The organism is Ancylobacter sp. SL191 (assembly GCF_026625645.1).
Classification (GTDB): domain Bacteria; phylum Pseudomonadota; class Alphaproteobacteria; order Rhizobiales; family Xanthobacteraceae; genus Ancylobacter.
Window position 1 is genome coordinate 2347488 of record NZ_CP113056.1, and the last position, 111941, is coordinate 2459428.

Consider the following 111941-nt stretch of genomic DNA (forward strand, 5'->3'; position numbering starts at 1 on the left):
GCCGAGGATGCGCCCGGTCTGCGCCTCCGCCACCACCTTCATGAAGCCCTGCGTCTCGGCCTTCTCCACGGCGCGGCCAACGCGCGTCATTGGCCGCTTGGCGGTCATCAGCTTGCGGCCGGTCTTTCGGGCTTCCGTCTCGGTCATGCCGACGCGGCCGAGCGGCGGGTCGATATAGAGCGCGTAGCCCGGCAGGCGCTCGCTCACCTTCCAGTCCTGCCCGTCCAGCAGATTGGCGGCGACGATCTCGAAGTCGTTATAGGCGGTGTGGGTAAAAGCGCCGCGCCCGTTGCAGTCGCCCAGCGCATAGACGCCGGGCACGTTGGTCTGAAGGTGATCGTCCACCGTGATGTAGCCGCGCGCATCGGTGGCGATGCCGGCGGCCTCAACGCCGAGATCATCCGTGTTCGGGCGCCGGCCGATGGCGAGCAGGAGATGCGAGCCGGTGACGGTCTGGCGGCCGCCGCCGGTCTCGATCCGCACGGCGATGCCTGCGCCGTCGCGCGCCACCTGACGGATCTCGGCGCCGGTGTGGACCTTGATAGCCTCGGCCTCCAGGATCTCGCGCACCGTGGCCGAGACGTCCTCATCCTCGCGGGCGATGAGGCGCGGGCTCCTCTCGATGACGCTGACGCGCGCGCCGAAGCGGGCGAACATCTGGGCGAATTCCAGCCCGATATAGGAGCCGCCAATGATCACCAGATGTTCCGGCAACTCGGCCATCTCTACCATGTCGGTGTTGGTGAGGTAGGGCACGTCGGCAAGGCCCGGCAAATCCGGCACGCTGGCGCGGCCGCCGACATTGATGAAAATGCGGGGAGCGGTTAGCGTCGCGCCGTCCACGCTCACCTCGCGCGGGCCGGTGAAGCGGGCATGGCCGCGGATCACCGTGCAGCCCTCCATGCCGCGCAGCCAGTTCTCGATGCCGGAGCGGCCATCGGCGATGATCGTGCCGGCGCGGGCCTGCACGATCGTCATGTCGATGCCGGGTGGGGCGGCGAGCACCACGCCGAACTCGGCGGCGCGCTGCGCCATGCGGGCGGCATAGGCGCTCGCGACCATGGTCTTGGTCGGCTTGCAGCCGGTGTTGACGCAGGTGCCGCCGAAATGCTGGCGCTCGATCACCGCCACCTTCATCCCCGCGCCGGTGAGCCGCCCGGCGAGCGAGGGGCCGGCCTGCCCGGCGCCGATGATGATGGCATCGAAGGTTTGGGGCTGCTCGGCCATGGCGGGGCGTCTCCTCGGGGTTGTCGCCACCCTGCACCGGCGGGGGTGGGCCGTCTCGTCAATTCCCACCGCGACGAAAGGTGCCACGCCTCAGCCGGGCGGGGGAACTCCCGCTGTCGCGGCCTCCTCGGCGGCGGCGAGTTTCTTCTTCAGCGCCTGGGTCTCATTGAAGCGGGCGGTGACGTCGCGCAGGCTCGCCACCATGCCGGTGACGCGGCCCTCGTCCTTCATCAGGGCGATGGTGAATTCGAGCGAGAGGCGCCGTCCCTCCTTGTGCAGGCCGGGGACAGAGAGCATGTCGCCGGCGCCGTAGCGGCTTTCACCGGAGGCGACGGTCTCGTGATAGCCCTCCCAGTGCCGGGCGCGGAACGGCTCGGGGATGATGATGTCCAGCGACTGGCCGAGCGCCTCGTCTTGCGTGAAGCCGAAGATGCGCGCCGCCCCGGCATTCCACAGCACGATGTCGCCCGCGCGGTCGCTGGCGATGATGGCGTCCGCCGCGCTGTCGATGAGGGTCGCGCCGATGGTCTCCCGCGTGAAGCCGGCGGTGGCGCGGGCGGTGTAGGCGGGACCGGGCGCCGCCGTGCCGGCTGTCGGCGCCTCGGCAGGCGGATCGCCGAACAGATCCTCCATTGCGCCGAAGAACTCGTAATGCAGGCGCCCCATGGGCACACCCCGCGCGGCAAGGCCGGGCACGAAGGCGCGCAGGAAGCGCAGCGGGCCGCAGACATAGATCTCGGCCTCAGCCAGCGTGGCGAGGGCGGCGAGGCGATCCAGCGTCAGCGGGCCGGCCTCGTCATAGTCGCGCCCGATCTCGTCCCCCGGCTCGGGGCGCGAATAAACGAAGGTGGCGGACAGGTTCGCCCGACGCGACACCAGTTCGCGCACATGGTCGCGGAAGGCGTGGACGGTGCCGTTCTGCGCGCAATGGATGAAATGGATGGGCAGATCGGGGCGCTCGGCCGCCGCCGCCTCCAGCATCGCCACCATGGGGGTGAGCCCGACCCCGGCGCTGAGCAGCACGACAGGACGCGCATCGCTTTCGGGCAGGACGAAGCTTCCCGAGGGCGGGGCGATGAGCAGCGGCGTGCCGACCTCCGCCTCATCATGCAGCCAGCGCGACACCAGACCCTGCGCTTCGCGCTTCACCGAGATGCGGTAGCTTTCGCCATTGGGCGCGGCGGAAATCGAATAGTTGCGCTTCACCCGCCCCTTGCCGGGAAGGTCGGCAAACAGCGTCAGGTGCTGGCCGGCGCGGTGCGGTGCCGGGGGAACCCCGTCGGCTGGTCGAAGATTGAAGGAGGTGATGAGCGCGCTTTCCGCGTCCTTGCTGACGATGGTGGAGCGGCGCAAAGCGGTGCCGGCTTCGCTGGTTACCTTGGCGCCCGACTCATTCTCGGTCATTGGCTGGCCTCCCTCGCAAATCATGTATATTCTATACATCTATTTCGCCGCTGAACGAGTTCCAGCCCGGCCATGCGCCTGACCCGCTATTCGGACTTCGCCATGCGCGTCATGGTCTATCTCGCCGCGCGCGATGAGGGGCCGTGCTCGGTGGCGGAGATTGCCGGGGCCTATGGCATCTCGCAGAACCATCTGATGAAGGTGATGAACGATCTCGGCCGCGCCGGCTTCATCACCGCCGCGCGTGGGCGGCGCGGCGGCTTCCGGCTCGCCAGGCCGGCGGAGACCATCAATATGGGCGCGCTGCTGCGCCACACCGAGGAAGATTTCGCCCTCGTCGATTGTCCGAATTGCCGGTTGGGCGGGTGCTGCGCGCTGTCGGCCGTTCTGGATGAGGCACTTGCGGCGTTTCTGGGTGTGTTCGACCGCTACACGCTGGCCGATGTGATGAGCCGGGGCGAGGGCTTTGCCGCCATCATCCGCGCGCTCGGCCTCCCGCAAATCCCGCCCGACGCTCCACCGGAGGGTCAGCACCGGGGCGCCTGCGAAACCCCGCCCGCCGCCGTGCCCACGGGCTGAGCCGGGCCTTTCCTCCCATGCCCATCATCTGGAGTGGACCCCTTGTCCGCCTTTGCGCGCCTGAAGCTTTTTCGTCCCATCCTCGCCGGCGCCACGCTGCGCGACCGGCTGTTCGCCGCCCTCGGCGCGCTGGCCGGCATCGCGCTGACCGCGCTCATCAGCGCGGTGGCGGCGCGCCATACGCCGGAGCTCATCTGGATCGTGCCGCCCATGGGCGCCTCGGCGGTGCTGCTCTTCGCCGTGCCGGCGAGCCCAATGGCGCAGCCCTGGCCGGTGATCGGCGGCAATGTCATCTCCGCGCTGGTCGGCGTCGCCATCGCGCATGTGATGCCGCTCTCGGCGCTCTCGGCGGGACTGGCGGTCGGCGGGGCGATCGCGCTGATGTCGATCCTGCGCTGCCTGCATCCGCCGGGCGGGGCGGCGGCGCTGGTGGGTCTCTTCGCCGGGGCGTCGTCGAGCTATTTCTTCCCGCTCGTGCCGGTGGGGCTGAACGCGGCGATCCTCGTCGCCAGCGCCTATCTCTATCACCGCGTGTCCGGCCATGCCTTCCCGCATGTCGCGCCGGCGCCGGCCGCCGCACCCATGGCGCCCGCGCCCTTCGCCTTCAGCCGTGGCGACATGGAGGCGACACTGGCCGAGATCGGCGAGACCTACGACATTTCGCCGGGCGATCTTGAAACCGTGCTGCGGGCGGTGGAGCGGCGCACGCTGGCGCGGGCCTATCACGAAATTACCTGCCGCGAGCTGATGACCGAGCCGGTGATCACCGTGCCGGTCTTCGCGTCGGTGGAGGAAGCGCGCCGCCTGCTGGTTGCGCGCGACGTGCGCCGGCTCGCCGTGGTCGATGATGCCGGGCGCCTCGCCGGCGCCATCGGCCTGCCGGAACTGGTGGGCGCGCAGGGCGTCGTCGTCACGGCCGCCTCGCCGGCGGCGGCGGCCGCGCCCGACTCGCCCGCCATGGACCTGCTGCGGCGCTTCGCGCAGGACCGGGTCCATGCCGTCTTCGTGGTCGATGCCGAGCGCCGGCCGGTCGGCGTCATCACCGAGGCGGACTGGCTCGCCGTGCTGGCGCGCGGGCTGAAGTGACAACGCGCCCGCGCGCCCGCCCGCTCAGAAGCCGGTGAGCACCGCCTTGCCGATGCTGCGCCCGCTTTCCACCAGACGGTGGGCGCGGCGCAGATTGGCGGCGTTGATCGGGCCGAGGTCTTCTTTTAGCGTCGTGCGCAGCACCCCGGCATCGACGAGGTCCGCCACCTCGTTCAGCAAATGATGCTGGCGGATCAAGTCGTCGGTGGTGAAGAGCGGGCGGGTGAACATCAGCTCCCAATGCACCGACAGGCTCTTGCGCTTCATCGGCGCGATGTCGAGCACCTTCGGATCGTCGATCAGCGCCAGCGCGCCCTGCGGCGCCAGCGCGTTGATGATGGCGGGCAGATGCTGCTCGGTGCCGGTGAGGCCGGCGACATACTGCACCTCAGGGATACCGATGCGATGCAGTTCCTCGTCCAGTGGCCGGCGGTGGTCGATGACGTGATGCGCGCCCATCGCCTCCACCCAGGCGATGGTTTCCGGCCGGGAGGCGGTGGCGATCACGGTGAGGCCGGTGAGCTTGCGGGCGAGCTGGATGAGGATGGAGCCGACGCCGCCCGCGCCATTGACCACAAGCAGCGCGCCGCCCGGCGCCTTCACCCCATAGGGCACGCGCAGGCGGTCGAACAACAGTTCCCACGCCGTGATGGCGGTCAGCGGCAACGCGGCGGCCTCCGCCGTGGTGAGGCTCGCCGGACGGCGCCCGACAATGCGCTCATCCACCGCCTGAAGCTCGGCATTGCTGCCCGGCCGGTCGATGGCACCGGCGTAGAACACCGCGTCGCCCGGCTTGAACAGCGACACCTCCGGCCCCACCGCCTCGACGACGCCCACCGCGTCGAAGCCGAGCACGCGGGCCTCGCCGGCCGGCGGGGTGGCGCTGGCGCGCACCTTCACATCCACCGGATTGACCGAGACGCCCTCGACGCGGACCAGCAGGTCGCGCGGGCGCAGCGTGGGGGTGGGCAGATCGAGATCGAGCAGCGCCTCGGGCGCGTCGATCGGGTGGGGGGCGGTGAAGCCGATGGCCTTCATGGGGCAAACCTCGTTGGCGCCGGAGCGGCGCGGAAGGGGGATCGGCGGGGAGGATGCGGGCTTGCCTTCAAGAAGGCCAGCGCATAGTTTTAATTCGACCTAGCGGAAAATCGAATGACTGGCCATGCGCTACCCCGACCTTGAGCTCGATCTGCTGCGCGCCTTCGTTGCCGTGGCCGAGACCGGCGGCTTCACCGCGGCGGCCGATGTGGTCGGGCGCTCGCAATCGGCGGTGAGCCAGAAGGTCATGCGGCTGGAGGAACTGGTCGGGCGGCGCGTCTTCGAGCGCAACAGCCGCTCGCTCACCCTGACGCTGGATGGCGAGCGCCTGCTCGCGGTGGCGCGGCGCATGATCGAGATGAACGATGTCGCCGTGCGCACGCTGCTGGAGCCGAAGGTCGGCAATCTCCGGCTCGGCGTCGCCGAGGATTTCATGCCGGCGCTGCTGCCGGGCATGCTGGCGCGCTTCCAGCGGCTCTATCCCGGCCTGCATCTTGAACTGCGCACCGGGCTGAGCTGCGACCTGCTGGCCGCCCATGAGAGCGGCGGGCTCGACGCGGTGATCGCCAAGCGGGGGGAGGGGGCGACGCGGGGGCGGGTGATCTGGCGCGAGCCGCTGGTGTGGCTGGCCGCCGGCGATTACGAGCCGGACCTCTCGCGCCCGACGCCTCTCGTGCTGCTGCCGCCGCCCTGCACCTATCGCGAGGTGATGATCGAGGCGCTGGCCAAGGTGCGGCGCGACTGGTTCGCCGCCTGCACCGCCTCCAGCCTCACCGGCATCCGCGCGGCGGTGGCGGGCGGGCTGGGCGTGACCGTGCTCGGCCGTTCCTTCGCCGGGCCGGACCTGAAGGTGCTGACCCCGCCCGAGCACTGGCCGGTGCTGCCGGTGACGGAGATCGTGCTGCTCGGCGAGGAGCGCGCGGCGGGCGAGTTCATCCGCCCGCTGGTGGACTTCCTGACCGACAGCCTCGCGGCGACGCGGGGTGCGCGGGCGGCGTAAGTCGCAATTCCATTGACCGGCGCCGCAACTGCGGGAAGGAAGGGGCGTCAGTCCCGCCCGGAGCCTTCCGCATGAGCGCCTATGCTGAGATCGCCGATCATTTCGGCCGCCTGTCCGCCCTCTCCAACGCCATCGGCATCCTGCAATGGGACAGCGACGCAATGATGCCGAAGGGCGCGGCCGCCTCGCGCGCCGACAGCATGGCGCTGTTGCGGGTCATGGCGCATGAGCTGGCGGTCGATCCGCGCATTGGCGACTGGCTCGCCGCGGCCGAAGCGCAGGGCGACCTTGGGGCGTGGGAGCGGGCCAATCTGCGCGAGATCCGCCGCAACTGGACCATCCAGACCGCGCTGCCGGCCGATCTCGTCGCCGCCACCAGCCGGGCGGTTTCCGCCTGCGAGATGGCGTGGCGCAGCGCGCGCGCCGATTCCGACTTTCCCGCCCTGCTGCCGCTGATGGAGGAGGTGCTGCGGCTCCAGCGCGAGGCCGGCGTCGCCAAGGGCGAGAAGCTCGGCCTTTCGGTCTATGACGCGCTGCTGAACGATTACGAGCCCGGCGGTCGCTCGGTGCAGATCGACGCGCTGTTCGACGACCTCGCGGCGTTCCTGCCCGGCTTCACCGAAGAGGCGCTCGCCGCGCAGGCCCGCCGCCCGGAACCGCCGCTGCCGGAAGGGCCGTTCGCGGTGGAGGCGCAGCGCCAGCTCGGCCTCAAGATCATGGCGGCGCTCGGCTATGATTTCGACCGGGGCCGGCTCGACATTTCCGCCCATCCCTTCTGCGGCGGGGCGGATAATGATGTGCGCATCACCACCCGCTATGACGAGGCCGATTTCAGCAAGGCGCTGATGGGGGTGATCCACGAGACCGGCCATGCGCTCTATGAGCAGGGCCGGCCCGCCGCCTATATGAGCCAGCCGGTCGGGGCGGCGCGCGGCATGAGCGTGCATGAGAGCCAGTCGCTGATCATGGAGATGCAGGCCTGCCGCTCGCGCGCCTTCCTCGACTTCGCCGCGCCGCTGATGCGCGAGGCCTTTGGCGGGTCGGGGCCGGGCTGGGAGGCGGAAGGCCTGTGGCGGCGCTACACGCGGGTCGAGCGCGGCTTCATCCGCGTCGATGCCGACGAGGTGACCTATCCCGCCCATGTCATCCTGCGCTACCGGCTGGAAAAGGCGATGATCGCCGGCGACCTGCCGCTCAGCGAGCTGCCGCTCGCCTGGAATGCGGGGATGCGCGACCTGCTCGGCATCGTCCCGCCCAATGACCGGCTGGGCTGCCTGCAGGATATTCACTGGCCGAGCGGGGGCTGGGGTTATTTCCCGACCTACACGCTGGGCGCGATGACGGCGGCGCAGCTGTTCGATGCCGCCTGCCGGGCCGAGCCGGACGTGCTGCCGGGCATCGGGCGCGGTGATTTCACCCCGCTGGTCGGCTGGCTGCGCGCCCATGTCCACAGCCAGGGCTCGCTCTATTCGACGGATGAACTGCTCACCCGCGCCACCGGCCGCCCGCTCGACGCTGAGGTGTTCAAGGCGCATCTCGCCCGGCGCTATCTCGACCAGGCGTGACCATGCTGGCGATCGATTGCCGGAGGCCCTGGCTCACGGTCCGCTTTGCCGCGCCTCATCGCATGGTGAGCTGGGCACCGCACCGGCCGGGTTTCGTGACCGCGCGCGATGTGGCGTGGCGCGAGGTCGGCGCGGGCGAACTGGGGCCGGAGGTCGATGCTGGCCGCTGGTTCGTGGATCAACTCGCGGGCGCGGGGCTCACGGACGCGGTGGGGATGCTCACCGCGCGCAATGTCGCCTCTTATGTCTGCGGGACGGCGAAGGTGGAAGGCGTGCGCGCCGGCGCCATCGTCACGCTCGGCCTGCGCAATGGCGAGCGGATCGGCACCCGGCGGGCGATGGCGCAGGGATCCGGGACGCGGGAAGGGGCGGGGACGATCAACATCCTCGCCTATGTCGACCGGCCGCTGACCGATGCCGCACTCTTGGAGGCGAGCGCGCTCGCCGTGCAGGCGCGCACGGTGGCGCTGATCGAGGCGGGTTACCGCCCGGCGGGGATGGATGCGGCGGTGACCGGCACGGGCACGGATTGCGTGGTGATGGCGGCGCCCGACGCACCGATTGGCGAACCTTATGCCGGCATGCACACGGCGGTCGGCGAGGCGGTGGGCGCCTGCGTGCTGGCGGCGGTGCGGCAGGCGGCGGCCGAGTGGATCGGCGCGCCGCCGGCGCGGGATTAGGCCAGCAGTTCCGTCATCGCGTCGACCAGTTCGTCGGCATGGGCGAGGGTGACGCAGAGCGGCGGGCGGATCTTCAGCACATTGCCGAACTGGCCGGCGGCGCCGATGAGGATGCCGCGCTGGCGCAGGCCATTGATGAGGTGCGTGGCGGTGGCCGGCGACGGGCCCGCCTCGTCGCCGAACTCGACGCCGAGATAGAGCCCGGCGCCGCGCACGGCGGTGATTGGGGTTTTCGCCTGAAGGTGCTTGAGACGGCCCATCAGGTGCCGGCCAACGCTCGCGGCATTGGCGATCAGCCCGTCTTCCTCGATCGCCTCCAGCACCGCGAGGGCGGCGGCGGTGGCGACGGGCGTCGCCGCGAAAGTGTTGAAATAGCCGAAATCGTCGCAGAAATCGGAGAGGATTTCCGGCCGCGTCACCACGCCGGCAATGGGGTAGCCATTGCCCATCGGCTTGCCCATGGTGACGATGTCGGGAACGAGCCCGTGGCGGGAAAAGCCCCACATGCCCGCCCCGGTGCGCCCGAAGCCGGGCTGCACTTCATCGGCGATGAACAGCCCGCCCGCCTTGTGCGCCACCTCGACCGCCGCCTTCAGGAAGCCGGGCGGGTCGGCATAGACGCCATCCGAGGAGAAGATGGAATCGACCAGCAGGCCGGCGAATTTGATGCCGTCCGCCTCCATCGCGGCGATGGCGGCGGCCACCGCGTCGGCAAAGCCCTGCGCGACATCATTGCCGAACAGCGCCGGGTCGGGCGGCGGCACGAGGCGCACATGCGGGGGCGGGGCGCCGCGCTTGTAGGAGGAGGGCGAGACCTCCGTCACCGCCGCCGTGTTGCCGTGGTACGCGGTGCGCGTCACCACGAAGCCCGTGCCGCCGCTCTGGCGCTTGGCCATGCGCAGGGCGAGGTCGTTCGCCTCCGATCCCGTGCAAGCGAGCACGAGATTGCTCAGCGGCGCGGGGAAGGTGGCGAGCAGCTTCTCGGCATAGTCATGCGCCACGTCGAACAGATAGCGCGAGTGGATGTTGAAGGCGCCGATCTGCTGGCGCACCGCCTCCACCACCTTGGGGTGGCAGTGCCCGACCGTCGGGACATTGTTGTAGAAGTCGAGATAGCCGCGCCCGTCCGAGGCGTAGAGATAGGCGCCCTCGGCGCGGACGATCTTCAACGGCTCCTCGTAGAACAGCACGGAGGCCGCGCCATAGTTCTTCCGGCGGCGCTCGACGAGCGCGGCGATGTCCGGGGCAAGGCCCGCCCCCGCGCCGTCAAAGGCGTTGAGCGACAGGATCTGCAGTTCGCGGCTTTTCATGAGGCGGCCCTCTCGTTGCCGGTGGCCGGAAGGCCCGCGTCGTAGCGGGCGAGGAAGTCGCGGGCGAGCGCGACCGTGCCATGGGTGTAGGCCTCACCCATGGTCTGCGCGGTGGGCGTCTCGGCATGGGAGGCGACCCAGGCGGTGAGCAGCATCCGGCGCAGCATGATGAACACCGGCAAAATCGCGCACTCCTCGTCGGTGAGCGGCGCGACGGTGCGGTAGCCCTCGATCCAGGCGGCCTGAAGCTGCGGGATATAGGGCTCGTGCTCGACGAAGCTGATGGCGGCGGCGAAGTCGTAGAGATACCAGGAGAAGCCGCAATCGTCGAAGTCGATCACCGACAGCCGGTCGCCATCGACCAAGAGATTGGCGACGCGCATATCGGCATGGACGAGGCCGAAGCGGTCCGGCGCGGTGCCGTAATCCGCGACCAGATCGCGCAGCACGAGGGCGGTGCGCTCAAGGATCGCGCGGCCCTCCTCGGTGAGGCCGAGCGCGGCGCGCCAGTCGCCCCAGAGCAGCACGCTGCCGAGCATGGCGTCGTAGTCCCAGCGCTTGCGCACGAAACTATCCGGCGGCTGCCAGCTCTTGGCGTGGGCATGCAGCCGGGCATTGATGGCGCCGAGCTCGCGGAACCAGCGCGGCAGATCCTCGCCCTCAGCCGGCTCGCGGCCCGAGACCAGCTCGAAGGCGACGGCGTGGCGGGTGGTGCCCTCGTCGTCAATGTCGGCGATCAGGGTGCCGTCGGTCTTGGGCACGGGGGTGAGCGTCGCCACCACGCCGTCGCGGCCGAGGGCGGTGAGCCAGGCGAGCTCGGATTCGATCTCCGTGCGGGTGTGGTAGCCCGGACGGTGGACGCGGAACACGACATGGCGCCCGCTGTCCGGGTCATGCGCGCGGAACGTGGCGTTCTCGGAAATGGTCAGCAGCTTCAGCGCGGTGGCGTCCGACAGGCCCCAGAAGGGCAGGGCACCGCGCAGGCCGGCCTCCAGCTTCGCCAGGAACGCATCATCATACATGGGCTGGGTCATCGGCGGCGTTACAGCTTCATCAGGGTTTTGAGGTCGGCGGCGCGCATCACGTTGCAATAGATCATGTTGATGATCTCCAGTTCGCGCCGGTGCAGATCGTCGGTCGCCGCCGCGCAGCTATCCTCCAGCACCACCACGTCGAAGCTCTCATCGGCGAGGCTGCGCACGGTGGAGGAGACGCACTGGTCGGTGAAGATGCCGACGCAGACGACGGTGCGGATGCCGAGATTGGCGAGGATCAGCCGCAGATTGGTGCCGGTGAGCGCGCTGTCCGTGGTCTTGGTCACGACGATCTCGTCACCGACCGGGGCCAGCGCCGGCACCATCTGCGAGGCGACTTCATCCTTGGGCAGCAGCAGATTGTTGAAGCCCGGCTTCTTCTGGCTGAGCGAGCGGTCGCGCCCGTCCCGGGTCTGGCAGGCGATGCGGGCGAACAGGCACTCGATGCCGCGGGCGCGGAAGCGCGCGAGCAGATCGGCGATGTTCGGGATCACCGTGCCGTGCATCCGCTCATGGAACGGCGTCCACGCATCGTAATGCGCGCGCTCCGCCTCGGTGGCGAGAGACGCGCGGTCGGGGCGCTCCAGATAGGTGTTCTGCACGTCGATCACGAGCAGTGCCGTGGTCGCGGGGGCGAGCACCGGATCGTCCGGCTCGGGCGCCAGCGCATAGTAGAAGGAGCGGTTCTCGGTCTTCCAGCTCACGCGGCACCTCGGTTCTGCGTCGTCCGGTTCTGCGTCGTCTCGGCGGGGCTCATCGCCGGCTCGCCACGGTGATCTCGACACCGGCACGCGCCAGCGCCCGCGCCACGGCGCCGCCCGGCGGCTGATCGACGACCAGACGCTGGATGTCGGGAATGCGGGCCCAGATGGCGAGGGCCTGCACGTCGAATTTCTTGTGGTCGGAGACGACGAGCGTCTCCGCCGCGCGGTTCATCATCGCCTTGTAGACGGAAGCGGCCGGCGCCTCGGCGTCCGCCAGACCGTCCGTGGTGATGCCGGAAATGCCGAGAATGGCGCGGTTGACGTTATAGTTCTGCAGGAACTCGACGGCTTCGACGCCGACCATCATGCCCTCGCGGGCATTGTAGCGGCCGGGGCACATGATGACGTCGATGGTCGGGTTGGCCGCCACCACCGTCGCCACCGAGAAGGAATGGGTGATGACGGTGATGTCCCGGCACTCCGCCGCCATGCGCCGGGCGACATGGGTGGTGGTCGCGCCCGCGCCGATGGCGATGACTTCCTTCGGCTTGATGAACTTCACCGCCATGGCGGCGATGGCCTCGCGCTCGGCCACCATCATGCCGTGGCGCTCGGTCACCGCCGGCTCGGCGGCGAAGGGGCGCACGGCCCCGCCATAGGTGCGGTTGATGAGGCCGCGCTCCTGCAGCTCGAACAGATCGCGCCGGATCGTCTCGGTGGAGACTTCGAGATCGGCCGCGAGGTCGCCGACGCGCAGGGTCGGGGTCGCCATCATCTCGGCCAGGATGCGCTCATGGCGCGATGCCTTGTCGAGACGCGGGCGGCGCCGCTCGCGGGTTTCTTCGCGGGCTGCGTCGTCCTCACTCATGCTGCGGCGCGCCTGCGCAGGAGGATTCCGGCGAGCCCGCCGACCAGCAGCAGCACCGCCGCCGCCAGCGTCGCCATGGTGCCGAGCGCCGGGACCATCGGCGTGTAGCCGGCGACCATCTTGGCATAGAGCCATTTCGGAATCGTCGAGTCGGCGCCGGCGGTATAGAGCGACAGCGGGAAGTTGCTCCACGACAGCAGGAAGGCGAACAGCATTCCCGACCAGATGCCCGGCCACAGGATGGGCAGCGTCACCTCGCGCAGTACCTGCAGCCGGGTGCAGCCGAGATCGAACGCGGCTTCCTCCAGCGCCGGATCGAAGCCATAGACCTGGATGGCGATGACCAGCGTCACCACCGGCACGATCCAGACCAGATGGGCGAAGACGGCGGTCATCCAACTGGTCTGGATGCCGACGGCGCTGAAACCGAGCAGCAAGGCGAGGCCCAGCACCGGCTGCGGGAAGAAGATCGGCAGCATGATCAGCTTCTGGAACAGCCGGCGGCCCTTCCAGTCATAGCGGGCAAAGGCGAGCGCGCCGCAGGTGGCGATGATGACGGACAGCACCGTCACCAGCAGCGCGATGGCGATCGAGTTCCGCACGATCATGCCGATCTCGATCGAGGCGATGGTCTTGTCCCACCATTCAGTCGAGTAGACCTTGATGGGGAAGCCGAAATAGCGGCTCTTGTTGAAGCTCGCGAGGGCGCCGCAGACGATCGGCAGGTAGATCACCACGATGACGAGGATCGTCCAGATCCAGATCAGGGCATTGGTGCGCTTGTGGGTCATGGCTCAGCGCCTCCCGAGCATGCGGTCGAGGTCGAGCTTCGACAGCGCGAACAAGGTAAGCGCGCCGATGAACAGCGTGACCAGCACCGACAGGGCCGAACCGAGCGGCCAGTTCTGCGAATAGGTGAAGGCAATCTCGATATCGTGCGAGATGACGATGATCGACTGCCCGCCGAGGATCTTGGCCTCCGCCGTCGCGCCAATGGCCAGCACGAAGGTCAGCAGCATGCCGATCATGATGCCGGGCATGGCCAGCGGCAGCTCGATCTCGCGCCAGATGAAGATCCGCCCGGCACCAAGGTCGCGCGCGGCGTCGACGAGGTCGCGCGGCACGAGGGCGAGGCCCAGCGTCATCGGGAACAGCATGAAGGGCAGGTAGGTGTAGACCATGCCGAACAGGGTGATGCCCGGCGTGAACAGCACTTCCGGCCCACCGGAAAAACCGAGCCATTTCAGCGAGCCGTCGAGCACGCCGTTCTTGATGAAGAACAGCACCCAGCCATAGAGCCGGACGTTTTCCGAGACGAAGAGCGGGAAGACGAAGAACACACTGATGAGCCCCGCCCAGCGCCCGAACACGGCGTTCAGCCCATAGGCGATGGGGTAGGAGATGACGGCGAGGATCGCCACGGTGAACAGCGCGAAGCCGCAGGACCAGGCAAAGGAGATCCACACCGTGTTGGTCGGGTCGAACAGCCCGGCGAAGTTCTCCAGCGTGAAGCTGGTGAACACGTCGAAGCTGCGCGGCTTGGCGAAGGCATAGGCGAGGATCGCCACCAGCGGGGCGAGAAAGCCGATGCCGAGCAGGAGCGCGACGGGCAGCGCGCAGCGCGCGCCGAGCGAGAGCATGTGCTGCTGGCGCAGGGCGCGCGGGCTTTCGGCCGGCGGGGCGGCGGTGGAGGCGACGGCGAGGCTGGACATGAGGTCAGCTCCCCAGCGTGAAGGCGTCGGCGGCGTCCCAGCCGAGCGTCACCGTGCGATCGGCGCCGGGGGGCAGGGCGCGCGAGCGCGACAGCTCGACCAGCATCACCTTCTCAGCCGCGCCCGCGCCGACGCGCACCTGGTACTGAATGCGCGAGCCGAGCGAATACTCGTTGTAGACCGTGCCCTCGACGCGGTTGTCGGCGACATCGCCGGGGTTGAGGAAGCGCATATATTCCGGGCGGACGACCACGAACGCCTCGTCCAGCGTCGCGCCATCCTGCGGCGGGCGGACGGTGAAGCGGCCGGGCACGTCGACGCCGGACCAGCTTCCATCGGCGCCGCGCTTCACCTTGATCGTGTTCACCTCGCCGACGAATTCCGAGACGAAGCGGTCGACCGGCGCGCCATAGATTTCTTCGGGCGTGCCGACCTGCACGAGGCGGCCGGCGCGCATCACGCCGATGCGGTCGCTCATCACCATCGCCTCTTCCAGCGAATGGGTGATGTAGATGAAGGTCTTGCCGGTCTCGCGGTGCAGATCCTTCAGCTCCTTCTCCAGCGCCTTCTTCAGCTTGTAGTCGAGGGCGGAGAGCGGCTCGTCGAAGAACAGCACCTGCGGATCATAGGCGAAGGCGCGGGCGAGGGCGACGCGCTGGCGCTCACCGCCCGAGCACTTCATCACGTTCTTGTCGTAGTAGTTTTCCGGCAGGCGGACGACGCGCATCAGCTCCAGCGCGCGCGCCTTGCGGGTGCTCGCGTCGACGCCCTTCACCTTGAGCGGGAAGGCGATGTTCTCGCCGACGCTCTTGTGCGGGAACAGGGCCAGCGACTGGAAGACGAGGCAGGTCGGCCGCTTGTTGGGCGGCATGTCGTTGATCAGCTCGCCATGCAGGGTGATGTTGCCCTCGGTCGGCGTGTCCATGCCGGCCAGCATGCGCAGCAGCGTGGTCTTTCCCGAGCCCGACGGGCCGACAATGGTGAGGAACTCGCCCTCGCGCACGTCGAGGTCGATGTTGTCCACGGCATTGAAGCCACCGAAGGTTTTGCGCACCCCCACCAGTTGCAGGATCGGCTTGGGCGTCTCGCCGGCGGGCGTGGTCTGGAGCATGCGGGTTCTTCCGGGTCGTGGACAGGTGGTGTGGGTGCAGGTGCCATTGGGAGGCCGGGGCACGAGGAAGTGGCGGTCGCCGTTTCCTCCACGTCATCCCCGGGCGTGGCCCGGGGATCCATGTCTTTCGAGGTGCACCTGAACTTGCTCGCGCGACTTAAGGCGTGGATGGCCGGGCCAGGCCCGGCCATGACGAGGAACGATCAGCCGCGCAGGCGCTTGGCGGCGTTCATGATGTCGAGCGCCTTGTCGTAATCCGGCACGATGTCGTAGTGCACCGAGCGGTCCATCTCTTCCTGCAGGCTGTCCCACTGGATGGCATCCAGCTCGTCCTTGGTGAAGAGGTCGAAGCACGCCTTGGTGCCCATCTGCGCCACCGGGTTGAACGTGCCCTCGGCGAAGGCGACGGTGTGGGCGACGTCGGGCGCCTGCACATATTTCAGGAACTCGAGCGCCAGCGGCGAGAGGTTCGGGTTGTTCACCGTCGAGGTGATCTCGATCCAGGCGACGCCGCCCTTGCCGCCCGGCAGCGGGCCGCGCAGCGGGGTGATGCCGCGCAGGTTCGGGTGGCCGTCGGCGCGGGCCGGCGAGACCGAATAGGTGCCGCCGGTCATGTGCAGGTCGATCTCGCCGGAGATCAGAGCCTGGTTCATCGAGGCGATGTCGCCGATCAGCTTGGCGCCCTTGAAGACGCGCTTGGCGGTCTCCTCGAACTTGGCGAACTCCTCCGGCGTGTGGCTCTTGAACGGGTCGATGCCGGCGATGATGAAGATGCCGAAGACGTTCCAGTCATCGGATTCAAGAATGCCGTACCGGCCGGCCAGCGCCGGGTCGTTGAACAGATCCCAGCCGGTATCCTCGGCGGTCTTGCGGCTGATCTTGTCGGTGTTGACCACGAAGCTGTAGGGCCCGAAGCGCTGGGCCATGCCGACGAGATCCTTCCCGTCATCGCTCATCGCCCACTTATAGGGCCATTTGAACTCGGGCAGCATCTTGTCGAAGAACGGCTCGAACTCGGCCTTGGGCAGCGGCTTGATGAGCTTTTCCGGCATCATCACCTTGCGGGCCCAGGGATTGTTCACATTGATCAGATCCCAGGTGTTGATCTCGCCGGCGCGCAGGCGGTTGATCATGGTGGGATCGTTGGTGAGGCTCTCGGCCTTCACCGTCGCGCCGGTCTTGGAGCGGAACGGGTCGAGCACCTGCGCGGAGTTGTAGCCCTCCCAGCACAGGATGTTCAGCTCCTTCTCGCGGGCGGCGAACGCCTTGTTGGCGGAGAACATGGGACCGGCGGCGGCGAGCGCGCCGAGCCCGGTGCCCATGCCCTTGAGCAGCGACCTTCTGGAAATGCCTGACATGTCGACGTCCTCTGGATTGTTGGCACGGACGGGCCGCCGCCGCGCGGGATTGACCGCATCCCTGGTGAGTGGATGTGGTTCTTATGTTGGACTGTGTGCGATCCTAAACATTGCCATTTGGGCTTTACAACACCATTTTTGCAGCGCACCCTGATGAAAAGGAAGGCAGCCTAATCCGTGACCATGGGGCAGGCGCTCACCGCCGCCGGGCTGCCAGTCCTTTGAAAAACAACGAAATCCAGAGGGCCTACCCGACCATGTTCACGTCGCTTGAGGGAAAAACCGTCATCGTCACCGGCGCCAGCAAGGGCATCGGCCGCGGGATCGCGCTGCGCTTCGGCCAGGCTGGTCTCAACGTGCTGGTGGTCAGCCGCAAGCTGGAGGAGGCGCAGAAGGTCGCCGCCGAGATCGGCCCGCGCGCCTCCGCCTTCGCCGCCGACGTGACCAAGACCGCCGACACGGTCGCCATGGCCCAGGCGGCGCTCGACCGCTACGGCGCCATCGACGTGCTCTGCGCCAATGCCGGCATCTTCCCGGCGGCCAAGCTCGGCGCCATGACCGAGGACGATTTCGACCTCGTCATGGACACCAACCTCAAGGGCACCTTCCTCTCGGTCTCCGCCGTGCTGCCGGCGATGAAGGCGGCGAAGAAGGGGCGCATCGTCATCACCTCCTCGATCACCGGGCCGATCACCGGCTTTCCCGGCTGGACCCATTACGGCGCCTCGAAGGCCGGGCAGATGGGCTTCATGCGCACGGCGGCGATCGAGCTGGCGCCGTGGAACATCACGGTGAACGCGGTGATGCCGGGCAACATCCTTACCGAGGGCATGGAGGGCATGGGCGAGGCCTATATCGCCTCCACCGCCGCCTGCGTGCCGATGAAGAAGCTCGGCACGGTGTTCGACATCGCCAACACCGCTTTGTTCTTCGCCAGCGAGGAAGCCGGCTACATCACCGGGCAGGGCATGGTGATCGATGGCGGGCAGGTGCTGCCCGAGTCGCCGATGGCGCTCGACGAGATGGGCGTCGCCTGACGCGCCATCCCCGCTGTTTTCCTGCGCCGGTGCGGCGCGCGTGACACGATGCTTGACTCGAGAGCCGTTCGCGCGTGCTGATGGGCGTTGCACATGGTGTCCGGCCGGGGATGACTCGGCCGGGTGAAACGGGAACGGGGAAGGGCGAAAGCCCGAAGCCCCGACCGCCCCCGCGACTGTGAGCGGCGAGCGCCTTCCATCACGCCACTGGCTCGACCCGCAAGGGGAGGCCGGGAAGGCGGAAGGCGTGCTGTGACCCGCGAGTCAGGAGACCGGCCATGCGCATGGGTCCACACGCACGCCGTCGGGTGAGACGGCACAGGAGACGACTATGCATATCGAACCCGGCCTCGTGGCCGAAGGGAAGATCTGGCTCAGCTATGTGACGGCGGCCGGCGCCGGCGCCTACACGCTCAAGCTCGCGGGTGAGGCGATCGCCACGCGCGGCCTCGCCTCGCTGGCGGCGCGCAGCATCGCGACCACCGCGCTGGTGTTCGCCTTCTTTGAGCTCCTGCCGCATCATCCGGTGGGCGTTTCCGAGGTTCACCTGATCCTCGGCTCGACGCTGTTCCTGATCTTCGGCGTCGCCCCGGCCGCCATCGGCCTTGCCGCCGGCCTGCTGATCCAGGGCCTGTTCTTCGCCCCCTTCGACCTGCCGCAATATTGCATGAACGTCACCACGCTGTTGGTGCCGCTCTTCGCGCTGATGGCGCTGGCCAAGCAGGTGATCGCGCCGAACACGCCCTATATCGAGCTGAAGTACCGGCAGGCGCTGGCGCTCTCCACCACCTATCAGGCCGGCATCGTCGTGTGGGTGGCGTTCTGGGCGTTCTACGGCCACGGCTTCACGGTCGAGAATGGCGCGTCCATCGCCTCCTTCGGCGCGGCCTATATGCTCGTCATCATCGTCGAGCCACTGGTCGACCTCGCCGTGCTCGCCGCCGCCAAGGCTCTGGGCGGTCTGCGCGGCACGCCGGTTGTCGAGCGCCGGCTGTTTGAAGCCGCCTGATTTTCCACCATCCGCTCTGAAAAGCGAGGGCCCGGCACGCTGTTGCCGGGCCCTTTTGCGTTGAGCGCCCCCTTGTCGAAACCGCGCGGCGGCGGGATACCGTGTGCCGACGCGCCTTGGTTGGCGCCGGGGAGACGGTCATGGGTTGGATATCGCGCGCGCTGCTGGGACTGGCGCTTACGTTGGCGGGCGGGAGCCTCACGGCGCGGGCGGATGGTGCGACCGCCGTTCCCTCCGGCGTCTCCTATGAGCTGATCGGCCGCTGGGACGTCGACAAGCTGAACGCGGTTCTCACCACCGAAGCGCCGCGTTTCTTCGGAATCACCGTCGCCTATGCGCCCGCCCGCAACGCCGTGCGGCTCTACCGTGTCACCTACCCCTCCGTGGTGCCGGAGCAGGGCAACCGGCCGATCATCACCACCGGCCTGCTCGCCCTGCCCGATACGGAAGGGACCAGCTTCCCGCTGCTGTCCTACCAGCACGGCACGGTGTACGGGAAAAAGCAGGTGCCCTCCTTCCCCGACCAGTCGCCGGAGACGGAGCTGGCCCTCGCCCTCTTCGCCGGTCAGGGCTATGCGGTGATCGGCGCCGATTATTTCGGCATGGGCGCCAGCTCTGAGCCGGAGGGCTATCTGGTCAAGGCGAGCCACCAGCAGGCGACCTATGACATGCTGCTGGCGAGCCGCGCCGTGCTCGCGCAGATGAACATCACCACGACCAAGCTGTTCCTCGGCGGCTGGTCGCAGGGTGGCTTTGTCACCATGGCGATGCTGCAGAAGCTGGAGGAGGCCGGCATCACCGTGGATGGCGCCGCCACCGCGAGCGCGCCCTTTGACGGCTACGCGGCGCTGAGCGGCTTTCTCGATTTTCCCCGCCCGAACGACGCCACCTGGGTGACGACGCTGTTCATCCTCACCGCCTTCTCCTTCGAGAATTACTACGGCGTGCCGGGCCTTGCGCGCTCGCTCATCAATGATAGCTATTACGACGTCGCCCGCGCCGCCTATGAGCGCAAACCGTATGATCCCTCGCATATTCCCACGGCCGTGAAGGATCTGGTCCGGGCCGAGTATTTCGACGCCCGCTTCTTCCGCGCCTCGGCCTATGGCCGCATCCTGCTCAACGAGACGCAGGCCTATCGCTGGATCATCCGCAGCCCGGTGCGCAACTATTATGGCGAGAAGGACGAGGTGATCACGCCGGGTCTGGGGCAGCTCGCCATGACCTATCAGCGCGGCATCGGCGCCGGCAACATGCAGGTCGAGGCGATCTCGACCGGGCCGACCGATCACCGGGGAACCTACGCCACCGCCATCCCGCTCTGGAAGGCGTGGTTCGACGGCAAATAGGTGATACCAAATAGCTGATACTAGGCCGCACAAACGAAACAGGCACCCCGCCGGGGTGCCTGTCGTGCCTTTTGCTGTTGGCAATCTCAGCGCGCCAGCAGGACGCGCACTTCCTCGCGCAGCCGGTCGCCGACGCTGGTCAGCGAGGTGGAGACGCGGCGCACGTCGCCGGCGGCGCCACGGATCTGGCTGACCACGCCGCTCACGCTGTTCATGCTCTGGCTGACCGAGCCGTTGGTCGCGCTCTGCTCTTCCACGGCGGCGGAGATGCTGGCGAAAACGTCGCGCATGGTGCCGACATTCTGGGTGATCTCGCCCACCGCGTGCGCCGCCGTGCTGCTCGCCCGCTGGACGTTCTCGACCTGGGAACTGATCTCCTTGGTGGCATTGGCGGTTTGCATCGCCAATTCCTTGACCTCGGAGGCGACCACGGCGAAGCCCCGGCCGGCCTCGCCGACACGCGCCGCCTCGATGGCGGCATTGAGCGCGAGAAGATTGGTCTGCGAGGCGATGCGCTCGATCATCGAGGAGACATTGCCGATGCGCTCGATGCTGTCGACCAGGCCGCTGACCAGCCCGTTGGCGGAATCGGCGCGCGCGGCAGCCTGCCCGGCCATCTGGGTGGCGCCATGGATCTGCTTGCTGACCTCGGCGAAGGAGACGGACATCTCGACCGCCGCCGCGGCGACGGTGGAGGACATTTCCTCGCTCTGCGCGGTCAGCGAGGTCAGCTGGTCGCTTGCCGCGCCCATGGCCTGCGAGGACTCGCCGAGCTCATTCACCGCGGCGGTCACATTGGAGGCGACATTGACGGCGTCGGTGACGACCGCCCAGGTCAGCATCGGGCCTTCATAGACGCCCTCGGGGGTCGTCAGCGCGGAGACGTTGAGGTCCAGCGTTTCCGGGCCGACCTTGATGCGCGCGCGGTGCGGCAGGTTCGACGGATCGGCCAGCATGCGCCGCTGCATTTCGGGTTTCTTATGGAAGACGTCGATGGAGGAGCCGACGAGCTCCGACGCCTTGATCGGCAGGAACTGCTCGATGCGGCCAAGCGTGTTGAGGCTGGTCTTGTTGGCATAGTCGATGGTGAGGTCGAGCGTGCAGGTCATGACGTTGATCGGCATCTGCTCGACCATCTGCTGCAGGCGCCGGTTGCGGTGCTGGGCCGCAAGGGTTTCGGTTTCGACGCTGAGCACGATCTGGAGCTGCTCGTGAAGGCCTTTGGCGGGCACCGCGCCGACGCGCACACGCAGCTGCTGGTCGCCGACTGTCACGATCTCGTCGATGGGCAGGTTCTTCGGCCGCGCCAGGCGATGTCCGTCGGTCCCGAGATCGAGGTTGAAGAGGGCGAGGCTGGAGCCGACGAGCGCCTCTATCGACATTGGCAAGGCGTGGCGGATGGCGCCGAGTACCTCGCGGGCCTGCGGGTTGGCGTAGCGGACGATGCCCTGCGTGTCGCACATGAGGACAGCGGCGGGCAGGCCGTCGATCAGGGTCGTGTCGACGGCGCGCCAGCGCGGGTGCTGACGGAGGGTATGAAGAGAAGCAGGGCTCATGAGGTCTCCGCTGGGCCTGCGGCATGGGGGATGCCCTGTGGGGTAGCCAGCGAGGCTTGCCTGTGGCTGGCTGTGCGATCATCGTTCGGTGATCTGGTGGTATTTACTACGCGTAACTACGTAGTTTTACCTTTAAACGGTAATTATGTAGTGCGGGTCGACAGTCGTGGTGAGTGGAATCCGAACTCGATACTTTTGTTCCAAGGCTGTACGAAAATAAACTGATTGACCCTTCCGTGCGGCAGACGTTTCCTCGCGCTGTCCGAACAAACGTTTTCGATCAATCAGGAGATGTCGCGCGATGTCTGAGGCAGGCGTACCGAACGCAGCAGGCAACAGGCGTCAGGAAAAGCCGGGTGAGCCGCAGCCCGTGACATCCGCTCCGGCGGCGTCCACTCCGGTCACATCCGCTTCCTTGGGGGGCTCGTCCCCGCAGGATACGTGCCCCTATTACATCCTCTATTACGCGGAAGCCTCGACCTCGGGTGTCATGGGCCCCATGAAGCGCGCCCGCTACGCCTCGGTCCGCGAGGCGGCCCACCGGGCAATGGAGATGCGTCGTTCAGGGAATCAGCGGCCGGTGGAAATTCGCGATCCGCAGGACCATCTCATCACCTGCGAACTGATGGGCTGGAAGCTGCCGCCGCTGGTGCGGCCCGAGCATCCACGCCGAGCCTCGGCTGCGGTCGCGCGGATCGCCTGACGGTACGTGTCCCCAGCGAAGCCAGTGACAGTGCCGCTTTGCGGCACCTGACGGGTTTTCTTTACCCGACATGACCTTACGTCATATAGCCTGCCGGCCGTTGATTGCGGTCGCGCGGGTTTTAATTGCGTGAGACCATGGTCTATCTTGCCGAAAGTGGCTCAGGAGGCGATTGCACGCTTTAGCCTGCGCAACGACAAAAGTCGGCGCGAATTGGAGGGGAACGTCGCATGGGGGCTCTGCTTGCCTTCAGCCGGGTCATTGACTGGCTGAATGAGAAGTTCGGCCGTATCGCCGATTGGTGCGTGCTGACCTCATGCCTGATCAGTGCCGGCAATGCGACGGTGCGCTACCTCCTCAGCTACAGCACCAATGGCCTGCTGGAGATCCAGTGGTATCTGTTCGGCGCGCTGGTGCTGCTCGGCGCGCCCTACACGTTGCAGAAGAACGAGCATGTGCGTGTGGATCTGCTGTACATGGCGGTCTCGCCGCGCGCCCGCCTGTGGATCGACACGGTGGGCTTCGTCGTGATCCTCATTCCGGCCGGCATCTATCTCACGCTGCTCAGCTTCCCCTTCTTCTGGCAGTCCTTTCTCTCCGACGAGATGTCGCAGAATGCCGGCGGGCTGATCCTGTGGCCGGCCAAGCTGCTGCTGCCGCTCGGCTTCGCGCTGCTGACGCTTCAGGCGGTTTCCGAACTCATCAAGCGCATCGGTGGTCTTGCCGGCGTTATCGAGGTCGAGACGACCTATGAGAAGCCGCTGCAATAGACGCTGACCTCGCCGCGGCTGCCGCCATCGCCCTGTCTGCTCCCCGACACCACGACCGACGAGCCCTCTCATGTTCTCTCATGGCGTGATGCCCCCGTTGATGTTCGCCGGCATGATCTGCTTCATGCTGGCCGGCTTTCCGGTGGCCTTTTCCCTCATCGCCGTCGGCCTGTTCTTCGGAACCCTCGGTGTCCTGACCGACCATTTCCACCCGGCCTTCCTGCAGGCGCTGCCGCTGCGCTTCTACGGCATCATCTCCAACGACCTGTTGCTGGCGATCCCGTTCTTCACCTTCATGGGCGCCATTCTGGAGCGCTGCGGCCTTGCCGAGGATCTGCTGGAAGGCACCGGCAAGCTGTTCGGCAAGGTGCCGGGCGGCCTCGCCTATGCGGTCATCATCGTCGGCGCCATCCTTGGCGCGATCACCGGCACGGTGGCCGCCTCTGTCATCGCCATGGGCGTGATCTCGCTGCCGGTAATGATGCGCTATGGCTATGACCAGAAGCTGGCCACCGGCGTGATCGCGGCCTCGGGCACCATCACCCAGCTCATCCCGCCCTCGCTGGTGCTGATCATCCTCGCCGAGCAGCTCGGCAAGCCGGTCGGCGACATGTATCTCGGCGCCATCGGCCCCTCGCTGCTGCAGGTGGCGATCTTCCTCGCCTATGTCTTCGTGCTCTCGCTCATCAAGCCGCAGACCATGCCGCCGCTGCCGCCGGAAGCACGCGGGGAGGGCGGCTGGCCGCTGATCCGGCAGGTGCTGTGGGGCATGGTGCCCTCCATCGTGCTGATCATGCTGGTGCTCGGCACGCTGGCCATGGGCCTCGCCACGCCGACGGAAGCGGGCGCCATGGGCGCGGTCGGCGCCATCGTTCTGGCGGCGCTGCACGGGCGCCTGACTTGGCCGCTGATCCGTCAGGCCATGGCCTCGACCATGCGCATCACCTCGATGGTGGTGTTCATCCTCATCGGCGCGACCGTGTTCAGCCTCGTCTTCCAGGGCATGGATGGCGCGCTGTGGATCGAGCATCTGCTGTCGCAGCTGCCGGGCGGGCGCATCGGCTTCCTGGTGTTCGTCAACATCTTCATCTTCTTCATCGCCTTCTTCCTCGATTTCTTCGAGATCGCCTTCATCATCGTGCCGCTGCTGGTGCCGGTGGCGATCAAGCTGGACATCAATCTGATCTGGCTCGGTGTGCTGCTCTGCGTGAACATGCAGACGGCGTTCATGCACCCGCCCTTCGGCTTCGCGCTGTTCTATCTGCGCGGCATCGCCCCGCCCTCGATCCGCACCTCGCAGATCTACTGGGGCGCGATCCCGTGGCTGTTCATGCAGCTCATTCTGGTGGTGGTGGTCATCATGTGGCCGGAGGCGGTGACCTACTGGATCAGCGCCGGGTCGACGGTCGATCCCTCGACCATCCAGCTCGACATCCCGCAGATGGAGCCGCCGCCGCTCAATATGGGCCCGCCGCAGTTCTGATTTCGCGATCACATCCCGGACGACAGGCGCGTCCGGGATGTTCGTTTGTGGACCCGTCGCCAGCGCGGGTCAGTTCCCGATGCGGGTCAGGCGGGGCGGTGGATCGCCGGGCGCCTGCCGCGCACCGCGAGAGCGCCGGCGAACACGAACAGCGCCAGCACCGCCAGCTGGGCGATGGCGAAGGGCGGCTCGGCTTGCGTCGGCGCCAGCGCCTTCTGCGTGGGCACCTTGGCGAAGGCCTGCGCGACGGCGACGAAGGCCAGCAGCCACAGGCTGATGGTGACGCCGATGGCGTAGATCCATCCCCAGGCGCCGGCGCGGCCGAAGAGGTAGCGGGCGGGAATCGTCACCGCCAGCACGCCGAGGGCGACGAGCCCGACAATGTGCGAGGGCAGAAGGCCGGTGAACGGAAAGCCGAAGCCGGTGGCGCTGGTCAGCACGGCGGTGACGATGAAGACCGCGGTCCAGGCGCCGCGCTCGCGGCCGGCGATCAGGTCGAGGAGCACGCACACCCCGGTGGCGAGGGCGATGAGGCTCAGCCAGGTGTGAAAGCCCGTCCAGTTGGTCGGGTCGAAGATGGTCATGATGCGCTCCCCTGTGTGCCCCGAGGCGCCGGGCTTGCTCCAGTGACGCCACCCGCGCGGGCGAGGGGTGGATGCGCGGTGTTTCATGATAGGCAACAGTTTTGAGGCAGGGCCAGCACGCCAGACATATTCGTAAATGCGAAATCGCAAATCTGTGTCTTTCGGCGCATTGGGCCCGTGCGAAATCTGCGCGATAAGGCGGGCCTTCCACCCGGCGCGCGCGCCGCCGCCTCGCAGATGACGGAACCGCCATGAGTAAAACCGACGCCGCCCCGGCCACCCCGCATCCCGGCATGGGGTTTCGCCAGTTCGTCGGCTACATCGCGGCGCTGATGGCGACCAATGCCATCGCCATCGATTCGATGCTGCCCGCGCTGCCGGAGATTGGCCGCGCGCTGAACATCGATACGGCCAACCACACGCAGATCGTCATCACCGCCTATCTGCTCGGCTTCGGCCTGGCGCAGATCGTCTATGGCACGCTGGCCGACCGCTTCGGCCGCAAGCCGGTGCTGCTGGTCGGGCTTGGCATCTACACCATTGCCTCCGTCGCCTGCTATTTCGCGCCGTCGCTGGGCATCATGATCGCCGCGCGCGCCATTCAGGGCGTCGGCTCGGCGGCCACGCGCATCCTCGCCATTACCATCGTGCGCGATTGCTACTCCGGCCGGCAGATGGCGCGGGTGATGTCGCTCGCCTTCATCGTGTTCCTCGCCGTGCCGATCGTCGCCCCCTCCATCGGCCAGTTGATCATGCTGGTGGCGCCGTGGAAGGCGATCTTCTTCATGCTTTTCCTGTTCGGCGCGGTGCTGTTCATCTGGACGACGATCCGCCTGCCGGAAACGCTGAAGGAGGAGAACCGCACGCCGATCTCGGTGCGCGGCATCACCTTCGCCTTCGGGCTGGTGTTCCGCAGCCGCGTGACCGTCGGCTATATGCTGGCCATGACCATGGTGATGGGCGGCCTGTTCGGCTTCATCAATTCGGCGCAGCAGGTGTTCGCCGATGCCTTCGGCGCTAGTGAGCTGTTCACGCTGATCTTCGCCCTCATCGCCGTGTTCATGGCGCTGTCCTCGCTGCTGAACTCCAAGGTCGTCGGCAAGCTCGGCATGCGCCGGGTCTCCCACGCAGCGCTGCTCGGCTATCTCACGGTGACGCTGATCCATGCCGTCGTGGTGCTGGCGGGCGTTGAGACGATCTGGACCTTCTCGATCCTGCAGGCGCTGATGATGTTCTTCTTTGGCCTCATGGTGTCGAACTTCAACGCCATGGCGATGGAGCCGGTGGGCCATGTGGCCGGCACCGCCTCCTCGGCGCTGGGTTTCGTCAGCACGGTGGGCGGGGCGCTGCTCGGCTTCGGCCTCGGCCAGCTCTTCGACGGGACGACGCTGCCGCTGACGCTTGGTTTTGCGGCGCTGGGCATCGGCGCCCTGGGCTGGGTGCTGTTTGCCGAGCGTGGGCGGCTGTTCCATTCCAGCGGCGCCCCCGCCCGGTCCTGACCAGCCCTCTCGTTACGTTCGGCTCGCTCCCCGAACCGAGGGGCGCGCCGGGGTCGTTCGTCAGGCCGTGGCGAGGGCCGGCGCCAGGCTCGGCACCGCGGCGGCCTCGGGAAAATGCGCGCTGGCGGATTTGCGCCATTCGGCCGAGGCCGCAAAAGCGGTGATGAGCGTGCCGAGATCGGTCTCGTCGATCATCAGCGCCGCATCCTCCGGGCTCATCCACACATGCAGCCGGTCGCCGCGCTCGGGGAAGTCGTCGAGCTGCCGGCGCACCGCCAGCGGAAAAACCGAGACCTTGACCAGCGCGAAATGGCTCTCCAGCCGCTTCCAGTAGCGGTACTGGCCGAGCTTCTTGCGGCTGACATCGCCAACAATGCCGGCTTCCTGCCACGCCTCGATCTGGGCCGACTTCCAATCCTTGTGATTCTTGATCGGCCATCCCTTGGGGATGACCGCCCGGCGTGTCTCGCGCGAGGAGAGGACGAGGATCTGCAGGCGCCCTTCGGAGGAAAGCCGGTAGGGCAAGGCCGCAACCTGCTGGAGTACACGGCCATCCTTCGCCTGGCGGTTATGTTGCTTGCTTTTCGCCATGGTGAACCAATCTAGTGTACATGGCGCGGATTGCGACATTTTTCGTCGGGGTGGCAGCGCGGATTGCGACATTTCCCGAGGGCAGGGGTGCACATGACGTTGGAACTGACGATTCTCGCCTGGTCACTCGTTCTGGCTGTGATTCAGATCATGCTACCCGCGATGTGTCGCAATCGTGAGACAGGCGTCGCCTATAATGCCAGCGCCCGCGACGAGCCGGGACCACCGGTCGGCGTCGTGACCGGCCGGCTGCGGCGGGCGCAGGCGAATCTGTTCGAGACGTTGCCGCTGTTCATCGCGGCGGTGCTGATCGCCCATGTGGCGGGACGTGAGGGCACGCTTACCGCGCTGGGGGCGAGCCTCTTCCTGGCAGCGCGGGTGATCTACGTGCCGCTCTACGCGCTCGGCGTGCCCTATCTCCGCTCGGCCGTCTGGCTGGCGTCCATGGCCGGGCTCGCCCTGGTGCTGCTGGCGATTCTTCTGCCGCTTTAGTCGTCGGGCGCTCTCGGACCGGCCGGCAGCGCCGGCCGATCAATGCCGCAGCTCGTCATCGTCGTCAGTGCTGGGCGAGCATCCGTGCGATGGCCTGGGCCACCTGCTTGGTGACGCGGCGCCGGTACTTGCGGTGCACGAGCTGGCCGTTGTGATAGACGTCCTGCTCGACATAAAGCTCGTCGCCATCCCAATGCAGGACGTTGTCCGATTCGGTGGTCTCAATCACACCGATCTCGGGAATAAGCTGGCCTTCCGGCGGGCTGATCGACATGTGGTTCTCCTTGGCACTGGCGGAGGCTCTGGCGGCCTCATCGCGCCAAGGATAGCCGGCGCCGCGCCGAAAGCCATGGCGAGTTGAGAGCGTCCGTCAGCTTTTCGCGTCAGCCTGGGTGGTGCCGTCCTCCTTCTCGATCTGCCCGCGCCGCTGCAACCACAGCGCGACGAGCCAGCAGATCAGCGCCCAGGCGCTGCCCGCGCACCATCCCGCCAGCACGTCGGTTGGCCAGTGGACGCCGAGATAGATGCGGCTCAGCCCGATGAGCAGGGTGAGGCTGACGGCGACGAACAGCACATACGCCTTGAGCCGCCGGCGGCGCTCGGTGCGCACGATGAGGGCGGCCAGTGTCAGATAGGTCACGGCGGCGCCCATGGCGTGCCCGCTCGGGAAGCTCAGCGTGTGAACGTCCACCAGATGCGCGACGAGGTCGGGGCGCGGCCGGTCGAAGCCGATCTTCAGCAGGTAGCTCAGGGCTCCCCCACCGGCGACCGCCGCCACCACGAACAGCGCCGCACCCGCCTTGCGGTCCATGATGAGGAAGCCGACCACGGCGGCGGTGATGAGGGTCAGCACCGTCGTGCTGCCGAGCGCGGTGATGTCGCGCATCACGATTTCCAGCCAGAGCGGCCCCAGCGGATCGGCCGGGTCGCCCGGTGCGCGGAAGGCGCGCAGCACCGCCTCGTCAAAGGCGTGGGTCTCGCCCTCAACCACGCCATCGGCGAGCTGGGCAAAGGCGAGCAGCCCGGCGGCGGCGCCGGCAATCGCGAGGAAAACGCTGAACTCGGCCATGAGCCAGCGCGGGACGACGGACAGGGATGATTTCATGCACCACCGTTTGATTGGGCCCTGCCGGCAATCGCGTGCCGGCCGTCTCCTGCCTTAGGTAGGGCGCCACCCATGGAACCGGAATGGCGGCCGGAGGTTCCCCTCGTGCATCGGCGCTCACAGGGGGTGACCCGAGCGGACAGTGCTTCTGATCCAGCAGACCGGGAGAACGACATGTTCAAGGGTGGACTTTTGTGGCTTCTGGGTATTCCGCTGCCGATTATTCTCATCCTCTGGTTCCTCGGCTATCTGAGCTGACACACCAGCGCAGCCGTGCTTGGTTGCGGCGGTCGCCCAGCTGTGTCTTGACTGAATAGCGGTGATTTCGATCTATCGTCTCTCCTAAGGAGAGCATGCGTGCCGCACAGGGGAGCTGGCCGGGGATGATGGATCACGTCGCGACCCATGATCCGGGGCTTGTGACGCTGTCGGTGCTGATCGCGATCGCCGCCTCCTTCACGGCGCTCGACCTTGCGGGCCGTATTCCTGTGGCCTCCGGCCTCGCGCGGGTCGGCTGGCTCGCGCTGGCCGCCGTCGTGCTGGGCGGGGGCATCTGGGCGATGCACTTCGTCGGCATGCTGGCGCTGAATGCCGGCCTTGCCATCCATTATGACCTCGAGCTCACCGCGCTGTCGCTGCTCATCGCCGTCGTGGCGACGGGACTGGCGCTGATCGCCGCGAGCCAGCCGCGCATCCCCATCGCGCGACTGGTGCTGGCCGGCATGTTCATGGGCCTCGCCATTGTCGGCATGCATTACACCGGCATGGCGGCGATGCGCATGACCGGCGCCATCGCCAATGATTTCCTCTACGCGGGCGCCGCGGTGATCGTGGCCGTGTCCGCCTCGATCGCCGCGCTGTGGCTGGCGTTCCGCCATCACAGTCTCGCCGAGCGCGTGGCCGGCGCGGTGGCTCTGGGGCTCGGCATCGCCGGGATGCACTATGTCGCCATGGCCGGCGTGAGCTTTCTCCCCGGCGAGGGCCATGTCGTCGCCGTGCGCGGTGGCGCCTTCGATAATGCCCATCTCGTCATCGCCGTCGCGGCGGTGAGCTTCACCATCTGCGCCGCCGCCCTGCTCGCCGCGATCTATGACCGGCGCTTCATGCTTCTGGCGCAGCGCGAGACCGCGATGTGGCGCGAGGGCGAGGAACGCTATCGCAACCTGTACCGCCGTACCCCGCTGCCGCTGCATTCGCTTGGTGCGGATGGGCGCATCGAGCAGGTGAGCGACCGCTGGCTCGAGCTTCTCGGCTATGCGCGCGAGGAGGTGGTTGGCCGGCCGCTGACCGATTTCATGTCGCCGGAATCGGCGCGGCAGCGCCATGAGGAGCATTGGCCGCGCCTGCTCGGCACCGGCGAACTGCGCGAGGCGGAGTACCAGCTCGTGACCAAGGAGGGCCGGCGTCTCGACTGCGTGCTCTCCGCGGTGGCCGAGCGTGATGCGCAGGGCACACTGGTCAAGACGCTGTGCGGCCTCATCGACATTACCGACCGCCGTCAGGCCGAAGAAGCGCTGCGCCAGGCGCAGAAGCTGGAGGCCGTGGGCCAGCTCACGGGCGGAATCGCGCATGATTTCAACAACTTGCTGGCGGTCATCATGGGCAATCTCGAACTGGTGCGCAAGCGCGCGCCGGACGAGCCGCGCCTGCAGACGCTGATCGACAACACGCTGCAGGCCGCCCAGCGCGGCGCGGCGCTCACCCAGCGCATGCTCGCCTTTGCCCGCCGGCAGGATCTGAAGCCCGAGCCCGTCGATGTGCCGGAACTCGTTCTCGGCATGGCCGATCTGCTGCGCCGCTCCATCGGGCCCAGCGTGCGGATCGAGACGCGCTTTCCGCTCGGCCTGCCCAAGGCGCGGGTGGACGCCAACCAGCTCGAACTGGCTCTGCTCAATCTCGCGGTGAATGCCCGCGACGCCATGCCCGAGGGCGGCGCCATCGTCATCAGCGCGCATGAGGCTGAGGTCGCCGTCACTGACGAGGGCGATGGCGCTAACGGCTTGAAGCCGGGACGTTATTTCTGCCTGTCGCTGTCGGATACCGGCTCCGGCATGGATGAGGCGACGCTGGCCCATGCCGCCGAGCCGTTCTTCACCACCAAGGGCGTCGGCAAGGGCACCGGCCTCGGCCTTGCCATGGTTCACGGCCTCGCCGCGCAATCGGGCGGCAAGCTGGCGCTGGCGAGCCGGCTGGGAGAGGGGACGACGGCGACCATCCATTTGCCGATTGTCGAGCCTGTGGCGGTGGCTTCGCCGGCGCCCGCCGCGTCGCCGGAAGCGGTGCCGCCCCTGCCGCCGCCGATCGAGCCGGAGCCGGGTGCGGTGCGGGTGCTGGTGGTCGATGACGACCCGTTGGTGCTCTCCGCCACGGCGGCGATGCTGGAAGACCTCGATTTTGCCGTCACCGAGGCCTCGTCGGGCGCGGAGGCCTTGAAAACATTGGAAAATGGCGCGGGGATCGACGTCGTTCTCACCGATCAGGCGATGCCCGGCATGACCGGTATCCAGCTTGCCGCCATCATTCTGGAGCGCTGGCCGAGCCTGCCGGTGATCCTCGGCACCGGCTATGCCGAGCTGCCGGCGGAGGCGCGCCCGGACATGGTGCGGCTCGGCAAGCCGTTCAGCCGCGACATGCTGCAGCGGGCCATTCTCGGCGCGACGCGGCCAAGGGCCGACAATGTCGTGACTTTTCCGCCCCGCAGCGCCTGAGCGCCGTGACCGCCGCTTGCATATTGTCGACGACACGACGGTGACAAGCGGCCCTTGCGTGATTATATCAGTGCCGTCCGGGGGAGCCCCGTCAGGGGGCTGAGAGGCCATCATCGCGCGGACGCGGCATGGCGACCCTTTGAACCTGATCCAGTTGAGACTGGCGGAGGGAGGCCTGCATGTCTGGCACAAACGAAAATTCAAACGGTTCCGCAACGACTTACCCGGCGCCCAATGCCATGCGCGTGCGCGTTATCGGCGGCGGTGTCGCCGGGCTGACCAGCGCCCATGCCTTTGCCCGGCGGGGGGCGCAAGTCACTCTGGTGGAACGCAAATCCGCCACGGGGCAGGGCTGTTCCTGGTATGCGGGTGGCATGCTGGCGCCCTGGTGCGAGCGCGAGAGCGCCGAGCCGATCATCGCCGAGCTCGGCTTCGAATCGCTGGCCTATTGGCGCGAGGCGGTGCCGGACGTGCCGAACGAGGGCAGCCTCGTCCTCGCCCAGCCGCGCGATCTACCTGATCTCAAACGCTTTTCCCGCCGCACCGAGGGCTTCGAGTGGGTGGATGGCGCGGCCATTGCGGCGCTGGAGCCGGACCTTGAGGGGCGTTTCGACCAGGGTCTGTTCTTCCCCACCGAGGCGCATCTGGAGCCGCGCAAGGCGCTGGCGGCGCTCACCGAGCGGCTGGTGAACGAGTATAATGTGACCATCCGCTACGAGGCCGATGGGTTCGATGTGGTGGACGATCAGGCCGATCAGGCCGATGTGATCCTCGATTGCCGGGGCCTCGGCGCGCGCGACCAGCTTGCCGACCTGCGCGGGGTGAAGGGCGAGATGCTCGTCCTCTACTCGACCGAGATTTCGCTCAAGCGCCCCGTGCGGATGCTGCACCCACGCATCCCCGTCTATATCGTGCCGCGCGGCGACGGGCATTTCATGATCGGGGCGACCTCGATCGAGAATGACGAGCGCGGGCGCGTCACCGGCCGCTCCATGCTGGAGCTTCTCGGCGCGGTCTATGCGCTGCACCCGGCTTTTGGCGAGGCGGAGATCGTCGAGATCGGCGCGGATGTGCGCCCGGCCTTTCCCGACAACATTCCGCGCCTGCGCCGGCGCGGCAACACGATCTATCTCAACGGGCTCTACCGCCATGGTTTCCTCGCCGCCCCCGCGCTCGCGCGACGCGCGGCCGACCTGGTGTTTGACGGGGCCCGTTGCCCGGAGGTGATGGATGAAGATCATCGTGAATGGTGAGCCGGCGCAGACCCTGGCGGGCACGCTGGCCGATCTCCTCAATGAGCTCGACCTCGCCGACGCCATGGTCGCGACGGCGGTGAACGGCGCGATGGTGCGCAAGGCAAAACGCGGCGAGACCGCGATCAGCGACGGCGACCGGGTGGAAATCCTCGCGCCGATGCAGGGAGGCTGAGGGAGCCTGACATGGACGCCATGACCACGAACACCCTCGCCGGTACGCTGGCCGACCCGGTGGAGTTCTACGGCACCCGGGTCGCCTCGCGCCTGCTGCTCGGCACCGCGCAGTACCCGTCCCCGGCGATCCTTGCCGAGGCGATCCGCGCCTCGAAGGCCGAGATCGTCACCGTCTCGCTGCGGCGCGAATCCGGGGTGGCCAAGGCCGGCCAGAGCTTCTGGCAGCTCATCCGCGATCTCGGCGTGAAGGTGCTGCCCAACACCGCCGGCTGCAAGACGGTGAAGGAAGCCGTCACCACCGCGCAGATGGCGCGCGACCTGTTCGACACGCCGTGGGTGAAGCTCGAGGTGATCGGCGAGGACGACACGCTGCAGCCGGACGTGTTCGGCCTTGTCGAGGCCGCGCGCATTCTCTCGCGCGAGGGGTTCCAGGTGTTCCCCTACACGACGGAAGACCTCGTCGTGGCCGAGAAGCTGATTTCCGCCGGCTGCGAGGTGCTGATGCCCTGGGGCGCGCCGATCGGCTCCGGGCGTGGGCTGAACAACCCCTATGGCCTGCGCTCCATGCGGGCGCATTTTCCCGGCATTCCGCTGGTGGTCGATGCCGGCGTCGGCGTGCCCTCGCATGCGGCGCTGGCGATGGAGCTCGGCTATGACGCGGTGCTGCTGAACACGGCGGTGGCCAAGGCCGGCGATCCCGTGCGCATGGCCCGCGCCTTTGCCCGCGCCATCGAGGCCGGCCGCGAGGGGCTGCTGGCCGATCCGATGGAGGTGCGCGACATGGCGGCGCCCTCGACGCCCGTGATGGGCCGCGCCGCCTTCGGCCAGTGAAGACGCAGGTAATTCGATGAAGCTCGATCCCTTCTATCTCATCGTCGACCGCGCCTCCTGGCTGCCGCGCCTGCTGCCGCAGGGCGTGAAGCTGGTGCAGCTGCGCGCCAAGGACATGGACGCGGCGCAGCTGCGTGCCGAGATCACGCTCGCCCGCGAGGTCTGCGCCCGCTATGGCGCGCAGCTCATCGTCAATGATTACTGGCAGCTCGCCATCGAGCTCGGCTGCGACTTCATCCATCTCGGCCAGGAAGACCTCGCCGAGGCCGATCTCGCCTATATCCGCAAGGCGGGCGTCCGGCTCGGCATCAGCACGCATGACGATGCGGAGCTGGAAGTCGCGCTGCTGGCGCAGCCCGCTTATGTGGCGCTGGGGCCGGTCTATCCGACCATTCTGAAGAAGATGAAATGGGCCCCGCAGGGGCTGGAGCGCGTCACCGCCTGGAAGAAGCGGGTGGGCGACATTCCGCTCGTCGGCATTGGCGGGCTCACCATCGAGCGCGCGCCCGGCGTGCTGAAGGCCGGCGCGGACAGCGTGGCGGTGGTGACCGACGTGCTGCTCAACGCCAACCCGGAAGCCCGCGCCCGCGAATGGGTGGAAGCGACCCGCGAAGTGGTCGCCTGAGGGCGATAATACGGGCCGCCAAGTGCGGCCCGTGTTGTGATCAGTGCAGCGCCGAGGCGGTGCCGCCGTCCTTGTCGTGGACCGCGAAGCGGTCGACCATGGTGGCGCTGGCCTCGTTGAGCCCGATCACCTCCACGCTCGCCCCCGCCTTGCGGAACTTCAGCACCGCCTTGTCGAGCGCGCCGACGGCGGTGATGTCCCAGAAATGCGCATGGGTGACGTCGATCACCACCTCGCGCGCCGGGTTCTCGAAATCGAAGGCGGCGAGGAATACCTCGGACGAGGCGAAGAAGATCTGCCCCGAGACGACGAAGGTGAGGCGCCCGCTCGCCGCGTCGATGATCTCGCCGACGCTGACCAGCTGCGCCACCTTGCCGGCGAAGAACACGCCGGACAGCAGCACGCCCACCAATACGCCGATGGCGAGGTCATGCGTGGCCACCACGGTGATGACGGTCGCCAGCATGACGATGGAGGAGGAGCGCGGGTTGCTGCGCAGCTCCAGCAGCGAGCGCCAGGAGAAGGTGCCGATCGACACCATGATCATCACCGCCACCAGCGCCGCCATCGGGATGATGCGCACGATGTCGTCCAGCACCAGAATGAGGAACAGCAGGAAGGCGCCGGCGACGAAGGTGGAGAGCCGCCCGCGCCCGCCGGAGGTGACGTTGATGACCGACTGGCCGATCATGGCGCAGCCGCCCATGCCACCGATCAGCGCCGAGGCGATGTTGCTCGTGCCCTGGCCGACGCATTCCTGGCTCTTGTTGCTCGGCGTATCCGTCATGTCGTCGACAATCTGCGCGGTGAGCAGCGATTCCAGCAGGCCGACCGCGGCCAGCGTCAGTGAATAGGGCAGGATGATCCGCAGCGTTTCCAGCGTGAGCGGCACATCCGGCAGGGTGAAGACCGGCAGGCTGGACGGCAGCTCGCCAAGATCGCCCACGGTGCGCAGGTCCATCCCGCTCCACCACGCGAACAAGGTGAGGGCGGCGATGGCGACGAGCGGCGAGGGGATCGTCTTGGTGAGGCGCGGGAACAGATAGATGATGGCGAGGCCCGCCGCGATCATCGGGTAGGTCTCGACGGGCACCCCGATCAACTCGGGCAGCTGCGCCATGAAGATGAGGATGGCGAGCGCGTTGACGAAGCCGGTGATGACCGAGCGCGAGACGAAGCGCATCAGCCGCCCGACCTTGAGCGCGCCAGCGACGAGCTGGATGAGGCCCATCAGAATGGTCGCGGCGAACAGATACTGAAGCCCGTGGTCGCGCACGAGGGAGACCATCACCACGGCCGTCGCCGCGGTCGCGGCGGAGATCATGCCGGGGCGCCCGCCGACAATGGCGGAGACGCAGGCAATGGCGAAGGAGGCGAACAGGCCGACCTTCGGGTCGACGCCGGCGATCACCGAGAAGCCAATGGCCTCCGGGATGAGGGCGAGGGCGACCACGATGCCGGAGAGAATGTCGGCGCGGATGTTGCCAGTCCACTGGCGCAGATATTTGGTGGTCGATGTCATGTGAGGGCAACTTCGCAAAGAGCGGGCGTCCGCCGGAAAGGCGGGCGGGACGGGCGCTGACTGTGCGTGATCCGGCGGATTGGCGGCCGGAAGAGCCACCCGGACTTTCACCGGGTCCAGACGAATGACCCTCACCTAACCCGATACGCGCTGCGGCGCAACATGGTTGGTCCGCGCGGCTCTACCCGTGCCGCTCTACCAGTCGCGGCCGGCCTGCGCCGGTTCCAGCCCGTTGAGGAAGCGGGCGGCGTCGGTGCGGATTGTGTGGCGGCGGGCCTCGTCGAAGCGGGCGAGGTTGCGATAGGGCATGGCGAGGCGCGGGTTGCGCGCTAGCGTCTCCCGGTTGCGGTCGAGAAAGTCCCAATAGAGATAGTTGAACGGGCAGGCTTTCGGGCCGGACTTCACTTTCGGGTCGTAGCGGCAGCTGCCGCAATAATCCGACATGCGGTCAATATAGGCGCCCGAGGCCGCATAGGGCTTGGAGCCGAGCACCCCGCCATCGGCGAACAGCGCCATGCCGTGGACATTGGGCAGCTCCACCCATTCCACCGCGTCGGCATAGACGATGAGGAACCATTCCTCCACCGCCGCCGGATCGAGCCCCGCCAGCAGGGCGAAATTGCCGATCACCATCAGCCGCTGGATGTGGTGGGCATAGGCGTGAGCGCGCGTGTCGGCCACCACATGGGCGAGGCAGGCGAGGTCGGTCTGCCCGTCCCAGAAGAAGCGCGGCAGCGGGCGCGTGGCGCCCAAATGGTTGGAGCGGGCATAGTCCGGCATCTTCAGCCAATAGATGCCGCGCACATATTCCCGCCAGCCGAGGATCTGGCGGATGAAGCCCTCCACCGCGTTGAGCGGCGCCGCGCCCTCATGGAAGGCCCGCTCGGCGGCCGCGCAAACCTCGCGCGGCTCCAGCAGGCCGAGATTGAGATAGGGCGAGAGGATGGCGTGGAACAGGAACGGGTCGCCCGCGCGCATCGCGTCCTGATAGTCGCCGAAGCGCGGCAGGACATGGGCGATGAAATGATCGAGCGCGGTGAGGGCGTCCTCCCGCGTCACCGCCCAGCCGAAACCGTCCAGCGTGCCGAAATGGCCGGGGAATTCGCGGGCGACGAGCTTCAGCACCTCGGCGGTGATCGCGTCGGGGAGAAAGCGCGGCGGGGTGGGGGCGTGGACGTCCTTGGGGAGCGCCTCGCGGTTCTCGGCATCGAAGTTCCAGCGCCCGCCAAGGGGCGCCTCGCCCTCCATCAGCAGGCCGTGCGCGCGGCGCATCTGCCGGTAGAAGAACTCCATGCGCAGGCTGCGGCGGCCTTCCGCCCAGCGCTCGAAATCCCCGCGCGTGGCGAAGAAGCGGCTGTCCGGGCGAATCTCCAGCGGGATGGGCAGTTCCTCGCGGAGCGCGAGCAGCGCGTCCTCGACGCGCCATTCGCCGGGCTCGGTGGCGATGACGCGCGCGGGCGCGTGGCGCTCAACGGCGCGGGCGATCTCACCGGCGAAGCTCTGGCTGTTGGCGGGATCATCGAGGCGGATGTAGTCGACGCGCACGCCTTCCTCCCCCAGCGCCGCCGCGAAGTGGCGCATGGCGGAAAAGAACAGGGCGATCTTCTGCGCATGGTGGCGCACATAGGTCGCCTCCGCCCGCACCTCCATCATCAGCACGGTGTCACGGGCCGGATCGAGCCCGTCGAGCGCGCTTAACGAGCGGCTGAGCTGGTCGCCGAGCACGAGGCGCAGCGTGCCGCCGGGGCGCATTGGCTGAGGGGAGGGGCGCGTCATCCCCTTCCTACGCGCGGGGCAGCCGGCGGGTTCACCGCGCGGCGTGCCGTCCGGTCTAATCGGCGATGGGGCTGAAGGGGGCGGAGAAGGCGCGCTCCATCTCGCGGCGCAGGCGGACGATGGGCGTATCGGCGATGGTGACATCGGCCCAGCCGATCACCTCGCCCTCGACCATGTCGCGGCCCAGCGTGACATTATGGGCGAGGCCGATGGGCAGGGCGCCGCGCGCCAGCGAACTCGCCGCCGGCAGCAGCTTGCCCCACACCGTGTAGCCGCCCTCGCCGTCGAGCTTTTCCCCCGCCTTGAGCGCGCGCTTGGCGACCGCCACCACATCGGCGTTGAAATGCTCGGTGACGCCCGTTGGCTCGCCGCGCAGCGCGGCCGAGGCGACACTGATGCCGAGTTCCAGCCCGATCAGGTGATAGGGCCGGTACAGCGCGGTGTAGCGGCCCGACGCATCGGTGACGACGCCATATTCCTTGAAGCAGCGCCGCGCATAATCGCCGGAGGCGCCGCGCTCGGCCTCGAACACGACATAGACGCCCCAGCGCAGATCGCGGAACACCGGGCGCCCGTCGCGCTCGAGGCTGGAGACGGTCTCGACCGTGCCGGCATGTTCGAGAATGCCGCCGGCCTCGTGCGGGCGCAGCACATGGGCGAGATCGTCGACCCCGCAGGGCGGGAACAGCAGCCCGTCCGAGGGGGCGCGCAGGTCCGCCGCATTGGCGATGGCGGCCATCTCGATGGAGGACTTCGTACCGTCGGCGAAAGAGTTGAACATCTGCGCGTTCATGCCGCCCGCCGCCGCCTGCTCAGGCGTGAGACCGTACAGGCTCCAGATCGTGTCGGGGGTCGAGGCGTGGTAGCTCGGCAGGTATTTCGTGCCCTTGCCGGCGCAGACCACGTTGAAGCCGCAAGTCCGCGCCCAGTCCACCATCTCGCAGACGAGAGCCGGCTGGTCGCCATAGCCCATGGAATAGACCACCCCGGCGTCGCGGGCGCGGGCGGCGAGCAGCGGGCCGACCAGCACGTCCGCCTCCACCGTCACCATCACTACATGGCGCTTATGGGCGATGGCGGTGAGCGCATGGGCGGCGCCGGCGGCGGGGCTGCCGGTGGCCTCCACCACCACGTCGAGTCCGTCTGCGGCGATCAGCGCCTCGGCATCCTCGGTCAGCATGGTGCGCCCGCTCGCCAGCGCCTCCGCGAAGGAGGGGGCGAGCGCCGCCTCGACATCCCAGCCGGTGCGCTCCAGCGCGGCGTGGGCGCGCGGCACGGAGAGATCGGCGATCCCCAGCAAATGCAGGCCGGGCGTGGTGCGCAGCTGCGACAGGAACATCGAGCCGAATTTGCCGGCACCGATGAGCCCGACGCGGACCGGGCGGCCGGCGGTGGCGCGGGCCTTGAGCAGGCGGGCGAGATTCATCGGCGTGTCTCCCGGATGGCGGGTGCTGTGGCCGCACCCTTGAGGCGAGGCGCGCGGCTGCCGTTGGCGCGGCAGGCGGGCGCGGAAGCGGGATGGAGGGGCACCGGAGCGGCGCCGCGCCTCACTCGGCGGCGGAGGGCGTGGGCTGCGTCTCGCGCGCGCGGGCGGCCTCGCGGGCGACGTCGCGTGCCGCTTCCATCGCCGCCGGATCGACGGGAATGCCCTCGCCGGTGGGCAGCGGGGCGCGGCGGCGGGCCTTGTCCTGCAGCGCGCGGATGCGGTCGGCCAGGCTCGGAGGCGCGCCCTTGCGGGTGGGCGCGGCCTCGGCCAGCAGAGCGTTGATCGGCGAGCCCGGTCCTTCCAGAGCGGCGGTGAGCTGGGCGACCTCGGCGGCGATCTCGCTGATGTGCTGACGCAGCGCGCCATCGGCCCGGCCGGCCGTGGCAACCGGGAGCAGGCCGTCGAGACGCTGCTGAAGGCTGGCGCGGTCCTCGCGGGCCTTGGCGAGGGCGCCTTCCAGCATTGCTTTCTCCGCGCCGACCATCCGGGCCATGTCCTGCGCGTGGCGGGCTTCGGCCTGCGCGATCTCGCGGGCGGAGCTGGCGTCGGAGATGCGGCGCGCGGCATCAGCCTCGACGCTGGCGCGGCGGGTTTCGGCGGCGTGGGTGCGGCGGGTCAGGTCATCGACCTTCAGATGCAGCCCGGCCAGCTCCGCGCGCAGCGCCGAGGCTTCCGTGCTCACGGCGCCAAGCTCGGTTTCGGTGGCGGCGAGGCGTTCTTTCAGATCGCGCGTGCGGGCGACCTCGGTGACGAGGTTGTCGGTGGTCTGGCGCAGCCGCTCGCGCTCAGCGGACAGATGCGCATTGGCCGCGGTGAGGTGGCGGTCGAGATCGGTGATGCGGTCCTTCAGCGTGTCGCGCAGCGTGGTGAGCGCGATATGCTCGACCTTCAGCTCCTCCTCGCGCCCGGCGGTCGCCTCCAGCGTACGGCGGGTGCTGGCGAGCTCGGTGCGGGTCTGGGCGAGCGCCGCACGGGTCTCGGCGAGATCGCCGCTACGCAGGGCGAGCTCGTCGGTGACCTGCCGGTCGTGCTCGGTCAGAGTGGCATGGCGGGATTCGAGGTCGGCGAGGGCGGTGGTCAGCTCGTCGAGACGCGTCTGGCGCTTCACCAGCTCCTCGGCCTGGCCGGTGATCTGGGTGAGGCGCAGCGCGGCCTCATCGCGCAGGCGCTGGGTCTGCATCTCGGCCTGGCGCACGGCGAGGGCGAAGGCGGCGCGTGCCTCGTCCTTGTCGGCCTGGATTTCGGCCATGGAGACGGGCAGGGCGCTCTCGATGCGCCGGCGGGTCAAACGCACGGCGCGGCGCCAGACAGCCGGAAGGGTCAGCAGCGCGAGCAGCGTCGCCGCGAGAAAACCGATGGCGCAGTACATGATCACTTCGATCATGCGAGTCTCACTCTTCTACGCGGTCCCGCCGGCAGTGCCCGACGGGCGGCGGCGGATCGCCGCCTCTTGACGCCCCGCCTCTCTCATAGCCGAGAGCGCTTGGCCGAGCGTTACGAAAGATCGTTACCGCATTTCCACGCGGAACGCGCGGGAACGGGCCACCAGACACCAAAACGGCCGGGTTGTCCCGGCCGCCTGTCGAAAAGCCCCGTCCGCGCTCAGAAGGGGTTCCAGGTCGCGGTGGGCGTGAATTTGAGATAGCCGATATTGGCGCCGAGGCGGACACCGACGCCGGAGCGGATCGGCACCACCACCATATTGTCCGCCCCGAGCGCCGTCATGCCGAAGCCGGCGACGAAATAGGCCGAGCCGGAGATGCCGCCGAAGCGCCGGAAGATGTCGTTGATGGAGTTGAGGTTGTAGACGAGGATCATGGTGCGGGCGCCATCGCCGCCGAAGTCCCAGCCGAGCGAGGGGCCCTGCCAGAAGACTTTCAGGTCGCCGGCGTTGCGGGTGTAGAGCGTGCCCTCGCCGTAGCGCAGGCCGCCGACAAAGGCGCCGGAGCCTTCCTGCCCGAGAATGTAGCCATTGGGCTGGCCCCACTGGGAGACCGCCTTCTCGATGGAGAGGGCGAGCCCGCGCGATACTTCGCCGAAGAAGCCATGGCCCTGCTGGACCAGTTCGTCGCTCGAATAGGTGCTGTTCGAGGGGCCGGGCTGCTTGTACTGCGCGGCGGCCGGACTGACGAGGACGGGAAGGGCAAGGAGCGCAAGGCAGGCAAGAAGGGCGCGCAAGGTCGGCATTGTCGGTCTCGCGGTTGGTCTCGAAAAAGGAATGGCGGCACGCGCGATGGCTGACCTAACGGCCGAACCGGTCGCCCTGCCAAGAGAACCCGGAGCCTATCAATAGCACGGAGTGCGACCTTAGGAAGGCAGACACGACTACCTTCGTCCGTCCGCGCACCGCCTTCCCCAACGATATGCCGGTGCCGATGCGGGCTCGCGCGCTCACCCCTGCGCGCCGTAGGCGATGAAGGCCGGCACCCGGTACTTGGCCTCGGTGCGGCCATAGCGCAGCGGGTTGCCGTCCGGCCGGCGCACGCTGCCGCCCGCGGCGCGCACCAGCGCATGGCCGGCCCCGACATCCCATTCGCAGACGGTGGACAGGCGCGGGTAGATGTCCGCCCGCCCCTCGGCCACCAGCCCGAATTTCAGCGCCGAGCCGCAGCTCAGGCTCTCGGCAATGTCGAGCGAGGCGAGGAGTTCGCGCGTGTCGGGATCGAGATGCGAGCGGCTGGCGATGGCGATGAGCCCGGCATCGGGGATCGGCCGGCAGCGGATCGGCTCCCACGTCGCCGCATCCACCGGCGCGCCGGCGGCGCGGGCGGCGCGGAAGGCGCGGGCCTCGCCCGAGGCGAAGCTGCCGCCAGCATAGAGCTTTTCCACCGCCGGGGCGTAGATGATGCCGAGGCTCGGCACGCCGGCCTCGACCAGCGCGATGTTGACGGTGAATTCGCCGCTCGACCCGATGAATTCGCGCGTGCCGTCGAGCGGATCGACCAGCAGGAAGGTGTCGGCCGGCGCCTCGCCGCGCCCCTGCTCGACCGCCTCCTCGGCGATGACCGGCACGCCCGGCAGCAGCAGCGCCAGCTCGGCGCGGAGCAATTCCTCGGCGGCGAGGTCGGCGGCGGTGACCGGGCTTTCATCGGCCTTGTAGCGGGTGCTCATGCCCTCTGCCCGGATGCGCAGGATCTCGACGCCGGCCTTCAGCGCCGCCTGCGCCAGCGCCGCGAGAAGAGCGGGATCGCCCGAGAAGAGCGGGGGCGGGGAGGAGAGCGCGGTCGTCATGGCGAAACCCGGTGTGGCGCGATTGTGGCGAAGGTTGGCGTGGTCGGGGGGGCGGTGTATCACACCCGCAAACCAGCGCGGGTGATTTGCGCGCGATTCGCCGTACCGATCCGCCGATTTCCGCAAGGAGACGCGATGACCACCGTCGTCAACCTCGACAAGCTCGACCTCGCCGCGTTGCTGTGCTCGCGCGTCTGCCACGACGTCATCAGCCCGGTGGGCGCCATCGTCAACGGGCTGGAGGTTCTCGAGGACGAGGACGACCCGAGCATGAAGGCCTTCGCGCTCGACCTCATCGCCAAGAGCGCGCGGCAGGCCTCGGCCCGTCTCCAGTTCGCCCGCCTCGCTTTCGGTGCCGCCGGTTCGGCCGGCGCGCAGATCGACACGGGCGACGCCGAGAATGTCGCGCGCGGCTTCATCCAGGACGATCGCACGACGCTGGAATGGACCGTGCCGCGCACGCTCTCGCCGAAGAACAAGGTGAAGCTGCTGCTGAATTTGCTCATGGTCGCGACCTCCACCATTCCGCGCGGCGGGCGCATCAGCATCGAGGCGACCGGCGAGGGCGAGGAGGGCGGTTTCCGCCTGCGCACCCAGGGCAGCCATTCGCGCATTCCCGCCCATATGGTCGAATTGCTGGCCGGCGCGGCGCCCGAGGGCGGGGCGCTCGACGCCCATGCGGTGCAGCCGCACTATACCGGCCTGCTGGCGCGGGCGACCGGCTATGCCGTCACCCTCGCGCTTGACGGTGACACGGTGGTGATCGCCGCCGAGCGCGGCTGAGCGACGCCGTCGGGGACAGCGTTGCCTCCCGCTCCCGTTAGGTGAGCGTCTTTCAGAAGACATTAACGCGATCCGGCGACACTGGGGCTGCCCATGCTGTGGGCATGTGCCCTCGTTTGTACCGCTGGTCGCCTCATGTCGCGTTCTGATCTCACATCCGCCGGGCCGACCTCCGTGCCCCCCGCGGTCCGCGCCGGGATGGGCAGCCTGTCCGCGGTGGCGGCCGAGGCCGCCGCGAGCCTGCGCGTTCCCATGGGCGGGGCGGCGCGCGCTGCGGCCCGGACGGAGGTGATGGTCTTCGCCTTCCACAAGATGCGCTTTGCCCTGCCGGCGGCCCGCGTGGTCGAGGTGGTGCCGCTCGAGGGCGCGCGCTGGGACAAGATGGCCCGCATGGCCGCCGCCGGCACGCTCGGCGTCAGCGGCCTACCGCTGATCCGCCTCTCCACCCGGCTGGGCTTCACCGTCGAGCACCCGGCGCGCGGCGCGCTCGTGCTGTTCGGCGAGGCCGGCAAGGTGCGGGCGACCGTACTGCTCGACGACCTGCCGACCCGCATGAGCGCCTCTCTCGAGGTGATGCCGCCGGCCTGGCGGCAGGATTTCTGGCCCTGCGAGGATCTGATCGGCGGCGTCGCGCGCCTCCCGGACGGCACGCAGGCCGCTCTGGTCGACCTGCCGATCGGCGTCGCCCTGCCGCGCCCGCGCGTGCCCGAGGCCAGCCGCGACAGCGCGCATCTGCTGGTGCGGGCGGGCCGGGCGGAGCCGGAGGCGGTGCGCCTCGCCAGCCTGCGCGGCATGAGCCCGATCGACGACATTCATCGCGGCGCCGGCATTGTCAGCCTCAAGCCGGGCCGGCGCATGCTGCTGCTGATCGGCGGGGAGGGCGATGCGCTCGCCGTCGACGAGGTGCTGGGCCTCGCCCCGCCCGGCCGGGTGGAGCGGGTGGACGGAGCGCGCTATCTCGCCACCGGCACCGGGCGCTTCCGCCTGCTGGAGCCCGGGGAAACCGTGCCGACCACGACGCGCACCGGCCGCGTGCTGGTCGCCGCGCCCCAGGGGCCTGCGCGCGAGCAACTGCGCGACCTCGTGCATGCCATGGGGCACGACGTCTCGCTGGCGGACGACCCGCGCGCGGCGGAACTCGCCGGCGGGCGCTTCGACATCATCCTGGTCGATCTTGATGCCTATGGCGCGGTTGCCGTCACGAGCGGTGCGGCGCGGCGCATCGGTCTGGCGACCCGCGAGACGGCGCCGCCGCCCGGCTTCCACGCGGTGGTGCCGGCGGGCGATGTGGTCGGGCTGATCGCCGCCCTGCTGCCGGGCAACGCGGCGGTCGCCTGACGCCGGGTGCGACATCACACTTCACGGATGCGGCATGAGGGGTGTTGCGGTCTCAACGCCGACGCTCCCGGCTGCTAGTGTCACGCCATGATGACCATGCGGGCGCGGCCGATGCGGCTGATCCGACACTTACGGTTTATTGTGGCGCTGCTGGCGCTTGCGGTCGCGCTGGCGGGACCGGGAGCGGGGCTTGCCGCGACCTCCCTGCGCGCCGCGCCGATGCCCTGCCATGAAAGCGTGTCGGACGCAGCCGCCGTGACCGCGCCACACGCGGCGACGGCGGACAAGCTTGATTCCGCCAGCCGCCATCTGTGCTGCGTGCTCGCCCAGATCGTCGCGCCACTTCTCGTGGCGCCCACACTGGAGCCGCCGTTGTGGCAGGTCGCGACGCGCGCCGTACCCGGCGCTTCGCTGCTGATCGGCCGCGTGCCGGCCATTCCGGTGCCGCCACCCCGACCGGCCTGATCGCCTCGCCGTCCGGCTGTGGCCGGGCACGATCAGTTCATTCGGAGACACATCATGAAGACTTTTTTCGCGGCCGCGCTGTTCGCCGGCCTTTCGCTCGCCGCGGCCCCAGCCTTTGCCCAGACCATGCCGATGGACGGCATGAACCATGGCGCCATGGATCATGGCGCGATGACGTCCGGCGCGACGCCCCCGACGGCGGCCGGCGCGCCGTCCACCCAGGCCTTCGAGACCGCCAACGCCCGCATGCACAAGGACATGGGCATCGGCTTCACCGGAAATACCGATGTCGACTTCGCCCGCGGCATGATCCCGCATCATCAGGGTGCGATCGATATGGCGCGGATCGAGCTGCAATACGGCACGGACCCGGAACTGCGCGCGCTCGCTCAGGAGATCATCAAGGCGCAGGAGAGCGAGATCGCCTTCCTCAAGGCCTGGCTGGCGAAAAACGCGAAATAGGACGGTTCTTCCTCACCTCACCCACCAACCTCGTCATGGCCGGGCCTGGCCCGGCCATCCACGACTCCCGCGCGCACCCAAGTCATGGATCCCCGGATCAAGTCCGGGGATGACGGCGTGCTGTGTGGATGGCGGCGCGCTGCGTGCGGCTGGTCCGGGACGCGAACGGCGGCGTTCCGCCTCCGTTTCCCGGCCCAGCGACGCCGTAGGCGGAGCGCCGAGCCGGGATCCAGCGCAGAGTTCTTTGGCAAAAACCCTCAGCGCTTGCCGCTGGCGGAAGTCATGGATCCCCGGATCAAGTCCGGGGATGACGGCGCTGTGGTGATGACGGCTCGCCAGGGTGATGACGGTCGCGTCACCAGTTTCGGCCGGCCCCGACAACGAAAAACCCCGCCGGGGCGGGGCTTTCAGCAGCGGCTGATGGCAGGCGAGGGGCGGGCCCCTCAGGCCGGGATACGCTGGTCCTGCTCGCCCATTTCGCGCAGCACATAGCCGCGGCCCCACACCGTCTCGATGAAGTTGTGGCCATCGGAGGCGTTGGCGAGCTTCTTGCGCAGCTTGCAGATGAATACGTCGATGATCTTCAGCTCGGGCTCGTCCATGCCGCCATAGAGATGGTTGAGGAACATCTCCTTGGTCAGCGTCGTGCCCTTGCGCAGCGAGAGCAGCTCCAGCATCTGGTATTCCTTGCCGGTGAGATGCACGCGGTTGCCCGCGACCTCGACCGTCTTGGTGTCCAGATTGACCACCAGGTCGCCGGTGGTGATGACCGACTGGGCGTGGCCCTTGGAGCGGCGCACGATGGCGTGGATGCGCGCGACCAGCTCGTCCTTGTGGAACGGCTTGGTGAGATAGTCGTCGGCGCCGAAGCCGAGGCCCTTCACCTTGTCCTCAATGCCGGCGAGGCCGGAGAGGATGAGGATGGGCGTCTTCACCTTGGCGACCCGCAGACCCTTCAGCACGTCGTAGCCCGACATGTCCGGCAGGTTCAGGTCGAGCAGGATGATGTCGTAATCGTAGAGCTTGCCGAGATCGACACCCTCTTCGCCGAGATCCGTCGTGTAGACGTTAAAGCTCTCGGACTTGAGCATCAATTCGATGCTCTGCGCGGTCGCGCGGTCGTCCTCGATGAGCAAGACGCGCATGCCAATCCCCTTCCCTCGCCATGGCCCCGGGGGGTTCAGCCCGTCGGACTACTCTGGTCCGCGCGCCACCCCTCCCCGCGCCCGGCCCGGCACACCCGATTCGTTCACTCGTGCATTAGGGGTAACAAAATCTGATTCTCGCGCACAAGCGGGGTCTCGAAATTTTCTTCGAGTCTTTCCGCAAGCGGCTGGCATTGAACCAGAATTTTTCAACCCAGAGGCTGGAGTCGAATCTTAAGAAGTGCTGGTAAGTGAGTCAGTCGACTCTGCTTTCGCCGCATCGACTGTCCGCACCGGACGATGCCCCGATCATTAACGAGGCCGGTAAACAAATCGTTTCCATCGCCTTGAAGAGTCGCAGATTCCGCCTCGCGCTACCGTTTGGCTCCACAGGAGTAAGGAAGCGGCAACATCTGGCGGCGAATATGGCTCTGCCGCCGCGTAAAGGCGGCTCGAACCGGTTGCGTGCGGGGGACGTCCGATGAGGATGACAGGGACAGGCGCCGGACCGACAGAGTGGAGTAACAGCCGACCATGAAGTCGCTTGATACACTCATCCGCCTCAAGCGGTTCCAGGCGGAAGAAAAGCGCCGCCATTTCGCGCAGATCCAATCGATGATCGGCGATTTCGACCGCATGGCGAAAGACCTCGACCGCGAGATCGAGGCCGAGGAACAGCGCACCGGCATCACCGATACGCAGCATTTCGCCTATTCCACCTATGCCCGCGCCGCCGCCACGCGCCGCGACAATCTGCGCCTCTCGGCCGATGAGCTGAAGCAGCAGCTCGACGACGCCAAGGCGCTGCTCGATGCGGCGCTGGAGGAGCTGAAGAAGGTCGAGGCACTCGGCGAGCGCGAACGGGGCCTCGAGGTTCCCGTGGAAATCCCGGTCCGTGCCGGTCGCGGCCGGGCGGCGCTGGGGGCCTGAGGCTCCCGCAGGCCGCTTTCGCGTTGTTCCGGGGGGTAGGGATGTCGCCGCCTTCGGCGGTGTCTCTCCTGGGCCCCGGATCATCGTTGCGCGGCGCCCCTCGTCCGGGGAACGAGGGGCGTTCAGCGAGGCGTCGAGCCAACACCGTGTCCCGGACGCCTGTAGCGCCCGCGGAAGGCGAGCCGGGATCCAGCGGAAGACTCTTTGGCTGAATCCTTTAGGCAGTGTCGGCTGCCGACGGCCCCCTCATCCCTCTCACTCAATGATCGGGACATGCGGCGCCGCCGTGCGGCGCAGCGTGCCGTCGAGGCGCGGGTCGTCGACGATCTCCACCGCGCGGCCATAGGGCACGAAGCCGGACTTGCGGTAAAAGCCGACCGCCGCCGGGAGGTCATGCGTGCAGGTGTGGACGAAGAAACGCCGGATCGGCCGCGCAAAGGCGCGGGCGGTGGCGAGGTTCATCATCAGCCGTCCCGCGCCTGAGCCGGTTTCCCCGGCCACCAGCCCGAAAAACGCCAGCTCCGCCTCCCCCTCGGTGCGGAAATCCACATCCACCAGACCGATGTCGATGCTGGTGCCATCCGGCTGGGTGCGGGAGAGGGCGTAGACCTCGACATCCGGGCTGCCGATGATGGCGGCAAGCTCCGCCTCGCTCATCTGCAGGCGTGAGAACCACAGCCAGTCCTCGCCGATGCGGCGGAACAGGTCGCGATACCAGCCGGTTTCGGGCGCCGCGACGTGGCGAAGGCTGAGATGGGGCGCGTCGGGCGCCGGCAGGGGCGCGGGCTGGGCGTGCATCTCCAGGAAGGTGACGATCGACGCGACCTTGCCGGGGGGCACAGCGGCCAGCGTCGGCGGGGCGGGAGGGGCGCTGGCGTGGGCGGTGGTCTCGGTCATGGGGGGGCTCCTGTGGGCGTCCTGCGCCTAGCAGATCACGGGCCAAGCGTCATCCGGGCCGCACGAGAAGGGTTCACAGCGGCGAATTTTCAGATATCTTGCGGTGAATTCAATTTAATACATCTAATGTGAGTGAATATATGACCGTCGCGGTGACCATCGACCAGGTCGGCAAATCCTTCGGCACGGGTGCGCCGGCGCTGGCGGACGTGTCGCTGGAGGTGAAGCCGAGCGAGCTTGTGGCGCTGCTGGGGCCCTCCGGCTCGGGCAAGACCACGCTGCTGCGCATCGTCGCCGGGCTGGAGCAGCCGAGCCATGGCCGCGTGCTGTTCGACGGGCATGACGCGCTCTCCGTGCCGGTGCGTCGGCGCGGCATCGGCTTCGTGTTCCAGAATTACGCGCTGTTCCGGCACATGACGGTGTCCGAGAACGTCGCCTTCGGCCTGCGCTCGCGCCCGCGCGCCGAGCGGCCTTCCGACACCGAGATCAAGAAGCGGGTGGCGGACCTGCTCGCCCTCGTGCAGCTCGAAGCCTTTGGCGGGCGCTTCCCCGCCCAGCTCTCCGGCGGCCAGCGCCAGCGCGTGGCGCTCGCCCGCGCGCTCGCTATCGAGCCCAAGGTGCTGCTGCTCGACGAGCCCTTTGGCGCGCTCGATGCGCTGGTGCGCAAGGAGCTGCGCAAATGGCTGCGCGAGCTGCATGACCGCACCGGCCACACCACGCTGTTCGTCACCCATGACCAGGAGGAGGCGCTCGAACTCGCCGACCGCGTGGTGGTGATGGGCAAGGGCAAGATCGAGCAGGTCGGCACGCCCGACGATGTCTATGACAAGCCGGCCACCGCCGCCGTCTTCGGCTTCATGGGCGAATCGAGCCGGATCGAGGTCGAGGTGCGCGACGGCGTCGCCATTGCCGGCACGACGCCCATCGCGGCGGCCACCCATGCGGTGCCGGACGGGGCGGGGCTGCTTTATGTACGCCCGCATGACGTCTCGCTGGGTCTTCCCGGCACGCCCGGCCTCAAGGGCGAGGTGCGCGGCTTCCGCCGCCATGGCGCGATCCGCCGGGTGGAGATCGAGGTGGGTTCCGCGCTGTTCGAGGCCGACATCGCCCCGACCGTGCGCGTGCCGATCGGCGAGAAGGTCGCGGTGCGGCTCGACCGGGCGCGTCTCTTCGTCAATGGCGGGCCGGGCGTCGATTGCCGCGCCCCGGCGGCGCAGCAGCCCGGCGAATACGCCATCTGAGGCGCGAGGACGGGGCGACGCCGTCAGCGGCGGTGCATGAGCCAGACGCCGTCATGTGCCGGGTGGCCCTTGACGCCGCCCTTCGTCGGCTCGCGCGCGGCTTCCACGAGACGGTAGGTCGCGCCGTAATGCCGGCGCACCTCATGCGCGTCGACGCTGAAGGGCGGGCCGATCGCCAGCGACGGATCATACTCGAAGGTGATCAGCAGCTGCGGCGCGGCATGGGTGAGGTGGATGAGATGCGCCGCATAGCCCGCGCGCATATGGTCGGGCAGGGCGACGAGTGCGGCTCGGTCATAGATCGCGTCAACGATACCGAGGGCGTGGCGGTCGAGATCGAAGAGATTGCCGACAAAGACGGTGAGCCCCGCCGCCTCGAACCGCTCCAGCGGGCCGAGCGGGGTGATGGCAGGGGTGAGACCGAGCTGGTGGAACAGCGCCTCGACGGCAAGTCGGCTGAGTTCGGCCCCGACCACTGGGTGACCCTGCGCCATCAGCCAGCCAATATCGTGCGACTTGCCGCAGAGCGGGACGAAGACCCGCCCATCTTCCGCAACGTCGAGCGCGCGGAAATGCTTCAGCAGCAGCGGGTTCGGCTCGGATTCGTGGAAGCCGATCTGGTTGTTATGCCAGCGCCCGTGCCAGAACTCTTCATTCATCTCGACCTCCTGCGCGTGCGCGCCCACATCGTTCCATGTCATGGGCTCGGCACTCGAGCCTGTGAGTCGGTGTTCCGTGTGACAGGCGGATGACCGGCGCGCCCTTCGCCTGTGGCCGTCAGGGGTCCGTGCGCCGGATGAAGGCGCCAAAGGCGCGCGGGCCGTCCGCGACCTCGATATCGGCGATCACCTTGAGCGTCGCCGTGTCGATCACGCTGAGCGTGTTGCTCTCCCAGTTCGCCACATAGACGCGCGTGCCGTCGCGGCTGGCGGCGATACCCTCGGGGTAGTCGCCGACCGGTATGGTGGCGAGGCGGGTGAGGCTGCCGGTATCGAACACCGTGACGGTCGAGGCGTACTGGTCGGTGGTGAAGGCGCGGCCATTGGCCAGCGCCACCGCATAGGGCCGCTGGCCGACCTTCACCGTGCCGACGACCGCACGGGCGGGGATGTCGACGATGGTCACGTCGTCCGAGGCGACATTGGCGGTGTAGGCGCGCCTGCCCTCGGCATCAATGGTGACGCCGAAGGGGCGGGCGCCGACCTTCACCGTGCCGAGGCGGGTGAGCGTGGCTGTGTCGATGAAACTGACCTGATCGGAATCGCGGTCGGCCGAGAGCAGCAGCGCGCCATCGGGCGTCACCGCGAGACCCGAGGGGGAATCGCCGACCTCGACCTCGCCCGTCAGCACCCCGCGCGCGGCATCCACCACGACGATCTTGTGCCGATACCAGTCCGCGACATAGGCCGGGCTGCCGGAGGGGTGCACGGCGACCCCGAGCGGCCCGCCGCCGACATCGACGCGGTGCTCCACGGTGCGGGTGGCGGCATCGAGAATGGTCAGCGCCTTGCCGTCCGGCGAGGTGACGAAGGCGCGCCGGCCCAAAGGGTCCACCGCGATGCCGGCCGGCTTGCCGGGGATGGGCAGGGTGGCGACCACCTTGGCCGTCGGCAGATCGACGATGGAGAGCGTTTCCGCCGGCTGCGAGGTGACGAAGGCCTCATCCGCGCGGGCGGGCGCGGCGAGGAGAAGGGCGGCGAGGAGGATGGCGAGACGCCCCGGAACCCGGATCGTCGTCATCCCGGACGACCGAAGGTCGAGCCGGGATCGCGCCATGACGGTGGGCGGTCCCGGCTCGCGCTGACGCGCGGCCGGGATGACAAAGCAAGGTGGGGAAGAGCCCTCTCCCCATGGGGGAGAGGGGACGTGTTGCGCCAGCGGATTCACCGGCGCCACCGCCTCAGCTTCCGCCTTCGATCTTCTTCTTCAGGCTGTCGAGCCCGGCCTTGTAGAGCCCGGTGACGGCGTTGATCGCGGCCTGGTCGTCCAGCTCCGGCGGCGGGTCGTTATTGGGGTAGCCGCGGTAGAAGGCGCCGCGCCACTCGACCTCGGACTTGGCGCCGCCCTCGGCGGGGGTGACGACCAGCCAGGAGGAATAGTTGGTGACCGGCAGCACCTTCACGTCGACCTCGTCGATCCGGTACATCAGGGTCATCTTTTCCGGCTCGAGCTTGGCGACCTCTTCCTTCACCGTCGCGCCGTTCTTCAGCGTGAGGGTGCGCTTGGCGCCGGCCGCATTGCCGCCCGTGCCCTCGGTGGTGGCGACCACCGGGATCCAGCTGCCATCCTGGAAATTGGAGACCACGGCCCAGACCTTGTCCGGCGGGGCGTTGATGATGATCTTCTCGGAGATTTTCTGGCGGGTCGGGCCGTGCGCATGGGCGCCGACGGCGGTAACGGCAAGGGTGGCGGCGGCAACGGCCACCGTAAGCAGTTTGAATTCCATCGTTTCCATCCCGGGGCTGGGTGCGTTCCGGGCTTTTGTCGCCCGTTGGGACTCAGTCTAGGACCGGATTTGCCGTTCGTGAATACACGTCGGAGTGGAAAACTTCCTGACCTAAATTCTTTGAAATTCTTAAGAGAATTCTTTGAGAATCTTAAGAAAGGCGGCGCCAAAGGCTTCCAGCTTGGCGGCGCCGACGCCGCGCACGGAGGCGAGCTCGGTGCGGCTGCGCGGGTGCTCCACCGCCATCTCCTCCAGCGTCTTGTCGGCGAAGACGACATAGGCCGGCACGCCGCGCTCGGCCGCGAGTTCCCGGCGCAGCGCCTTAAGCTTGCCGAGCAGGGCGCTCTCGGCCGGGGCGAGCTCGGTGGCGCTCTCGCCGCGTCCGGGCTTCTCGCGCCGGCGCTTGGAGGGCGCACGCAGGGTGAAGGCGCGGGTGCCGCCGAGCACGGCAAGGCCGGTCTCCGTCAGTACCAGCGCGCCGAAGCGTGTGGGGTCGGCATTGAGCGCGCCGGTGGCGACGAGCTGGCGCAGCAGGGCCCGCCACTCGGTCGCCGGCTTGTCGCCGCCCGCGCCGAAATCGGCGAGGCGGTCATGGCCGCGCCCGCAAATCTGGTCGTTGCGCTGGCCGGTAACGAGGCTGGCAATATAGGCCGCGCCATAGCGCTCGCTGGTGGCGCGCACGAGGCGCAGGACCAGTTGCGCCTCGCGGCTCGCATCCACCACCTTGGGCGGATCGCGACAGACATCGCAGGCCCCGCACGCCTTTGCCCGCTCGCCGAAATAGCCGAGCAGCACGGCGCGCCGGCAGGTCACCGCCTCGCAGAAGCCGACCATGGCGTCGAGCCGGCGGGCCTCCACCATCTTGCGCTCGGGCGGGGAGGGCTCCTCGTCGAGGAAGCGGCGGCGGGTGGCGATGTCGCCGGCGGAATAGAGCAGCAGCGCCTCGGAGGGCTGGCCGTCGCGGCCGGCGCGGCCGATCTCCTGATAATAGGCTTCCAGCGTGCCCGGCGAATCCGCGTGTAGCACATAGCGCACGTCCGACTTGTCGATGCCCATGCCGAAGGCGACGGTGGCGACCATGACGACGCCGTCCTCGGCCAGGAACACTTCCTGATTGGCCGCCCGCGCCTCCGGGCTCATGCCGGCATGGTAGGGCAGCGCGCGCACGCCCGCCGCCTGCAGCCGCTCGGCGGTCTCGTCCACCTTCTTGCGGGAGATGCGGTAGACGATGCCGGCGACGCCCTCGCGTGCCCGCACGAAGCTCTCGATCTGCCGGGCCGGGTCTTTCTTTTCCTCGACGCCGATGAAGATGTTCGGCCGGTCGAAGCCGGAGACGAAGACACGGGCCTGCCCGCCGAACAGCCGCTCGACGATGTCGTCGCGCGTCGCCTTGTCGGCGGTAGCGGTCAGCGCGACCAGCGGCGCGGCGGGAAACAGCTCGCGCAGCTTGCCCAGCGCCAGATATTCCGCGCGGAAGGAATGGCCCCATTGCGAGATGCAATGCGCCTCGTCGATGGCGATGAGGCCCAGCGGCAGGCGGGCGATGGCCGCCAGCATACGCTCGGTGAGCAGCCGCTCGGGGGCGAGATAGAGCAGGCTCACCTCACCCGCCGCCACGCGCCGCCAGATCGCGATGTTTTCCTCGCGCGACTTGCCGGAATGGATCGCCTCGGCGGCGACGCCCTGCAGCTTCAGCGCGTTTACCTGGTCGTCCATCAGTGCGATGAGCGGGGAGACGACGAGCGACAGTCCACCAAAAACGAGCGCGGGAAGCTGGTAGCACAGCGACTTGCCGGCGCCCGTCGGCATTACCGCCAGCGTCGGCACGCCCGCCAGCACGGCATCCACAACTTCCTGCTGGCCGGGGCGGAAGCGGTCGAACCCGAACACCTCGGCCAGCTTCTGCCACTTGCCCTGCTCGATGGCGGGCGGCAGCAGGCCGATGGCGGGGTGGACGGGGATGTTCATCGCGGGCTCGTCGTGCTCCCTGTCGCGCAACGCCCTTGGCAGCGCCGGCTCGGGTGGAGATGGTAACGCCGCCCGGAACGGATTCGCGGGCTTTTCGAGAGAATCAGTTCGGATGGCCCTCGAGCTCACCCTCGGTTTAACCCTCGTTGCGCTGCTGTTCGAGGCCGCATTGGGCTATCCGCGGATTTTGCTGGAGCGGATCGGCCATCCGGTGATGTGGGTGGGGCGGCTCATCAGCCTGCTCGACACCCATGTGAACCGCGACACGGACAGCCCGCTGGAGCGCAAATTCGCCGGGGTGGCGACGCTGCTGGTGCTGCTCACCGTCGGGCTGACGGCGGGCGCGGCGGCGCAGAAACTGTTGCTGCTGCTGCCCATGGGCTTTTTCTACGCCGCCTTTGTCGGCTCGACCCTGCTCGCCCAGCGCAGCCTGCATGAGCATGTCGCTCGCGTCGCCGACGGGCTGGAGCGCAGCCTTGCCGAGGGCCGGCAGGCGGTGTCGATGATCGTCGGGCGCGATCCCGAAAAGCTCGACGAGGCGGGTGTCGCCCGTGCGGCGATTGAGAGCCTCGCGGAGAATTTTTCCGACGGCATCGTCGCGCCGGCCTTCTGGATGGCGGTCGGGGGCCTCGCCGGCGCCTGCGCCTACAAGGCGGTGAACACCGCCGACAGCATGATCGGCCATAAGGATGCGCGGCATTTGCAGTTCGGCTGGGCGTCGGCGCGGTTCGACGATCTGGTGAACCTGCCGGCCTCGCGCCTTGCCGGGCTGCTGCTGATCGCCGGTGCCGTATTCGTGCCCGGCGCCTCGCCGCGCGCGGGCTGGATCGCCATGCGGCGCGACGCGAAAAAACATCGCTCGCCCAATGCCGGCTGGCCGGAGGCGGCGCTCGCCGGTGCGCTCGGCATCGCCATTGCCGGGCCGCGCCATTATGGCGGGCAGCTCTCCACCGACGGCATCATGGGCGAGGGCGGACGGCGCGACTGCACCGCCGCCGACATCCGCCGGGCGCTCCAGCTCTACCGCGCGGCGGACGGGGTGATGGTGGCGGTGCTGTCCATCGTGGTGATGGCACTGGCGATTTGAGGCGGGCTCAGCCCCGCGCGATCGCCAACAGCCGGTCGAGATCGACATGGCGCTCGAGATGCGCGGCCAGCGCATCGAGCGTCGCCTCCACCCCGGCCTCATAGGCAAGGTCGGAGGGCGGCGCGCCGAGGCGGGCGAGCCAGTGGCGGCGCTGGCGGTCGTCGGCGAACAGGCCATGGGCGTAGGTGCCGATGACGCGGCCATCGGGCGAGATGGCGCCCTCGTCTCTGGCGCCTTCCGCACCCGCGCCGTCGATCACCGCGAAGGGGCGGGCGCGCCCTCGGCCTTCCGTCACGCCCATATGCATCTCATAGCCGGAGAATGGCACGCCATCGGCGGTGCCGGTGACGGCGACGAGGCGCTTCTCGCCGGCCAGCACGGTGTCGACCTCCAAAAGGCCGAGCCCCGGCACGGTCGCGGGCGGGCCCTCGATGCCGTCCGGGTCGGCGATGGAGCGGCCGAGCATCTGGTAGCCACCGCACAGGCCCAGCACCCGCCCGCCGCGCCGGACATGGGCGAAGAGGTCGATGTCCCAGCCTTCCGCCCGGAAATCAGCGAGATCGGGAATGGTGGTCTTCGAGCCGGGCAGGATGACGAGATCGGCATCGGCCGGCAGCGGGGTGCCGGGCCGCACGCGGATCACCTCGACCGAGGGCTCGGCGTCGAGCGGGTCGAGATCGTCGAAATTGGCGATGCGCGGCAGCAGCGGCACGGCGATGCGCAGCTTCGCCTGCGGCTTCGCCAGCGTGGCGGCATCAAGCGCCAGCGCGTCCTCCGCCGGCAGGCGGCGGGCATCGGGGAAGAAGGGAATGAGGCCGAGCGCCGGCCAGCCGGTACGAGCGGCGATCTCATCCATGCCGGCGGCGAACAGGGCCGGGTCGCCGCGGAAGCGGTTGACCAGAAAGCCGCGGATCATCGCCGCATCCTCTTGGGGAAGCACGGCTTTTGTGCCGACGAGGCTGGCGATGACCCCGCCGCGGTCAATGTCGCCGATCAGGATGACGGGAACATTGGCCGCGCGGGCAAAACCCATATTGGCGATGTCGCCGGCGCGCAGATTGATCTCGGAGGCCGAGCCGGCGCCTTCCACCAGAACGAGGTCGGCCTGTCCGCGCAGATGCGCATAGCTCTCCAGCACGGCGGCGAGCAAAGTGGGTTTGAGCTTCTGGTAGTCGGCGGCCCGGGCGTTGCCACGCGAGCGGCCCTGCACGACGACCTGCGCGCCGATCTCGCTCTGCGGCTTCAAGAGCACCGGGTTCATATGGACCGAGGGCGCCACCCGCGCGGCGCGCGCCTGCAGCGCCTGCGCGCGGCCGATCTCGCCGCCATCTTCGGTGACGGCGGCATTGTTCGACATGTTCTGCGGCTTGAACGGGCGGACCTCCAGTCCGCGCAAGGTGAAGGCGCGGGCGAGGCCGGCCACCAGCAGCGACTTGCCGACATCCGAGCCGGTGCCCTGGAACATGAGGGCCAAAGGCTGGCGAGGGGGAGATGTCACGCGCCCGCTCCCCGCTTCAACGTCGTCATGGCCGGGCTTGGCCCGGCCATCCATGTCTTTGATCGCGCACGCGATTCAACCGAAATCGTGGGCCCCCGGACCACGTCCGGGGATGACGGCGTGACGAGGGGCCTCAGCCGCGCCGTGTTTCCAGATAGTCCACGCGCCGCTCGAGATTGGACTCGCGCACCATGCCGGGGATCAGGAACAGGTCGATGATCTGGCCGATGCCGAGCAGGCCGAGGGTCAGAAGCCACAGCGCGCCGGTCCAGTAGCGGCCGGCGTAGAAGCGGTGGATGCCGCAGACGCCGATGAGGCCGAAGAACCAGAACAGATAGGCGACCGGGGTGGATCGCATCGGGGCATTGCTCCGTCATGTCAACACGCCGCGACAGCCGGCGTCCTCCTAGAGATAGGAAGCGACGTGCCGGATTTCGAGATCGCACGGGCCAGGCGCCACGGGATATTTCGACACGGCGTGGCTCGGGGGGCATCAGAACTCGATGCCTTTCTGCGCCTTCACCCCGGCTTTGAAATGGTGCTTCACCAGCGCCATCTCGGTGACGAGATCGGCGGCCTCGATCAGCGACGGCTTGGCGTTTCGGCCGGTCACGACGACGTGCAGCCCCTCCCGCCGCGTGGCCAGTGTGGTGACCAGTGTGTCCAGCGGAAGGTACTCATAGCGCAGGGCGATGTTCAGTTCGTCCAGGATGAGCAGGCCGATGCTCGGGTCGGCCATCAGCTCCTGCGCCTTCTCCCACGCCCGCGTGGCGGCGGCGATGTCGCGGGCGATGTCCTGCGTCTCCCAGGTGAAGCCCTCGCCCATGGAATGCCACTCGACCCGGTCGCCGAAGCTCTCCAGCGCCGCCCGCTCGCCGCTGTCCCACGCGCCCTTGATGAACTGCACCACGCCGACGCGCCCGCCATGGCCGAGCGTGCGCAGAGCGAGGCCGAAGGCGGCGGTGGATTTGCCCTTGCCCGGCCCGGTATGGACGATGAGCAGGCCCTTCTCGATGGTCTTCTCCGCCACCTCGGCGTCCTGCACCGCCTTGCGCTTTTCCATCTTGGCGCGGTGGCGGGCAGCCTCTTCCGGGGAAATTGCGCTCATCTCTCGTCCTTCACCATCATGGGCAGCCCGGCGACCATGAAGATCACCCGCGTCGCCCGGGCGGCGACCATCTGATTCAGCCGGCCCTGCGCATCGCGAAAACGCCGGCCCAGCGCGTTGTCCGGCACGATGGACAGGCCCACCTCGTTGGAGACCGCGACCACCGGCCCGTCATGGGTGGCCAGCGCCTCCACCAGCGCCGCGCATTCGGTGGCAAGGTCGGCGTCGGCCAGCATGCGGTTGCTGAGCCACAGCGTCAGGCAATCGACCAGCACCGGCGCGCCGGCGGGCAGGGCGCTCACCGCCGCCGCCAGATCATGCGGGGCGTCGATCGTTTCCCAGCCCGGCCCGCGCCGGCCGCGATGCTCGGCGATGCGGGCGGCCATCTCGTCATCCCAGGCCTGCGCCGTGGCGATGTAGCGCCAGGGCGGGGGGAGCGCCTCGATCAGGGATTCGCCATGACGGCTCTTGCCCGAACGGGCGCCGCCGAGCACGAGCGTCAGCGCCATGAGTCACCCGTGGCCGACAGGCGGCGTATCGTCATCACTCTTCCCATACCCCTGCCCGATGAGCGGCGGACTATAGCGGGGGCGGTCCGCCGGGCAACCGCGCCGTGGCGGGTGTGGGCGGTTTGACTTTCCCGCCCAAGGCCCCTTTAGTGCCGGTGACCATCGGTTTCCGCGTCTTCGGGCGCGGGACGAAGAGGGAATGCGGTGCGGAGGGTTCGGACCCTCCTAATCCGCGGCTGCCCCCGCAACTGTGAGCGGCGAGCCTGCGCCGAAAGCCACTGGGACATCCCCCGGGAAGGCGGCGACGAGGCGGCGACCCGCGAGCCAGGAGACCTGCCGAAGGTTCGGTGCTGAAAGCCGGCGGGGTGCCCGGCTGTCAGGCAGAGCCGCGCCTTTGGCGGCCTCTCGCGTGGCGATTCCCGCCGCGACCGGCGCATCCCGTCAACCGATTGGCTTGCGTGGAGACGCCATCATGAGCAGCGCCGTTCCTAACTCCCTGTCGCGGGTGCCCTGCACCATCGTCACCGGCTTTCTCGGCTCGGGGAAGACGACGCTGATCCGCCATGTGCTGGAGAACGCCAAGGGCAAGCGGCTCGCGGTCATCGTCAACGAGTTCGGCGATGTCGGCATTGACGGCGAGATCCTGCGCGGCTGCGGCATCGAGACCTGCCCGGAGGAGAATATCGTCGAGCTTGCCAATGGCTGCATCTGCTGCACCGTGGCGGATGATTTCGTGCCGGCGCTCGACGCCATTCTCTCCCGCGTGCCGAAGGTCGATCACATCCTGATCGAGACCTCGGGCCTCGCGCTGCCCAAGCCGCTGGTCCAGGCCTTCCACTGGCCGGCGATCAAGAGCCGGGTGACGGTGGACGGCGTCGTCGCGGTGGTGGATGGCGAAGCGCTGGCGGCGGGCCGCGTGGCGCATGACCATGACGCGCTGGCCGCCCAGCGCGCGGCCGATGACAGCCTCGACCATGACGACCCGATCGAGGAAGTGTTCGACGACCAGATCGCCTGCGCCGATCTCGTCATCATGACCAAGACCGACCTGATCGACGCGGCGGGCCTCGCCACGGCGCAGGCGGCGCTGGCGGGCGAGCTGCCCAAGGGCGTGCGCGTGGTTTCCATCACCGAGGGGCGGATCGACCCGGCGGTGCTCATGGGCCTCGGCGTCGGCACCGAGGACGACATCGAGAACCGCAAGACCCATCACGATGACGAGCTGGACCACGACCATGACGATTTCGACAGCTTCGTCGTCGAGGTGCCGGAGATCGCCGATCCCGCCGCCTTCGCCGCCCGCATCGCCCGCGCGGCGGACGAGGCGGATGTGTTGCGGGTGAAGGGCTTCCTGCCCGTCGCCGGCAAGCCGATGCGGCTGCTGGTGCAGGCGGTCGGTCCGCGCGTTGCCCATCATTATGACCGCGCCTGGGGCAGCGAGGCGCGCACCGGCCGCCTCGTCGCCATCGGGCTGAAGGGTCTCGACCGGGCGAAGGTGGAAGCCATCCTCGCCGGCGAGAGCGTGGCGGCGTGAGGCGGCCCCATCCCCTTGCCAACCGTCATGGCCGGGCTTGGCCCGGCCATCCACACCTTCGGCCGGAGCACCGGCGCGAACAGTCGTGGATCCCCGGGCCAAGCCCGGGGATGACGGCGTTCTGACGGGAGACCCGCCACCCCATGCACATCCTCACCACCACCTCGACCAGCCTCGACGATCTCGCCGAGCCGGTGGACCTCGGCCAGACGCCGGGGGAGGTGGTGGTCGTCTCCTTTACCGACAGCGACCTCGCGGCGCTGGCGCGGGCGCAGGAGACTGAGGAGGCAAGGGTGCCCGGAGCACTCCCGAGCCTGCGCCTCGCCAGCCTGCGCGATCTCAAGCACCCGATGTCGGTCGATCTGTGGATCGAGGGCGTGGCGGTGCAGGCCCGGCTCGTCGTGGTGCGGCTGCTGGGCGGGCTGGACTGGTGGCGCTATGGCGTCGAGCGGCTGGGGGCGGAGGCGCGGGCGCGCGGTTTTCACCTCGCCGTGCTGCCGGGCGAGGACCGCGACGACCCGCGGCTCGCCGAGGCCTCGACCGTGCCGGTGGAGGAACTGGCGGCGCTGCTCGGCTATTTCCGCGCCGGCGGGCCGGACAATATGCGCGCGCTGCTGCGGCGTATGGCGGGTTTCGCCGGGCGGGCGCTTGAGGCGGGCGAGCCGGCGCCGGTGCCGCTGGCGGGGTTTTACGCGTGGGGCGGGGGGGCTTCGGAAGCGAGCGGGGCTTTTCCTTCCACGGGCGTTGCTTCCCCCTCACGGGACGGGGCTTCCCCCTCACCCAACCCTCTCCCCCAGGGGGAGAGGGCTTTTTCCGCCGGTGCGACGCTCCCTGCTCCCTCTCCCCGTCGGGGAGAGGGTTGGGGTGAGGGGCCTTCCACCACCTCCGCCCCCACCATCCCCCTCATCTTCTACCGCTCCATGTGGCTGGCCGGTGATACCGCGCCGGTGGATGCGCTCTGTGCCGCGCTGGCCGCGCGCGGGCTCGCGCCACGGCCGATTTTCGTCGCCAGCCTGAAGGAGCCGGTCTCCATCGCCTTTCTGCGCGAGGCACTGGCGGGGATGAGCCCGGCGGCAATCGTCACGCTCACCGCCTTCGCCGCCGCTGATCCGGGCGAGGCGACGGTGCTCGATACGCCGGGCGTGCCGGTGTTGCAGGCTATCGTCGCCACGACCAAGCGCGAGGCGTGGCTGGAGGGCGTGCGCGGGCTGACCAGCGCGGACCTCGCCATGCATGTCGTGCTGCCGGAACTGGATGGACGCGTGCTGGCGGGCGCGCTGTCCTTCAAGGCGCCGACGGAGAGTGCCGCCGTGCCGGGCTTCACGCTGCTGGTGAACCGGCCCGAGCCCGACCGCGTGGCCGCCATCGCCGACCGCGTGGCGGCGCTGGCCCGGCTGCAGGTGACGCCGCGCGCGGAGCGTCGGGTGGCGGTTCTCATGCCCGATTATGCCAATGCCCCCGGCCGCACCGGCTGGGCGGTGGGCCTCGACGTGCCCGCCAGCGTGCGGGCGCTGCTCGGGGACATGGCGGCGGCGGGCTATCGGGTGGAGGGCGTGCCGGCCGATGAGCGGGCGCTGCTGGAGGCGGTGACCGCTCCCGACCGTCATGGCCGGGCTTGGCCCGGCCATCCACGCCTTGGCCGCGACGCACCCGGTCGTGAGGAAGACGTGGATGCCCGGCCCAAGGCCGGGCATGACGGTGTTCTCCCCCTCGCCGCCTACCGCGCGCATCTCGCGAGCCTTCCCACGGAGGCCGTCGCCGCCGTTCATGCCGCGTGGGGCCCGCCGGAGGATGATCCGAGCCTCACCGACGGCGCCTTCCGCTTCCGCGCCGCGCGCTTCGGCAACATCACCGTCGCGCTGGCGCCGGAGCGGGGCGATGTAAGCGAGCGGCGGGCGCAGTATCACGACCCGGCCCTGCCGCCGCGCCACGGGCTCATCGCCTTCGGCCTGTGGCTGCAACAGAATGCCGATGCGCTGGTGCATATGGGCGCGCATGGCACGCTGGAATGGCTGCCGGGCAAGCATGTCGCGCTGACGCGCGGCTGTTTCCCCGAGCTGGTGCTGGGGGCGCTGCCCGTCGCCTACCCGTTCATCACCTCCAATCCCGGCGAGGCGGCGCAGGCCAAACGCCGCATCGCCGCCGTCACCCTCGGCCATTTGCCGCCGCCGACGCTGGAGACCGGACTTGCCGGCGACGCGGCCGAGCTGGAGCGGCTGGTCGATGAGTACGCGCAGGCCGACGGGCTCGACCGGCGCCGGCGCGAGCGTCTGGCGACGCTGATCGTCGCCGAGGCCGAGCGCACCGGGATCGCCCGCGACGCCGGGCTGACCGGCACGGCATCGCCGGACGAGGCGCTGAAGGAGATCGACGCCTTTCTCTGCGACATCAAGGAGATGCGGCTCAAGGACGGCTTTCATATCTATGGCCGCGGCGCCTGCGGGCAGGCCGAGCGCGACGGGCTGCTGGCAGCGCTCGATGGCCGGCGGGTGGCCGCCGGGCCGGCCGGTGCGCCGGGGCGCGGACGCACGGACGTGATGCCGACGGGGCGCAACCTGTTCACCGTCGATCCCCGCGCCTTGCCGACGCCAACGGCGATGGACCTTGGCCGTCTCGCGGCGGAGGAGGTGCTGCGCGCTCATGCCCAGATACATGGCGACTGGCCGCGCTCCCTCGTGCTGGACCTCTGGGGCAGCGCGACGCTGCGCACCGGCGGCGAGGAGATCGCGCAGGGGCTGGCGCTGATCGGCGCGCGCCCGGTCTGGGATGCCGGCTCGGGCCGCGTCACCGGCGTCGAGGTGCTGCCACCGGCGGCGATGGGGCGCCCGCGCGTCGATGTCACCTTCCGCATTTCCGGCCTGTTCCGCGACCTGTTCCCGGCGCAGATCACGCTGCTCGACGCCGCCGTGCGGGCGGTGGCGGCGCGGGACGAGAGCGAGGACGAAAACCCGCTGCACGCCGCCGGGCCTGACGCGCTGCGCATCTTCGGCACCGCGCCGGGGGCCTATGGCGCGGGGCTGCGCGCGGGCGAGATCGAGCCCGAAGCGCTCGGCGCGGCCTATCTCGCCAGCGCCTCGCACGCCTATGGCGGGGCGGAGGGCGCGGCCCGTGTGGCCGGCGACGCCTTCGCCGCGCGGGTGGCGGCGGCGGAACTGCTGATCCATGGCGCGGATGATCCCGGCCGCGATCTTCTGGAGGGCGACGCGGACCTCGCCTTCATCGGCGGCTTCGCGGCGGCGGCGGCAAAGCTCGGGCGTCTGCCGGATGTGGTGGTGCTCGACACCAGCGACCCCGCGCGCCCCAAAGCCCGCCCGCTGGCGCAGGCGCTGGCCCGCATCGTGCGCGGCCGGGCGCATCCGCGCTATATCGAGGGCGTGATGCGCCACGGCCCGCGCGGGGCGGCGGAAATGGCCGAGACGGTGGACCGGCTGATCGGCTTTGCCGAGGCGACGCGCGCGGTGCCGAGCCATCTCGTCGACCTCTTGCACGGCGCCTATGTTGGCGACGCCCGCGTGCGTGATTTCCTTATGGAGACCTCGCCCGAGGCGGCGCGCTTCATCGCCGGGCGCTTCGAGCGGGCGCGCGACAAGGGGCTCTGGCACCCGCGCCGCAACGATGTCGCCGGCGATCTCGCGGTGCTGTCCGGGGAGGCGGCGGAATGAGCGCGGCTTCCGACATCGACACGCTGCGGCGCGGCGCCTGCCCGTCGCTGCCCGAACCGATGCCGACCGGCGACGGCCTGCTGGCGCGGCTTCAGCCCGCCGCGCCGCTGACGCTCGACCAGTTGGCGGGCCTCGCCCGGCTCGCGAGCGTGCTCGGCAATGGCATCCTTGAGGTGACCGCGCGCGGCAAGCTGCAATTGCGCGGGCTCTCCCCTGAGACGGCGGGACAGCTTGAGGCGGGCGTGGCGGCGCTCGGCATTGCCCTGCCGGACGGTTTTCCCGTCGAGATCAGCGCACTCGCGGGACGTGACCCATCCGGCCTCGTGGACCCGCGTCCGCTCGCAGAAGGAGTGGGGCAGGGCGCGGCCGGGCTGGTGCCGCACCTGGCGCCGAAGGCCTCGGTGGTGATCGATGCCGGTGGGCGCCTGTCGCTTGCTGCGTTGAAGGCCGACATCGCCGCCACCGCGATACCCGGCGGCTGGCGGATCGACCTTGCCGGGCAACCGGCCGGCGTGGTGGAAACCGCCCGCGCGGCGGACGCGATCCTGCGCCTGCTGACGCTTCTCGCCGAGGCCGGGCCGACGGCGCGCATGGCGGGGCTGGTCGCGGGCAAAGGGCTCGCCACCCTCGCGGAGACGGCCGGGCTGTCCCCGCTCACGACTGAGGCGGCGCGGGTCAGCGTCGATCCGGTCGGAATTCATGAGCTCATTGACGGCACGCACGCCCTCGGCATCGGCCTCGCCTTCGGGCAGATGCGGGCGGAGGCGCTGAGCGCCCTCGTCGCGGCCGCCCGCGCGGCGGGCGTTGCTGATGTCGAACCGGCGGCGGGGCGGGCGCTGCTGCTCACCGGCCTCGCACCGGAGGCGGCGCGCGCCCTTCAGAGCGAGGCCACCCGGCTCGGCTTCCTCACCGATCCCGCCGATCCGCTGCGCCGCGTCTCCGCCTGCGCCGGGCAACCCGCTTGTGCCTCCGCGCGGATCGAGACGCACGCTCTCGCCCGCGCTCTCGCGCCGCTGATCGGCGAGGGCGAGCTGCACGTCTCCGGCTGCATCAAGGGCTGCGCGCACCCGGCGCGGACGCGATTGACCGTCGTGGGACTGGACGCGGGGGCGGGTCTCGTGGTCGAAGGCACGCCGCGCGATGTGCCGCGCCGCGTCCTGCCGCTGGCCGGGCTGCGGGCGGGCGTCGCGCATTGGCTTGAGAAAGGCGACTGAGTGTCCATCCCCTACGACTATGTGCGTGACGGCACCGCGATCTATGAGCGTTCCTTCGCTATCATCCGCGAGGAAGCCGAGCTCGGCCGCTTCACGCCGGAGGAGGCGGATGTCGCCGTGCGCATGATCCATGCCTGCGGGCTGGTCGAAGCCGCCTTCGCCATCGATTTCGCGCCCGATCTCGTGCGCGCCGCCCGCAATGCGCTGAAGGCCGGCGCGCCGATCCTGTGCGATGCGGAGATGGTCGCCCATGGCGTCACCCGCGCGCGGCTGCCGGCGCAGAACCGGGTGATCTGCACGCTGCATGATCCGCAGGTTCACGACCTCGCCGCACGCCTCGGCACCACCCGCTCGGCGGCGGCGATGGAGCTGTGGCGCGACCATATGGACGGCGCCGTCATCGCCATCGGCAACGCGCCGACCGCGCTGTTTCGCCTGCTGGAGATGCTGGATGCCGGCGCGCCGAAGCCCGCCGCCATTCTCGGCATTCCCGTCGGCTTTGTCGGCGCGGCGGAATCGAAGGACGCGCTGGCCGCCGGCGATCACGGCATCCCGTGGCTGGTGGTGCGCGGGCGGCTCGGGGGCAGCGCCATGACGGCGGCGGCGGTGAACGCGCTGGCGAGGCCGGGCCTATGAGCGCGCCTGTTTCCGGCCGGCTGATCGGCGTCGGTGTCGGGCCGGGCGATCCCGAGCTGATGACGCTGAAGGCCGTGCGCGCCCTCGGCGAGGCCGATGTCGTCGCCTATTTCGCCAAGCTCGGCAATGCGAGCCATGCCCGCGCCATCGCCCACCCGCATTTCCGCGCGGGAGCGGTGGAACTGGCGCTCGGCTATCCCGTGACCACGGAGATGCCGAAGGACGAGGCGCCCTATAAATCCGCCATTACCGGCTTCTACGACGCCTCGGCGCAGGCGGTGGCGGCGCATCTCGATGCCGGCCGCACGGTCGCCGTGCTCTCCGAGGGCGACCCGATGTTCTACGGCTCCTACATGCATCTGCATGTGCGCCTCGCCGATCGCTACGACACGCAGGTGATCGCCGGCGTCACCGGCATGTCCGGCTGCTGGTCGCAGGCCGGCGCGCCCATCGCGCAGGGCGACGACGTGCTGAGCGTGCTGCCGGGCACGCTGCCGGAGGCGGAGCTGGCGCGGCGTCTGGCGGAAGCCGATGCCGCCGTCATCATGAAGGTCGGCCGTAATCTGCCGAAGATCCGCCGCGCGCTCGCGGCCGCCGGCAAGCTGGAACGCGCCGTCTATGTCGAGCGCGGCACGATGACGGATACCCACACTATGCCGCTGGCCGCGCGCGACGAGAGCCCGGCGCCCTATTTCGCCATCGTGCTGGTGCCCGGCTGGAGCGGGCGGGCATGACGACGGGTGAGTGCCGGGGAAAGCTGAGCGTTATTGGTATCGGGCCGGGCGAGGCGCGCTTTCTCACCCCGGAAGCCGCCGCCGCGCTCCATGAGGCGGACGCGCTCTACGGCTACATCCCCTATCTCGACCGCGTGCCGGTGCGCGATGGCCAGACCCGCCACGCCTCCGACAACCGCGAGGAACTCGCCCGCGCCGGGGCGGCGCTCGTCCATGCGGCGGCCGGGGCCAAGGTGGCGATGGTGTCGGGCGGCGATCCCGGCGTCTTCGCCATGGCCGCCGCCGTGATCGAGGCGATCGAGGCGGGCCCGGCGGAGTGGCGGGCGCTGGAACTAAATATCGTGCCGGGCATCACCGCGATGCTGGCGGTGGCGGCAAAGGCCGGGGCGCCGCTCGGCCATGATTTCTGCGCCATCTCGCTGTCGGACAATCTCAAGCCTTGGGAGATGATCGAGCGACGGCTGCGCCTCGCCGCGCAGGCGGGCTTCGTGATGGCGTTCTACAACCCGGTGTCCAAGGCGCGCCCGCACCAGCTCGACACCGCCTTCGACATTCTGCGCGAGGAACTGCCCGCCAGCGTGCCGGTGATCTTCGGCCGCGCGGTGGGGCGGGCGGATGAGCGCCTTGCCGTGGTGACGCTGAGCGCGGCGCGCGGCGACATGGCGGATATGGCGACCTGCATCCTTGTCGGCTCGCCGGAGACGCGGATCGTCGAGCGGGCGGGCCTGCCGGGGCTGGTCTACACGCCGCGTCGCAGCGGAGGGCGCTGATGGGCGAGGCGCTCCAACCAGACGATCACCTCCGCCACGCTGCCGACCGTCTCGACCTTTGGGCGCGGCGGGCGCTGGACCATGACGACCTCAATGCCCAACTCCCGCGCCGCAGCGATCTTGCCATAGGTCGCCGGCCCGCCGCTGTTCTTGGACAGCACGGCGTCGATGCGGTTTGTGATGAGCAGGGTGCGTTCGTCCTCATGGGGGAACGGCCCGCGCGCGGTAATGTAGCGGGCATCCGGCACCGCAAGCGGCGGCTCGACCGGGTCGATGCTGCGGACGAGATAATGGTGCTGCGGGGCGGCTTCCAGCGCGCGCACCTCATTGCGGCCGAGCGCGACCAGCACCTGGCGCGGCGTCACCCCAAGGCGGGCGACGGCCTCGGGAATGTCCGCCGCCGGCGTCCAGCGGTCGCCCGGCATCTGCTCCCAGCATGGGCGAGCGAGGGCGAGGAGCGGCACGCTTGCCCGTTCGGCCGCACGGGCGGCATTGGCCGAGATTATCGCGGCGAAGGGGTGGGTGGCGTCGATCAGGGCGTCAATGCGCGCCTCGCGCAGATGCGCCGCGAGCCCGTCCGCGCCGCCGAACCCGCCGGATCGCACGGCGCCGGGCAGATCGAGCGGGTTGCGCGTGCGGCCGGCAAGCGACAGGCTGAGGGTGAATTCCGGGCGCCCGGCGAGCACGGTGGCGAGGTCGCGCGCCTCGCCGGTGCCGCCGAGGATCAGCACGCGCAACGGTTCGGACCGGGATGGGGATGGGGCGATCATGACGCAGCTTGAGACCTTCGGGGCCGGCTCCTCGGGCGCGGCGCGCGGCGACGATGCGCAGGAGACGCGCTGGTTGTCCATCGTCGGCCTCGGCGAGGACGGGCTGGATGGCCTCTCGCCGCTGGCGCGGGCGCTGATCGGGGAGGCCGAGTTCGTGTTCGGCGGCGCGCGCCATCTCGATCTCGCCGGCGCCGCCTTGGCGGGCGAGGCGCGGGCCTGGCCGAGCCCGTTCGAGCAGGGGGTCGAACAGGTGGTGGCGCTGCGCGGGCGAAAGGTCTGCGTGCTCGCCTCGGGCGACCCCTTCCTGCATGGCGTCGGCGCGGTGCTGGCCCGGCATGTCCCACGCCACGAGATGCGCACGCTGCCGGCGCCCTCCGCCTTCAGCCTCGCCGCCGCCCGGCTCGGCTGGCCGCTGGCGGATACCACCTGCCTCACCGTGCATGGCCGCTCGCTCGATCTGGTGCGGGCGCATCTGCATCCCGGCCGGCGGCTCCTGGTGCTCACCTCCGATGGCGCCGGGCCGGGCGAGATTGCTGCCTTGCTCGCTGCTACCGGCTTTGGCGGTTCGCGGCTGCATGTGCTGGAGGCGCTGGGCGGACCGCGCGAGCGGGTGCGTGCCGCCCAAGCCGAGGCGTTCGATCTCGGCGAGGTCGATCCGCTCAACCTCGTCGGCATCGAGGTGGAGGCCGGCAAGGGCGCGCGCGTCATTCCCCGCGCGCCGGGGCTGCCGGACGCCTATTTCGAGAATGACGGCCAGCTCACCAAGCGGGCAATCCGCGCGGTGACGCTGTCGGCTCTTGCGCCGCGCCGGGGCGAGGTGCTGTGGGATATCGGCGCCGGCTCGGGCTCGATCGGCATCGAATGGATGCTGGCCGACCCGTCGCTGCGCGCCATCGCCATTGAGGAGCGCCCCGAACGGGCGGCGCGGGTGCGGCGCAACGCGGCCGCGCTTGGGGTTCCCGGTCTGGAAGTGATTGAGGGGGCCGCTCCCGCCGCACTGGAGGGCCTGCCGCCGCCCGACGCCATTTTTGTCGGCGGCGGCGCCGGGGATCGCGGCGTGCTGGAGACGGCGCTGATCGCCCTGCGCTGCGGCGGGCGGCTGGTGGTGAATTCGGTGACGCTGGAGACCGAGGCGCTGCTGATCGCCGAACACGCGGTGCGCGGCGGCGAATTGATGCGCCTCGCCGTCTCCCGCGCCGAGCCGGTGGGCGGGCTGACCGGCTGGCGCGCGGCGATGCCGGTGATGCAGTGGAGCTGGGTCAAGCCGTGAGGATGCGCGCATGATCGTGGCCGGCGTCGGCAGCCGTCGCGGCGTGACGGCCGAGGAAGTGTGCGCCGCCGTGCGTGGCGCGATGGAGCGCCATGACGTGAAGCTGTGCGACATCGCGCTCATGGCCACCCCGGCGCTGAAGGGCGGCGAGGCCGGCATCATGAAGGCCGCGCTCGACATGGGGCTTCTGCTGGTGATGGTGCCGCAGTCGCAGCTGGAGGCCGCCGGCAAGCGCGTGCTGACCCATTCCGAGCGCGTGGTGGCGCTGATGGGCGTGCCCTCGGTGGCGGAGGCGGCCGCGCTCGCCGTGGCCGGGCGGCGCTCGACGCTGATCGGCCCGCGCTTCGTGCTCGGCGCCGTCACCTGCGCGCTGGCGCGCGAGGCGGAAAAGGGCGTGCCCGCCGCAGAGCCGAGGGAGGCGGAAACGCCGTGACCGTGCATTTCATCGGCGCCGGCCCCGGCGCGGCGGACCTGATGACCCTGCGCGGGCGCGATCTCATCGCCCGCTGCCCGGTGTGCCTCTATGCCGGCTCCATCGTGCCGCCGGAGGTGCTCGGCTGGTGCCCGCCGGGTGCCCGCATCGTCGATACGGCGCCGCTGTCGCTGGACGAGATCGAAGCCGAGTTCCTCGCGGCGACGGCGGCGGGGCAGGATGTGGCGCGCCTGCAATCGGGCGACCTGTCGATCTATTCGGCGGTGGCCGAACAGATCCGCCGGCTGGAGCGAGCGGGCATTGCCTATACGCTGACGCCCGGCGTGCCGGCCTTCGCCGCAGTCAGCGCGGTGCTCGGGCGTGAGCTGACCGTGCCCGGCGTGGCGCAGAGCCTCGTCATTACCCGCGTGTCCGGCCGCGCCTCGGCCATGCCGGAGGGCGAGAGGCTCGCCGCCTTCGGCGCGACGGGGGCGACGCTCGCCATCCACCTCGCCATTCACGCGCTCGATCAGGTGGTGGCGGAGCTGACGCCGCTCTATGGCGCGGATTGTCCCGTCGCCGTGGTGGTGGAGGCGACACGCCCCACCGAGCGGGTGATCGCCGGCACGCTGGCTGATATTCGCGAGCGTGTGGCGACCGAACCGGTGGAGCGTACCGCGCTCATCATGGTCGGCCGAGCGCTGGCGGCGGAGGCGTTCCGCGAAAGCGCGCTCTATGACGCCACCTATCAGCGCCGTTTCCGGGGGCGGGAATGAGGATGCACCGCATGGTCGTCATCCCCGGGCTTGGCCCGGGGATCCACGACGTCGCCGTTGCCCGCGCGCACAGAAAAGTCGTGGATGGCTGGACCAAACCCGGCCATGACGGTGCTCGGGTTGCCGCTCCCCGGGGAGCCGCCGCATGACCGCGCGAGGCTTTATCATCGCTGCGCCCCGCTCCGGCTCGGGCAAGACCACGGTGACGCTCGGTCTCATCACCGCGCTGGCGCGGCGGGGATTTCGCGTGCGGGCGGCGAAGTCGGGGCCGGACTATATCGACCCAGCCTTCCACGCGGCGGCGAGCGGCGCGCCGGGGCTCAATCTCGACAGCTTCGCCATGTCGCCCGCGCTCATCGCCGCGCTGGCTGGCGAAGCGGCGGGGGCAGCCGATCTGCTGGTCATCGAGGCGTCGATGGGCCTGTTCGACGGCATTGTCGGCGAGGCCGGGCGTACCGGGGCGGCGGCGGACCTCGCGGCCTGGCTCGGCCTGCCGGTGGTGCTCGTGATGGACATTTCCGGCCAGTCGCAATCGGCGGCGGCGGTGGCGCGCGGCTTTGCCCTGCACGATCCCGCGGTGCGGATCGCCGGCGTCATCCTCAACAAGGTGGCGAGCGAACGGCACCGCGTGCAGGCGAGCGACGCCATTGCCGCGACCGGCCTTGCCGTGCTCGGCGCCCTGCCGCGCGACGCGGCGATGGGACTGCCGGAGCGGCACCTGGGTCTTGTACAGGCGGTGGAGCATGAGGGGCTCGAGGCCCATCTCGACCGGCTGGCGGCGGCGGCGGAGGCGCATGTCGATCTCGACGCGCTGGTGGCGCTGGCCGTGACGCCCGCTCTTGCCGACCTCACCCATAATTCCCCGGCGGTGCCGCCGCCCGGCCAGCGCATCGCGCTCGCGCGGGACGTCGCCTTCTCCTTCGCCTATGAGCATCTGGTCGCCGGCTGGCGCGGCGCCGGGGCGGAGATCCTGCCCTTCTCGCCGCTCGCCGACGAGGCGCCGGACGAAAGTTGCGACGCGGTGTGGCTACCCGGCGGCTACCCGGAGCTGCATTCCGGGCGCCTCGCCGGTGCGACGCGATTCCTTGAGGGGGTGCGCGCGGTCGCGAAGGACAGGCCGGTGCATGGCGAGTGCGGGGGCTTCATGGTGCTGGGCGAGGCGCTGGAGGATGCCGAGGGCGGGGTTCACCCGATGCTCGGCCTGCTCGGCCACGCCACCAGCTTTGCCAAGCGCCGGCTCAATCTCGGCTACCGCCGCGCGGTGACACGCGCGCCCTCCGCGCTCGGTCCCGCCGGCACGGCATTTCGCGGGCACGAGTTCCATTATGCCAGCGTCACACAGCCGGGCGACGATGCGGCGCTGGTTGATCTGGCGGATGGTCAGGGTAAACCGCTCGGGCCCGGCGGCAGCCGGCGCGGGCGGGTATCGGGCACCTTCTTCCATGTCATCGCCACGGAGTGAGCCATGAATCTGTTTCGCCGCCTGATCGTCCTCCTCGCCGGCCTGATGGGCGCGGCGGGCGTGGCCGCGGCTGCGGCCGGGGCTCACATGAACCCCGATCCGAACCTCGCCACGGCCGCCAACTTCCTCATGCTGGGTGCCGCAGGGGCGGTCGGTGTGGTCGCTCTGGCGGCAGCGCGCGGCCCGCGCTTTGCCATCGCCGATGCGGGGGCGGGGCTGGTCGCTCTCGGGACGCTGCTGTTCGGCAGTGCGCTGGCGGTGCGAGCGCTCTGGAATATCGCGATTTTTCCTATGGCTGCCCCCACTGGCGGGACTATGCTGATCGCCGGATGGGTCGTCGTTGCCCTGGCTGCTTTCCAGCGTGGTGATCGCGCCGGTTGAGTTGGCCAAAAGGTTGCATGAAGTCGGGCGGCCCCGCGTGCTGGTTCAGCCGGGCGCGGAAGGCCGGAATGGGAGCATAAGCTCGATGTCAGTTGAGGCCGAAGACAAGATGCTGGAGAAGCCGGAGACCCCCGCCCGCCCGCTGGCGCCTGCCGCGAGCGACGACGTCGCCAAGTTCCGCGCCGCGGTGATCTCCAAGCTCACCTATGCGGTGGGCAAGAATCCGGCGGCGGCGAGCGACCGCGACTGGTTCCTCGCCACGGCCTTCGCCACGCGCGACCGCATCGTCGACCGCTGGATCACCTCCACGCGCCAGACCTATTCGGAGGGGCGCAAGCGGGTCTATTACCTCTCGCTGGAATTCCTCATCGGCCGGCTGCTGTTCGACGCGCTGACCAATCTGGAGCTGCTCGACACGGTGCGCGCCGCGCTGGGCGATCTCGGCGTCGATCTCGACCGGCTGCGGCAGGTGGAGCCGGACGCGGCGCTCGGCAATGGCGGCCTCGGCCGTCTCGCCGCCTGCTTCATGGACAGCATGGCGACGCTCTCCATCGCCGCCTATGGCTATGGCATCCGCTATGAGAACGGCCTGTTCCGCCAGATGATCAAGAATGGCTGGCAGCAGGAATATCCCGAGGACTGGCTGTCCTTCGGCAACCCCTGGGAGTTCGAGCGGCCGGAGGTCTATTACGACATCGGCTTCGGCGGCTCGGTCGAGGCGGTGGCGGTCGGCAATGACCGCAAGAAGCAGATCTGGCACCCGGCCGAGACGGTCGAGGCGGTCGCCTATGACACGCCGATCGTCGGCTGGCGCGGCAAGCATGTGAACACGCTGCGCCTGTGGTCCGCCCGCGCGGCCGACCCGCTGCGGCTCGACGCCTTCAACCAGGGCGACCATGTCGGTGCGCTGGTGAACCAGGTGAAGGCGGAAGCCATCTCCAAGGTGCTCTACCCCTCCGACGCCACGCCGGCCGGCCAGGAGCTGCGGCTGCGGCAGGAATATTTCTTCACCGCCGCCTCGCTGCACGACCTGATCCGCCGCCATGTCGACAGCTTCGGCGATGTGCGCTCGCTGCCCGACAAGGTGTCGATCCAGCTCAACGATACCCACCCGGCCATCGCGGTGGCCGAGCTGATGCGCGTGCTGGTGGACGAGCACGACATCGCCTGGGACGAAGCCTTCGACATCACCACCCGCACCATCTCCTACACCAACCATACGCTCCTGCCCGAGGCGCTGGAGACCTGGCCGGTGCCGCTGATGGAGCGGGTGCTGCCGCGCCACATGCAGATCATCTATCTGCTGAACGCCAAGCATCTGGAGAAGGTGCGCACCGAGTTCCCCGGCGACGACGCGCTGCTGTCCTCGGTCTCGCTGATCCAGGAAGACCATGGCCGGCGCGTGCGCATGGGCAATCTCGCCTTCCTCGGCTCGCACTCGATCAACGGCGTCGCGGCGCTGCACAGCGAGCTGATGAAGACGACGGTCTTCAAGGATTTCTACCGGCTGTTCCCGGACCGGATGAACAACAAGACCAACGGCATCACCTTCCGCCGCTGGCTCTACCAGGCCAATCCGGGCCTCACCAACCTGCTGGTCGACGTGTGCGGCCCGGCGGTGCTGGACGATCCGGCCGAGCTGAAGAAGCTGGAGGCGTTCGCCGCCGACAGTTCGCTGCATGACCGGCTCGCCACGGTGCGCCGCCAGAACAAGGTCGCGCTCGCCCGCATCATCCGCGACCGGCTGGACATCAAGGTCAATCCCGGCGCGCTGTTCGACGTGCAGATCAAGCGCATCCACGAGTACAAGCGCCAGCTGCTCAACGTGCTCGAGACCATCGCCCTCTATGACGCGATGCGCGCCAACCCGGCCAAGAACTGGGCGCCGCGCGTCAAGATCTTCTCCGGCAAGGCGGCGGCGAGCTACCACATGGCCAAGCTCATCATCAAGCTGGCCAATGATGTCGGCCGGGTGGTGAATGACGACCCGACCGTGCGCGACCTGCTGAAGGTGGTGTTCCTGCCGAACTACAATGTCAGCCTGGCCGAGAGCATCATCCCGGCGGCGGACCTGTCCGAGCAGATCTCCACCGCCGGCATGGAAGCCTCGGGCACCGGCAACATGAAGATGGCGCTGAACGGCGCGCTCACCATCGGCACGCTCGACGGCGCCAATGTCGAGATCAAGGATCATGTCGGCGACGACAACATCTTCATCTTCGGCCTGACGGCAGACGAGGTCGAGGAGCGGCGCCGCACCGGCATCGACGAATATGGCGCGATCCAGAAGTCGCATCATCTCGGCGAGGTGCTGGACGCGGTGGAATCGGGCGTGTTCTCGCCGGACGAGCCGGACCGCTTCAAGCCGCTGGTCGACGCGCTGCGCCACCACGACTATTTCCTCGTCACCTCGGACTTCGATGCCTATTGGGACGCCCAGCGCAAGGTGGACGACCTCTGGAACAACAAGCCGGCCTGGTGGACTTCGAGCGCCATCAACACGGCCAATATGGGCTGGTTCTCCTCCGACCGGACGATTTCCGAATACGCCCGCGACATCTGGAACGTGCCGGTGCGCAACGCCCGCTGAGGGCGGCAAACCGGCTCATGATCTGCGAGGAAGACCGTCCGGCACCCGCCGGGCGGTCTTTCTTTTTGCGCTGACGTAGCGGCAGTAACCTTCTGCGCAGGTATCGCACAACGGATTGTGGACTTTCACGCAGCGGTAAAGGAACCTTCATGGCGGTCGGGTCTTGATGGTTCGAATCCGGCTGAGGAGACGTGGGTGACGATGTTTGCGTGGCAGGCCCCCGACGAGGAAGTCGACGCTCTCGTCGCCGGCCGCCATCCCGATCCCTTCGGTCTTCTGGGACCGCATGAGACGCCCCACGGGCTGGTCATCCGCGCCTTTGTGCCGGATGCGACCGAGCTTGCGGCGACCGAGGCGGACGGTACGGCCTTTCTCGATCTCACCTGTCGGAACCCCGCCGGCTTCTTCGAGGGGCTTGTGGCCAAGCGCCCCGCCTGGGCGCGCTACTGCCTCCACGCCCGTAATGAAGGCGGCGACTGGCGCTTCGACGATCCCTATTCCTTCGGCCCGGTGCTCGGCCCCATGGACGACCATCTGCTGGTCGAGGGCACGCACCGCGCGCTTTATGAGCGGCTCGGCGCGCACCCCACGACGCATGAAGGCGTCGAGGGCGTGCGCTTCGCTGTCTGGGCGCCGAACGCCACGCGCGTCTCCGTGGTCGGCGATTTCAACCGCTGGGACGGGCGCCGCCACCAGATGCGCAAGCGCGTCGATAGCGGCCTGTGGGAGATCTTCGCGCCGGGCGTCGGCGAGGGGACCATCTACAAATACGAGATCGTCTCCGCCGATGGCCGGCTGCTGCCGCTGAAGGCGGACCCGTTCGGTTTTCGCGGCGAGTTGCGGCCGAACACTGGCTCCGTGGTCGCGCGCACCGACAATTTCGAGTGGCATGACGAGGCCCACATCGCTGCCCGCGCCTCGGGCGAGGCCCGGCGCAAGCCGATGTCGATCTATGAGGTGCATCTGGGCTCCTGGCGGCACGGCGAGGGCGACCGCTGGCTGACCTATGACGAGCTGGCCGACCAGCTTGTCGAATATGCGAGCTGGATGGGCTTCACCCATATCGAGCTGCTGCCGGTCTCCGAGCACCCGCTCGACGCCTCCTGGGGCTATCAGCCGATTGGCCTGTTCGCTCCGACGAGCCGCTTTGGCGACCCGGCCGGCTTCGCCCGCTTCGTCGACCGGGCGCATCAGGCAGGGCTGTCGGTCATTCTCGACTGGGTGCCGGCGCATTTCCCGACCGACATTCACGGCCTCGCCCATTTCGATGGCGGGCCGCTCTATGAGCATTCCGACCCGCAGCGCGGCTTTCATCCCGACTGGAATACGGCGATCTACGACTTCGGCCGGCGCGAAGTCGCCAATATGCTGATCGCCAACGCGCTGTACTGGCTCGACCGCTTCCACATCGACGGTCTGCGCGTGGATGCGGTGGCTTCGATGCTCTACCTCAATTATTCGCGCAAGGATGGCGAGTGGTCGCCGAACCCCGACGGTTCCAACGACAACAAGGACGCCGTCTCCTTCCTGCGCCGCGCCAACGAGACCATCTATGCCGAGCATCCCGGCACGGTGGTGATCGCCGAGGAATCCACCTCATGGGCCGGCGTGTCGCAGCCGGTCTTCGCCGGCGGTCTCGGCTTCGGCTTCAAGTGGAACATGGGCTGGATGCACGACACGCTCGACTATATGGCGCTCGATCCCGTGTACCGGCCCTGGCACCACGACAAGATCACCTTCGGCTTCGTCTACGCCTTCTCGGAGAATTTCGTCCTGCCGCTGTCCCATGACGAGGTGGTGCACGGCAAAGGCACGGTGCTGAGCCGGATGCCCGGCGATGACTGGCAGAAATTCGCGACGGTGCGGGCCTATTACGGGCTGATGTGGGCCTATCCCGGCAAGAAGCTGCTGTTCATGGGCCAGGAATTCGCCCAGCGCCGCGAATGGAGCGAGGAGCGCTCGCTCGACTGGCACCTGATGGTGATGGGCCCGCATCATCGCGGCACGCAGCTCCTGGTGCGCGACCTCAACCGCATCTACTGCGAGACCCCGGCTCTGCACGCCCGCGACTGCGAGCCGGAGGGGTTCCAGTGGGTGGTGGTGGATGATTCCGCCCAGTCCGTCTTCGCCTGGCTGCGCACCGGCGGGCCGCAGGATGCGCCGGTGGTGATGGTGTCGAATTGCACGCCGGTCCCTCGTGGTCCCTACCGCATCGGGGTGCCGCGGACGGGGCGCTGGCGCGAAATACTCAACACCGACGCTGAAACCTATGGCGGTTCAGGCGTTGGTAACTGCGGCGCGGTCGAGGCGGTGGGCATACCGGCCCATGGCCAGCCCGCGAGCGTGGAAGTGACGTTGCCGCCGCTGGCAACGCTGTACCTTCAATGGGAAATCGAGCAGGCTGAGCCCGAAGCGGACGACAAGAATTCCGCACCCGCCAGCCCCGCCGGAAAGATGCACTAGGGAGACGACACTTCATGCCAAGGCCGACGGCCCAGAACGCTCCACTCGCCCGCACGGCGATGGCCTATGTCCTCGCTGGTGGCCGGGGCAGCCGCCTGATGGAGCTGACCGACCGCCGCGCGAAGCCTGCCGTCTATTTCGGCGGCAAGTCGCGCATCATCGATTTCGCGCTGTCCAACGCGCTGAATTCCGGGATTCGCCGGATCGGCGTCGCCACGCAATACCAGGCCCACAGCCTCATTCGGCACATGCAGCGCGGCTGGAACTTCTTCCGTCACGAGCGCAATGAGAGCTTCGACGTGCTGCCGGCGAGCCAGCGCGTCTCGGAGACCATGTGGTATCTGGGCACGGCCGACGCGGTGTACCAGAACCTCGACATCATCGAGGCTTATGACACCCGCCACATCATCATTCTCGCCGGCGATCACGTGTACAAGCAGGACTATGAGTTCATGCTTCAGCAGCACGTCGATGCGGGGGCGGATGTCACCGTCGGCTGCCTCGAAGTGCCGCGCGAGGAGGCGAGCGCCTTCGGCGTGATGCATGTCGACGACCGCGACAACATCATCTCCTTCCTGGAAAAGCCGAAAGATCCGCCGTCGATGCCGGGCCGCCCGGACAAGGCGCTTGCCTCCATGGGCATTTATGTCTTCGAGACCAAGTTCCTGATCGACCAGCTGCGCCGCGACGCCGCCGATCCGCTCTCGACGCATGATTTCGGCAAGGATCTGATCCCCTACATCGTCAAGCACGGCAAGGCGGTGGCGCACCATTTCTCGCGCTCCTGCGTGCGCTCCGACATGGAGACCGCACCCTATTGGCGCGATGTCGGCACGGTGGACGCCTATTGGGAGGCGAATATCGACCTCACCGGCGTCGTCCCGGAACTCGACCTCTATGACCGCGACTGGCCGATCTGGACCTATGCGGAGATCACCCCGCCGGCGAAGTTCGTGCACGACGATGAGGGCCGGCGCGGGCAAGCGATTTCCTCGCTGGTCTCCGGCGGCTGCATCATCTCCGGCTCCTCGCTGCGCCGCGCGCTGCTGTTCACCGGCGTGCGGGTGAACTCCTACGGCACGATCGAGAACAGCGTGGTGCTGCCCTATGTCGAGATCGGCCGCTCGGCCCGGCTGAAGAATGTGGTGATCGACGCCAGCGTGCGCATTCCCGAGGGGCTCGTGGTGGGCGAGGATCCGGAACTCGATGCCAAGCGCTTCCGGCGTACCGACAAGGGAATCTGCCTCATCACCCAGCCGATGATCGACAAGCTGGGCATGTAAGGTAGCGTCTGGCGGGGGCGTCCGGCGAGGGCAGGGGAAAACGTGTCGGGTCTCAAGGTTCTATCGGTCGTCTCGGAAATCTATCCGCTGGTGAAGACCGGCGGTCTCGCTGATGTCGCCGGCGCGCTGCCGGCGGCGCTCGCTCCCCACACTGTGGAGATGCGCACGCTCATCCCCGGCTATCCCGCCGTGATGGCGGCGCTGGAGACGGCGGAGCCCGTCTATCACTTCGATCATCTGTTCGGTGGTCCCGGCCGGCTGCTCGCCGCCCGCGCGGCGGGGCTCGATCTCTTCGTGATCGACGCCGCCCATCTCTATGACCGGCCGGGCGGGCCCTATGCCGGGCCGGACGGGGTAGACTGGATCGACAATGCCCAGCGCTTCGCCGCGCTGGGCGCCGTCGCCTCGGGCATCGGCCTCGGGCTGGTGCCGGCCTTCGTGCCGGAAGTGGTGCAGGCGCATGACTGGCAGGCGGGTCTCGCGCCGGCCTATCTGCATTATTCCGGCGGTCGCCGGCCGGGCACCGTCGTCACGGTCCACAACATCGCCTTCCAGGGCAAGTTCGCGCCGGAGCTGGCGCCGACGCTCGGCTTCCCGCCGGAAGCGATGAGCATTCACGGCATCGAATATTACGGCACGCTCGGCTATCTCAAGGCGGCGCTCAAGCTGTCGGATCGCATCACCACGGTCTCGCCGACCTATGCCGGCGAGATCCTCCAGCCGGAAGCCGGCATGGGGCTGGAAGGGCTGCTGAACGATCGCGAGCATGTGGTCCACGGTATTCTCAACGGCCTCGACGAGGCGGCGTGGAACCCGGCGGCGGACACGCTCATCCCGGCGCCCTTCGACCTCAAGCGGATCAAGGCGCGCGATGCCAATAAGGCGGCGCTGCAGGCGGCGTTCGGGCTGGAGCCGAACCCGGAGACGCTGGTGTTCGGCGTGGTCAGCCGGCTGTCCTGGCAGAAGGGGCTGGACCTCCTGGCCGACAGCCTCGGCACCATATTGGAGCTCGGTGCGCAGCTCGTGCTGCTCGGCTCGGGCGATGCGGACCTTGCCGCGCGCTTTGCCGGCGCGGCTGCGGTCAATCCCGGCCGCATCGGTGTGCGGCTTGGCTATGACGAGTCGGTGGCGCACCTCATCCAGGCGGGGTCCGACGCGCTGGTGGTTCCCTCGCGCTTCGAGCCCTGTGGGCTGACGCAGCTCTCGGCGCTGCGTTATGGCGCGCTCCCCGTGGTGGCGCGCGTGGGTGGTCTGGCCGATACGGTGATCGATGTGAACGAGGTGGCGCGCACCGCCGGGGTCGGCACCGGCGTGCAGTTCTCGCCCGTGACGGTGCCGGCGCTCCAGCTCGCGCTGCGCCGGACCCATCAGCTCTGGCAGGACCAGAAGCTGTGGAAGAAGCTGCAGCGCAACGCCATGACCACGGACGTCTCCTGGGACCGCGCCGCGCGGGACTATGCGACGCTGTTCCGCGACCTCGTGGCGGAGCGCAACGCGTGAGCGCCGGCCGCGTCTCAACGGGTCGCGCCGAACCCCTTGGTGTGACCCTCGACGCGGCCGGGGTGAATGTCGCGGTGTTCTCCGCCCATGCCGAGAGCATCGAATTCTGCCTGTTCGACGCGGATGATCGGGAGATCGCCCGCATCCCCCTGCCGGGGCGGACGGGGGATGTGTTCCACGGCCACATTGCCGGGGTGAGCGAGGGCGCGCGCTACGGCTTGCGCGCCGCCGGGCCCTGGGCGCCCGAGCGCGGGCACCGCTTCAACCCGGCGAAGCTGCTGGTCGATCCCTATGCCGTCCGGCTCGACCGGCCCTTCGCCCTGCACGCGACCCAGTTCGACGCGCGGGTGCAGGGCGCGGCGCGGGACGACGCGGATAGCGCGCCCTTCGTGCCGAAGGCCATCGTCACGCCGGACCTGACGGCTGCCCCCTCTGTGCCGGCGTTCGGCTGGGATGGGCAGGTGATCTATGAGCTGCATGTGCGCGGCTTCACCCAGCTTAACGAGGCCGTGCCGGTGGGCCTGCGCGGCACCTTCGCCGGGCTGGCGGAGCCGGCGGCGCTCGATCATCTGGTCACGCTCGGCATCACCACGGTCGAGCTCATGCCCTCCATGGCGTGGGTGGATGAGCGCCATCTGCCCCCGCTCGGGCTGAGCAATTACTGGGGGTATAACCCGGTGGTGTTCGGCGCGCCCGACCCGCGCCTCGCGCCGGGCGGCTTCGCCGAGGTGACACAGGCAATCGCGGCACTGCATGGCGCGGGCATCAAGGTGGTGCTCGACGTGGTGCTGAACCATTCCGGCGAGAGCGACGCTTTCGGGCCCACGCTCAGCCTGCGCGGTCTCGATAACGCGACCTATTACCGGCACGCCGCGGACGATCCCGGCCGGCTGATCAACGATGCCGGCACCGGCAACACGCTGGCGCTGGAACGCGCGCCGGTGCTGCGCCTCGCCATGGACGCGCTGCGCCGCTGGGCCGCGACCGGGCTCGACGGTTTCCGCTTCGACCTGGCCGCGACGCTCGGGCGCCGGGCGGACGGCTTCGACCCGCACGCACCCTTCCTCGCCGCCCTGCAGCAGGATCCTGTGCTGCGCGACCTCGCACTGATCGCCGAGCCCTGGGATATCGGGCCCGGCGGCTATCAGGTCGGGCAGTTCCCGCCCGGCTGGGGCGAGTGGAACGACCGGTTCCGCGACGATGTCCGCCGCTTCTGGCGCGGCGAGGCCGGCACGATCGGCGATCTGGCGACGCGGCTGGCGGGCTCAGCCGATCTGTTCGCGGCGCGCCGCCGCCCGCTCACGCGCGGCATCAATTTCGTCACGGCCCATGATGGCTTCACGCTGGCCGACCTCGTCGCCTATGAGCGCAAGCACAATGAGGCGAATGGAGAGGACAACCGCGACGGCACGAATGACAACCGCAGCTGGAACCACGGCATTGAGGGGCCGACCGACGACGCGGGCGTGATCGCGGCGCGCCGGCGGGATGTGCGCGGCCTGCTGGCGACGCTGCTCATGGCGCGCGGTACGCCCATGCTCACCATGGGCGACGAAGCCGGCCGCTCGCAGTCCGGCAACAACAATGCCTATGCGCAGGACAATGCGCTGACCTGGCTCGACTGGGGGGGCTGGACGCCGATCTCGCCGCCTTCACCGCGCGGCTGATCGAGCTGCGCCGGTCCCACCGCGCACTCCAGCTCGACGCGCCGCTGACCGGGCGCCCGCTCGACGCCAGCGGCATCGCCGATGTGGAATGGCGCGCGCCGGAAGGCGGCGCACCCAGCTGGGGCGATCCCGAGGCGCGGGCGCTGGTCGCTGTGTTCTACGCGCCCGCTAGCGGCGAGGCGCCGGCCGACCGCGTGGCCGTGGCCTTCAATGCTGGCTGGACCGGGCGTCCGCTCGTGCTGCCGGTGCCGCGCGACGGGCATGTCTGGCAGGTCGCCGCCGACACGGCGGACACCGCCCGCGCTGGCGATAACATGCCGGCGGAACTCGCGGCCCGCGCGGTGCTCATCATCGTGGAGACGCCGGCGCCTGAGGCGCCGCGCCGCGCGCCCGATCCGGCGCTGCTGGAGCGGCTGTCGGCGGCGGCCGGCATCGCCAATGAGTGGTGGGATGTCGAGGGCACCCAGCACATCGTGCCGGATGACACCAAGCGGGCGCTGCTCGCCGGGCTCCGCCTGCCGGCGGGTTCCATCGGTGAGGTGGCGGACAGCCTCGCCACGCTCTCCGAGCAGCGTTTCGGCCGCGACGTGCCCTTCGCCCATGTCCTGCAGATCGGCGCGGCGCCCGAACTGACACTGGCCGGCGCTGCCGCTCGTGCCACCGGCCGGCTCGACGCGGTGATCGAGCTGGAGAGCGGCGACACCGTCGCTTTCCCGATCCGCCCGGATGAAGGACGGTCCGCCGAGGTGGAGCGGCCGGATGGACGGCTGGCCCGCACGCTCACCGTGCCCCTGCCGGAGCTGCCGATCGGCCGCCATGTGGTGCGGCTGGGCGAGACGTCCTGCGCCCTCACCATCGCCCCGCCAGCCTGCTATCTGCCGATGGCGCTGGCGGATGGCGAACGCTGGTTCGGCATCGGCACGCATCTCTACACGCTGCGCCGCGCCAGTGCCGATCAGGGCATTGGCGATTTCACCGCGCTGACCGAACTGGGCACGCGCGCGGCCGGCGAGGGCGCCAAGGTGCTCGGCCTCAACCCGCTGCACGCGCTGCTGCCGAATGAGCGCGAGCGGGCCAGCCCCTATTCGCCCTCCGACCGGCGCTTCCTCGACCCGATCTATATCGACGTCGTCGCCCTCGGGGCGTCGATGAACGACTTCCCAGCGCTCGCGGCGAAGCCGTCGGTGGACTACACCGGCGTGTGGAAGGCCAAGGAGGCGGCGTTGCGGCGCGCCTTTGCCGGCTTCCGCGAGGATGAGGATTTCACGCGCTTCGTCACGGACGGCGGCGCCATGCTGGAGCGCTTTGCCACCTTCCAGGCGATTGCCGAGGCGTTTCCCGGCAAGGTCTGGCGCGACTGGCCGGACGGGCTCGCCGACGCCACCGGCCCGGCAGTCGCCGCCTTCGCCCGCGAGAAAGCCGAGGCCGTGCGTTTCGCGCTCTGGCAACAATGGGTGGCCGACCGGCAGCTCGGCGCGGCGGCGGTTCGGGTGAAAGAGGCCGGGCTCTCGCTCGGCTTCTACCGTGACCTTGCGGTGGGCACGTCCTTCGATGGCGCGGAAGCGTGGTCGGAGGCGGGCATGCTCATGCCGGGCGTCACCATTGGTGCCCCGCCCGACCCTCTCGGGCCTGAAGGCCAGAACTGGAACCTGCCGCCTTTCGACCCGCTGGCGTGGCTGCGCGATGGCTATGCCAGCTTCGCCCGGCTGGTGGCGGCCAACATGCGCCATGCCGGCGCGCTACGCATCGACCATGTGATGGGGCTGCGCCGGCTCTTCCTAATTCCGCAAGGCGCGAGCGGCACGGAGGGCACCTATCTCGCCATGCCGTTCGAGGATCTCGCCGCGCAGGTCGCGCTGGAGAGCCACCGCGCCCGCTGCCTCGTGGTGGGCGAGGATCTCGGCACCGTGCCCGGTGGCATGCGCGAGCATCTGGCCGAGCAGCGCATGCTCTCCTATCGCGTGCTGTGGTTCGAGCGGCAGGACGAGGTGTTCATCGCGCCACAGGACTATCCCCCGCTCGCGGCGGCCTGCGTCTCAACCCATGACCTGCCCACCCTGCCGGGCTGGTGGGACGGCGTTGATTTCGACGAGCGGCTGACGCTCGGGCTTGATGATGCGGCGGCGGTGGCCAAGGCGCGTGAGGCGCGGGCGGCGGAGAAAGCGGAGCTCGCCGCCGCGCTGCTGCGCGAAGGGCTGATCGACGCCGCCCCCGTGGAAGGCGAGCCGCTGTCGGACGCGTTCTTCGTGGCGCTGCACGCCTATGTCGCGCGCACCCGCTCCATGCTGGCACTCGCCCAGATCGACGATCTCGGCGGCGAGAGGGTGGCGGTCAACCTGCCGGGCACGGATACGGAGCGGCCGAATTGGCGCCGCCGCCTCGCCACGCCCGTCGAAACGGTGCTGGACACGCCACGCGCCAAGGCCGCGCTGGCCGCCATGAGAGCGGAGCGCGGCCGTACCTCGTGACGAGGCATTCAGCGTCAAGAAGCGGTGAAGGGGGCCTTGCGGCCCCCTTTTTGCGTCACGGCGTGGTGGGAGAGGTCGGCTGCGTGCCCGGCGCGGGGTCATTATTGGGCGTGCTCGGCTGCACGGTCGGATCGTTCGGCAGCGGCGTGGCGGCTTCCGGAGCCGGCGGGGGCGGGGTGATCGGATCGGCGGCGGGCGGCGCGACCGACTGGGTGCCCGCAGCCGGAGGCGTCGGAGTCTCGGTCGGCTGGGTCGTGGTTCGGCCCGAGTACTGGACCGCCGCATAGGCGGCGATGATCAGAACGATGGCGGCCAGGATCAGGGTCGTCGTCCGGTTCATAAGCGCATCTCCCACCTGACTCGGCCAAATTCACAGCTCAGGTTGTAAAATCCCGTGCCGCAAGGTTGGCGAGTGCAGTGCACAAACAATAAAGCGGCGGTGTTCTGAACCCGGAGAACGGTTCTGGATTATCTCTAATCTTCCCCAAATCGCCTCCGGCATCAGAAAACCGTTGTCGAAACGCTCCGATTAGACCAAAGTTCCCATTCTTGCGGTTGCAACATGACGCTGCGTCATCTGCGCGCCGTCCGTTAGCGAATGAACGCCGGAACGTAATCGGCGTCGGGGTCAGACCAGGGAGGGTAGGATGAATTTGAACGCCGATTTTGACGTCGTCACCTTGTCGCCCTCGACCGTTCGCGTGATGCACCGGACGGCGCACCACATCTATGAGTTCGCCGTTGTACGTGATGATGGCGGGCGCCGCGTCGTCAGCCGGGGAGCGGCGACCCTCTGCGGGACCGAGGCGGACGATCTCGCCAGCGGCGATCTGGTCGCCGCCGCCGAGCGCGTCGCCGCCGCTACGGCCCGCCATATCGGCGTGATCGACTGACACTGCCGGCGCGGTTGCGTGCCAAAGCCTTGCCGTCGGCCGTGATCGCCGCTCCGGCCGGCGCAGCGCGCCTTCGACGCTATTCCTGACCTCCGAGGCTGTGCAGGACACCAGCCCCTCATTGCGGGGGCTGTCCTGTCGCGCGGTTTCATGTATACGGACGGATATATGTATATCGGTGGATATATGATTGGGAGCCGTCCATGCCGCCTCGTGCCGTTTCCTCAACCCTGTCCCGCCGCCTTGTGGCCGGCGCGCTCGGCGTCGCTCTGGCCCTGCTGGCCAGCGTGCCGCTGAGCGCCGCACGGGCGCAGGAGGCCACCACCGTCTTCGCGGCGGCCAGCCTCACCAATGCTTTCCAGGACATCGGCAAGCTCTACAAGGAGAGGACCGGAAAGGACGTGGCCTTCTCCTTCGCCGCCTCCTCGGCGCTGGCCAAGCAGCTTGAGGCCGGCGCCCCGGCGGCAATCTTCGCCTCGGCCGACCTCAAGTGGATGGACTACACCGACGGCAAGGATCTGACGCTGAAGGCCACGCGCGTCACGCCCATCGGCAACAGCCTGGTGCTGATCGTCCCGGCGGACAAGGCTGCACCGGTCACCATCGACGCCGGTTTCGACTGGCTGGCCTTCCTCGGCGCCGACGGCAAGATCGCCACCGGCCTCACCGATAGCGTGCCGATCGGCATCTACGCGAAGACGGCGCTGACCAATCTCGGCCAGTGGGACAAGGTGAAGGACCGCGTGGTCGGCGCCGAGAGCGTGCGCGCGGCGCTGGCGCTGGTGGAGCGCGGCGAGGCGCGGGCCGGCATCGTCTACTCGACCGACGCGGCGGTGGCGAAGAACGTCAAGGTCGTCGCCACCTTCCCGGCCAGCAGCCACCCGCCGGTGGAATACCCGTTTGAGATCGTGAAAGGGCAGGCCACGCCGGCAACCAGTGCGTTCTTCGACTTTCTTGTCGGACCGGAAGCCAAGACGATCTATGCAAAGTATGGCTTCGTGGTGAAGTGAGGCGCTAATGACTGGCTGCGTGTCATCCCGGAACGGCCGTCAGGCCGTATCCGGGATCGGGAGCCGAGGATGGAACATGCGTTCCCGGCTCTCCGGCTTCGCCTCCGGCTGGGATGACGGATTGAGATGAGCATGCTCACCCCCGAGGAATGGGCGGCCGTGCTGTTGAGCCTGAGGGTGGCGTTCTGGGCCACCTTCTGGAGCCTTCCCATCGCGGTGCTGGCCGCCTGGGCGCTGGCGCGGCTCGACTTTCCCGGCAAGGGCCTGTTCGACGGCATCATCTATCTGCCGCTGGTGCTGCCGAAGGTGGTGGTGGGCTATCTGCTGCTCATCACGCTCGGGGCGCGCGGGTCCATCGGCCAGTATCTCGACGCCTGGTTCGGCATCAAGCTGATCTTCACCACGGCGGGCGCCACCGTCGCCGCCGCCGTGGTGAGCTTCCCGCTCACGGTGAACGCCATCCGCCTGGCGCTTGAGGCGGTTGACCGGGGACTGGAGACGGCGGCGCGCACGCTCGGCGCCTCGCGCCTCGACGTCTTCTTCTCCGTGACACTGCCGCTCATGCTGCCCGGCGTGCTCTCCGGGGCGCTGCTCGCCATTGCCTCGGCGCTGGGCGAGTTCGGCGCGACGATCACCTTCGTCTCCAATATTGAGGGCCAGACGCGGACCATCCCGCTGGCCATCTACTCCGCTACCCACATGCCCGATGGCGATGCCGCCGCGCTGCGGCTTACCCTCGTCTCCATCGTGCTGGCGCTGGCCTCCTTGCTGCTCGCCAACCTGGTCGACCGGCGCATCCGGGTGATGATCGGGCGCGCATGATCGAGATCGACCTTCGCCTCGCGCGGCCGGATGGCTTCACCCTGTCCGCCGCCTTCACCGCCCCGGCGGCCGGCGTCACCGCGCTGTTCGGCCGCTCGGGGGCCGGCAAGACCACGATCATCCAGGCCGTGGCCGGCGTGGTGCGGCCGGATGCCGGGCGTATCGTCGTCGATGGGCAGACCTTCTTCGACGCGGCGCGCGGGATCGACCTGCCGATCGAGGCGCGGCGCGTTGGCTATGTGTTCCAGGACGCCCGGCTGTTCCCGCACATGTCGGTCGCGCGCAACCTGCGCTATGGCGAGCGGCGCACGCGCAGCGTCGAGCGGCCGATCCGCTTCGAGGCGGTGGTGGACCTGCTCGGCATTGATGGGCTTCTCGACCGCCGGCCGCACACGCTGTCCGGTGGCGAGCGCCAGCGCGTCGCCATAGGGCGCGCCTTGCTGGCGCAGCCGCGTCTGCTGCTGATGGATGAGCCGCTTGCCGCGCTCGATGCCGCGCGCAAGGCGGAGATCCTGCCCTATCTCGAACGGCTGCGCGACGAGGTGAAGCTGCCCGTCCTCTATGTCAGCCACGCCATCGAGGAGGTGATGCGGCTGGCCGATGTGATGGTGGTGCTGGCCGGCGGGCGACAGGTGGCGTGCGGGCCGCTGGTTGATGTCATGGCCAGCCCCGAGATCGTGCCGATCATCGGCCGCTTTGACGCCGGCGCGCTGCTCGACTGCACGGTGGCGCGGCATGACGCGCAGTATGGGTTGACCGAACTTGCCTTCGCTGGCGGGGTGCTGCGCGTGCCGCACGTGGCACGCCCGCTTGGAGCGAAAGTGCGGGCACGGGTGCGCGCCCGCGATGTGGCACTGGCGCTGGCTCGCCCCGAGGGCGTGTCAGTGTCCAATCTGCTTGCGGCGCGCGTCGAAGCGGTGCGCCAGCTTGATGGACCCTACGCCGATGTCGATCTCACCGTCGGCCCCAGCCGCCTCGTCGCCATGGTGACGCGCGAGAGCATCGCCCGTCTCGCCATCCGGCCGGGTCAGGAGGTCTGGGCGATGGTCAAGACCGTCGCGGTGGACAGCCGCCCGCCGGACATCGCGGCTTAGCGCGAGACCTCAGTTCGGCCCCTGCATGATCGGCGCGACGCCGGGCCCGACGGCAAACTCATCGCTGACGAAGCCGATCACCGCCAGCACGAGCAGGGCGATGACGAGGGCGATGATCAGCCCGCGCACCCCGCCGGTGCGGTGGCCGAAGAAGCCGGTGCCGGCGAGAAGAACGAGGATCAGGATAACGATAATCAGGGTCTGCATGCGGCCTCCGCGTTGAAGCGGAAACAACGCCGGCCCGCGAAAGGTTCCGCGCTACCCCTGTGAGCCACTCGGCGGCTCGGGGGAGGGTGGGGTGAGTGTGGCGCGCAACTCGTCCACGGCGGCGCGCGTGGCGGTGGCGCTCGACGCCTCAATGCCGCGATAGAGCGCGATCAGCCGCTCGCCGAAGGGTGTGAGATCGGTGCCATGCCCGCGTCGGCCGGGATGGGTGACGACGACCGGTTCGCGGAAATTGCCGGCGATCTCGTCCACCAGCAGCCAGGCCCGGCGGTAGCTCATGCCCATCTTGCGCGCGGCGGAGAGGATGGAGCGCTCGGTGCGGATGGTTTCGAGAAGCTCGATCATCCCCGGCCCGATATGCCGGCCATCGCCGAAATAGACGCGGATGAAAAGGCCGTCGCGCGGTTTGCGCGCCGGCTCCTTCACGTCGTCCACCTTGCCCCGAGCCATGCGCGCCCCTTCACGTTAAGCCGGAACTTAGGTGAAGAGGCGCGCCGGGCAAAGGGCTCAGGCGGTGCGCATGCGCGTGCGGCGGCGGCCGAAGGCGAAGTCGAGCAGCACCATCACCACCAGCGAGGCGCCGACCAGCGGGAAGATGAGACCGACCACCGCCATCATGGCGATGAGCCCGCGCATCACCGACAGGTCCGTCGGCAGCGGCGGCACGCCGAGCGAGCCCTTGGGGCGACGCTTCCACCACATCACCGCCGCCGACACCGACATCAGGATGACGGCGAAGCAGAGCGCCAGCATGAAGAGCTGGTTGGCGAGGCCGAACTCCTGGCCGAGATGGATGTTGATGCCCCATTCCAGCGCTTTGCCGGCCGGGCCGTAATCGGCATAGCTCATGTCGATCAGGGGCTTGCCGCTATACTGGTCGAGATGCACCACGCGCTGCTTGGCGAGATCGTCCGGGTAGATCGAGGCGCTGTAGACGCCGGTGGGCGAGGTCGGCAGGCTCAGCGTGTAGCCGGGCGAGACGCCGAGCTTGTCGATGATCCCGGCGGCCGCGTCGATGCCGATGGGCTGACCGGGCGTCGCCGTCGAGACCGGCACCTTGGCCTGTTCCAGCGACCAGGTCGTCGGCCCGTTCACGTGCTCCAGATGCTCGTCCGACATGGGGATATTGGTCCGCACGCCGCTTGGGTAGCCATAGTTCGAGGAATTGGCCCACTCATTGACCTTGGCACCCCATAGCACCGACCACGGCATGCCGGAGAGCGACATGAAGCCGATGGCGAGGCCGGCGAAGGCGCCGGTGACGGCATGGAGATCGCGCCAGAACACCCGCTTCTTCGGGGTGCCGCGCACGCTCACCACGCCCCCGGTTTGCTGGCGCGGCCACCAGAGATAGAAGCCGGTGGCGACCAGCAGGATCGACCAGCCGCCGACGATCTCGATGATGCCGTTGGCGATGGGGCCGAATTCCGCGAGGCTGTGCAGGCGGCGGATCAGCCACATGATGGTGCCGCGATCGGGCAGGTCGCCGAGCACACGGGAATCATAGGGGTCGACATAGACCGACAGGCGGGTGCCGGCGGTGGTCTTCACCACCACCTCGGCGGAGGCCGATGAGGTGGACGGTGTGATTATCTTGACCACCGTTCCGGGATGCGCGGTGAGAGCCGAGGCGATCCAGGCGCTCGGGGCCTGTGGCGCGGTCTGTTGCATGGCGACCTGCTTGAGGTCGCGGTGCCAGAGCCCGTCCAGCTCGTCGCGGAACAGATAGAGCCCGCCGGTGACGGCCAGCAGGATCATGAAGGGCAGCACCAGCAGCCCGGCATAGAAGTGCCAGCGCCAGACGGCGCGGTAGAGATTGGCCGAGCGTTCGCTCGCCTCGGCCGTGGGGTCGGCGGATACGGATGTAGCGGTCATCGGAAGGGTTTCCCGGCAGGGTGGCCGCGGTCAAGCGCCCGGCGGGAGAGCCGGGCGCGACACGCTGCGATGGCGTTCAGACGTGAGGCGGCTGCGGTCAGTTCGCTGGCGTGCCGTGGCCGCTATGGGCGTCATGCCCGGCGGGACCACCCATGCCCTCGATCTTGAACTCGACATTCACCGTGCCGGCCTTGGCGAAGGTGAGCGTGCCCTTGAAGCTCTCGCCTTCCTTCAGCGGCTGCTTCAGGCCCATGAACATCAGGTGAAAGCCGCCGGGAGCCAGCTTCACCTCGCCGCCGGCCGGGATTTCCAGCCCGTTCGGCAGCATGCGCATGGTCATGATGCCGTCCTTGACGGCCATTTCGTGAATCTCGACATGGTCGGCGATCTCGGCGGTGGCGGAGACCAGCGTGTCCGCCGTCTTCCCCTCATTCTCGATCGAGAGATAGCCGCCGCCGACCTTGGCGCCGGAGGGCGTCATGCGCGCCCAGGGGTGGCCGATCTCAAGCTCGCCGACCTTGAAGCCATGCGCGAAGGCGGGCTGGACGGCGAAGAAGGTGAGAGCGGCGGCGAGGACGAGGAAACCCACGCGGTCCTCGGTGTGACGCAGGACGCGGCTGAACAGATAGCGGATCATGGAAGGCACTCCCTTGGCCGGCGGACCCCGCAGGGCGATGGCCGGCATGTTCGACTGACGATGAAGCCCCGGCGTTGGGGCGGTGCGTCAGGCGAGGGGAGGGGCCCGTGCGTGTCGCGGAGAGCGTTCCAGCCCCGCGGGGTGATGGAGCGCAGCCGTCGGTTCGATGCGCACCGCCGGCCGTGGGGCGGGTACGCCGATGCCGGCCATGGACACCGGCGGCAGGCTGCCGACGGCGTTGATCTGGCAGCCGGAGAAGCAGCATTCCGGCGTGTGGTGTGTGGAATCAACCGGCCCGGCCGGGGAGGGCGCGATATCCTGCGCGCCTCGGCAGATGACCAGGTCCATGGTGCCTGAGGCGAGGCCCGCGGCATGGGCGCCGGAGGCGATGCCGCCGATGATCGCCTGCAGCACAAGCAGATAGGCGATGGCGAGGGCCATCGTCATCCGACGCAATGTGCTGCGGTGGGCGGTCATGCCGGCCGGCGCTCCCTCGGCGACGTTTCAGCCCGTGATGTAGCACGCCGCCCGACGGCCCGGAACAGCGGCACGGCGCCGCTGTCCCGGGAAACGTCTCAGAGGCTGGCGCCGGGCCCGGGGGTGGCGCCGGGGGGGCACTTGCCGAGGATGATCATGCCGAGCACCTCGTCCTTGGTGACGTCCGTGGTGCGGGCGCTGCCCACCAGCTTGCCGTTCTTCATCACGCTCACCCGGTCCGCGAGGTCGAAGACGTCGTGAATGTCGTGGCTGATGAGGAAGATGCCGATGCCTTCCGCCTTGAGCTGCTTGATCAGCTCGCCGACCTGCGCGGTCTCCTGCGGGCCGAGCGCGGCGGTCGGCTCGTCCATGATCAGGATCTTGGCGTTGAAGTGGATGGCGCGGGCGATGGCGACCGACTGGCGCTGGCCGCCGGAGAGACCGCGCACCGGCTCCTTGAACTTGCGGAAGTTCGGGTTGAGCCGGCCCATCACCTCGCGCGTCGCCGCCTCCATGGCCACGTCGTCGAGCGTGCCCCACGGGGTCATCAGCTCGCGGCCGAGGAAGAGATTGGCGGCGGCGTCGACATTATCGGCGAGCGCCAGCGTCTGGTAGATCGTCTCGATGCCGTAGCGCTTGGCGTCGCGCGGGTTGGAGATGTCGGCCTTCTCGCCGCCGATACGGATCTCGCCGGAATCCGGCCGGTAGGCACCGGCGAGGATCTTGATGAGGGTGGATTTTCCCGCGCCATTGTGGCCGAGCAGGCCGACGACCTCGCCCGGATGAAGATCGACGCTGACATTGTCGACGGCGCGGATGCCGCCGAAGGAGATGGCGATGTCGCGCATCTCGACGAGCGGCGTGCCGGTGCGGGCGGCGGCTGCGGTGGTGGTTGCGACGCTGTTCATGTGCCGGCCCTCACTTGAAGCGCTTGCGGTATACGGTGTCCAGCCACACCGCGAAGACCAGGACGATGCCGACCACGATGTTCTGGTAGGGCGTGTCGACCCGCATCAGCACCATGCCCGACTGAAGGCTCTGCATGACCAGCGCGCCGATCATGGCGCCGGCGATGGTGCCCGAGCCGCCCGAGAGCGAGGTGCCGCCGATCACCGCCGCGGCGATGACGTAGAGCTCGTCCAGCGTGCCCTGCGCGTTGGTCGCCGAGTTGAGGCGGGCGGTGGAGATCGCCGCACCGATGGCGGCGAGCGCCCCCATCAGCGCGAAGACGGCGAGCGTCACGCGCTTGGTGTTGATGCCGGCGAGTTCGGCCGCTTCCGGGTTGCCGCCAATGGCGAAGACGTAGCGGCCGAAGCGGGTGCGGTTGGTCACGAAGGTCATGACGATGCCGACGGCGAGTGCCACGAGCACGGGCACGGCATAGCCGAAGCTGATGCTCAGCCCTTCCGGCGGCACCTCAATGCCGGCAGCCTCGGCGTAGCGGCGGGCGAGGGCGGCGGGGAGGGTGTAGGCGTTGACGATCAGCGTCGCCCCGATCACCGCGAGGCAGCCGGCGACGATGGTGGTCACCTCGGCCCAGACGGGCTTCAGCGGGAAGTGGAAGCGCTGGCGCTGGCGGCGCGCCTGCACGGTGGCGAAGGCGATGGCGAGGCAGGCGATTACCGCGACGATCCAGCTCCAGGTAGCGCCGATGGAGCCGCTGGCGCCGCCGCCGAGCAGCTTGAAATTGTCGTCGACCAGCGGAATGGTCTTGCCCTCGGCCACCGCCCACGCCGCGCCGCGCCAGACCAGCAGGCCGCCCAGCGTGACGATGAAGGCGGGCACGCCGAGATAGGCGATGACAAAGCCGTGCAGGGCGCCGATCGCCGCACCCACCGCGATGCCGGCGACGAGCGTCAGCGCCATGACCGCAGGATGGTTGAAGCCGAAGGTCGGCATCAGATAGCTGACCTGGAACACCGCCATGATCATGCCGGTGACTCCGAGGATCGAACCGACCGACAGGTCGATGTGGCGCATCACGATGATGAGCACCATGCCGGTCGACATCACCGCGATGGACGAGCTCTGGACCGAGAGGTTCCAGAGGTTGCGCGGGGTCAGGAAGGTACCGTCGGCCAGGAAGTCGAAGACGATCCAGATGGCGGCGAGGGCGCCGACCATGCCGAGGAAGCGCATGTCGATTTCAAGCGCGCGGATGAACGAGGTCGGCGCGGCCTGGGGTTGGGATGACGAGACGGGTGTGGCCGCCGTCGTGGTTTCGGTCATGAGCGTCCTCCTGGGGGCGTCGGAGCGTGGCCGCGCGGGCCTCAAGGCCTGTCGCGCGGGGCGCCTTATGGGGATGCGGCGGAACCTGGGCTCCGCCGCATACTCGTTGGGGTCAGTCGCAGGCCTTGACCGTGCCGGGCTTCACGCCCTGGCAGACGGTCGCCTTCGGCACCCAGCCGGCCTCGATGATCACGCCCAGATTGTCCTTGGTGATCGGGATCGGCTTCAGGAAGGTCGAGTTCATCGCCTGCTTCTTCGGCCCGCCAGTGAAGGTGGTGGTGCCGGGGATCGCCTTGGCATCGGTGCCCTTGGCGAGGGCCAGGGCGATCTCGGCGGCCTTCTGGCCGAGCTCGCGCGAGTCCTTCCACACCGACACGGTCTGCGTGCCCAGCGCGATGCGGTTCAGCGCGGCGAAGTCGGCGTCCTGGCCCGAGACCGGCACGGAGCCGGCAAGGCCCTGCGCGGCGAGGGCGGCGATGGCGCCACCGGCGGTGCCGTCATTGGAGGCGACGACCGCGTCCACCTTGTTGTTGTTGGCGGTCAGCATCTGCTCGGTGTTGCGCTGGGCATTGGCCGGCAGCCAGCTGTCGGTATAGGCCTCGCCGACATTCTTGATGTCGCCCTTGTCGATGGCGGCCTTGAGGGCTTCCATCTGACCGGAGAACAGGAAATCGGCGTTGGGGTCGGAGGCCGAGCCCTTGATGAAGATGTAATTGCCCTTCGGCTTCACCTTGGCGACTTCGAGCGCCTGCAGGCGGCCGACTTCCTTGTTGTCGAAGGTGATGTAGTAGGCATAGGGGTTCTCGATCAGGCGGTCATAACCGACGACCGGGATGCCTTCGTTCTGCGCCTTGGTGATGGCGGGGGCGATGGCGTCCGAATCCTGCGCGAGGATGATGAGGGCGGTGGCGCCCTGCGCGATCAGCGCCTCGACATCCGAGAGCTGCTTGGCGGCCGAGGACTGCGCATCGGCGGAAATGTACTTGGCACCGGCGGCGGCGAGCGCCTTCTTGATGGCGGCTTCGTCGGTCTTCCAGCGCTCTTCCTGGAAGTTCGACCAGGAGACGCCGACCACGGGCTCGGCAGCGCGGGCGGCGCCCACGGTGACGACGGTCGCCAGCGCGGCGAGAGTAAGGCTCAGGCTCGACTTCATGCGTTCCTCCCAAAGGATGAGATGCGGGGCGCCGCTCGGCATTGGCGCCTCAGCCTGAGGCGTGCCGCGGTCATTTTTGACGTTCGAACCTCAGAGGGGACGAAACGCCCTGTTTTTTTGGTCGGTCGTGCAAGACCGACTGAACCTCATCATACCTCAAAAAGACGGGTCAGAGGCAGTGATTAGCAAATTCCTTAGGCAATGACCCTGACCTTTTGGTCTAATCTCAAGGCTTCGCGTCCTGAGTTGCGTACCTCAGATTTTGAGGGCAACATGACGGTATGTCCAGACCCCTTTCACGCATCACCCTCCAGGACGTGGCCCGCGAGGCCGGCGTTTCGCTGGCGACGGCTGATCGCGTGCTGAATGGGCGGACCGGCGTGCGCGATGCGACCGCCGGTCGGGTGAAGGACGCCGTGGCGCGTCTGGGCTATCGGCCCAACCTCGCCGCGGCGCGGCTGGCGCGGGGCGAGACCTACCGATTTTGCTTCGTGCTGCCGGCCGGCTCGAACGTCTTCATGCGGATGCTGGCCGAGCAGGTTGCCAACACCGCCCAATGGCTCGCCGCCAACAACGCCTATATCGACGCGGTGCGCGTCGACGTCTTTGCCCCGGAAACGCTGGTTGCCACCCTCGAAGGTCTGGTGGGGCGCTATGACGGCGTGGCGGTGGTCGCGCTCGATCACCCGCGTGTGCGGGCGGCGATCGACGATCTCGTGTCGTCGGGCATCGCCGTCGTCACGCTGGTCTCGGACGTGCCGTCCTCGCACCGGCTGCACTATGTCGGCATCGACAACATCGCCGCCGGGCGCACCGCCGGCACGCTGATCGGCCGATTCGTCGGCGGGCGCATGGGCTCCATCGGGCTGATCGTCGGCACGCCGGCGCTGCGCGACCATGCCGAGCGGCAGTTCGGCTTCATGCAGGTGCTGTCGGGCGAATATCCCGACCTCACCGTGCTCCCTGCGCAGGAAAGCCTCGACGACGAGGAGCGCGCCGAGGCCATCACCACCCGCCTGCTGAACGAGGTGCCGGACCTCGTCGGCGTCTACAATGTCGGTGCCGGCAATCGCGGCATCGGCTCCGCCATCGTCGCGGCGAACCGGGCCGAGAACCTTGTGTTCGTGGGCCATGACCTGACCGACGATACCCGCCGCTTTCTGCTGCGCGGCGTGATGGACGCGGTCATCAACCAGGATGCCGGCCACCAGTCGCGCTCGGCCGCCCGCGTCCTGCTGGCCCATTGCGCCGGCGAGCCGCTGCTCAACGAGCAGGAGCGTATCCGCATCGACATCTTCCTGCGGGACAACCTCCCGTGATCCCACCCCTCCGCGTACAAGGAATGTGAGGCATGTTTCTCGGCCTCGATATTGGAACCTCCGCCGTCAAGGCGGTGCTGGTCGACGGCGACCAGAAGGTGCTCGCCACCACCGAGACGCCGCTCGCCATCGCGCGCCCGCAGCCGGGCTTCAGCGAGCAGAACCCGGAAGATTGGTGGCAGGCGACGCTCGCCAGCATCGACGCGCTCAAGGCCCAGCAGCCGGCGGCGCTGTCGGCCGTGCGGGGCATCGGCCTCTCCGGCCAGATGCATGGCGCGGTGCTGCTGGATGCCTCCGGCGCGGTGCTGCGCCCGGCGATCCTGTGGAATGACGGCCGCTCCTCGGCGGAATGCCGTGAGCTGGAAGAACGCTTCCCTGCACTGCACCAGGTGGCGGGCAATCTCGCCTTCCCCGGCTTCACCGCGCCTAAGCTGATCTGGGTGAAGAAGCATGAGCCGGAGATTTTCGCCCGCACCGCCAAGGTGCTGCTGCCCAAGGCCTATGTCGGCTATCGCCTGACCGGCGAGATGGTCGAGGAAATGTCCGACGCCTCCGGCACGCTCTGGCTGGACGTCGCGCGCCGCGACTGGTCGGACGAGGCGCTCGCCGCCACCGATCTCTCGCGCGATCACATGCCGCGCCTCGTCGAGGGCAATGCGGCGGCGGGCCGGATCAAGGGCGAGCTGGCCGCGCGCTGGGGCATGGAGACGCCGCCGGTGCTGGCGGGCGGCGCTGGCGACAATGCCGCCGGCGCGGTCGGCCTCGGGGCGATCGGCGCGGGCAATGCCTTCGTCTCGCTCGGCACCTCCGGCGTGCTCTGGGCAACCACGGACCGCTACGCGCCAAACCCGCAGTCCAGCGTCCACGCCTTCTGCCACGCCATTCCCGCCACCTGGCACCAGATGGGCGTGATCCTGTCGGCCGCCTCGGCGCTCGGCTGGTGGTCGGAGGCGATGAAGATCGCGCCGGGCGACCTGCTCGCGCCGCTTGGCGACGCGCCAAGCGCGCCCTCGCCGGCGCTGTTCCTGCCTTATCTCTCCGGCGAGCGCACGCCGCATAACGACACGGCGATCCGCGGCGCCTTCATCGGGCTCGACCATGACGCCTCGCGCGAGACGCTGACGCAGGCGGTGCTGGAAGGCGTCGCCTTCGCCTTCAAGGACTGCCTCGACGCGCTCGCCGCGGCAGCCACGAAGCTTGATCAGGCCGACGTCATCGGCGGCGGCTCGCGCTCGCGCTTCTGGATCGGCGTGCTCGCCAATGTGCTCGGCCTGCCGCTCAACCGCATCGAGGATGGCGAGCGCGGCGGGGCCTTCGGTGCCGCCCGTCTCGCCCGCATGGCCGCCACCGGCGAAGCCCCATCCAGCGTGTGCCTGCCGCCGCGACGGATCGAGACCATTCATCCCACCCCCGACCTGCAAAACGCCTATGCGGAGCGGCACGCCCGTTACCGGGCCCTGTACCCCGCCTTGAAGGGAGCGACGTCATGACCAGCCCGACCGGGTTCTTCCCCACCACCGCGCCGCTGGCCTATGCCGGCCCGAATAGCCGCGACCCGTTCAGCTTCCGCTGGTACGACAAGGACCGCGTCGTGCTCGGCAAGCGGATGGAAGACCATCTGCGCTTCGCGGTCGCCTATTGGCACAGCTTCACCTGGCCGGGTGGCGACCCCTTCGGCGGCGAAACCTTCTTCCGCCCATGGATGCACGGCGCCGACGAGATGACGCTGGCGCGCGCCAAGGCGGACATCGCCTTCGAGCTGTTCGACATCCTCGACGTGCCGTTCTTCGCCTTCCATGACCGCGACATCGCCCCGGAAGGCGCGACGCTGGCCGAGTCGAACGCCAATGTGCGGGCGATCGCCGAGATCTTCGCGCGGAAGATGGAGACCTCGAAGACCAAGCTGCTCTGGGGCACGGCCAACCTGTTCTCCAACCGCCGCTTCATGGCGGGCGCCGCGACCAATCCCGACCCGGATGTGTTCGCCTATGCCGCCGCGCAGGTGAAGAACGTGCTCGAAGTCACCCATGAGCTGGGCGGCGAGAACTATGTGCTGTGGGGCGGCCGCGAGGGCTATGAGACCCTGCTCAACACCGATCTGAAGCGCGAGCTCGACCAGCTCGGCCGCTTCCTCAACATGGTCGTCGAGCACAAGTACAAGATCGGCTTCAAGGGCACGATCCTGATAGAGCCGAAGCCGCAGGAGCCGACCAAGCACCAGTACGACTTCGACGTCTCGACCGTTTACGGCCTGCTGTGCCGCGCCGGGCTCGAAAAGGAAGTGAAGCTCAACATCGAGGCGAACCACGCGACCCTTGCCGGCCATAGCTTCGAGCATGAGATCGCCATGGCCGCCGCGCTCGGCGTGTTCGGCTCGATCGACATGAACAAGGGCGATGCGCAGTCCGGCTGGGACACCGACCAGTTCCCCACCAATGTCGAGGACACCGCACTCGCCTTCTACGAAATCCTGCGCGCAGGCGGCTACACCACCGGCGGCACCAATTTCGACGCCAAGGTGCGCCGCCAGTCGATCGACCCGGAGGATCTCGTTATCGCTCATGCGGCGGCCATGGATGTGTGCGCGCGCGCCCTGCTGGTCGCCGCCGATATGATCGAGGACGGCGCGCTGCAGAAGGCGGTCGATGCCCGCTATGCCGGGTGGGACCAGCCCGCCAACAAGGCGATGCTGGAACCGGGCGCCTCGCTCGACTCGATCGCCGCCCGCGTGGCGTCGGAGAATCTGAACCCGCAGCCGCGTTCCGGCCAGCAGGAGCGGCTTGAAGCCCTTGCGGGCAGCTATTTCCGCTGATCCAGCGGAAATCCCGCCTGCGCCGGCACCCGCGAGCTGGCGCAGGCGGTCCTTTGTGATCGACGTGCATGATTGACTTGGCGGCAATTCCCCCTTTCGATCGGCACCGGGAGCGACTGTTGAATCGTCGTCCGGCGTCGTCGCGCCGCGGCAGGGCCATCATCGACCTGTCACGCGCGTGAATGAAGCTCGCCGAGAGCGGCGAAGCCTTAAAGGGGTAGGAAATGCGCCTTCGTCTGACGGGCCTCATGGCGGTTGCGGCCGCGGCCCTCTCCATCACCGCTGCGGATGCCCAGATGCGCCCCCCGGCGGCGCTCAGCAACCAGATCGTCGACGTGCCGGAAAAGCCCGGCTACGTGCCCTCGCCGGGCGAAGAGCAGCTCGACCCGCAGCTGCGCCGCCAGCCGGTGTTCTTCCGCAATAACGAGCCGCCCGGCACGATCATCATCCACACCAATGAGCGGTTCCTCTATCTGGTGCTCGGGCCGTCCAGCGCGCTGCGCTACGGCATCGGCGTCGGGCGCGAGGGCTTCCAGTGGTCGGGCCTGCAGAAGGTCAGCCGCAAGGCGGAATGGCCGGACTGGACCCCGCCGCCGGAGATGATCCAGCGCCAGCCCTATCTGCCGCGCTTCATGGCGGGCGGCCCCGGCAACCCGATGGGCGCGGCCGCACTCTATCTCGGCCAGACCGTCTACCGCATCCATGGCACCAACATGCCGGACACCATTGGCATGGCCGTGTCGTCGGGCTGCTTCCGCCTGGTGAACGCTGACGTGCAGGACCTCTACAACCGCGTGCCCGTGGGCACCAAGGTCGTGATCCGGCAGGCGCCGGAACTCTGACGCCGCCGCATCGCATCGTTCGACTGGGGGAACTATGAACAAGCTCGCATGTGCGCTGGCCGCTGCCGGCGCTCTCTTCGCGACGGGCCTCGTGCACGCCGATACGCTTGCCGATGTGAAGGCGCGCGGCACGCTGAAATGCGGCGTGAGCCAAGGGCTCGACGGCTTCTCGGCCAAGGACGACAAGGGCCAGTGGACCGGCTTCGACGTTGATTTCTGCAAGGGTGTGGCCGCCGCCGTGCTCGGTGATGCGGCCAAGGTGGAGTATGTGCCGCTCTCCGCCGAGGCGCGCTTCCCGGCGCTGCAGAAGGGCGAGGTCGACCTGCTCTCGCGCAACTCGACCTGGACGTTGCAGCGCGAGGCGGAGCTTAAGCTGCTCTTCGCCGGCATCTCCTATTATGACGGCCAGGGCTTTCTGGTGCCGGTCTCCAAGAACGTGATGGGCGCGCTGGAGCTGAACAACTCCAAGGTCTGCACCCAGCGCGGCACCACCAGCGCGCTGAACGCGCAGGACTATTTCCGCCAGAACAACATGGCGCTGGAGCTGATCGAACTGCCGACGGTCGACGAAGTGGTCAAGGCCTATGCCGACGGCAAATGCGACGTACTGACCACCGACGTCTCTCAGCTCTACGCGCTGCGCCTGAAGCTGCCCAAGCCCGCCGACCATGTCGTGCTGCCCGACGTCATCTCCAAGGAGCCGCTCGGTCCCGTGGTGCGACAGGGCGACGATGCGTGGCTGAACGTGGTGAAGTGGAGCCTGTTCGCGCTGCTGAACGCGGAGGAACTCGGCATCAGCCAGGCGACGCTCGACCAGGCGCTCGGCTCGCAGAAGCCGGATGTGAAGCGCTTCGTCGGCACGGACGGCACCTATGGTGAGCAGCTCGGCCTGACCAAGGACTGGGCCGTTCGCATCATCAGGAGCGTCGGCAATTACGGCGAGGTGTTCGAGCGCAATGTCGGCACCGGCTCCAAGCTCGGGATTCCGCGCGGCATCAACCAGCTCTGGAGCATGGGCGGTATCCAGTACGCCCCGCCGATCCGCTGACGGCGGACGCACTCTGCAACCACAGCCGGCGGTTCGCGCGAACCGCCGGCTTTTTCATGCCGGCCCGTTGACGGGCGCGCGGTTCCGGGCGCATTGGGCGGCATCAGAACAGCCACGACATCCCAGGGGAGGGATCATGTCCGAACTCAGTCTTGCCGCCGCCCAGACCATTCTGGCTACCGCGCTGGAGCAGTGCCGCGCCGGCAATTTCAAACCGATGGCCGTGGTCGTGCTCGATGCGCGCGGCGCCGTGAAGGCCGCCGCCTCCGAGGACGGCACGAGCCTCAAGCGTTTCGAGATCGCCCATGGCAAGGCCTATGGCGCGCTCTCGCTCGGCATGGGCTCGCGCTCCATCTTCAAGCGCGCCAAGGAGCAGGCCTTCTTCGTCGGCGCGGTCAGCCACGTGGTCGGCGGCGCGCTGGTGCCGGTGCCGGGCGGCGTGCTGATCCGCGATGCGCAGGGCGCGGTCGTGGGGGCGGTCGGCATTTCCGGCGACACCTCCGAGAACGACGAGGCGGCAGCGCTTGCCGGCATCGCGGCGGTGGGGCTTGTCGGCGATCCCGGCGCCGACTGAGCAGCCTGCGGCTCGCGCCGCACACGTCTCTGATGGTCTGACTTCAGTACCGCTCTGCCGCGCGACCTCGCGCGGCAGCCATCCTCCGTTCGTGCAGTATCCTACGCCCAGAGGTAGACCTGTGCGCTGCTGAGGGAACTGTTCTGACAGTTCTGCGTTCTCCGTTCACAGTCGCCTTGGTTCAGTCTGTCTCGTCAACAGGTATCGTTGCCGAATAGGCCAATGGAACCGGCAATCCTCCAGACGTGTCGTCGTTTGGTGCGTTCTGGAAAGCTGTCTTGGAGGATGATAATTATGAAGAAATTTACCGTCGCTCTCGCCGCCGCGGCGACGCTTTTCTCGGTGAATATTGCGCCCGTCGCAGCCGCCCCGTGGAATGACACCGGTGCCTCGCGCAATGGCAGCATGAGCGAACTGGTGCAGCAGACTCAAGCGCGTCCGGGGCGCTACTACGCACGCGGTCGCCATATCGCACGCCCCAGTCGGGGCTATCATCGCCAGTCCAACCGCCACTATTACAACGGCCATCGGGGCTACAGTAATTACCGTCCCGGCTATCGCCAGCGCAATGGCTGGTGGTTCCCCGCCGGCGCCTTCGCAGCCGGTGCATTGATCGGCGGCGCGATCGCTGCGCAGCCGGGCTCCTCCGCGTCTTCCGGGGGCAGCGGCCATGTGGCGTGGTGTTCGCAGCAGTACCGCTCGTACCGCGCCTCGGACAACACGTTCCAGCCCTATAACGGCCGTCGCCAGCAGTGTGTCTCGCCCTATTGAGGCATCTGACTGAGTCGACCACCACGTGATGAACGCCCGTCCTGGTCCCAGGGCGGGCGTTTTGTATGGAGCTTCCGCAGGGCGATGGATTGCGCCCCGCGCGTCCTCGGCTCACAAAGAGGCGCGGCCTCTCCGGCTGGCATCCCGTGAGTCCGGCGCGCCGCCACGATGAGCGGCCGCCTTCGGCAGGAAATCTCCATCGTGGATATCGCCACTCTCTATGATCGTAGCGACGCCGTGGCTCTGGCCGAGCTCGCGCATAAGCGCGAGGTCACGCCCGGCGAATTGCTGGATGAAGCCTTGCGCCGCGTCGAAGCGCTGAACCCCAAGCTCAACGCCGTCACCATGCTGCGGGAGAAGGTCGCCCGCCGGCTGATCGACGAGGGCCTGTGCGAGGGACCGCTGCGCGGCGTGCCGTTCCTCATCAAGGATCTTGGCTGCGAGGCCATCGACTTCCCCTCGAATAACGGCTCGCGGCTGTTTGCCGATACCCATTACGGCAAGGACTCCTCGATCTATGCCCGCATCAAGGCGGCGGGCCTTGTGACCTTCGGGCGCACCACTTCGCCCGAGGGCGGCGTCGGGCCGACGACCGAGGCTGCCGTCTATGGCGGGCCGACCCATAATCCCTGGAATCTCGACCACACGCCCGGCGGCTCCTCGGGTGGGGCCGCTGCGGCGGTGGCGGCGGGCATCCTGCCGGCGGCGCATGGCTCGGATGGCGGCGGTTCGGTGCGCATTCCCGCCTCAAGCTGCGGGCTCTACGGCTTCAAGGCGACGCGCGCCCGCCTGCCCGACGGTCCCTATGTCGGCGAAGGCTGGGCCGGCATGGCGATTGACGGCTTCCTCACCCGCTCCGTGCGCGACAGCGCCGTGCTGCTGGACGCCTGCCAGGGGCCGGACCTCGGCGCTCCCTATGTCGCCCCGGCGCTGGAGACCGGCTATCGCAAGGCGATGGACCGGCCGACCCGGCGCCTGCGCATCGGCTTCGCCACCACCTCGCTGGTCGGCGAGGCCATCCATCCCGAATGCCGGGCGGCGGTGGAGGCGACGGCGAAGCTGCTGGAGAGCATGGGCCATATGGTCGAGGAGGCGCTGCCGCAGGCCGACACGCCCGGCATGATGGCGGCCTGGACCAAGATTGTTGCCTGCGGTTCCGCGCTTTCGGTGGAGAGCGCCGTGCGCCGGCGTGGCCGGCCGCTGGAGGCCGGCGAGATCGAGGGGATTGCGCGCGGTGCCATCGCCTATGCCCGCACGGTGAGCGGCGCGGACTATCTGGAGGCGATCAACAAGGTCCACGCCTATGGCCGCGAGATGGCGATGTTCTTCGAGCGCTATGACGTGCTGCTGACGGCGACGCTGGCCGAGCCGCCGGCCAAGCTCGGGCGGTTCAACCATCGCTCCGACGATTATGTCGACTACCGCATGGGGCCCGGGCAGGTCTTCGCCTACTCGCCCTTCACCGCGGCGTTCAACGCCTCCGGCCAGCCCGCCGCCTCGCTGCCGCTGCACTGGACGGCGGAGGGGCTGCCGGTGGGCGTGCAGATCGCCGCGGCCTATGGCAACGACGAACTGCTCATCAACCTCAGCGCCCGCATTGAGGAGGCGCTGCCCTGGTTCGACAAGCGCCCGCCCGTCAGCTACGCGGCGCTGCGTTCATAGGTAACGTCGCCGCCGCAGATCGTGGCGGCGACCCTCAACTCATCAATGGCCTCCGGCGCCGTCGCCTCGATGTCGCCGGAGAGGATCACGACGTCGGCCATGTAGCCGGGCTTCAGCACGCCCTTGCGGTCTTCCGTGAACTCGGTGAAGGCGCCATCCGCGGTGAAGCCGGCGATCGAATCGATGAGCGACTGCCGCTCATCCGGCGCGCCCTCGAAGATCGGGCCGCGCGTCATCGCGGTCTTGATGCCGTAGAGCGGATCGAGGGCGGCCACCGGCCAGTCGCTGGCGAAGACGAGCCGCGCGCCGGTGTCGCGGATGGTCTGCCAGGAATAGCCGAGCTTGAGCCGCTCCTTGCCGATCATCGACAGGATCGGCTCGGTCGGGTAGGCGCCGCCCGGCGCGTGGGTCGGCTGCATCGAGGCGATGACGCCGAGCTCAGTGAAGCGCGGCAGGTCAGATGGGGCGAGCAGTTCGATGTGTTCGATGCGGTGGCGGCTGTCGCGTGGGCCATTGGCGCGCCGCGCCGCCTCATAGCCGTTCAGTGTGCGGTTGACCGCCGCGTCGCCAATGGCGTGGACGGCGATCTGGAAGCCGAGCCGGTCGGCCTCGACGCAGATGGCGTCGAACTCATCCGCCTCGAAGAAGGACGAGCCCTTCACGCCCGGCCGGCCGCAATAATCCTCGAACATGTGGGCGGTGTAGGATTCCACCACGCCGTCCATGAAGATTTTGACGAAATCCGCCGTCAGCCGGTCGGACGTCCAGCGCCGGCGCATCTCCTCGGCCTTGCCGAGATCGGCCAGCGTCATGCCGGGGATGTAGCGGAACGGGACACGGCCGCGCACGATCATCCCGCCGGCCCGCTCGATCTCCTCCATCAGCTCCAGCTGATAGAAATTGCCGTCCATGTTGTGGAAGCTGGTGATGCCCAGCGAGGCGCAATAGGCGAGGCCGCGCTCGATAAGCCCACGGTCGATGGCGCGCTGGGCGGCGGTCGGCGGGGAGGCGGGCTCCTTGCCAAGCAAGCCGAGCGCGTCGCGCCCACCGCTCGGGGAGAGGGCGGCCATGGGCGCGAAGGCCTCGAACTCCACCAGTTCGCCTGTAGCGAGGCCATCGTCGCCCATCACCACCTCGGCGCCCGGCGGCGTGGCATAGCCGGTGAGGATGCCCGCCATCTTCAGCGCGGGCGTGTTGGCCCACATGGTGTGGTGGTCGCTGGCGAAGAAGGCGAGGGGGCGATCCGGCAGCACGCGGTCGAGCATATGGCGGGTGATCGGCTGGTTCGCGCCGAACATGGCATAGGCCGCCTGCTCGACCATGAGCAGCCCGTCGCCCGGCTCTGCCGCCGCACGGGCCCGCACCGCCCCGGCGATGGCGTCGAACCCTTCGACGCCGGCCAGCGACAGGTTGGAGAGCTGCGCGCCGCCGGTGAAGAGATGGATATGGCTGTCGATGAAGCCCGGCAGCACGCTGGCGCCGCCGGCATCGATCCTCCGGGCTGCGGAAGGGGCGATCGCGGCGACTTCGGCGCGCGAGCCCACCGCCAGAATGAGGCCGTCCTTCAGCGCGATCGCCTCGGCGCGCGGGCGCGCCGGATCCAGGGTGATGAGGCGGGCATTTTCGATCACGAGATCGGCGGTCGGCATGGCGGCTCCCAAATTTTAGACCGTCCCAAAATTTGATCACATTCTTAGCCGGACGCCTTGTCGCCCGCCAAGCCGTCTAATAGGCTCCCCTCAACAATAACGGGCGCCCGGTTCCACGGCGCCCGCAGAGCGGCGATCAGACGAAAACAGGTGCGAGTATGCCGGACCCTTCCTTGGCGCGGGAACAACGTGTGGCCATTGAGGCAAGGGGGATCGTCAAGGAGTTCGGGCAGGGGCCGACAGCGCTTCGGGCCCTCGACAATGTGTCGATCGCGATTCGCGAGAACGAGTTCTTCACCCTTCTCGGACCGTCCGGCTGCGGTAAAACTACACTGCTGCGCATGATCGCCGGTTTCGAATACCCGACCGAAGGCGCCATCCTGCTGCATGGCGAGGACATTGCCGGCCTGCCGCCCTTCAAGCGGCCGATCAACACGGTGTTCCAGAGCTACGCGCTGTTCCCGCATCTCACCGTGCGCGAGAATATCGCCTTCGGGCTGGAGATGCTCGGCAAGCCCAAGGCCGAGATCACCAGCCGCGTTGCCGCCATGCTGAAGCTGGTGCGGATGGAGGAACTGGCCGGCCGGCGCACCGACCAGATCTCTGGCGGCCAGGCGCAGCGCGTCGCGCTCGCTCGCGCGCTCGCGCCGAGCCCGAAGGTGCTGCTGCTCGACGAGCCGCTCTCGGCGCTCGACTACAAGCTGCGCAAGGAAATGCAGATCGAGCTCAAGCGGATGCAGAGCGAGACCGGCATCACCTTCGTCTTCGTCACGCACGACCAGGAAGAAGCGCTCACCATGTCCGACCGCATCGCGGTCATGTCGAAGGGCAAGGTGCTGCAAATCGGCTCGCCCTGGGACATCTATGACAAGCCGGCGGATCGCTTCGTCGCCGACTTCATCGGCGAGACCAACCTCCTCACGGCAGCGGTTATCGGCACTTCCGGTGCCATGGCGCGGGTGCGGCTCTCTTCCGGCGCCGAGATCGACGCGAGCATTGCGGAGGGCGCCAATCCCGCCGGCAGCGTTACCGTTGTGGTGCGCCCCGAACATGCGCGGGCGGTGACGACGGGCGGGCAGCTTTCCGGCACGGTGGAGAACGTCGTCTATTTCGGCACCGACACGCATATCCATACGCGGCTGAGCGACGGGGCCGTGTTCATGGTGCGCCAGCAGAATTCGCGCAGCCAGTCCTGTGGCTTCACGGTGGGCGACCGCATCGGCATCGACATCGCCGCCGATGCGGCCCAGGTGCTGAGGGACTGACCATGGCCAGTGCTGCGGAAGCCGCCGAACGGGCCGAACGGGAACGGGTACGCAGCCGCTGGCTGCTCTCGCTTCCGGCTCTCGCCATCATCTTCGTTGCCGCCATCGGCCCACTCTTCGTCATGCTCGCCTATTCCTTCATGGCGAAGGGGGATTATGGCGACGTGAAATTCGGCCAGTTCTCGCTCGACGGATGGTTCTCCGTCTTTCTCCAGCGGGACATGTTCGACGACACCGTCGCCATTGCCGACGCGCATCTCTCGATCATCTGGCGCTCGGTTCGGCTGTCGATGATCACCACGCTGGCGACGCTCGCCCTCGGTTTCCCGACGGCGTATTTCATCGCGACGCGGCCGCGCCATACGCGCGAGATGTGGGTGTTCCTCGTCACCATCCCGTTCTGGACCAATCTGCTGATCCGCACCTTCGCGATGCAGCAGGTGATCCGCAACGAGGGCATTCTCAACACGCTGCTGATGTGGCTGCACGTCATCGATCAGCCCCTGCAGATCATGTACACCGACTGGGCGATCCTGTTCGGGATGGTGTATGTGTACCTCCCGCTGATGGTGCTGCCGCTCTATGCCAGCATGGAGAAGCTGGACTTCCGTCTGGTCGAGGCGGGCTATGATCTCTATGCCGGCCGCCTCGCCGTGCTCCGTCGCATCATCATACCGCTGGTCAAGCCCGGCATCATCGCCGGCTCGATCCTCGTCTTCATTCCCTCGCTCGGCGCCTATGTCATCCCGCGCGTGCTGGGCGGCGGCAAGAACATGATGCTCGGCAATCTGATCGAGCTGCAATTCGGCTCCGGTCGCAACTGGCCGCTCGGCGCGGCGCTGTCCATCGCGCTCATGGCGGCGGTGATGGTGGCCCTGCTGTTCTATGTGCGCAACGCCGCACGCACGGGAGCGCAGCATGGCTAGGCATTTCGACATACGCTCCCAGACCGGCTTCGGCACCATCGCGATGTTCACCTTCGCGATGCTGTATCTGCCAATCCTGACGCTCGTCGCCTATGCCTTCAACGCGAGCGAATCCGTCACCTCCTGGGGCGGCTTCTCGCTGCGCTGGTTCGCCGATGCGTGGGAAAACCGCGCCGTGCAGGATGCGGCGTGGCGCTCGCTCATCATCGCGGTGAGCGCGGCGACCATCGCCACCATCGCCGCCACCATGGCGGCGATCGCCACCACCCGGACGGCGCCTTATCGCGGGCTCGGCATCAAATACGCCTTCATCAACACGCCGCTGATGGTGCCGGAGATCGTCACCGCCGTGGCGCTGCTGATCGTGTTCTCGCGCATCAAGGTGTGGACCGGCTATTCCGGGCTTGGCTACCTGATCATCGCCCATACCGCCTTCTGCATTCCCTTCGCCTATCTGCCGATCCGCGCGCGTCTGGAGAGCATGGATTCCACGCTGGAGCGCGCGGCGGCCGATCTCTATGCGACGCCGTGGATGGCCTTCCGGCGGGTGACGCTGCCGCTCTTGAGGCCCGGCATCATCGCCGGCTTCATGCTCGCCTTCGTCATCTCGCTGGACGACGTGGTCATCACCGAGTTCGTCAAATCGGGCGGGCAGGACACCCTGCCGACCTACATGCTCGGCCAGATCCGCCGCGCCGTGACCCCCGAGATCAACGCCATCGCCACGGCCTTCCTGGCGCTGTCGGTGGTTCTGGTGACGGCGTTCTTCTTCATCAACCGCCGCAAGACCTAACGATCACGAGACCTTACGGAGACGGAACATGAACTGGAAGATGACGGCCGCCTCGGCGGCGTTCGCCCTGCTGGGTCTTGCCGGCAGCGCCGCGGCCGAGGGCAACCTCAACATCTACAACTGGGGCGACTACACCAGCCCCGAGCTGATCAAGAAGTTCGAGGACCAGTACAAGGTCAAGGTCAGCGTCACCGACTACGATTCGAACGACACGGCGCTGGCCAAGATCCGCGCCGGCGGCCATGGCTTCGACATCGTGGTGCCCTCGGCCAACTACATGCAGATCTGGGTCAAGGAAGGCCTGCTGCTGGAGGCCCGCCCCGACCAGATGTCGAACTTCAAGAATGTCGACGAGCGCTGGGTGAATGTGCCGTGGGATCCGGGCCGTCACTATTCGGTGCCGTGGCAGTGGGGCCTGAGTGGCATCGGCATCAACAAGAAGGTCTATAGCGGCGACATCAACACCTCCGCCATCTTCCTCGATCCGCCGAAGGAGCTCGTCGGCAAGATCAATGTCGAGCCGGAGATGAACGACGTTCTCTTCGCCACCATCAAATATGTCGGTGGCGACTGGTGCACGGCCGACAAGGCGGTGCTGAAGAAGGTCCGCGACAAGCTGCTGGAAGCCAAGCCAAAGTGGCTGGCCATGGACTACAGCGTGACCGAGAAGCTGCCCTCGGGCGACTACGCCGCGGTCTATTACTGGAACGGCGCCATCCTGCGCTCGCGCCTGAAGAACCCGGACATCGCTTTCGGCTATCCGAAGGAAGGCTACCCGGTGTTCATGGACAGCGTGGTGATCCTGAAGGACGCCAAGAATGTCGAGAACGCCAAGCTGTTCATGAACTTCATCATGGAGCCGGAGAACGCCGCGCTGATCTCGGCCTTCGCCAAATATGCCAACGGCATCAAGGGATCGGAGAAGTTCTTCCCGGCCGATATGAAGGACGCCCCGGAGCTGACCGTGCCGGCGCAGTTCGAGAAGGCCGGCGAGTTCCTCGCGAGCTGCCCGCCGGAGGTTTCCGACCTCTATGCGCGCATCTGGACCGATGTGAACAAGTAATACCCACCTGACCAATCCCGGCGGGCTGGGCTCGCCGGGATCTCTACCCGATGAGAGCGATCAGGTTGGACCGCTCAACGCTCATTGAGCATCTCGACCATCGAGCGCAGACTCTCGGTCAAGGTGATGAAGCGCGGCCGGAAGCTTGCTGGCGCCACCAGGGCCGCCAGATGAACCAGCATCAGCGCGAGTTGAAACCGTAGCAGGGTCATCGCAAATCTTCGCCGCGCGCATTCGTGTACGCGTATTCTAGTGTAGATTGATCCTGCCCTTAGGCAATGCGTACTACTCCCTGTCGCTTCGGTCGGCTTGTGGACACGCCCATGTCACTGATGGACCTCACGGCCAGCGAGTTGTCGCGCCTCATCGCCACCCGCGAGGTGCGTCCGTCGGAGGTGATGGCCGCCTATCTCGATCGTCTACTGGCAAATGATACCATCAACGCCATCGTCGCCCCGCGCGACCCGGATGTGCTGATGGACGAGGCCCGCGCCGCCGACGAGGCCGCGCCGCGTGGCTGGCTGCATGGCCTTCCGCATGCGGTGAAGGATCTGGTGGCGGTGCGCGGGCTGCGCACGACCTATGGCTCGCCGCTCCACCGCGACCATGTGCCGGCGGCGGACGATCTCGTCGCCGCCCGGCTGCGCGCGGCCGGGGCGATCTTCACCGGCAAGACCAACACGCCGGAATGGGGCCATGGCAGCCACAGCTTCAATCCCGTCTACGGCGTGACGCGTAATCCGTATGATATTACCCGCGCGGCGGGCGGCTCCTCAGGCGGGGCGGCGGCGGCGCTGGCGGCGCGGCTGGTGCCGGTCGCCGATGGCTCGGACATGATGGGCAGCCTGCGCAACCCTGCCGCCTTTTGCAATGTCTATGGCTTCCGGCCAAGCTGGGGCCTCGTTCCCGCCGATGCGGAGGGCGAGACCTTCATGGCGACCATGGCGACCGACGGGCCGATGGGGCGCACGGTGGAGGATGTCGCCCGGCTTCTGGAAACGCTGTCCGGCGAGAACCCCGCCGCGCCTTTCCCGCGCCCGGCCTTCCGTTATGAGCCGGGGCCTCCGGCCGATCTCACCGGCCTTCGGGTCGGCTGGCTCGGCGACTGGGGCGGGGCCTACCCGTGCGAGCCCGGCATTCTCGATCTCTGCCGGCAAGGTCTCGAGGTGCTTGAGCAACTCGGCGCCACGATCGACGACGTGCCGCCGCCTTTCCCCGCCGAGGAACTGTGGACGGCCTGGATCCACCTGCGGGGCTTCCTCAATGCCGGCGGCAAGGGTGCGCTCTGGGTGGACCCCGACAAGCGGGCGCTGCTGAAGCCGGAGACGGTGTGGGAAATCGAGTTCGGACGCGGCGTGACGGCTGCTGACGCCTATGCGGCGAGCCTTATCCGCTCGCGCTGGTATCATGTCGCCTCAACACTGTTCGACACCTATGACCTGCTGGTGATGCCCTCGGCGCAGGTCTGGCCCTTCCCGGCGGACTGGCGCTGGCCGCGGGACATCAATGGCCGGGCGATGGACACCTATCACCGCTGGATGGAGGTGGTGGTGCCGGTCAGCCTCATCGGCCTGCCGTCCCTCGCCGTGCCCTGCGGTTTCGGCGATCAGGGGCTGCCAATGGGGATGCAGCTCATCGGACGCGCGGGCACGGACGCCCGCGTGCTGGCGACGGGTGAAGCCTATCATCAGGCGACGCACTGGCCGCAGCGCCGGCCGCCGGTTCTCACCGCCTAGAACCGTTCGCCGCGCGGCGTAACGTGCAGTCAAAGCACCGGCGCCCCTTGGGGCCGGTTGTCTCTATCGTCTGACTTAATGGAACTCTGCGAGAAGTGGTAGCGGGAGAGGGACTTGAACCCCCGACCCCAGGATTATGATTCCCGTGCTCTAACCAGCTGAGCTACCCCGCCACACGCCCGGCCCGGAGGCCGTTCGCAGAGTGGCGCGATATAAGGAAGGGTGCCGGACGGTGTCAAGGCGGCAGGTGCGCGAGGTGGGCTCTTTCCTCAGAACTTGCCTCACCAGTGCGCCGCCGGCGGTGAGTTGGTGATGACTTCGTGGATGCGCCGCCGCGTCGGGGCGGTCGTCGCCTCCGGCAGGCGATCCGGCGGGAAGACGCCGATCTCGGCGATTTCCCGACTCGGAGGTGGCATGACACCTCTGTCGAACTGCTCGACGACATAGACCGCGACATGGTCACGCCGGGCGAGGTTGCGGTTGAGCAGCAGGCCATGCAGGCGCGGCCGACTGAGCGTGAGGATGCCGGTTTCCTCGCGCAGCTCGCGCGCCAGCGCTTCCTCCGCCGTCTCGCCGACCTCGACCCCGCCGCCGGGCAGATGCCAGCCCGGCACATAGCCGTGGCGCACCAGCAGGATGGCGCCGGCCTCGTCGATCACCAGCGCTTTTACCCCGAGCGTCATGCCGCGCGTCAGCCGCCCCCAGCCATGTACCATCCGGGTGAAAAGACGCGGTCCCATGCCGGGCTTTTGCACGGAAGGCGTGTCCGCGCCGCATTCCATCGCGGCGCTGGGGCTGATAAGGAGACCCCCGTGTTTGTCCTCGCTCATCTCACCGACGCCCATCTTGGTCCGCTGCCGCGCGCCCGCTTCGCCGAGCTCGCCGGCAAGCGCGCCCTTGGCGTGCTCAACTGGCGGCGCGGCCGCCAGCACCGCTTCAATGTCGCCACCATCGACCTGCTGGTGGCCGACATCAAGGCGATGGCGCCGGACCATATCGCGGTCACCGGCGATCTGGTGAATGTCGGTCTGGCCGCCGAATTCGCCACCGGGCTCAACTTTCTGAAATCGCTGGGCGAGGGGCATGATGTTACCGTCGTGCCCGGTAATCACGACGCCTATGTCCGCTCCACCG

105 protein-coding genes, 1 tRNA gene, 3 riboswitches and 1 other annotated feature (2 of these 110 cut by a window edge) are annotated in these 111941 nt (G+C 68.5%); of the genes, 60 read left to right on the top strand and 46 right to left on the bottom strand.

Features of this window, described 5'->3' with window-relative positions; all coding sequences use genetic code 11:
- Together OU996_RS10560 and OU996_RS21385 are read right to left on the bottom strand one after the other, a co-directional pair.
- Window positions 1–1227, bottom strand: partial view of an FAD-containing oxidoreductase gene (locus OU996_RS10560; protein WP_267581564.1) — the 5' portion only. It extends 162 nt beyond the left edge of the window; the window shows 1227 of its 1389 coding nt (coding positions 1–1227); the start codon lies at window positions 1225–1227; the stop codon falls past the left edge of the window.
- A gap of 90 nt (window positions 1228–1317) precedes the next feature.
- Window positions 1318–2631 carry a PAS domain S-box protein gene (locus tag OU996_RS21385; protein WP_324290686.1) on the bottom strand — a complete coding sequence of 438 codons (1314 nt, stop codon included), beginning with the start codon at window positions 2629–2631 and terminating at the stop codon, window positions 1318–1320.
- A gap of 72 nt (window positions 2632–2703) precedes the next feature.
- Between OU996_RS21385 and OU996_RS10575 the strand changes: the two genes are divergently transcribed.
- Together OU996_RS10575 and OU996_RS10580 are read left to right on the top strand one after the other, a co-directional pair.
- Window positions 2704–3210 (top strand): RrF2 family transcriptional regulator, encoded by a 507-nt coding sequence (locus OU996_RS10575; RefSeq protein WP_267581565.1) that lies wholly within the window; start codon window positions 2704–2706, stop codon window positions 3208–3210.
- A 42-nt stretch (window positions 3211–3252) separates the two neighbouring features.
- On the top strand, window positions 3253–4296 hold the full coding sequence (locus tag OU996_RS10580) for an HPP family protein (protein ID WP_267581566.1): 1044 nt from the start codon (window positions 3253–3255) through the stop codon (window positions 4294–4296).
- Window positions 4297–4320: 24 nt separating this feature from the next.
- Here OU996_RS10580 and OU996_RS10585 read toward each other — a convergent pair whose 3' ends face one another.
- A complete protein-coding gene (locus OU996_RS10585; RefSeq protein WP_267581567.1) occupies window positions 4321–5334 on the bottom strand; it encodes a zinc-binding alcohol dehydrogenase family protein in 1014 nt (337 codons plus the stop codon).
- 124 nt (window positions 5335–5458) lie between these two features.
- Between OU996_RS10585 and OU996_RS10590 the strand changes: the two genes are divergently transcribed.
- The 3 genes from OU996_RS10590 to OU996_RS10600 all read left to right on the top strand — a co-directional run bounded on the left by OU996_RS10590 (window position 5459) and on the right by OU996_RS10600 (window position 8579).
- Window positions 5459–6334: a LysR substrate-binding domain-containing protein gene (locus OU996_RS10590; protein ID WP_267581568.1), complete on the top strand. Its 876-nt coding sequence runs from the start codon at window positions 5459–5461 to the stop codon at window positions 6332–6334.
- 71 nt (window positions 6335–6405) lie between these two features.
- On the top strand, window positions 6406–7899 hold the full coding sequence (locus OU996_RS10595; RefSeq protein ID WP_267581569.1) for a carboxypeptidase M32: 1494 nt from the start codon (window positions 6406–6408) through the stop codon (window positions 7897–7899).
- Window positions 7900–7901: 2 nt separating this feature from the next.
- Window positions 7902–8579: an adenosylcobinamide amidohydrolase gene (locus tag OU996_RS10600; RefSeq protein WP_267581570.1), complete on the top strand. Its 678-nt coding sequence runs from the start codon at window positions 7902–7904 to the stop codon at window positions 8577–8579.
- Here OU996_RS10600 and OU996_RS10605 read toward each other — a convergent pair.
- From OU996_RS10605 to OU996_RS10640, 8 genes are all read right to left on the bottom strand, one after another.
- Entirely contained in the window at window positions 8576–9889 is a 1314-nt protein-coding gene (locus tag OU996_RS10605; protein ID WP_267581571.1) for an aspartate aminotransferase family protein, read from the bottom strand. The genes OU996_RS10600 and OU996_RS10605 overlap by 4 nt on opposite strands.
- On the bottom strand, window positions 9886–10923 hold the full coding sequence (locus OU996_RS10610) for a phosphotransferase enzyme family protein (protein ID WP_267581572.1): 1038 nt from the start codon (window positions 10921–10923) through the stop codon (window positions 9886–9888). Before OU996_RS10610 ends, OU996_RS10605 begins: the two co-directional genes overlap by 4 nt.
- Window positions 10924–10931: 8 nt before the next feature.
- Window positions 10932–11627 (bottom strand): cysteine hydrolase family protein, encoded by a 696-nt coding sequence (locus OU996_RS10615; RefSeq protein WP_267581573.1) that lies wholly within the window; start codon window positions 11625–11627, stop codon window positions 10932–10934.
- A 49-nt stretch (window positions 11628–11676) separates the two neighbouring features.
- On the bottom strand, window positions 11677–12495 hold the full coding sequence (locus OU996_RS10620) for a DeoR/GlpR family DNA-binding transcription regulator (RefSeq protein ID WP_267581574.1): 819 nt from the start codon (window positions 12493–12495) through the stop codon (window positions 11677–11679).
- Entirely contained in the window at window positions 12492–13286 is a 795-nt protein-coding gene (locus OU996_RS10625; RefSeq protein WP_267581575.1) for an ABC transporter permease, read from the bottom strand. Before OU996_RS10625 ends, OU996_RS10620 begins: the two co-directional genes overlap by 4 nt.
- 3 nt (window positions 13287–13289) lie before the next feature.
- Window positions 13290–14207 carry an ABC transporter permease gene (locus tag OU996_RS10630; protein ID WP_267581576.1) on the bottom strand — a complete coding sequence of 306 codons (918 nt, stop codon included), beginning with the start codon at window positions 14205–14207 and terminating at the stop codon, window positions 13290–13292.
- Between the two features lie 4 nt (window positions 14208–14211).
- The gene (locus OU996_RS10635; RefSeq protein WP_267581577.1) at window positions 14212–15318 is read right to left on the bottom strand and encodes an ABC transporter ATP-binding protein; all 1107 of its coding nucleotides are present in this window, start codon (window positions 15316–15318) and stop codon (window positions 14212–14214) included.
- Window positions 15319–15521: 203 nt separating this feature from the next.
- On the bottom strand, window positions 15522–16676 hold the full coding sequence (locus OU996_RS10640) for an ABC transporter substrate-binding protein (RefSeq protein ID WP_267581578.1): 1155 nt from the start codon (window positions 16674–16676) through the stop codon (window positions 15522–15524).
- 257 nt (window positions 16677–16933) lie between these two features.
- Here OU996_RS10640 and fabG point away from each other — a divergent pair, with 257 nt between their 5' ends.
- The 3 genes from fabG to OU996_RS10655 all read left to right on the top strand — a co-directional run bounded on the left by fabG (window position 16934) and on the right by OU996_RS10655 (window position 20071).
- On the top strand, window positions 16934–17713 hold the full coding sequence (fabG, locus tag OU996_RS10645; protein ID WP_267581579.1) for a 3-oxoacyl-ACP reductase FabG: 780 nt from the start codon (window positions 16934–16936) through the stop codon (window positions 17711–17713).
- A gap of 77 nt (window positions 17714–17790) precedes the next feature.
- A riboswitch (cobalamin riboswitch) is annotated at window positions 17791–18009 on the top strand.
- 35 nt (window positions 18010–18044) lie between these two features.
- On the top strand, window positions 18045–18722 hold the full coding sequence (locus tag OU996_RS10650) for an energy-coupling factor ABC transporter permease (RefSeq protein ID WP_267581580.1): 678 nt from the start codon (window positions 18045–18047) through the stop codon (window positions 18720–18722).
- Between the two features lie 140 nt (window positions 18723–18862).
- Entirely contained in the window at window positions 18863–20071 is a 1209-nt protein-coding gene (locus OU996_RS10655; protein ID WP_267581581.1) for an alpha/beta hydrolase family protein, read from the top strand.
- Between the two features lie 86 nt (window positions 20072–20157).
- Here the strand turns inward: OU996_RS10655 and OU996_RS10660 are convergent, their stop codons facing one another.
- Window positions 20158–21627, bottom strand: a complete 1470-nt coding sequence (locus tag OU996_RS10660) for a methyl-accepting chemotaxis protein (protein WP_267581582.1) — start codon at window positions 21625–21627, stop codon at window positions 20158–20160.
- A 301-nt stretch (window positions 21628–21928) separates the two neighbouring features.
- Between OU996_RS10660 and OU996_RS10665 the strand changes: the two genes are divergently transcribed.
- The 3 genes from OU996_RS10665 (at window position 21929) to OU996_RS10675 (ending at window position 24583) form a co-directional block, all read left to right on the top strand.
- Window positions 21929–22330 carry a hypothetical protein gene (locus tag OU996_RS10665; protein WP_267581583.1) on the top strand — a complete coding sequence of 134 codons (402 nt, stop codon included), beginning with the start codon at window positions 21929–21931 and terminating at the stop codon, window positions 22328–22330.
- 230 nt (window positions 22331–22560) lie between these two features.
- Window positions 22561–23100, top strand: a complete 540-nt coding sequence (locus tag OU996_RS10670) for a TRAP transporter small permease subunit (RefSeq protein WP_267581584.1) — start codon at window positions 22561–22563, stop codon at window positions 23098–23100.
- A 70-nt stretch (window positions 23101–23170) separates the two neighbouring features.
- A complete protein-coding gene (locus tag OU996_RS10675) occupies window positions 23171–24583 on the top strand; it encodes a TRAP transporter large permease (RefSeq protein ID WP_267581585.1) in 1413 nt (470 codons plus the stop codon).
- An 86-nt stretch (window positions 24584–24669) separates the two neighbouring features.
- On the opposite strand, the gene OU996_RS10680 is transcribed toward OU996_RS10675, so the two are convergent.
- Window positions 24670–25167 carry a hypothetical protein gene (locus OU996_RS10680; RefSeq protein ID WP_267581586.1) on the bottom strand — a complete coding sequence of 166 codons (498 nt, stop codon included), beginning with the start codon at window positions 25165–25167 and terminating at the stop codon, window positions 24670–24672.
- 251 nt (window positions 25168–25418) lie between these two features.
- Here OU996_RS10680 and OU996_RS10685 point away from each other — a divergent pair, with 251 nt between their 5' ends.
- On the top strand, window positions 25419–26666 hold the full coding sequence (locus tag OU996_RS10685; RefSeq protein WP_267581587.1) for a multidrug effflux MFS transporter: 1248 nt from the start codon (window positions 25419–25421) through the stop codon (window positions 26664–26666).
- Window positions 26667–26726: 60 nt separating this feature from the next.
- Here OU996_RS10685 and OU996_RS10690 read toward each other — a convergent pair whose 3' ends face one another.
- Window positions 26727–27257, bottom strand: a complete 531-nt coding sequence (locus OU996_RS10690) for an NUDIX hydrolase (protein ID WP_267581588.1) — start codon at window positions 27255–27257, stop codon at window positions 26727–26729.
- Window positions 27258–27350: 93 nt separating this feature from the next.
- Between OU996_RS10690 and OU996_RS10695 the strand changes: the two genes are divergently transcribed.
- Complete coding sequence (locus OU996_RS10695) at window positions 27351–27749, top strand: MAPEG family protein (RefSeq protein WP_267581589.1); 399 nt, start codon at window positions 27351–27353, stop codon at window positions 27747–27749.
- Window positions 27750–27813: 64 nt separating this feature from the next.
- On the opposite strand, the gene OU996_RS10700 is transcribed toward OU996_RS10695, so the two are convergent.
- Together OU996_RS10700 and OU996_RS10705 are read right to left on the bottom strand one after the other, a co-directional pair.
- The gene (locus OU996_RS10700) at window positions 27814–28023 is read right to left on the bottom strand and encodes a hypothetical protein (protein ID WP_267581590.1); all 210 of its coding nucleotides are present in this window, start codon (window positions 28021–28023) and stop codon (window positions 27814–27816) included.
- Between the two features lie 96 nt (window positions 28024–28119).
- A complete protein-coding gene (locus tag OU996_RS10705) occupies window positions 28120–28854 on the bottom strand; it encodes a phosphatase PAP2 family protein (protein ID WP_267581591.1) in 735 nt (244 codons plus the stop codon).
- A 386-nt stretch (window positions 28855–29240) separates the two neighbouring features.
- Here OU996_RS10705 and OU996_RS10710 point away from each other — a divergent pair, with 386 nt between their 5' ends.
- From OU996_RS10710 to OU996_RS10730, 5 genes are all read left to right on the top strand, one after another.
- Window positions 29241–31562 carry an MHYT domain-containing protein gene (locus OU996_RS10710; protein WP_420712758.1) on the top strand — a complete coding sequence of 774 codons (2322 nt, stop codon included), beginning with the start codon at window positions 29241–29243 and terminating at the stop codon, window positions 31560–31562.
- 69 nt (window positions 31563–31631) lie between these two features.
- Window positions 31632–31751, top strand: a riboswitch (TPP riboswitch).
- A 50-nt stretch (window positions 31752–31801) separates the two neighbouring features.
- Window positions 31802–32815 carry a glycine oxidase ThiO gene (gene thiO, locus OU996_RS10715; RefSeq protein ID WP_267581593.1) on the top strand — a complete coding sequence of 338 codons (1014 nt, stop codon included), beginning with the start codon at window positions 31802–31804 and terminating at the stop codon, window positions 32813–32815.
- Window positions 32793–32990: a sulfur carrier protein ThiS gene (gene thiS / locus OU996_RS10720; protein WP_267581594.1), complete on the top strand. Its 198-nt coding sequence runs from the start codon at window positions 32793–32795 to the stop codon at window positions 32988–32990. The genes thiO and thiS overlap by 23 nt, the downstream gene beginning before the upstream one ends.
- A gap of 20 nt (window positions 32991–33010) precedes the next feature.
- On the top strand, window positions 33011–33823 hold the full coding sequence (locus OU996_RS10725) for a thiazole synthase (protein WP_420712759.1): 813 nt from the start codon (window positions 33011–33013) through the stop codon (window positions 33821–33823).
- 16 nt (window positions 33824–33839) lie between these two features.
- Window positions 33840–34448, top strand: coding sequence for a thiamine phosphate synthase (locus OU996_RS10730; RefSeq protein ID WP_267581596.1), 609 nt, complete (start codon window positions 33840–33842; stop codon window positions 34446–34448).
- 40 nt (window positions 34449–34488) lie between these two features.
- Here OU996_RS10730 and OU996_RS10735 read toward each other — a convergent pair whose 3' ends face one another.
- From OU996_RS10735 to cysQ, 6 genes are all read right to left on the bottom strand, one after another.
- The gene (locus OU996_RS10735; protein WP_267581597.1) at window positions 34489–35970 is read right to left on the bottom strand and encodes a SulP family inorganic anion transporter; all 1482 of its coding nucleotides are present in this window, start codon (window positions 35968–35970) and stop codon (window positions 34489–34491) included.
- A 65-nt stretch (window positions 35971–36035) separates the two neighbouring features.
- Window positions 36036–36091: a sequence feature (sul1 is cis-regulatory element that is thought to sense ions involved in sulfur or methionine metabolism; They are found in Alphaproteobacteria), on the bottom strand.
- A 74-nt stretch (window positions 36092–36165) separates the two neighbouring features.
- A complete protein-coding gene (locus OU996_RS10740; protein WP_420712622.1) occupies window positions 36166–37746 on the bottom strand; it encodes a cryptochrome/photolyase family protein in 1581 nt (526 codons plus the stop codon).
- Between the two features lie 55 nt (window positions 37747–37801).
- Window positions 37802–39172 (bottom strand): NAD(P)H-dependent oxidoreductase, encoded by a 1371-nt coding sequence (locus tag OU996_RS10745; RefSeq protein WP_267581598.1) that lies wholly within the window; start codon window positions 39170–39172, stop codon window positions 37802–37804.
- A gap of 121 nt (window positions 39173–39293) precedes the next feature.
- Complete coding sequence (locus OU996_RS10750) at window positions 39294–40616, bottom strand: hypothetical protein (RefSeq protein ID WP_267581599.1); 1323 nt, start codon at window positions 40614–40616, stop codon at window positions 39294–39296.
- A 218-nt stretch (window positions 40617–40834) separates the two neighbouring features.
- Window positions 40835–41419, bottom strand: a complete 585-nt coding sequence (locus OU996_RS10755) for a DUF1134 domain-containing protein (RefSeq protein WP_267581600.1) — start codon at window positions 41417–41419, stop codon at window positions 40835–40837.
- A gap of 204 nt (window positions 41420–41623) precedes the next feature.
- Window positions 41624–42463, bottom strand: a complete 840-nt coding sequence (cysQ, locus tag OU996_RS10760) for a 3'(2'),5'-bisphosphate nucleotidase CysQ (RefSeq protein ID WP_267581601.1) — start codon at window positions 42461–42463, stop codon at window positions 41624–41626.
- Between the two features lie 135 nt (window positions 42464–42598).
- Between cysQ and chpT the strand changes: the two genes are divergently transcribed.
- The 4 genes from chpT (at window position 42599) to OU996_RS10780 (ending at window position 45511) form a co-directional block, all read left to right on the top strand.
- Window positions 42599–43246 carry a histidine phosphotransferase ChpT gene (gene chpT / locus OU996_RS10765; protein WP_267581602.1) on the top strand — a complete coding sequence of 216 codons (648 nt, stop codon included), beginning with the start codon at window positions 42599–42601 and terminating at the stop codon, window positions 43244–43246.
- 198 nt (window positions 43247–43444) lie between these two features.
- Window positions 43445–44584, top strand: a complete 1140-nt coding sequence (locus OU996_RS10770; protein WP_267581603.1) for a chemotaxis protein CheW — start codon at window positions 43445–43447, stop codon at window positions 44582–44584.
- 111 nt (window positions 44585–44695) lie between these two features.
- Window positions 44696–45049: a hypothetical protein gene (locus tag OU996_RS10775; protein WP_267581604.1), complete on the top strand. Its 354-nt coding sequence runs from the start codon at window positions 44696–44698 to the stop codon at window positions 45047–45049.
- A 54-nt stretch (window positions 45050–45103) separates the two neighbouring features.
- Entirely contained in the window at window positions 45104–45511 is a 408-nt protein-coding gene (locus OU996_RS10780) for a DUF305 domain-containing protein (RefSeq protein ID WP_267581605.1), read from the top strand.
- Window positions 45512–45954: 443 nt separating this feature from the next.
- Here the strand turns inward: OU996_RS10780 and ctrA are convergent, their stop codons facing one another.
- Window positions 45955–46656, bottom strand: a complete 702-nt coding sequence (gene ctrA, locus OU996_RS10785; RefSeq protein ID WP_267581606.1) for a response regulator transcription factor CtrA — start codon at window positions 46654–46656, stop codon at window positions 45955–45957.
- A 534-nt stretch (window positions 46657–47190) separates the two neighbouring features.
- Between ctrA and OU996_RS10790 the strand changes: the two genes are divergently transcribed.
- Entirely contained in the window at window positions 47191–47586 is a 396-nt protein-coding gene (locus OU996_RS10790) for a flagellar export protein FliJ (protein ID WP_267581607.1), read from the top strand.
- A gap of 255 nt (window positions 47587–47841) precedes the next feature.
- Here the strand turns inward: OU996_RS10790 and OU996_RS10795 are convergent, their stop codons facing one another.
- Window positions 47842–48483: a GNAT family N-acetyltransferase gene (locus OU996_RS10795; RefSeq protein ID WP_267581608.1), complete on the bottom strand. Its 642-nt coding sequence runs from the start codon at window positions 48481–48483 to the stop codon at window positions 47842–47844.
- Between the two features lie 140 nt (window positions 48484–48623).
- Here OU996_RS10795 and OU996_RS10800 point away from each other — a divergent pair, with 140 nt between their 5' ends.
- A complete protein-coding gene (locus tag OU996_RS10800) occupies window positions 48624–49724 on the top strand; it encodes a sulfate/molybdate ABC transporter ATP-binding protein (protein ID WP_267581609.1) in 1101 nt (366 codons plus the stop codon).
- Between the two features lie 23 nt (window positions 49725–49747).
- Here OU996_RS10800 and tmpT read toward each other — a convergent pair whose 3' ends face one another.
- From tmpT to recQ, 4 genes are all read right to left on the bottom strand, one after another.
- Complete coding sequence (tmpT, locus tag OU996_RS10805; RefSeq protein WP_267581610.1) at window positions 49748–50383, bottom strand: thiopurine S-methyltransferase; 636 nt, start codon at window positions 50381–50383, stop codon at window positions 49748–49750.
- Between the two features lie 118 nt (window positions 50384–50501).
- Window positions 50502–51464, bottom strand: a complete 963-nt coding sequence (locus OU996_RS10810) for a YncE family protein (RefSeq protein WP_267581611.1) — start codon at window positions 51462–51464, stop codon at window positions 50502–50504.
- Between the two features lie 160 nt (window positions 51465–51624).
- Window positions 51625–52170 carry an SRPBCC family protein gene (locus OU996_RS10815; protein WP_267581612.1) on the bottom strand — a complete coding sequence of 182 codons (546 nt, stop codon included), beginning with the start codon at window positions 52168–52170 and terminating at the stop codon, window positions 51625–51627.
- Window positions 52171–52299: 129 nt separating this feature from the next.
- Window positions 52300–54138, bottom strand: a complete 1839-nt coding sequence (gene recQ, locus OU996_RS10820) for a DNA helicase RecQ (RefSeq protein ID WP_267581613.1) — start codon at window positions 54136–54138, stop codon at window positions 52300–52302.
- Between the two features lie 112 nt (window positions 54139–54250).
- Here recQ and cbiB point away from each other — a divergent pair, with 112 nt between their 5' ends.
- Window positions 54251–55225, top strand: a complete 975-nt coding sequence (cbiB, locus tag OU996_RS10825) for an adenosylcobinamide-phosphate synthase CbiB (RefSeq protein WP_267581614.1) — start codon at window positions 54251–54253, stop codon at window positions 55223–55225.
- Between the two features lie 7 nt (window positions 55226–55232).
- Here cbiB and OU996_RS10830 read toward each other — a convergent pair whose 3' ends face one another.
- The 4 genes from OU996_RS10830 to cobU form a co-directional block, all read right to left on the bottom strand.
- Window positions 55233–56690 carry a cobyric acid synthase gene (locus OU996_RS10830; RefSeq protein WP_267585680.1) on the bottom strand — a complete coding sequence of 486 codons (1458 nt, stop codon included), beginning with the start codon at window positions 56688–56690 and terminating at the stop codon, window positions 55233–55235.
- A gap of 166 nt (window positions 56691–56856) precedes the next feature.
- Entirely contained in the window at window positions 56857–57081 is a 225-nt protein-coding gene (locus tag OU996_RS10835; protein WP_267581615.1) for an NINE protein, read from the bottom strand.
- Between the two features lie 135 nt (window positions 57082–57216).
- On the bottom strand, window positions 57217–57831 hold the full coding sequence (cobO, locus tag OU996_RS10840) for a cob(I)yrinic acid a,c-diamide adenosyltransferase (protein WP_267581616.1): 615 nt from the start codon (window positions 57829–57831) through the stop codon (window positions 57217–57219).
- Window positions 57828–58340: a bifunctional adenosylcobinamide kinase/adenosylcobinamide-phosphate guanylyltransferase gene (cobU, locus tag OU996_RS10845; RefSeq protein ID WP_267581617.1), complete on the bottom strand. Its 513-nt coding sequence runs from the start codon at window positions 58338–58340 to the stop codon at window positions 57828–57830. Before cobU ends, cobO begins: the two co-directional genes overlap by 4 nt.
- A 146-nt stretch (window positions 58341–58486) precedes the next feature.
- Window positions 58487–58696, top strand: a riboswitch (cobalamin riboswitch).
- 116 nt (window positions 58697–58812) lie between these two features.
- On the opposite strand from cobU, the gene cobW reads away from it, so the two are divergent.
- From cobW to OU996_RS10875, 6 genes are all read left to right on the top strand, one after another.
- Window positions 58813–59874, top strand: a complete 1062-nt coding sequence (cobW, locus tag OU996_RS10850; RefSeq protein WP_267581618.1) for a cobalamin biosynthesis protein CobW — start codon at window positions 58813–58815, stop codon at window positions 59872–59874.
- A gap of 143 nt (window positions 59875–60017) precedes the next feature.
- Window positions 60018–63536 carry a cobaltochelatase subunit CobN gene (gene cobN / locus OU996_RS10855; protein WP_267581619.1) on the top strand — a complete coding sequence of 1173 codons (3519 nt, stop codon included), beginning with the start codon at window positions 60018–60020 and terminating at the stop codon, window positions 63534–63536.
- Window positions 63533–64750: a precorrin-3B synthase gene (cobG, locus tag OU996_RS10860; protein ID WP_267581620.1), complete on the top strand. Its 1218-nt coding sequence runs from the start codon at window positions 63533–63535 to the stop codon at window positions 64748–64750. The genes cobN and cobG overlap by 4 nt, the downstream gene beginning before the upstream one ends.
- The gene (locus OU996_RS10865; RefSeq protein WP_420712623.1) at window positions 64751–65386 is read left to right on the top strand and encodes a precorrin-8X methylmutase; all 636 of its coding nucleotides are present in this window, start codon (window positions 64751–64753) and stop codon (window positions 65384–65386) included.
- Window positions 65383–66120 carry a precorrin-2 C(20)-methyltransferase gene (locus tag OU996_RS10870; RefSeq protein WP_267581621.1) on the top strand — a complete coding sequence of 246 codons (738 nt, stop codon included), beginning with the start codon at window positions 65383–65385 and terminating at the stop codon, window positions 66118–66120. The genes OU996_RS10865 and OU996_RS10870 overlap by 4 nt, the downstream gene beginning before the upstream one ends.
- A complete protein-coding gene (locus tag OU996_RS10875; protein ID WP_267581622.1) occupies window positions 66117–66890 on the top strand; it encodes a precorrin-3B C(17)-methyltransferase in 774 nt (257 codons plus the stop codon). The genes OU996_RS10870 and OU996_RS10875 overlap by 4 nt, the downstream gene beginning before the upstream one ends.
- Here the strand turns inward: OU996_RS10875 and OU996_RS10880 are convergent.
- Window positions 66860–67660 (bottom strand): cobalt-precorrin-6A reductase, encoded by an 801-nt coding sequence (locus OU996_RS10880; RefSeq protein ID WP_267581623.1) that lies wholly within the window; start codon window positions 67658–67660, stop codon window positions 66860–66862. The genes OU996_RS10875 and OU996_RS10880 overlap by 31 nt on opposite strands.
- On the opposite strand from OU996_RS10880, the gene cbiE reads away from it, so the two are divergent.
- From cbiE to malQ, 11 genes are all read left to right on the top strand, one after another.
- Window positions 67659–68930 carry a precorrin-6y C5,15-methyltransferase (decarboxylating) subunit CbiE gene (cbiE, locus tag OU996_RS10885; protein ID WP_267581624.1) on the top strand — a complete coding sequence of 424 codons (1272 nt, stop codon included), beginning with the start codon at window positions 67659–67661 and terminating at the stop codon, window positions 68928–68930. The genes OU996_RS10880 and cbiE overlap by 2 nt on opposite strands.
- Before the next feature lie 10 nt (window positions 68931–68940).
- A complete protein-coding gene (locus OU996_RS10890) occupies window positions 68941–69363 on the top strand; it encodes a cobalamin biosynthesis protein (protein ID WP_267581625.1) in 423 nt (140 codons plus the stop codon).
- The gene (gene cobM, locus OU996_RS10895; RefSeq protein ID WP_267581626.1) at window positions 69360–70118 is read left to right on the top strand and encodes a precorrin-4 C(11)-methyltransferase; all 759 of its coding nucleotides are present in this window, start codon (window positions 69360–69362) and stop codon (window positions 70116–70118) included. The genes OU996_RS10890 and cobM overlap by 4 nt, the downstream gene beginning before the upstream one ends.
- Window positions 70119–70263: 145 nt before the next feature.
- Entirely contained in the window at window positions 70264–71580 is a 1317-nt protein-coding gene (locus tag OU996_RS10900; RefSeq protein WP_267581627.1) for a cobyrinate a,c-diamide synthase, read from the top strand.
- Between the two features lie 3 nt (window positions 71581–71583).
- Window positions 71584–71961, top strand: a complete 378-nt coding sequence (locus tag OU996_RS10905; protein WP_267581628.1) for a DUF423 domain-containing protein — start codon at window positions 71584–71586, stop codon at window positions 71959–71961.
- A gap of 85 nt (window positions 71962–72046) precedes the next feature.
- Window positions 72047–74551, top strand: a complete 2505-nt coding sequence (locus OU996_RS10910; RefSeq protein ID WP_267581629.1) for a glycogen/starch/alpha-glucan phosphorylase — start codon at window positions 72047–72049, stop codon at window positions 74549–74551.
- A gap of 201 nt (window positions 74552–74752) precedes the next feature.
- Complete coding sequence (gene glgB, locus OU996_RS10915; RefSeq protein WP_267585682.1) at window positions 74753–77014, top strand: 1,4-alpha-glucan branching protein GlgB; 2262 nt, start codon at window positions 74753–74755, stop codon at window positions 77012–77014.
- Between the two features lie 14 nt (window positions 77015–77028).
- Window positions 77029–78297 carry a glucose-1-phosphate adenylyltransferase gene (gene glgC, locus OU996_RS10920; RefSeq protein ID WP_267581630.1) on the top strand — a complete coding sequence of 423 codons (1269 nt, stop codon included), beginning with the start codon at window positions 77029–77031 and terminating at the stop codon, window positions 78295–78297.
- Window positions 78298–78339: 42 nt separating this feature from the next.
- Window positions 78340–79797: a glycogen synthase GlgA gene (glgA, locus tag OU996_RS10925; protein ID WP_267581631.1), complete on the top strand. Its 1458-nt coding sequence runs from the start codon at window positions 78340–78342 to the stop codon at window positions 79795–79797.
- Window positions 79794–81464 carry a glycogen debranching protein GlgX gene (glgX, locus tag OU996_RS10930; RefSeq protein ID WP_267581632.1) on the top strand — a complete coding sequence of 557 codons (1671 nt, stop codon included), beginning with the start codon at window positions 79794–79796 and terminating at the stop codon, window positions 81462–81464. The genes glgA and glgX overlap by 4 nt, the downstream gene beginning before the upstream one ends.
- An 83-nt stretch (window positions 81465–81547) precedes the next feature.
- The gene (gene malQ, locus OU996_RS10935) at window positions 81548–83932 is read left to right on the top strand and encodes a 4-alpha-glucanotransferase (RefSeq protein ID WP_267581633.1); all 2385 of its coding nucleotides are present in this window, start codon (window positions 81548–81550) and stop codon (window positions 83930–83932) included.
- Window positions 83933–83987: 55 nt separating this feature from the next.
- Here malQ and OU996_RS10940 read toward each other — a convergent pair whose 3' ends face one another.
- On the bottom strand, window positions 83988–84272 hold the full coding sequence (locus tag OU996_RS10940) for a hypothetical protein (RefSeq protein WP_267581634.1): 285 nt from the start codon (window positions 84270–84272) through the stop codon (window positions 83988–83990).
- Window positions 84273–84579: 307 nt separating this feature from the next.
- Here OU996_RS10940 and OU996_RS10945 point away from each other — a divergent pair, with 307 nt between their 5' ends.
- From OU996_RS10945 to modC, 4 genes are all read left to right on the top strand, one after another.
- Window positions 84580–84825 (top strand): hypothetical protein, encoded by a 246-nt coding sequence (locus tag OU996_RS10945; protein ID WP_267581635.1) that lies wholly within the window; start codon window positions 84580–84582, stop codon window positions 84823–84825.
- 203 nt (window positions 84826–85028) lie between these two features.
- Window positions 85029–85835 carry a molybdate ABC transporter substrate-binding protein gene (gene modA, locus OU996_RS10950; protein ID WP_267581636.1) on the top strand — a complete coding sequence of 269 codons (807 nt, stop codon included), beginning with the start codon at window positions 85029–85031 and terminating at the stop codon, window positions 85833–85835.
- A gap of 132 nt (window positions 85836–85967) precedes the next feature.
- The gene (modB, locus tag OU996_RS10955; RefSeq protein WP_267585683.1) at window positions 85968–86657 is read left to right on the top strand and encodes a molybdate ABC transporter permease subunit; all 690 of its coding nucleotides are present in this window, start codon (window positions 85968–85970) and stop codon (window positions 86655–86657) included.
- Window positions 86654–87751, top strand: a complete 1098-nt coding sequence (gene modC, locus OU996_RS10960) for a molybdenum ABC transporter ATP-binding protein (protein ID WP_267581637.1) — start codon at window positions 86654–86656, stop codon at window positions 87749–87751. The genes modB and modC overlap by 4 nt, the downstream gene beginning before the upstream one ends.
- Window positions 87752–87760: 9 nt before the next feature.
- On the opposite strand, the gene OU996_RS10965 is transcribed toward modC, so the two are convergent.
- The 8 genes from OU996_RS10965 to xylF all read right to left on the bottom strand — a co-directional run bounded on the left by OU996_RS10965 (window position 87761) and on the right by xylF (window position 94347).
- Window positions 87761–87958 carry a hypothetical protein gene (locus tag OU996_RS10965; RefSeq protein WP_267581638.1) on the bottom strand — a complete coding sequence of 66 codons (198 nt, stop codon included), beginning with the start codon at window positions 87956–87958 and terminating at the stop codon, window positions 87761–87763.
- A 51-nt stretch (window positions 87959–88009) separates the two neighbouring features.
- A complete protein-coding gene (locus OU996_RS10970; protein ID WP_267581639.1) occupies window positions 88010–88426 on the bottom strand; it encodes a winged helix-turn-helix domain-containing protein in 417 nt (138 codons plus the stop codon).
- A gap of 57 nt (window positions 88427–88483) precedes the next feature.
- Window positions 88484–89851 (bottom strand): PepSY-associated TM helix domain-containing protein, encoded by a 1368-nt coding sequence (locus OU996_RS10975; protein WP_267581640.1) that lies wholly within the window; start codon window positions 89849–89851, stop codon window positions 88484–88486.
- 97 nt (window positions 89852–89948) lie between these two features.
- On the bottom strand, window positions 89949–90488 hold the full coding sequence (locus OU996_RS10980) for a copper chaperone PCu(A)C (protein ID WP_267581641.1): 540 nt from the start codon (window positions 90486–90488) through the stop codon (window positions 89949–89951).
- An 87-nt stretch (window positions 90489–90575) separates the two neighbouring features.
- A complete protein-coding gene (locus OU996_RS10985; RefSeq protein WP_267581642.1) occupies window positions 90576–90965 on the bottom strand; it encodes a hypothetical protein in 390 nt (129 codons plus the stop codon).
- 98 nt (window positions 90966–91063) lie between these two features.
- A complete protein-coding gene (locus OU996_RS10990) occupies window positions 91064–91873 on the bottom strand; it encodes an ATP-binding cassette domain-containing protein (RefSeq protein WP_267581643.1) in 810 nt (269 codons plus the stop codon).
- A gap of 10 nt (window positions 91874–91883) precedes the next feature.
- A complete protein-coding gene (locus tag OU996_RS10995) occupies window positions 91884–93194 on the bottom strand; it encodes a sugar ABC transporter permease (RefSeq protein WP_267581644.1) in 1311 nt (436 codons plus the stop codon).
- 112 nt (window positions 93195–93306) lie between these two features.
- Window positions 93307–94347 carry a D-xylose ABC transporter substrate-binding protein gene (xylF, locus tag OU996_RS11000; protein WP_267581645.1) on the bottom strand — a complete coding sequence of 347 codons (1041 nt, stop codon included), beginning with the start codon at window positions 94345–94347 and terminating at the stop codon, window positions 93307–93309.
- 281 nt (window positions 94348–94628) lie between these two features.
- Between xylF and OU996_RS11005 the strand changes: the two genes are divergently transcribed.
- The 8 genes from OU996_RS11005 to OU996_RS11040 all read left to right on the top strand — a co-directional run bounded on the left by OU996_RS11005 (window position 94629) and on the right by OU996_RS11040 (window position 103375).
- A complete protein-coding gene (locus OU996_RS11005; RefSeq protein WP_267581646.1) occupies window positions 94629–95666 on the top strand; it encodes a LacI family DNA-binding transcriptional regulator in 1038 nt (345 codons plus the stop codon).
- A gap of 32 nt (window positions 95667–95698) precedes the next feature.
- Window positions 95699–97156, top strand: a complete 1458-nt coding sequence (gene xylB, locus OU996_RS11010; RefSeq protein WP_267581647.1) for a xylulokinase — start codon at window positions 95699–95701, stop codon at window positions 97154–97156.
- Entirely contained in the window at window positions 97153–98478 is a 1326-nt protein-coding gene (gene xylA / locus OU996_RS11015) for a xylose isomerase (RefSeq protein ID WP_267581648.1), read from the top strand. The genes xylB and xylA overlap by 4 nt, the downstream gene beginning before the upstream one ends.
- Before the next feature lie 224 nt (window positions 98479–98702).
- On the top strand, window positions 98703–99320 hold the full coding sequence (locus tag OU996_RS11020) for a L,D-transpeptidase (protein WP_267581649.1): 618 nt from the start codon (window positions 98703–98705) through the stop codon (window positions 99318–99320).
- A 34-nt stretch (window positions 99321–99354) separates the two neighbouring features.
- The gene (locus OU996_RS11025) at window positions 99355–100368 is read left to right on the top strand and encodes an amino acid ABC transporter substrate-binding protein (protein WP_267581650.1); all 1014 of its coding nucleotides are present in this window, start codon (window positions 99355–99357) and stop codon (window positions 100366–100368) included.
- Between the two features lie 136 nt (window positions 100369–100504).
- The gene (locus tag OU996_RS11030; RefSeq protein WP_267581651.1) at window positions 100505–100942 is read left to right on the top strand and encodes a GlcG/HbpS family heme-binding protein; all 438 of its coding nucleotides are present in this window, start codon (window positions 100505–100507) and stop codon (window positions 100940–100942) included.
- Window positions 100943–101227: 285 nt separating this feature from the next.
- Window positions 101228–101713 (top strand): BA14K family protein, encoded by a 486-nt coding sequence (locus OU996_RS11035; protein ID WP_267585684.1) that lies wholly within the window; start codon window positions 101228–101230, stop codon window positions 101711–101713.
- A 168-nt stretch (window positions 101714–101881) separates the two neighbouring features.
- Window positions 101882–103375: an amidase gene (locus OU996_RS11040; protein WP_267581652.1), complete on the top strand. Its 1494-nt coding sequence runs from the start codon at window positions 101882–101884 to the stop codon at window positions 103373–103375.
- Here OU996_RS11040 and OU996_RS11045 read toward each other — a convergent pair.
- Window positions 103354–105024: an amidohydrolase gene (locus OU996_RS11045; protein ID WP_267581653.1), complete on the bottom strand. Its 1671-nt coding sequence runs from the start codon at window positions 105022–105024 to the stop codon at window positions 103354–103356. The two genes, OU996_RS11040 and OU996_RS11045, sit on opposite strands and share 22 nt — an antisense overlap.
- 158 nt (window positions 105025–105182) lie before the next feature.
- Between OU996_RS11045 and OU996_RS11050 the strand changes: the two genes are divergently transcribed.
- The 4 genes from OU996_RS11050 to OU996_RS11065 are packed head-to-tail and all read left to right on the top strand — an operon-like array spanning window position 105183 to window position 109071.
- Entirely contained in the window at window positions 105183–106289 is a 1107-nt protein-coding gene (locus tag OU996_RS11050; protein ID WP_267581654.1) for an ABC transporter ATP-binding protein, read from the top strand.
- A 2-nt stretch (window positions 106290–106291) separates the two neighbouring features.
- Window positions 106292–107215, top strand: a complete 924-nt coding sequence (locus OU996_RS11055) for an ABC transporter permease (protein WP_267581655.1) — start codon at window positions 106292–106294, stop codon at window positions 107213–107215.
- Window positions 107208–108008 (top strand): ABC transporter permease, encoded by an 801-nt coding sequence (locus tag OU996_RS11060; protein WP_267581656.1) that lies wholly within the window; start codon window positions 107208–107210, stop codon window positions 108006–108008. The genes OU996_RS11055 and OU996_RS11060 overlap by 8 nt, the downstream gene beginning before the upstream one ends.
- Before the next feature lie 28 nt (window positions 108009–108036).
- On the top strand, window positions 108037–109071 hold the full coding sequence (locus tag OU996_RS11065) for an extracellular solute-binding protein (protein ID WP_267581657.1): 1035 nt from the start codon (window positions 108037–108039) through the stop codon (window positions 109069–109071).
- Window positions 109072–109145: 74 nt separating this feature from the next.
- Here OU996_RS11065 and OU996_RS11070 read toward each other — a convergent pair whose 3' ends face one another.
- Window positions 109146–109283, bottom strand: coding sequence for a hypothetical protein (locus OU996_RS11070; protein WP_267581658.1), 138 nt, complete (start codon window positions 109281–109283; stop codon window positions 109146–109148).
- A 111-nt stretch (window positions 109284–109394) separates the two neighbouring features.
- Between OU996_RS11070 and OU996_RS11075 the strand changes: the two genes are divergently transcribed.
- The gene (locus tag OU996_RS11075; protein WP_267581659.1) at window positions 109395–110807 is read left to right on the top strand and encodes an amidase; all 1413 of its coding nucleotides are present in this window, start codon (window positions 109395–109397) and stop codon (window positions 110805–110807) included.
- Window positions 110808–110903: 96 nt separating this feature from the next.
- Here the strand turns inward: OU996_RS11075 and OU996_RS11080 are convergent.
- Window positions 110904–110980, bottom strand: a tRNA-Met gene (locus OU996_RS11080).
- 108 nt (window positions 110981–111088) lie between these two features.
- A complete protein-coding gene (locus tag OU996_RS11085) occupies window positions 111089–111547 on the bottom strand; it encodes an NUDIX domain-containing protein (protein ID WP_267581660.1) in 459 nt (152 codons plus the stop codon).
- 72 nt (window positions 111548–111619) lie between these two features.
- On the opposite strand from OU996_RS11085, the gene OU996_RS11090 reads away from it, so the two are divergent.
- On the top strand, window positions 111620–111941 hold the beginning of the coding sequence (locus OU996_RS11090) for a metallophosphoesterase family protein (protein WP_267581661.1). Its footprint extends 608 nt past the window's final position; 322 of the gene's 930 nt are visible here — the first part of the coding sequence; its start codon is at window positions 111620–111622; its stop codon lies off the right edge, out of view.

Excerpts from the sequence above, each read along its gene's own strand:
- OU996_RS10740 (WP_420712622.1), bottom strand. The coding sequence starts at position 37,746 with ATGACGCGCCCCTCCCCTCAGCCAATGCGCCCCGGCGGCACGCTGCGC.
- OU996_RS10660 (WP_267581582.1), bottom strand. The coding sequence starts at position 21,627 with ATGAGCCCTGCTTCTCTTCATACCCTCCGTCAGCACCCGCGCTGGCGC.
- modA (WP_267581636.1), top strand. The coding sequence starts at position 85,029 with ATGCCGCCTCGTGCCGTTTCCTCAACCCTGTCCCGCCGCCTTGTGGCC.
- tmpT (WP_267581610.1), bottom strand. The coding sequence starts at position 50,383 with ATGAATGAAGAGTTCTGGCACGGGCGCTGGCATAACAACCAGATCGGC.
- OU996_RS10745 (WP_267581598.1), bottom strand. The coding sequence starts at position 39,172 with ATGAATCTCGCCCGCCTGCTCAAGGCCCGCGCCACCGCCGGCCGCCCG.
- cobW (WP_267581618.1), top strand. The coding sequence starts at position 58,813 with ATGAGCAGCGCCGTTCCTAACTCCCTGTCGCGGGTGCCCTGCACCATC.
- OU996_RS10980 (WP_267581641.1), bottom strand. The coding sequence starts at position 90,488 with ATGATCCGCTATCTGTTCAGCCGCGTCCTGCGTCACACCGAGGACCGC.
- OU996_RS11070 (WP_267581658.1), bottom strand. The coding sequence starts at position 109,283 with ATGACCCTGCTACGGTTTCAACTCGCGCTGATGCTGGTTCATCTGGCG.
- OU996_RS10975 (WP_267581640.1), bottom strand. The coding sequence starts at position 89,851 with ATGACCGCTACATCCGTATCCGCCGACCCCACGGCCGAGGCGAGCGAA.
- OU996_RS21385 (WP_324290686.1), bottom strand. The coding sequence starts at position 2,631 with ATGACCGAGAATGAGTCGGGCGCCAAGGTAACCAGCGAAGCCGGCACC.
- OU996_RS10630 (WP_267581576.1), bottom strand. The coding sequence starts at position 14,207 with ATGTCCAGCCTCGCCGTCGCCTCCACCGCCGCCCCGCCGGCCGAAAGC.
- OU996_RS10600 (WP_267581570.1), top strand. The coding sequence starts at position 7,902 with ATGCTGGCGATCGATTGCCGGAGGCCCTGGCTCACGGTCCGCTTTGCC.
- OU996_RS11005 (WP_267581646.1), top strand. The coding sequence starts at position 94,629 with ATGTCCAGACCCCTTTCACGCATCACCCTCCAGGACGTGGCCCGCGAG.
- OU996_RS10940 (WP_267581634.1), bottom strand. The coding sequence starts at position 84,272 with ATGAACCGGACGACGACCCTGATCCTGGCCGCCATCGTTCTGATCATC.
- cobU (WP_267581617.1), bottom strand. The coding sequence starts at position 58,340 with ATGGCGCTGACGCTCGTGCTCGGCGGCGCCCGTTCGGGCAAGAGCCGT.
- OU996_RS10700 (WP_267581590.1), bottom strand. The coding sequence starts at position 28,023 with ATGTCGATCAGCCCGCCGGAAGGCCAGCTTATTCCCGAGATCGGTGTG.
- OU996_RS10995 (WP_267581644.1), bottom strand. The coding sequence starts at position 93,194 with ATGACCGAAACCACGACGGCGGCCACACCCGTCTCGTCATCCCAACCC.
- fabG (WP_267581579.1), top strand. The coding sequence starts at position 16,934 with ATGTTCACGTCGCTTGAGGGAAAAACCGTCATCGTCACCGGCGCCAGC.
- OU996_RS10775 (WP_267581604.1), top strand. The coding sequence starts at position 44,696 with ATGCGGCTGATCCGACACTTACGGTTTATTGTGGCGCTGCTGGCGCTT.
- cysQ (WP_267581601.1), bottom strand. The coding sequence starts at position 42,463 with ATGACGACCGCGCTCTCCTCCCCGCCCCCGCTCTTCTCGGGCGATCCC.
- OU996_RS10690 (WP_267581588.1), bottom strand. The coding sequence starts at position 27,257 with ATGGCGAAAAGCAAGCAACATAACCGCCAGGCGAAGGATGGCCGTGTA.
- OU996_RS10665 (WP_267581583.1), top strand. The coding sequence starts at position 21,929 with ATGTCTGAGGCAGGCGTACCGAACGCAGCAGGCAACAGGCGTCAGGAA.
- OU996_RS11025 (WP_267581650.1), top strand. The coding sequence starts at position 99,355 with ATGAACAAGCTCGCATGTGCGCTGGCCGCTGCCGGCGCTCTCTTCGCG.
- OU996_RS10985 (WP_267581642.1), bottom strand. The coding sequence starts at position 90,965 with ATGACCGCCCACCGCAGCACATTGCGTCGGATGACGATGGCCCTCGCC.
- OU996_RS10875 (WP_267581622.1), top strand. The coding sequence starts at position 66,117 with ATGACGACGGGTGAGTGCCGGGGAAAGCTGAGCGTTATTGGTATCGGG.
- OU996_RS10590 (WP_267581568.1), top strand. The coding sequence starts at position 5,459 with ATGCGCTACCCCGACCTTGAGCTCGATCTGCTGCGCGCCTTCGTTGCC.
- OU996_RS10625 (WP_267581575.1), bottom strand. The coding sequence starts at position 13,286 with ATGACCCACAAGCGCACCAATGCCCTGATCTGGATCTGGACGATCCTC.
- OU996_RS10970 (WP_267581639.1), bottom strand. The coding sequence starts at position 88,426 with ATGGCTCGGGGCAAGGTGGACGACGTGAAGGAGCCGGCGCGCAAACCG.
- OU996_RS11085 (WP_267581660.1), bottom strand. The coding sequence starts at position 111,547 with ATGGGACCGCGTCTTTTCACCCGGATGGTACATGGCTGGGGGCGGCTG.
- OU996_RS10835 (WP_267581615.1), bottom strand. The coding sequence starts at position 57,081 with ATGCGATCCACCCCGGTCGCCTATCTGTTCTGGTTCTTCGGCCTCATC.
- OU996_RS10640 (WP_267581578.1), bottom strand. The coding sequence starts at position 16,676 with ATGTCAGGCATTTCCAGAAGGTCGCTGCTCAAGGGCATGGGCACCGGG.
- OU996_RS11045 (WP_267581653.1), bottom strand. The coding sequence starts at position 105,024 with ATGCCGACCGCCGATCTCGTGATCGAAAATGCCCGCCTCATCACCCTG.
- OU996_RS10730 (WP_267581596.1), top strand. The coding sequence starts at position 33,840 with ATGAAGCTCGATCCCTTCTATCTCATCGTCGACCGCGCCTCCTGGCTG.
- OU996_RS10655 (WP_267581581.1), top strand. The coding sequence starts at position 18,863 with ATGGGTTGGATATCGCGCGCGCTGCTGGGACTGGCGCTTACGTTGGCG.
- OU996_RS10675 (WP_267581585.1), top strand. The coding sequence starts at position 23,171 with ATGTTCTCTCATGGCGTGATGCCCCCGTTGATGTTCGCCGGCATGATC.
- OU996_RS10620 (WP_267581574.1), bottom strand. The coding sequence starts at position 12,495 with ATGAGTGAGGACGACGCAGCCCGCGAAGAAACCCGCGAGCGGCGCCGC.
- OU996_RS10770 (WP_267581603.1), top strand. The coding sequence starts at position 43,445 with ATGGGCAGCCTGTCCGCGGTGGCGGCCGAGGCCGCCGCGAGCCTGCGC.
- OU996_RS10870 (WP_267581621.1), top strand. The coding sequence starts at position 65,383 with ATGAGCGCGCCTGTTTCCGGCCGGCTGATCGGCGTCGGTGTCGGGCCG.
- OU996_RS10790 (WP_267581607.1), top strand. The coding sequence starts at position 47,191 with ATGAAGTCGCTTGATACACTCATCCGCCTCAAGCGGTTCCAGGCGGAA.
- OU996_RS11065 (WP_267581657.1), top strand. The coding sequence starts at position 108,037 with ATGAACTGGAAGATGACGGCCGCCTCGGCGGCGTTCGCCCTGCTGGGT.
- xylB (WP_267581647.1), top strand. The coding sequence starts at position 95,699 with ATGTTTCTCGGCCTCGATATTGGAACCTCCGCCGTCAAGGCGGTGCTG.
- glgC (WP_267581630.1), top strand. The coding sequence starts at position 77,029 with ATGCCAAGGCCGACGGCCCAGAACGCTCCACTCGCCCGCACGGCGATG.
- OU996_RS10900 (WP_267581627.1), top strand. The coding sequence starts at position 70,264 with ATGACCGCGCGAGGCTTTATCATCGCTGCGCCCCGCTCCGGCTCGGGC.
- xylF (WP_267581645.1), bottom strand. The coding sequence starts at position 94,347 with ATGAAGTCGAGCCTGAGCCTTACTCTCGCCGCGCTGGCGACCGTCGTC.
- ctrA (WP_267581606.1), bottom strand. The coding sequence starts at position 46,656 with ATGCGCGTCTTGCTCATCGAGGACGACCGCGCGACCGCGCAGAGCATC.
- OU996_RS11020 (WP_267581649.1), top strand. The coding sequence starts at position 98,703 with ATGCGCCTTCGTCTGACGGGCCTCATGGCGGTTGCGGCCGCGGCCCTC.
- OU996_RS10710 (WP_420712758.1), top strand. The coding sequence starts at position 29,241 with ATGGATCACGTCGCGACCCATGATCCGGGGCTTGTGACGCTGTCGGTG.
- OU996_RS10780 (WP_267581605.1), top strand. The coding sequence starts at position 45,104 with ATGAAGACTTTTTTCGCGGCCGCGCTGTTCGCCGGCCTTTCGCTCGCC.
- OU996_RS10945 (WP_267581635.1), top strand. The coding sequence starts at position 84,580 with ATGAATTTGAACGCCGATTTTGACGTCGTCACCTTGTCGCCCTCGACC.
- OU996_RS10750 (WP_267581599.1), bottom strand. The coding sequence starts at position 40,616 with ATGATCGAAGTGATCATGTACTGCGCCATCGGTTTTCTCGCGGCGACG.
- OU996_RS11035 (WP_267585684.1), top strand. The coding sequence starts at position 101,228 with ATGATAATTATGAAGAAATTTACCGTCGCTCTCGCCGCCGCGGCGACG.
- OU996_RS10575 (WP_267581565.1), top strand. The coding sequence starts at position 2,704 with ATGCGCCTGACCCGCTATTCGGACTTCGCCATGCGCGTCATGGTCTAT.
- OU996_RS10795 (WP_267581608.1), bottom strand. The coding sequence starts at position 48,483 with ATGACCGAGACCACCGCCCACGCCAGCGCCCCTCCCGCCCCGCCGACG.
- OU996_RS11030 (WP_267581651.1), top strand. The coding sequence starts at position 100,505 with ATGTCCGAACTCAGTCTTGCCGCCGCCCAGACCATTCTGGCTACCGCG.
- cobN (WP_267581619.1), top strand. The coding sequence starts at position 60,018 with ATGCACATCCTCACCACCACCTCGACCAGCCTCGACGATCTCGCCGAG.
- OU996_RS10905 (WP_267581628.1), top strand. The coding sequence starts at position 71,584 with ATGAATCTGTTTCGCCGCCTGATCGTCCTCCTCGCCGGCCTGATGGGC.
- OU996_RS10610 (WP_267581572.1), bottom strand. The coding sequence starts at position 10,923 with ATGACCCAGCCCATGTATGATGATGCGTTCCTGGCGAAGCTGGAGGCC.
- thiS (WP_267581594.1), top strand. The coding sequence starts at position 32,793 with ATGAAGATCATCGTGAATGGTGAGCCGGCGCAGACCCTGGCGGGCACG.
- OU996_RS10815 (WP_267581612.1), bottom strand. The coding sequence starts at position 52,170 with ATGGAATTCAAACTGCTTACGGTGGCCGTTGCCGCCGCCACCCTTGCC.
- modC (WP_267581637.1), top strand. The coding sequence starts at position 86,654 with ATGATCGAGATCGACCTTCGCCTCGCGCGGCCGGATGGCTTCACCCTG.
- OU996_RS10910 (WP_267581629.1), top strand. The coding sequence starts at position 72,047 with ATGTCAGTTGAGGCCGAAGACAAGATGCTGGAGAAGCCGGAGACCCCC.
- OU996_RS10705 (WP_267581591.1), bottom strand. The coding sequence starts at position 28,854 with ATGAAATCATCCCTGTCCGTCGTCCCGCGCTGGCTCATGGCCGAGTTC.
- OU996_RS11050 (WP_267581654.1), top strand. The coding sequence starts at position 105,183 with ATGCCGGACCCTTCCTTGGCGCGGGAACAACGTGTGGCCATTGAGGCA.
- cbiB (WP_267581614.1), top strand. The coding sequence starts at position 54,251 with ATGGCCCTCGAGCTCACCCTCGGTTTAACCCTCGTTGCGCTGCTGTTC.
- OU996_RS11040 (WP_267581652.1), top strand. The coding sequence starts at position 101,882 with ATGAGCGGCCGCCTTCGGCAGGAAATCTCCATCGTGGATATCGCCACT.
- chpT (WP_267581602.1), top strand. The coding sequence starts at position 42,599 with ATGACCACCGTCGTCAACCTCGACAAGCTCGACCTCGCCGCGTTGCTG.
- OU996_RS11060 (WP_267581656.1), top strand. The coding sequence starts at position 107,208 with ATGGCTAGGCATTTCGACATACGCTCCCAGACCGGCTTCGGCACCATC.
- OU996_RS11055 (WP_267581655.1), top strand. The coding sequence starts at position 106,292 with ATGGCCAGTGCTGCGGAAGCCGCCGAACGGGCCGAACGGGAACGGGTA.
- OU996_RS10695 (WP_267581589.1), top strand. The coding sequence starts at position 27,351 with ATGACGTTGGAACTGACGATTCTCGCCTGGTCACTCGTTCTGGCTGTG.
- OU996_RS10810 (WP_267581611.1), bottom strand. The coding sequence starts at position 51,464 with ATGACGACGATCCGGGTTCCGGGGCGTCTCGCCATCCTCCTCGCCGCC.
- thiO (WP_267581593.1), top strand. The coding sequence starts at position 31,802 with ATGCGCGTGCGCGTTATCGGCGGCGGTGTCGCCGGGCTGACCAGCGCC.
- OU996_RS10735 (WP_267581597.1), bottom strand. The coding sequence starts at position 35,970 with ATGACATCGACCACCAAATATCTGCGCCAGTGGACTGGCAACATCCGC.
- xylA (WP_267581648.1), top strand. The coding sequence starts at position 97,153 with ATGACCAGCCCGACCGGGTTCTTCCCCACCACCGCGCCGCTGGCCTAT.
- OU996_RS10685 (WP_267581587.1), top strand. The coding sequence starts at position 25,419 with ATGAGTAAAACCGACGCCGCCCCGGCCACCCCGCATCCCGGCATGGGG.
- cobO (WP_267581616.1), bottom strand. The coding sequence starts at position 57,831 with ATGAGCGCAATTTCCCCGGAAGAGGCTGCCCGCCACCGCGCCAAGATG.
- OU996_RS11075 (WP_267581659.1), top strand. The coding sequence starts at position 109,395 with ATGTCACTGATGGACCTCACGGCCAGCGAGTTGTCGCGCCTCATCGCC.
- OU996_RS10830 (WP_267585680.1), bottom strand. The coding sequence starts at position 56,690 with ATGTTCCAGGGCACCGGCTCGGATGTCGGCAAGTCGCTGCTGGTGGCC.
- OU996_RS10725 (WP_420712759.1), top strand. The coding sequence starts at position 33,011 with ATGACCACGAACACCCTCGCCGGTACGCTGGCCGACCCGGTGGAGTTC.
- recQ (WP_267581613.1), bottom strand. The coding sequence starts at position 54,138 with ATGAACATCCCCGTCCACCCCGCCATCGGCCTGCTGCCGCCCGCCATC.
- cbiE (WP_267581624.1), top strand. The coding sequence starts at position 67,659 with ATGACGCAGCTTGAGACCTTCGGGGCCGGCTCCTCGGGCGCGGCGCGC.
- OU996_RS10635 (WP_267581577.1), bottom strand. The coding sequence starts at position 15,318 with ATGCTCCAGACCACGCCCGCCGGCGAGACGCCCAAGCCGATCCTGCAA.
- OU996_RS10650 (WP_267581580.1), top strand. The coding sequence starts at position 18,045 with ATGCATATCGAACCCGGCCTCGTGGCCGAAGGGAAGATCTGGCTCAGC.
- OU996_RS10800 (WP_267581609.1), top strand. The coding sequence starts at position 48,624 with ATGACCGTCGCGGTGACCATCGACCAGGTCGGCAAATCCTTCGGCACG.
- OU996_RS10680 (WP_267581586.1), bottom strand. The coding sequence starts at position 25,167 with ATGACCATCTTCGACCCGACCAACTGGACGGGCTTTCACACCTGGCTG.
- OU996_RS10890 (WP_267581625.1), top strand. The coding sequence starts at position 68,941 with ATGATCGTGGCCGGCGTCGGCAGCCGTCGCGGCGTGACGGCCGAGGAA.
- OU996_RS10605 (WP_267581571.1), bottom strand. The coding sequence starts at position 9,889 with ATGAAAAGCCGCGAACTGCAGATCCTGTCGCTCAACGCCTTTGACGGC.
- glgB (WP_267585682.1), top strand. The coding sequence starts at position 74,753 with ATGTTTGCGTGGCAGGCCCCCGACGAGGAAGTCGACGCTCTCGTCGCC.
- modB (WP_267585683.1), top strand. The coding sequence starts at position 85,968 with ATGCTCACCCCCGAGGAATGGGCGGCCGTGCTGTTGAGCCTGAGGGTG.
- OU996_RS10670 (WP_267581584.1), top strand. The coding sequence starts at position 22,561 with ATGGGGGCTCTGCTTGCCTTCAGCCGGGTCATTGACTGGCTGAATGAG.
- OU996_RS10990 (WP_267581643.1), bottom strand. The coding sequence starts at position 91,873 with ATGAACAGCGTCGCAACCACCACCGCAGCCGCCGCCCGCACCGGCACG.
- OU996_RS10585 (WP_267581567.1), bottom strand. The coding sequence starts at position 5,334 with ATGAAGGCCATCGGCTTCACCGCCCCCCACCCGATCGACGCGCCCGAG.
- OU996_RS10595 (WP_267581569.1), top strand. The coding sequence starts at position 6,406 with ATGAGCGCCTATGCTGAGATCGCCGATCATTTCGGCCGCCTGTCCGCC.
- OU996_RS10755 (WP_267581600.1), bottom strand. The coding sequence starts at position 41,419 with ATGCCGACCTTGCGCGCCCTTCTTGCCTGCCTTGCGCTCCTTGCCCTT.
- OU996_RS10880 (WP_267581623.1), bottom strand. The coding sequence starts at position 67,660 with ATGATCGCCCCATCCCCATCCCGGTCCGAACCGTTGCGCGTGCTGATC.
- OU996_RS10965 (WP_267581638.1), bottom strand. The coding sequence starts at position 87,958 with ATGCAGACCCTGATTATCGTTATCCTGATCCTCGTTCTTCTCGCCGGC.
- cobG (WP_267581620.1), top strand. The coding sequence starts at position 63,533 with ATGAGCGCGGCTTCCGACATCGACACGCTGCGGCGCGGCGCCTGCCCG.